Raw genomic sequence first — 115,343 nt, 5'->3', positions numbered from 1 at the left:
GTTGGCCGTCGAGGTCGCGCAATGCCAGCGTCTCGTGAAGGGCTACAGCGACACCCATGCCCGCGGGCTCGCGAACTACCAGACGCTGATGGGGGCGGTCGTGCAAGCGGGGGCGCGGCTCGCGCCCGCGACCTTGCGCGAGCTTCGCGACGCGGCACTCGCCGACGAGCACGGCCACAAGCTGCGTGCCGCGCTTGCGCGGCATGCGCTGGCATAATCGCGGCGTTATCCGGGAAACCTTGATTGCGATGAAAACCAGTGCGCCTACCTTCAGCCAACGGCACAAGATTCACTTTTCCGAATGCGATCCGGCCGGCATCGTGTTTTACCCACAGTACTTCGTGCTGTTCAACGACCTCATCGAGTCGTGGATCGACACGCTGCTGCCCGAGGGCTATCACGGTGTGATCGGTGCGCGGCGCGTGGGCCTGCCCACGGTGCGTCTGGAAGTCGATTTCAAGGCGGTCAGCAAGATGGGCGACGAGGTGTGGCTCTCGCTCGACGTCGAGCGCATCGGGCATGCGTCGCTCACGCTGGCGTGGGCATGCACGGGTACCGACGGCGTCGTGCGCATGAGCGCCCGGCAGACCATCGTGACGACCTCGCTCGACACGCACAAGGCCATGCCGATTCCCGACGATTTGCGCGACGCGATTGGACGCGCGGCGCCGGCAGCCGAGGTGCGGGCGCGCGAGCACTGAGCAGGGCGTGGCCAGGCGCTCAGGCAGGCGCTCAGGCAGGCGGGCGATGCAGATCGATCAGCAGGCGCAGCGTGGCCTTCAGTTCCTCGGCCTTTTGCGCGCCGAGCGGCGCGAGCACCTGATCTTCGTGCCGCCTCGCCTGCACGATCAGTTCGGAAACTAGCTTCTGCCCTTGCGGCGTGATGCGCACGAACGTGACGCGCCGGTCCGTCTCGCTGGGGATGCGCTTGACATAGCCTTGCGCCTCCATGCGGTCGAGCAGCCGCGTCACGGTCGGCTGTTTCGTCACGGAAATCTGCGCCAGGCGGCCGATGCTCATGGCTTTCCCATCGGAAAGCGTGGACAGCACGCGCCAGTCAGAGACCTCGAAGCCGGCCGCCTGCACGATCACATGGAATTCGCCGGAAATCAGCTGGCTGACCTGGGCGAGCAACGCCGGCGTGTAACTGTCGACAAAGCTGTTGGGAGAAGACGGGCTCATACGGGAAATTGACGGGCTGCGGAGTGTGGACGACCTCCGCCGGAACGCAAACATACCACGACCCTCGCACCCGACTCCCTGTTTCCGAAAGGGGAAAAGGGGTTAACCATGATTTTGAATTGATTTAGGCCTAAAGATAATTTTGGCGTGTGTGGCCGGGTGTGGTGAAAGCCGGGCACGTCGGCAGTTCAACGAGCAGAGGAGCCCAACATGACGAGCAGTCTGGAGCAACTGACCACTGATCTGGCGAGCGGTCGTGTGCGCGTGGTCGATCTCACGCAAACGCTTTCGCCCGATTTCCCGGCCTTGCAACTACCGCCGCAATTCGGCCAGGTGTGGGCGTTCAAGATGGAGAAGATCAGCCAGTACGACGAGCGCGGCCCTGGCTGGTACTGGAACAATTTTTCGTGCGGCGAGCATACCGGCACGCACTTCGATGCGCCGGTGCACTGGATTTCCGGCAAGGACCACGCACAAAACGCCGTGGACACCATCGACGTGAAAAATTTCATTGCGCCGGCCGTGGTGCTGGACGCGAGCGCCGAAGTCGCAGCAAATCCAGACTGGCTGCTGACGGTGGACTTTCTGCAGGCCTGGGAGGCGCGCCACGGCCGCATTCCCGCGGGCGCATGGGTCCTGCTGCGCTCGGACTGGTCGAAGCGCACGGATCCGGCCGAGTTCCTGAACCTGCGCGAAGACGGCGCGCACACGCCGGGGCCGACTCAGCAGGCGGTCGAGTGGCTCATTCGCGAGCGCGAGGTGCATGGCTTCGGCGTCGAGACCATCAATACCGACGCGGGGCAGGCCTATGCCTGGCCCGTGCCGTATCCGTGCCACACGCTCATGCACGGCTCGAACCGCTATGGCCTGCAATGCCTGCGCAATCTTGACCAACTGCCGCCCACGGGCGCGCTGATCGTCTCGGCGCCGCTGAAGATCCAGGCCGGCTCGGGCAGCCCCTTGCGCGTGCTCGCGCTGGTGCAGGACTGAGCTGAATCGCCGCCGCAACGGCCCGGCGGCTTCTTGCCTGGTGGTTCAGCGGCCCGCGCCCAGCGCCTCGCTGAGCACCGCGAAGGTGCGCTCGTCGGTGCGATCGAAATTGAGCGGCGTGACCGAAATGCGCCCCGAGATGACCACGGCCGTTTCCGAATCCGGCCCGTTCTCGCGCGGGCCGCGCGTGAAGCGCAGCCAGTGATATTCAATGCCGCGCGGATCGATTTGCGGAACCACGTCGATGCCCTGCACGAGCCCCACCCCCTGGCGCGTGACAGTGAGCGGTCCGGCCGCGCTCGCATCCACGTCGGGGAAATTCACGTTCAGACACACCGGCGCCTCGTGCGAAATCGCCGCGAGGCGCCGGATCACGTCCGGCGCGAGCGCGCGGGCCGTGTCCCAGCGCACATGCTCGCGGTCGCGGAAGGTCTGGCTCAGCGCGATCGACGGCAGGCCAAGCAGCAAGCCCGTCATGGCTGCGCCCACCGTGCCCGAAAACATCGTCTCCACGCCGAGATTGGCGCCGCGGTTGATGCCCGAGAGCACGAGCGTGGGCCTCACGTCGCCCATCAGGTGGCGCACCGCCATCACCACGCAGTCGCCGGGCGTGCCGAGCACGCCGAAGCGGCGCTCGCCGCGCCGGCTCACCCGCAGCGGCGAATGCAGGCTGATCGAATGGGACGTGCCGCTCTGGTCGTGCTCGGGCGCGACCACCCACACTTCGTGCGCGAGCTCGGCGGCGACGGCTTCGAGCACTGCGAGGCCGGGCGCGTCGATGCCGTCGTCGTTGGTGAGGAGCACGCAGGGCAGTTTCGGGTCGGATGAGGACATGGCAGGTCTCGTTGGAAGTGGACGGCTATTATCGGCCACCAGGGGTCACTATCGTGCACCCTCGGTCACCACCGGGCCCCATCGGCAGTCAGGACGATTGCGCGCTATTTCGCGCCGGATCATGGTCCATCCGGGATAGACTAGCGGCTCGGCGGCGCCGTGCTCCGGGCCGCCGCTCAAGTTCGAGTTCGTCGATTCAATCGTCAATGTGGTGAATGCGGCCTGCCTGCCGCGAGGAGAGCCCGTGAAGTCGCAAGACCTGCCAGATATTGCTCGCGTCCTGTTTGTCGTCGCGATTCTCTGTGCGTTGACGGTCGGCTCCCTGTACGTCATGCGCCCGTTCATTCCGGGGCTGATCTGGGCGACCATGATCGTCGTTGCAACGTGGCCCGCGATGCTCGCCGTCCAGCGGCGTCTCGGCAATCGGCGCGGGCTCGCCACGCTCGTCATGCTGTTGATCCTGCTGGTCGTGATCGTCCTGCCGCTCTACCAGGCGATCTCCACGCTCGCCGAGCACGGCGCCGAGATCATGGATCTGATCCGCAAGCTGCCCACGTACGCCTTGCCGCCGCCGCCTGGCTGGATTCACGATGTGCCCATGATCGGCCCACGCGCGGCGAGCGAATGGCAGTCGCTCTCCGACGCGGGCCCCGGTGGCCTGCTCGCGCGGCTCGAGCCCTACGTCACCATCGCGGCACACTGGCTCATCGGGCACGCCGCTTCGGTGGGCGTGTTCGTGATCCACATGTTCATCACCGTGATCATCACCGGCGTGCTGTACATGCAAGGCGAGCAGGCCGCCGCCTTCATCCTGCGCTTCGCGGAGCGCGTGGGCCCGCGCTATGGCGCGGAGGCGGTGCGTCTCGCGGGCGCGGCGATCCGCGCGGTGGCGCTCGGCATCGTCGTGACGGCGGTGCTCCAGTCGGCGCTCGGCGGCATCGGGCTCGCGGTGGCGGGCGTCCCGGGCGCGGGCGTGCTCGTCGCCTTGATGCTGATGCTTTGCCTCGCGCAGATCGGCCCGGGCCTGCCGCTGTTCGGCAGTGCGATCTGGCTGTTCGTTCACGACGCGCACCTCGCGGCGATCTTGCTCGGAGTCTGGTCCATTTTCGTCGTCATGCTCGACAACTTCGTGCGTCCGGTGCTGATCCGGCGCGGCGTGAACCTCTCGATGCTGCTGATCCTCTCCGGCGTGCTCGGCGGCATGGTTGCGTTCGGCATCGTGGGCCTGTTCATCGGCCCGGCGATCCTCGCAGTGTCGTCCGCGCTGCTGACTGCGTGGATGAACAAGGCGCCGACCACCCAGCCTGAAGCTCCGCAAGCCTAGCGCAGCGGCCGCGCCATCAACTCATCGAGCAATGCCTGATACGTTTTCACGACCCGCTCGTTGAACGGCAGGAAGCGCGCGATCTCCCGGCGCTGCTGCATGCGCCAGCCGGCGGTGTTGCACCCGCGCGCGTCGATGGCCCGGATGAGCTGCCGTGCGCCATGATGGGCATCGTTGGCCTCGTAGTAGTAGCCGAGCTCGCGGCACAGCGTGGCGTTGTGCACCAGCGGGTAGCCCTGCCAGCACACTTCCAGATAGAAGTAGTTCAGCGGATTTTCCAGCTGGTGGGAGACCACCACGTCGGTGTTCTGCGCGAGGAAGGTCGGCGTGTCGTGGCGGCCGAGAAACAGCGCCTTATGCTCGCGCACGATATCGAGCTGGTTCATCAACGCGATGAAATCGCGGTTCTCCTGTGCGAGCTTCAGCGCATTGGTCACCTGCAGCAGCTCGATGGCATCGGGGCGCGCGCGATAGGCCAGCTCCGCGATCAGCGCAGGGTAGAGGCAGAACTTCACGACGTTGATGTTGGGCTCCATCACCGTGAGCCGGGCCGGCGCGCGGCCTTCGTCGCGTGGCGCGTACACGCCGCCGCCAGGCAGCGCGCGGGTGCGCTCCTCGAGGAACACCGGGCTCCACACGAATGGCACGACGCGCCCCGTCGTGCGGCGCAGGACTTCGAGGTAGGACTGGCTGTTGCCGGCCACCTGCGGAATGATCCAGATGTCGTCGTAGCGCTGGTTGACGAACAGATTGCCGTTCCACATGGGCTTGTTGAAGAGCATCCCCTCGGTGGCGTGGATGTACTCGAAGCCGCAGCAGTAGGAGACCAGCCGCACGCCGCGCGACTTCAGCCACGCGGTGCGTTCGCCGTCCAGCTGGCCGCCCAGCTCGATCACGAGATCCAGTTCGTCCTTCGCCTCGTCGAACGCGCGCGTGGGCCAGCGATCGAGACTCCACGGCAGTTCGCGCGTCACCGGCACGGCGGTGGTGTTCACGAGCGTGACGCTCGCGACGCCGGGGCAGTGCCGCAGCGTGTCGGCGAGAAACACTGCGTTCTGCTTGATGCCGTTGTTCCAGAGCGTTTCGTTGGGCTGATGCAGCCCGATCGTGATGCCGATTCTGAGGTCTTTGGCTCGGTTCTTGCCGTTTTGCGTGGCGGTGCTCATGCTGCTTCCTTTTCGAACAGCGCGGCAATGGCGGCGCCGTAGGCGTGGACGTTGGCGGCGTACTCGGGGTGCAGCGTCGCGAGGAACGCTTGCGCATCGCGCCGGTACGAATCCAGGTTGTTGTCGTGCGTGGCGAGTGCGTGCAACAAGGCTTGCCCGCCTTCCTCGCAGTCGAAGTCGTGATAGCGATAGCCGCAGTTGCCGATCAGATGCGAGTTGTGCACGAGCGGATAGCCGCCGTGCAATGCTTCGTAGTACAGGTAATTCTGCGGGTTCTCCCATTGATGCGTGACGACCACATCCACGTCCCGCGCCATGACCTGATAGAACGGATAGCGCCCTTCGAACGATGCCAGCCCGTGGCGCACGATATCGAGACTATTGGCGAAGCTGCGAAAGCCCGCATGCTCCCTGGACTTGAAGGTGTTGTAGACCCACACGTGTTCGAGCGCATCGGGATTCGCGCGGTGCGCGCTCTCGCAGCACAGCATCGGAATCTGGCTGGTCTTGACCATGCAGATATTCGGCTCGAAGATGCCCGCGCGCCAGCGGCGGCGGCCCGGCTCGTAGCCGAAATGCTGGCCTTCGGGCAGCGCGGCGGTGGCCTTCTCGAGCACGAGCGGGGTCCACAGATGAGGCATGATGCGCACCGGTGCGCGCATGGCGCTGCGATAGTACGGCATGCAAGTGGTTTCGTACTCGGCCAGCGTCCAGATCTCGTCGTAAGGCGCGCCGCTGATGAGCAGCGCGTGCGGCAGGTTGAAAATCATGCGCTCGATATCGATCACATAGTCGTTGCCCACGCGCATCGAGACGACCTTGCCGCCGCGCTCGCGGAAGTTGGCAATCCACGCGCGGTCGAGTTGCGCGCTCATTTCGACCATCAGGTCGAGCCGCGTGGCCGCTTCGGCCATGTCGATGAGCGGCGCGGGCGCGTCCTTGACGAAGCGGCGCGCATCTTCGAGGTCGCCGTCGCCGCCGCCGATCACGAGATAGACCTCGGCCACCGATGGAACCTTGCGCAGGAGCATCACGAGAAAGAGGCAGTTCTGGAAGATGCCGTTTTCCCACAGCGACTGCTCACCCTTGCGCACGAAGAGCGATACGCCAACCTTGAGGCCGTGCGGCGTCGATGCGGCCCGGCGGCATTGCGAGGATGCGGGCTGCATGCTTTTCTGGGCGGTTTCGGGCGTGTTCATACGGACCTCCGGATCGGGGCGTGCTCGACGAGCGCTTGCAGGCGCTGCGCATAGCCACGCAGATTTGCTTCGTTATACGGATCAACTGCGTCGAACACGGCGTGCGTGCGGGCGCGGTACGCGGCAAGCCCGGCGTCGTGCGTGCGCGAGGCGGCGATCAGCTGCTGGCCGCCTTCGTGAGCGTCGAAGCCCGGGTAGTAATAGCCCGCGCCGAAGCCGGCAAGCCATGGCGAGTTGTGAATGAGCGGGTAATCGCCGTACAGCACGTCGAGATAGCTGTAGTTCTGGTCGTTGTCCCATTGATGCGCGACCACGGCATCGGTGTGCTGGCTCATGAAGCCCGCGATATCGTGGCGGCCATGAAAGGTGGCGCGATGCTCGCGCACGAGATCGAGCGAGTTGGCCAGATGCAGCATCGTCAGATGATCTTTCATGTGCAGCGTATTGAGCGCGTGCAGCGCGGCGATGCTCGCGCGGTCGGCGCGGTACGCCTCATCGCAGGCCAGCATCGGGATGCTCGAGCACTTCACTACCGAGATATTCGGCTCGAAGATCGCCACGCGCAGCGCGCCGCCGGCAGCTTCGCGAGCGCTGCGGCTGCGCTCTGTTCCATAGCCGTATTCCAGGCCGTGCTGGGCCAGCTCGGCGATGCGCGCCTGCAGGAAACCCGCGTGCCACACATAGGGCACCACGTGCACGGGGCAGCGGTGCAGCGTGCGCATCATCGGCACGTGCAGGCGGTCCTTGGAGACCACCCAGATTTCGTCGCAGCGGTCCGGGCGCGAGGTGTGCACGGGCTTGTCGAACACGACCGGCTCTACGAGCCCCACGTACGGTTGCCCGCAGCAGTAATAGACCACCTTGCGGCCACGCGCGCGCATCAGGTCGAGCCACACGTTATCGAGCGCGCCGGCCATTTCGATGACCACGTCGACGGCGTCCGTCGCTTCGCGCTGGGTGAGGATGGAGAGGCCCGGCGCGATGGCGTCGACCGGTTGCGGCAGGCGCTGTTCGCTGCCGACGTCGATGAGCACGACCGACTCCACGAGCGGGAGCCGCTGGAAAGCTTGTGCAATGAAGATGACGTTTTGGCCGAGCCCGTTCTGCCAGATACTCTGACCCTCGTGACTGAGCACCGAAATGCCGATTCTCATGATGTGTTTTCCGTGTATTGCGCGGGGATGGAATTGCAGGGATGCGCGATGAGAGGCAGTTTGCGCTGGCGCCGGAAGTGTCGATATCGGAATAATTCGAATATCTCGAATTTAAATCCCTGAATGAGTGGAGCGGGTTTCCGTGCGAGGTGGCACACCGTAAAAATTCGAAAGTGGGGGGAGTTGTTTATTTGCGTCAATTACCAGATTGGCTATTTATACGAATTTAAAGGTATGGTCGGCCATGCCTTGAAACACCCTGCTTTTCGGCCTTGCAACGGGCTACGGGAGTAAGACAAATTCGATAGCGAGGGGCGTGCGCGGGTAATAGAAGGATTTCTATAGAGCGGGTCGGCGCCGGATGGAATGCTTGCGACATTCGATTTCCGAGAAAAAGCGGAAACGTCTGGCCGGTTAAAGAAACCGAATTCAAGGAGCCGGTTGAGGCTCGCGAGTCCGACCCGAGGGTGTCATGAACAAAGCTTATCGCACGGTATATAACGAAGCGCTGAACGCCTGGGTGGCGGTCAGTGAAATAGATTCTGCTAAAGGAAAGTCAAGCAAGTCCGAACGCAAGGCGGGACGCCCGCTGACGCGTGCCGCGGCCATCGCCGTGCTGGGAGCGGGTCTCTTCGCTGTATTCGCTCAGCCCGTCGTAGCGGGTATCGGCGGCGCCAACACCAACTTCCAGTATGCAGACGGCCCGACTAGCTACACCTATCAGAACACGGTGGCGACGAGCTTCAACGGTGTTGCCTTAGCTGGCGCGATCGACTGCGGGATGTTGGCGCCGGCGGGCACGTCGAGCGTGACGTCGATGATCTACGGCACAGGCGCGAACTACACCGGTGGTCTGTATGGCTTTGGTCAACAGACTACCAGGCTTTCATATGGCGCTGCCTCCAATACGGGCCCGGGCCAGACCGGCGGCATCAACACCTGGACCGGCGCGCAAACGTTAGGCAACGTGTTTGTCACGAGTGCCCAGGCGCCTACCGCCAATGGCGTGGGCAACACGCTGGCGACCGGCATGAACTCGTTCGCCACTGGCTGCGGCTCGCAGGCGACCGGCATCGGCTCGAACGCGAATGGCTGGGGCGCGGTTGCCTCGGGTACGGGCGCATCGTCCCTCGGCATCAACGCGACCGCATCGGGCCAGGGCTCGTTTGCGTTTGGCACGTACGCGACCGCGAGCGCCACGGACACGGTCGCCATTGGCACGCTCGCGAATGCGAGCGGAAGGGCCGCGCTCGCGTTGGGTGGACAGTCCACGGCAGCCGGCCAGTCGGCCATTGCGCTCGGCTATCTCGCGGTGGCGCAAGGCAACTATGGCATCGCCCAGGGCGACAGCTCGGTGGCGGGCGCGACGGGTCAGAACGTGGCGATCGGCTCGGCCGCCACCAACGCGAACAGCACGACCGCCGCCGGCGGCGCCGTGGCCATCGGCCGTGCGCAGAGCGCGACCGGCGACGGCGCGGTCGCGCTCGGCAGCGCCAACAAGGCGCTGGGCAACGGCGCGGTTGCGCTCGGTCTCACGACGACCGCCAACGGCACCGGCGCGCTTGCGCTCGGCAGCACCACGACGGCCAGCGCAACGAACGCCGTGGCGATCGGCCCGAACGCGAACGCTGCCTATGCGGACAGCGTGGCGATTGGCGCCAACAGCACGACCGGCGCCGCCGCTCCGACGGGCACTGGCTACGCCACCGGCACGGCGGCACCCGTGGCCGAGGTCTCGGTCGGCAACGCGGGCGAGCTGCGTCGCGTCACCAACGTCGCGGACGGCTCGGCACCGCAAGATGCCGTAACGGTTGCCCAATTGAGCACGAGCGATTCAAGCCTCTCGACGAGCGTCAGCTCGCTCTCGACCGGTCTCTCGACGACCGATAGCAACCTCGCGAGCCTGTCCACGTCGGCCTCGACGGGGCTGAGCTCGCTCTCGACCGTCACCTCCACGGGTCTGTCATCGCTGTCGACCGGTCTCTCGACCACGGATAGCAACCTCACGAGCTTGTCCATTTCGTCCTCGACGGGCTTGAGCTCGCTCTCGACGGGTCTGTCGACCACCAACAGCAACGTCGCGAGCCTCTCGAGCGGCGTCGACTCGCTGTCCACGGGTCTGTCGACGACCAACAGCAGCCTCGCGAGCCTGTCGACGGCAACCGCGAACGCCACCGGCAACACCGACTCGCTGTCGACGGCACTGGCCGATCTGGCCGCCTCGTCCTCGACCAGCATCAGTTCGCTGTCGACCTCGACGTCGACGAGCGCCGGCTCGCTGTCGACCAGCATCGATACGCTGTCGACTTCGGCATCGACGGGTCTCAGCTCGCTGTCGACCGTGACCTCCACGGGTCTGTCCTCGCTGTCGACGGGTCTGTCGACCACCGATAGCAACGTGGCCAGCCTGTCTTCGTCGACTTCGACGAGCGCCAGCTCACTGTCGACCAGCATCGATACGCTGTCGACTTCGGCTTCGACGGGCCTCAGCTCGCTCTCGACGGTGACCTCCACGGGGCTGTCTTCGCTGTCGACCGGTCTCTCGACCACCGATAGCAATGTGGCCAGCTTGTCTTCGTCGACTTCGACGAGCGCCAGCTCGCTGTCGACCAGCATCGACACGTTGTCGACTTCGGCTTCGACGGGTCTCAGCTCGCTGTCGACCGTGACCTCCACGGGCCTGTCCTCGCTCTCGACCGGTCTCTCGACCACCGACAGCAACGTGGCCAGCCTGTCCTCGTCGACTTCGACGAGCGCCAGCTCGCTGTCGACCAGCATCGACACGCTGTCGACCTCGGCTTCGACGGGTCTCAGCTCGCTGTCGACGGTGACCTCCACGGGCCTGTCCTCGCTCTCGACCGGTCTCTCGACCACCGACAGCAACGTGGCCAGCCTGTCCTCGTCGACTTCGACGAGCGCCAGCTCGCTGTCGACCAGCATCGACACGCTGTCGACCTCGGCTTCGACGGGTCTCAGCTCGCTGTCGACGGTGACCTCCACGGGCCTGTCCTCGCTCTCGACCGGTCTCTCGACCACCGACAGCAACGTGGCCAGCCTGTCCTCGTCGACTTCGACGAGCGCCAGCTCGCTGTCGACCAGCATCGACACGCTGTCGACCTCGGCTTCGACGGGTCTCAGCTCGCTGTCGACGGTGACCTCCACGGGCCTGTCCTCGCTCTCGACCGGTCTCTCGACCACCGACAGCAACGTGGCCAGCCTGTCCTCGTCGACTTCGACGAGCGCCAGCTCGCTGTCGACCAGCATCGACACGCTGTCGACCTCGGCTTCGACGGGTCTCAGCTCGCTGTCGACCGTGACCTCCACGGGTCTGTCCTCGCTCTCCACGGGTCTGTCGACCACCGATAGCAACGTGGCCAGCTTGTCTTCGTCGACTTCGACGAGCGCCAGCTCGCTGTCGACCAGCATCGACACGTTGTCGACCTCGGCTTCGACGGGTCTCAGCTCGCTCTCGACGGTGACCTCCACGGGCCTGTCCTCGCTCTCGACCGGTCTCTCGACCACCGACAGCAACGTGGCCAGTCTCTCCTCGTCGACTTCGACGAGCGCCAGCTCGCTGTCGACCAGCATCGACACGCTGTCGACTTCGGCTTCGACGGGTCTCAGCTCGCTCTCGACCGTGACCTCAACGGGTCTGTCCTCGCTGTCGACGGGTCTGTCGACCACCGATAGCAACGTGGCCAGCCTCTCCACCGGCGTCGACTCGCTGTCCACATCGGCCTCCACGAGCGCCAGCTCGCTGTCGACCAGCATTGATACGCTGTCGACTTCGGCTTCGACGGGTCTCAGCTCGCTCTCGACCGTGACCTCAACGGGTCTGTCCTCGCTCTCCACGGGTCTGTCGACCACCGATAGCAACGTGGCCAGCCTCTCCACCGGCGTCGACTCGCTGTCCACATCGGCCTCCACGAGCGCCAGCTCGCTGTCGACCAGCATCGATACGCTGTCGACTTCGGCTTCGACGGGTCTCAGCTCGCTCTCGACCGTGACCTCTACGGGCCTGTCTTCGCTTTCGACCGGTCTGTCGACCACCGATAGCAACGTGGCCAGCCTCTCCATGTCGACCTCGACAAGCGCCAGCTCGCTGTCGACCAGCATCGACACGCTGTCGACTTCGGCATCGACCGGCCTCAGCTCGCTCTCGACCGTGACCTCAACGGGTCTGTCTTCGCTTTCGACCGGTCTGTCGACCACCGATAGCAACCTGGCCAGCCTGTCCTCGTCGACCTCGACGGGCCTCGATTCGCTGTCGACCTCAGCATCGACCGGCCTCAGCTCGCTGTCGACCGTGACCTCTACGGGCCTGTCTTCGCTTTCGACCGGTCTTTCGACTACCGATAGCAACCTGGCCAGCCTGTCCTCGTCGACCTCGACGAGCATCGACTCCCTGTCGACCTCGGCATCGACGGGCTTGAGCTCGCTCTCGACCGTGACCTCCACGGGCCTGTCGTCGCTGTCGACCGGTCTCGATACGACCAACAGCATGCTGGACTCGCTCTCGACTTCGACGTCCACGGGCTACGTGGATCTGTCGACGGGCCTGTCGTCGCTGTCCACGCTGACCTCGACCAGCGTGAGCTCGCTGTCGACGGGCGTGGTGTCGCTCTCGACCGGCATCGTTTCGCTGTCGACCGTCGTGATCTCGCTGTCGACCTCGACCTCGACGAGCGTCGCCTCGCTCTCGACCGGCATCGACACGACGAACGCGAACCTGAACTCGCTGTCGACCTCGACCTCGTCGAGCGTGGCCTCGCTGTCCACCGGCATCGATACGACCAACAGCAGCCTGCATTCGCTGTCGACGTCCACGTCCACGAGCGTCGCCTCGCTCTCGACCGGTGTCGAGTCGCTATCCTCGTCCACGTCGTCGAGCGTGGCTTCGCTGTCGACCGGCATCGATACGACCAACAGCAACCTGAACTCGCTGTCGACCTCGACTTCGGCGAGCGTGGCCTCGCTCTCGACCGGCATCGATACGACCAACAGCAACCTGAACTCGCTGTCGACCTCGACCTCGGCGAGCGTGGCCTCGCTGTCGACCGGCATCGATACGACCAACAGCAACCTGAACTCGCTGTCGACCTCGACCTCGTCGAGCGTGGCCTCGCTCTCGACCGGCATCGATACGACCAACAGCAACCTGAACTCGTTGTCGACGGCTACGTCGGCGGGCTTCAACTCGCTGTCGACCAGCATCGACACGACCAATAGCAGCCTGCAAAGCCTCTCGACGGCGGCTTCGAGCAGCTCCGGCGGCGTCAGCTCGCTGTCGTCGACGGTGAGCGATCTGTCCACCTCGACTTCGACGGGCATGTCCTCGCTGTCGACCGGCCTCTCGACGGTCAGCTCGCAGGTGAACTCGCTGTCCACCACGGTTGCGCCGGTGGTCCAGATGATCGACGCTGCGAATGCCGCGGGCAACGCCTTCATGGGCACGCTGGCCGGCGGCATGAACAACGACGGCACGGTGCAAACGCGTGGCGCGACGGGCGGTGCGATTCAGAACATCAGCGCGCAGAACTGCTCGTCGGTGAACGGTGTGGACGCAACGGGTTCGGGTCTGTGCGTGACCGCCAACGGCGAAGGCGCAACGGCTTACGGCTCGAGCGCCAACGCCACAGGCGACAACTCGACGGCCATGGGCTACCGCGCCACGACGGCGAACGCGAACACCGTGGCAGTCGGCTCGGGTTCGATCGCCGCGGGTCATAACGGCACGGCGGTGGGCGTGAACTCGCGCGCCTCGGGTGCCGGTTCGGTGGCGGTAGGCTATGGCGCCTCGGCGCCGGGCGCCAACTCGGTGGCCATCGGCCAGGGCTCGGTCGCCGATCAGGACAACACCGTCTCGTTCGGCGCGGCCGGCACGGAGCGCCGCCTCACCAACATCGCGGCGGGCGTGGCTCCGACCGATGCCGCAACGGTCTCGCAGCTCGGCAGCGTGCAGAGCAACGTGAACAACGTGGCGCGCACGGCCTACGCCGGCACGGCGCTCGCGATGGCCATGAGCGGCACGTATCTGCCGTCGCTCAACGCCGGCGAGAAGACGGTGGGCGTGGGCTTCGGTTCATACCAGGGCTACAGCGCCGTTGCGGTGAACTTCAAGGGCTTGTCGGGCAACGGCCGCTGGGGTTACGGCGCCGGTGTCTCGACAACGGGTCATGACGTCGGCGTGAACGCGGGGGTGGGCTGGAAGTGGTAAGCCAGCACTAGCAGGCGAGTAAAACCAAAACTAAAAGTAGCAGTGCAGTGAACGACGGGCGGCCGGCAACGGTCGCCCGTTTTTTTACGACTGCATCGCGCAGCCGCAAGCGCTTCCATCCGGCCGTCCAATCCTGACCTTATTATTCGTATGCGGCAGTGCAGCAACGATCGGGTATGCTGTCGGCTCTATTAAAAATTTCCATTCGAGAGACGAGCATGCGGCGTGTCGTATTCAATCAGAAAGGCGGCGTAGGGAAGTCGACGATCGTTTGCAATCTTGCAGCAATTAGCGCCAGCGAAGGGCTGAGAACGCTGGTCATCGATCTGGATGCGCAGGCGAATTCAACCCAGTACCTGCTGGGCGCGCAAGCCGGCGAGGTGCGCTCCACGGTGGCGAGCTTCTTTGAGACCGCGTTGACGTTCAGCTTCAAACCCGTGGACGTGACGTCGTTCATTCATCCGACACCGTTTGAGAACCTCGACATCATGCCCGGTCATGCCGACCTGGATACGCTGCACGGCAAGCTTGAATCCCGCTACAAGATCTACAAGCTGCGCGACGCGCTCAACGAGCTCGACATGTACGACGCGGTGTATATCGACACGCCGCCGGCATTGAACTTCTACACTCGCGCCGCGCTGATCGCCGTCGAGCGTTGCCTGATTCCGTTCGACTGCGACGACTTCTCCCGGCGCGCGCTTTACACGCTGCTCGAAAACGTGAAGGAGATCCAGCAGGATCACAACGCCGCGCTGGAGGTGGAGGGCATCGTCATCAACCAGTTTCAGCCGCGCGCAAGCCTGCCTCAAAAGCTGGTCGACGAACTGATCGGCGAGGGCTTGCCGGTGCTCGCTTCGCGGCTGTCTTCGTCGGTGAAGATTCGCGAATCGCATCAGCAGGCGACTCCCGTTGTCCACCTCGATCCGGGACACAAGCTCTCGCGTGAATATCGGGCCTTGCATCAGGAGCTGACGCAGTAGCTGCGCCGTCCGGCGTCCGGCGGACCCGGGGAGTGGAGCCCGCCGGGCCCGTCGCCGCGTTTCGGCGCGCTCACATCGTTTTCAACGCCGAGCGCTTGAGCTTGCCGGTTTCGGTTCTCGGCAGCGCGTCGAGGAACGCGATCAGGCGCGGGTACTTGTAGGCCGCCACCGCGTTCTTCACGAAGGCTTGCAGCTCGGCCACCATGGCCTCATTGCCCTCGAAGCCGGGGCGCAGCACCACGAACGCCTTCACCACCTGGCCGCGCAATTCGTCGGGCACGCCCGTCACGCCGCATTCCACCACGGCGGGGTGCTGCATCAGCACGGTCTCGATCTCGGGGCCCGCGATGTTGTAGCCCGACGAGACGATCATGTCATCGGCGCGCGCCTGGTAGAACACGTAGCCGTCGGCGTCGATGGTGACCGCGTCGCCAGGCAGATTCCAGCCGTCGCGCACGAACTTCTTCTGCCGCTCGTCGGCCAGATAGCGGCAGCCCGTCGGCCCGCGCACCGCGAGATTGCCGGTGACGCCGGGCGGCACCGGCTGCATGTCGTCGTCGAGCGCCTGCACCTCATAGCCCGGCACCGCGCGCCCGATCGAGCCGGGCCGCACCTCGCCGCCCGCCGAGGAAATGAAAATGTGGATCATCTCGGTGCCGCCAATGCCGTCGATCATTTCGATGCCGGTTGCCTCGCGCCACAAGTCCCGCGTCGCCTGCGGCAGCGCCTCGCCCGCGGATACGGTCTTGCACAGGCTTGAAATGTCGTAGTCCTTCACGAGCGGCGCCATCTGCCGGTAGAAGGTGGGCGCGGTGAATACGATGGTCGCGCGAAAGCGCTCGATGGTTTGCAGCAGCAGCGCGGGCGTGAGCTTTTCGATCAGCACGGTCGAGGCGCCCACGCGCAGCGGGAAGCAGAGCAGGCCGCCCAGCCCGAATGTGAACGCGAGCGGCGGCGTGCCGCAAAACACGTCGTCCGCGGTGGGCTTGAGCACGTGGCGCGGGAACAGGTCGCACATGGCGATCACATCGCGGTGGAACTGCATGCAGCCCTTCGGCGTGCCCGTGGTGCCGCTCGTGAACGCGATCAGGCAGACGTCGTCGCTGGCCGTGTCGCATGCGGTGAACGCGGCGGGCTTGCTGGCCGCGAGACTTTCGAGGCTGCCGGGCGCATCGTCGTGGAAGTAGCGCACCTGGGCGAGGTTCGCGCAGAAGAATTCGTCGTCGGCCTGGGTGCAGCGCGCGAGCTCGTCGGCGAGGCGCACGTCGCACAGCGCCGCGTTCACGCTCGCCTTGTCGATGATCTGCCTGAGCTCCTTCGCGCGCAGCAGCGGCATGGTGGGCACCACCACGAGCCCGGCCTTCAACGACGCCAGCAGCGCAACGGCCATCTGCAGCGTATTGGGGCCGCGCAGCAGCACGCGGTTGCCGGGCTTCAGGCCCATGTCGTCCACCAGCACGTGAGCACTGCGGTCCACCCGTTCGCGCAATTGCGCATAGGTGGTCGCTTGCGGCTTGCCGTCGACGTCGGACCAGACGGCCGGGCGCGCCCCATGCCCGGCCTCGATGGCGCGGTCCAGCAACTCGGCCGCACAGTTCAGACGCGCGGGATAGGCGACGTCGGGATTGTCGAGAAGCAACGCGGGCCACTGCGATTCGGGCGGCAGGTTATCGCGTGCAAAGGTGTCGACGTGAGCGGTCGGTTGCATGGTGTCTCCGGCTTGGCTGCGAACAGCCTTGTAGGGTGTTCTGTTGCGTGGCTCTTGTTGGTCCGCTTATTGGCTCGCTTATTGGCTCGCTTATTGGCTCGCTTATTGGCTGGATAAGCGGGCATCGCCGGGAATCACGGCCGTGGCCTCGATCTCCACTTTCGCCTCGTCCTCCATGAGCGCGACCACCTGGATGGCGCTCATGGCGATGTCGTAGTCGCCGATCAGCTCGCGAAACGCCGCGCCGATCTCCTTGAGCGATGCCACGTACTCCTTTTTGTCGGTGACGTACCAGGTCATGCGCACCAGATGCTCGGGCTTGCCGCCCGCGGCGTCGAGCACGGCCACGATGTTGCGCAGCGCCTGCACGGCCTGCGCGCCGAACTCGCGGCTCGTGAAGCGCGCGTTCTCGTCCCAGCCGATCTGGCCGGCGATATAGACCTGGGTGCCCACGGCGGCGACGCCGTTGGCATAACCGCGCGGCTTGACCCAGCCTGCGGGAAGAAGGGCTTTTTTCATGAGTGTTCCGTTTGGTAGGCCTTGAGCAGATCACGTCCGACGATCAGTTGCTGAACCTCGGTCGCGCCTTCGTAAATGCGCAGCGAACGAATCTCGCGGTAGAGCGATTCGACGATGTTGCCGCTTTGCACGCCCATGCCGCCCCAGAGCTGCACGGCGGCATCGATCACCTGTTGCGCGCCTTCGCTCGCATGCCACTTCGCCATGGCCGCTTCGCGCGTGACGCTCACGCCCTGGTCGCGTAGCCACGCGGCACGATAGACGAGCAGGGCGCTGCTGTCGATGGTGAGCGCCATCTGCGCGAGCTTCGCCTGGGTGAGCTGAAAATCGCCGAGCGTCTGGCCGAACATCTGGCGCGACGCGGCGCGCGCGAGACCTTCGTCCATCGCGCGGCGCGCAAAGCCGAGCGACGCGGCGGCCACCGAGGTGCGGAAGATGTCGAGCGTGCGCATGGCGATCTTGAAGCCTTCGCCCGGCGCGCCCAGCATCTGGCTCTTGTTCACGCGCGCGCCGGCGAAGCGCAGACGCGCGAGCGGATGCGGCGCGATCACGTCGATGCGCTCGGCAATCTCGAGCCCCGGCGTGTCGGCATCCACGACGAACGCGCTGATGCCGCGCGCGCCCGGCGCTTCGCCGGTGCGCGCGAACACCACGTAGAAGTCGGCAATGCCGCCGTTCGAGATCCACGTCTTCTCGCCGTCGAGCACGTAGTCCTGGCCGTCGGCGCGCGCGGCCAGCGCCATCGCGGCCACGTCGGAGCCCGCGTTCGGCTCGGAGAGCGCGAACGCGGCGATGGCTTCGCCGCTCGCGACGCGCGGCAGATAGCGGGACTTCTGCGCATCGCTGCCCGCGAGCGAGATCGCGCCCGAGCCGAGGCCCTGCATCGCCAGAGCGAAATCGGCGAGGCCCGAATGCTTCGCGAGCGTTTCGCGCAGCAGGCACACGGCGCGCGTGTCGATGGTGTCGCCATGGCCGCCCCACGCGGTGCCGCCCACGCCGTAGCGCAGCCAGCCCGCCGCGCCCAGCTTGCGCACGAGTGTGCGGCAGGTATCGTCGACATTGTCGTGCGGCACATGCGCGAGATGCAGGCGTGACCACTCCTCGACGCCTTTTGCAAGCGCGCGGTGATGGTCTTCGAAGAACGGCCACGCGAGCGCGCCATGCAGGGTGTTGTCAGCGTTCACTGGCTCAATCTCCCTTGAAAACCGGACGCGTCTTCGCCGCGAAAGCGTCATACGCGCGGCCGAAGTCGCGCGTCGCCATGCAGATCGCCTGCGCCTGCGCTTCCGATTCGATCGCCTCGTCGATGCTCATAGTCCATTCCTGATGCAGCATCGTCTTGGTGATGCCGTGCGCGAAGGTCGGGCCCGCCGCGAGATCGGCCGCAAGCTTTTGCGCCTCCGCGAGCAGCACTTCCGGCTCGCACAGCCGGTTATAGAACCCCCAGGCGTGGCCTTCCTCGCCGCTCGCGGAGCGGCCCGTATAGAGCAGCTCGGCCGCGCGGCCCTGGCCGATGATGCGCGGCAGGATTGCGCACGCGCCCATATCGCAGCCCGCGAGGCCCACGCGCGTGAACAGGAACGCGAGCTTGCTGCGCGCGGTGGCATAGCGCATGTCGGAGGCCATCGCGAGAATCGCGCCCGCGCCCGCGCACACGCCGTCCACGGCGGCGATGATCGGCTGCGGGCAATGGCGCATCGCCTTCACGAGGTCGCCGGTCATGCGCGTGAACATCAGCAGCTCGGGCATCGGCAAGTCGATGAGCGGCGCGATGATGTCGTGCACGTCGCCGCCCGAGCAGAAGTTCTCGCCCGCGCCGTGCAGCACGACGCTCTTCACATCGGTGGCGTAGGCGAGTTGGCGGAACAGGTCGCGCAACTCCGCATACGATTCGAACGTGAGCGGATTCTTGCGCTCGGGGCGGTTCAGCGTGATGGTCGCCACGCGGCCCTCGACCGACCAGCCGAAGTGCTTCGCCTCGTAGCCGGCCAGCGTCGTGCGGTTGCCCGCGAAGAGCGCATCCGCGCTGGAGCGTTCTGTCGTCAAGGTATGTCTCCTTTAGCTTGGAGCGCGCTCAGCCTTCGAGGCTGTCGCGCAGATGTTGCTTGAGCTTGCCGAGGCGCTCGTGCATCTTCGACTTCTCGTCGAGCGAGAGGCCGCCGAACATTTCCACCACCCACTGCTCGTGCGCGGCGGCCATGCGGTCGAACGCGGCGCGGCCCTCGGGCGTGAGGCGCACGGCAATCGAGCGGCGGTCCTCGGGGTCGGCGTCGCGCGTGACGAGGCCTTCCTTTTCCAGCTGATCGGTGATGCCGGTGACGTTGCCGCCCGTGACCATCAGGCGGCGCGAGAGCTCGGTCATCCGGAGTCCTTCGGGATGGCGTTCTAGCTGCGCCATCAAGTCGAAGCGCGGCAGCGTGGTGTCGAATTCGGTGCGCAGGCGGCGGCGCAGCTCGGCTTGCACGAGGTTGGTCGTGGTGAGCAGGCGCAGCCACAGGCGCAGGCCCATGTGGCTGTCGGCGCCGGTGCTCATCTCCATGTCGACGACGTTCTCCGCGAGCTTTTCGACGCCCTTGCGCGTCGTCTTCGCGGCAGGCGCCTTGCGCGGCTTCTGTTTCGGCACAGGCGAGGTCATGTGATTTCTCCACCGGAAACGGATATCGATTGCCCTGTGATCGCGGACGACCCGGGCGCGCACAGCCACAGCACCGCGTTGGCGACTTCTTCCGGCTGGACGAAGCGCTGCTGCGGGTTGTGACGCACGAGGATGCTACGCGCCTCGGCCTCGCTGCGCGAGGTCTTGCGCGTGATCTGGTCGAGCGAGGCCTGCAGCAGTTCCGTTTCCGTATAGCCGGGGCATACCGCGTTCACCGTCACGCCCTGCGTGGCGACTTCGAGCGCAAGCGCGCGCGTCATGCCGATCACGCCGTGCTTCGACGCGCAATACGCGGCCACATACGGATAGCCGACCTGGCCCGCCGTGCTCGCCACGTTGACGATGCGGCCGCTCTTGCGCGCGAGCATCGCCGGAATCACGGCACGCGTGCAGAGGAACACGCCCGTGAGGTTCACGTCGAGCATGCGCTGCCAGAGATCGAGCCCGGTCTGGGCGAACGGCGAGGCAGTGGCCTGGCCCGCGTTGTTCACGAGGATGTCGATCGCGCCGAGGCCATCGGCAGCGCTCGCGAACGCATCGTGTACGGCGCGTTCGTCGGTCACGTCGACGCTCACGCAGGCGATGCGCTCGCCGGCTCCCAACACCTCGCGCTGCGCCTGGAGCTTCGCCGCGTCGCGGCCCATCAGCGTGACGCGCGCGCCCGCATGCAGCAGCGCGGCGGCCGTCGCCGCGCCGATGCCGCTGCCTCCGCCGGTCACCACGGCGTGCTGTCCTTTCAGCGTATCGTCGCTCATGCTCACACCGTGCCTTCCGCGCGCTGGGCGCGTTCGAGCGGAGAGAGCCCCGCAGCCGCGGCGGCGGCCGCGCGTTCGCGCTCGATGTTGCGTTCGAGCTGGGTCTTCGCCGCCGTGTACTGGTTCGGCCACTTCACGTCGAAGTAGCCGATCTTCGCGGCCTCGCCGAGCGTCCACGCCGGGTTGGCGAGGTGCGGGCGCGCCACCGCGCAAAGGTCGGCGCGGCCCGCCGCAATGATGCCGTTCACGTGGTCGGCCTCCGAGATTGCACCCACGGCGATGGTCGCGATGCCGGCTTCGTTGCGGATGCGGTCCGCGAACGGCGTCTGGAACATGCGGCCATACACGGGCTTTTCGTCCTTGCTCACCTGGCCCGACGAAACGTCGATCATGTCCGCGCCTGCCGCCTTGAAGGCACGCGCGATCTGCACGGCGTCGTCGGGCGTGATGCCGCCTTCGACCCAGTCATGCGCGGAAATACGCACGGAAATGGGCTTGTCGTCGGGCCATACGGCGCGAATCGCCCCGAACACCTGGAGCGGATAGCGCAGGCGATTCTCGAGCGAGCCGCCATATTCGTCGGTGCGCTGGTTCGTGAGCGGCGAGAGGAAGCTCGACAGCAGATAGCCGTGAGCGCAGTGCAGTTCGAGCCAGTCGAAGCCGGCCTCGGCGGCCATCTGCGTGGAGCGCACGAATTGCGCTTCGATTTCCTGCAATTCTTCCAGGCTGGCCGCGTGCGAATGCTGGCTCACGCCGCGCAGATACTGCTGCGGCGACGCGGAAACGAGCGGCCAGTTGCCCTCGTCGAGCGGCTGGTCGATGCCTTCCCACGCCACCCGCGTCGAGCCCTTGGCGCCCGAGTGGCCGAGCTGGATGCCGATCTTCGCATCGGAGTTCGCGTGCACGAAATCGACGATGCGCCGCCATGCGGTGAGATGCTCGGGCACATACATGCCGGGGCAGGCGGGCGTGATGCGCGCTTCGGGCGACACGCAGGTCATCTCGGTCATTACGAGCGCCGCGCCGCCCATCGCGCGCGCGCCCAGATGCATCAGGTGATAGTCGCCGGCCACGCCGTCGCGCGCGGAGTACTGCGCCATCGGCGACACCACCACGCGATTCTTGAGCGTGACGCCGCGCACCGTGAACGGGGTGAACATCGGCGGCGCGGCGCGCTGGCCGGCTGCCGCGCGCGCATCCGCATCGACGCCCGCGCGCGCGGCAAGCCACGACTCGAAGCTGCCGAGGTAGTGCGCATCGCGCTCGCGCAGGTTTTCGTGCGAGATGCGCTGCGAGCGCGTGAGCAGCGAATACGCGAACTGCTCGGGCTCGAACTTCGCGTAGCGGTCCACGTGCTCGAACCACTCCGTTGAATTACGTGCGGCGTTCTGGATGCGCAGCACGTCCACGCTGCGCACGCTCGTGTAGTGATGAAGCGCGGCGCGCAGGTCGCCCGGATGCGCTTCCATGCTGTTGGCGAGCTCGATGGCGTCTTCGAGCGCGAGCTTGGTGCCCGAGCCGATCGAGAAGTGCGCGGTATGCGCCGCATCGCCCATCAGCACGACCGGCGTCTGCTTGCCGTTCGCGCCGGCCTTCCAGTGCACCCACTCGCGGCTCACCACGCGCGGGAAGCGGATCCATTGCGACGAGCCGCGCAGATGCGCCGCGTTCGAGCGCAGTTCATGGCCGTCGAGATAGCGCGCGAACAGCTTCTCGCAGAACGCGATGCTGTCTTCCTTGCTCATTTCGTCGAGGCCCGCCGCCTTCCACACACGCTCGGGCGCTTCGACGATGAACGTCGAGGTGCTGTCGTCGAAGCGGTAAGCGTGCGCCTGGAACCAGCCGAACTCGGTTTCTTCGAAGGCAAACGTGAAGGCGTCGAACAGCTTCGAGGTGCCGAGCCACACGAAGCGGCAGTCGCGCAGATCGATGTCGGGCTGGTAGGTGGCCGCGTACTTCTGGCGCGTGGCGCTATTCAGGCCGTCGGCGGCGATGATGAGGTCGGCGTCCTGCACATCGTCGTCGCTCATCTGGGTCTCGAACACGAGCTTTACGCCGAGCTGTTCGCAGCGCGCCTGCAGGATGTTCAGCAGACGCTTGCGGCCGATGCCGCAGAAGCCGTGACCCGACGAGCGAATCGAGCGCCCGCGGAAATGGATCTCGATGTCGTCCCAGTGATTGAACGCGTCGAGAATCTGATCCGCGCTTTCCGGATCGGCCGCGCGCAGATTGCCGAGCGTCTGATCGGAAAACACCACGCCCCAGCCGAACGTGTCGTATGGGCGGTTTCTCTCGATCACCGTGATCTCGTAGTCCGGGTGACGACGCTTCATCAAAAGGCCGAAATAAAGTCCGGCTGGCCCGCCACCGATACAAACGATTCGCATGTTCGCTCCCTTGGTGAGTCTGCAGGGGCAGATTAGGCCGAATTACTTTAAGTGTCAAGTAATTGCACGGGACACCGGGAAAGCCCTGGCGCGGGTGGGCAAAGAGCGGAACCTGCAGGCGCTCAGCGGAATATGCGATGCTGGAGGGCGTGCGAGTGGCGGACGGGTGCTTCGAGCTGGCACTGAATTCGCTTGGCGTAGCGGCTGCAGCGCCGAGTCATGACGAAACGCTTTCGCATTATCGCTGCCGTATAGCGCTGCGCAAATAATCAGTTATCCTGATGAAAGAGAAAAACCGTTCCAACCGGAGCCTTGATTGATGAGTCAGACATCGAAGCGATCGATCGAAATCGATTTTTTCCGCGGTTTCGCGTTGCTTGCCATCGCGCTCGATCACATGCCCGCCAGCGTGCTGTCGCACGGCATGCTGCACACCTTCGCGTACTGCGATTCGGCCGAGGTGTTCGTGTTCGTAAGCGGGTACGTGTCGGCAGCGAGCTGGCTCGCGATCGCGGCGAAAAAGGGCGTGGGCGCTGCCAACCAGCGCTTCTGGCGGCGTGGGCGCGAAATCTATGCCGCTTATTTGTGCGCTGCTGCACTGATGCTGCTTTCGGGTGCAGCGGCTGTTGGATTGCGCGTGGATTCGCCGCTCGTCGCGGATTCAGGCTTTCAGCGCTTCGTCGCGCATCCGTTCGCAATGCTCGGCAATGTCGCGGTGTTTCGCGATCAGCCGTATCTGGCGGGGGTTTTACCGCTCTACGTGATTCTCGTGCTCGCGCTGCCCGCGATCATGCCGCTCGCGCGGCGCGCGCCCGACGTCGCACTGCTGGGCAGCTTCGGCATCTGGCTGGGCGGCTGCTGGCTCGTGCGCTATCTGCCCGCCGTGCCCGGCTCGAACTGGCCATTCAATCCGTTCGCGTGGCAGGCGATGTTCGTGCTCGGCCTGCTGTGCCGGCTCTATCCGGTTTCGGCGGCGTTTCAGATTTCGCGTCTGGGCCGCGCGCTCACGGTGCTCGCGGGCGCGCATGTCGTGCTGTTCGCCGTGATGAAGCTGTTCGTCGACCTCGATCCAGCGCCGGGCTACATGAAGCAGAACCTCGCTAGCCTGCGTATCGTGAGCTTTGGCGCGGTAGCCTGGTTGGCCGCGCAGGCCGTGCGTCTGGGCTGGATCGGCTGGCTCGCGCGGCGCTTGCCGGGCGTGGTCACGGTGGGCCAGCAGGGGCTCGTGTGCTTCGTTGGCGGCGCGCTCGTGTCGAATGCGATCGACACGCTGTTGCGTGCAACGCATGTGAGCGCTTTCTGGCCCGCGCGGCTCGCGGGCGATCTGCTGGCTATTGGCGCGCTGCTGGTGCTAGCCGGCGGCGCGCGGCGATGGAAGAGGGAGCGCTCGCGCGCCGCGCTCACGTAAAAGCGCAGCGCGCCCGCGTGAGCGACGCGCTGCGTCGACTGCCTTCAGCTCCTCGCGAGTTCGCGCACGTCGGCCGTTGGCGTTGCGCCGAACGCGTCGCTCAGCGCGTAATCGATCAGTTGCCGCGCCGCATGTCCTGGCGAAGCAAGCTGGCCGCTTTCCTTCAGTTGCTCGAAGCGCTCGCGCTGCGGGAACTGCTCGGTGCTGGTGGAGCGGATGGTGGCTTGCATGGCGGTGTCGACCACGCCCGGCGCGACGCTGCAGATGCGCACGTCGGGCCGCGCGTCTTGCGCCACCGCGCGAGCGTGATGATCGAGCGCGGCTTTGGTCGCGCAATAAATGCTCCAGCCCGCGTAGGCGTTACGCGCCGCGCCGCTCGAAATGTGAATGATGCGGCGCTCCAGCGCGTCGCCCGATGCTTCGCCCGAAGCCAGCGCGTTGGCAAGCATCAGCGGCGCCGCGACGTTGAGCGTGATCGCGCGAGCGATGGCGCCCGCGTCCTGGGCGCCGAGCGGCGCTATCGGCTCGACGGTGCCCGCATTGTTGAACAGCAGCACACACTGCGCGCCGTGCGCGAACTGGCGCAGCGCGCCGCTCGCGAGCCAGCGTTCGAGCGCGGCGCAATCGCCGAGATCGAGCGCGGCTTGCTGCAACTGCGCCGCGGACGACGACGGCTCGCGCGCGGCCAGCGTGGGATGCGCGCTGCGGCCAAGGCCGAGAACATCGATCTGGCGCTCCAGCAGCAGTTCTGCGAGGGCGGCGCCGAGTCCACGGGAATGGCCGGTGACGATAGCGCGGACGGGAGAGGAAGTCATGGTGGGAGCGGTCATGGTCAGCGGGAAAATGCGTGATGCGCATGGGCTGCGCCGGCATCGCGCGGAAGGTGTTTCGGGGCTTCGCATCAACCAGGCCGGTTGCGCCGGACGGTCTCGCGAGCCGGCCCGAAACCGGGGTCGCGCGTGCGGGATCCAAACAGGCCGCGCGAATTCGGTATCATAGCGTCCGATCCAATAAGGAAGAGATCTGGACGTGAAAGCCGCATCGCAACAACGCCGTACCCTGAGCTTCAAAGACGGGCTTCTGGAAATCAAGAAGAGCATGGGCCTGGGTACCGGACAGCCTGCCGAAGAACAGGCGCAGTCGCCGCAAGGCCGGCACGCGCCCAAAGGAAACCGGGCGGGCGCAAAGACCGAGCCGCAGAAGGGCGCTCAGGGGCAGCGGCGCGCGCAGGGCGCGCCCGGCCACAAGGGTCCCAAAGGCTCCCAGGGCAACAAGGGCCACCGTCCCGCCGGCGCGGACGAGGCGCGCGGGCGCGCGCGTCCGCAGCAGCAGCGCGGCCAGGCGCACGGCAAGCCCGCTGGCGAGGGCGGCGAGGCGGCCGGCAGCTCGACCGAAAAGCCTCATGACGCGCGGAGGCAGCAGGCCCGTCAGGCGCGCGGCCAGCGCGGCCCGCATGACGGCGAGCGCGGTGATCAGCGTCAGCGTCCGGCGCGCCAGCAGCAGTCGATGGCCAATTTGAGCGAGGCCGAAAAGGCGCGCATCGAACGCAATCGCCAGCTCAACGCGGTCTGGAACGTGTTCGCGAAGCTCTATCCGGCATTCCGCGAGCGCTTGCCGCTGAAGATCGGCGTGGTCGAAGACCTCGTCGCGCGCCATCCCGATTACGAACGCACGCTGATCGTCGCCGTGCTCAAGCGCCACGTGAATCATCCGCGCTATCACGAGCGCGTGGCCGTTGGCGGCTCGCGTTATGAGCTCGATGGCAGCGCTTCGGAAGGCCCGGGCATCGACCCTTCGCACGTCGGCCGCGCCAAGGCCGCGCTCGCGCATCAGAAGGCCAAGGCCGAGGCGCGCGCCAAGGAGCAGCAAAACGCGCAGCAAGCGGCGCAAGCCGGGCAGGCTGCTGCGCCAGCAGCAGCCGATGCGGCCCCCGCGCAGGATCCGGCAGCGGCCGCGACGCAACCAGCGGCTGAACCGGCACAGGCGCAAGCCCCCGAAGCAGCCGGCGAAACGCCCGCCAGCAACGGCGAAGCCCCCGCGACGCCCAGCTGATCGACAACGCAGAAGCGCTCCAGCCCCGGCATGGCCGATGCTGGACGCTCGATGCGGATTACCCCGGCATATCGATTCTCAGCGCGGCTGAACCGTCAGCGTTCGCGCGAGCGCGCGTGGGTGTGCGTTTCCAGCACGCCGCGCATGGCCGACGCCTCGGCAACCGGGGCGCTCGCCGCAGCGCGGGAAGATGCGGACGGCGATGCGGAATTTTGCGCCGCCACGGCCGCTGCGGTGCCGGCCGGCGACGAGCCGCTTGCGGGCATCGCGTCGTTCGTGTCGACGGAGAAAGCTCCGCTAAAGGTTGGCGGCGCATCCGTTGCGGCCGCGAGCGCTTGCGGCGCGCTCGCGGCATCGAGCACGCGGCTGAATTCGGCCGCGCGCACGCGGATCTTTTCCGCATAGGCTTTCGAGCCGCCGTAGTTCTTCATCGCCGCGTCGAGATCGCCGCCGGCCGCGCGCTGGTAGCCGTAGAGAATCGACGATCCCACATCGATATTGACCTCGGGATCCGTGAGGTCTTTCACGTTGCGCAGTAAATTGCGGTGCGCCGAGGGCACCACCTGCATGAGCCCGGTCGCGTTGTTCGAGCCGCGCGCCTTCTCGCGAAAGCGCGATTCGATCGAGATGATGGCGAGCAGCACCGCGGGCGGCAGCGAGTATTTTTCGGCTGCCGTGGTGACGGCCAGCGAGATCTGGGCAGCCTTGTCCTTGGCCAGTCCGAACTTCTGGCTCAGGTAGGTGGGGAGCTTCTTGTCGTCTGCTGGGGGCTGCTGGGCCGCCGCGTATTGCACGAGGCCAGGCAGCATGACGAGCAGGCAGAGTAACCGCCTCATGGCCGGTCCTTTCGTGAGTTTCGTGTACAAACAACAGGTGAACGAATGAAAGGCGCACAGTATAGCCGGCCAGAAAGAAACCCAGCCGGAGCGTGGCCCGGCTGGGTTTCTCAAAACGCGCTGCGCTGATGGCGCTCAGACTTTCTCGACGGAAGCCTTGTAGATTTCGTCGATGCTCTCGGCAAGCGCGGCATCGAATTGCGCATCGCTCATCTGCCGGGTCAGGTCGTTGATCAGCGCGCGCGAGAAGCTCGCGATCATGCCGTGATTGGCGGCCAGCCGACGGCACGCGTCGCTGCGCGTATAGCCGCCCGAGAGCGCGACCACGCGCACGACGCGCGGGTGGTCGATGAGCGGCTTGTAGAAGTCGGGCGTGTCGGGGATCGTCAGCTTGATCATGACGTTGCGCGAGGCGGGCAGGGCGTCGAGTCCCTCGAGGAGTGCGTCGCGCAGCAGCGTTTCGGCCTGCGCCTTGTCCGGGGCCTTGATCGACACCTCGGGTTCGAGAATCGGCACGAGACCGCGCGCGCCGATCTGCTCGCCCACCTCGAACTGTTGCTTCGCGATGGCGGCGATGCCCGCAGGCGACGCGTGCTCGATCACCGAACGCATCTTGGTGCCGAAGATGCCAGCTTTCAATGCGCGCTCCAGCAAGGCGTCGAGGCCGGGCATCGGCTTCATGAGCCGCACGCCGTCGGCCTCTGCTTCGAGGCCCTTGTCGACCTTGAGAAAGGGCACCACGCCGCGCTCCGCCCAAAGGAATGCGGGCACCGGCTTGCCGTTCGCCTCGCCGTCCATGGTCTGCTCGAAGAGGATCGCGCCGATCACCTTCGCGCCCGTGAAGGCCGGCGCGCTAATGACGCGCACGCGCATCTCGTGCATGAGCCGGAACATCTCGGCGTCGCCGCTGTACTCGCTCTCCGGGATACCGTATTGCCGTAGTGCGCCAGGCGTCGAGCCGCCGCTCTGGTCGAGCGCGGCAATGAATCCCGGCTTGGCGCGCATCTGCTGCAGCATCGTGTCGTTGGCCATGTTCAAACCTCCCGAAACAGGCGCCGGCGCTGCTCGCGCATGGCGCGGTTATTGGGGCCCGGTGGCGGGACCGGCGGTTGGGGCCAATTCAGGGAGTCCGATTCGGCCGCACCCGATCCGGTGAGTGTACTGGCGCAGCGCGGCAGCGTCTCGGCCGATGTGTGCGGCGGGGTCTTTTGGGCGCTTGTACGAATGTCGGCGTATCGTCAGCCGGTGTCGAGGTTGAAGCCGGATGCGGCGTTGAATGGCGCGCGCAGTCCGCCGCCCAGGGACACGCCGGCAGCCATCCGGCGCGGCAAGGGCTGAGTCAGACGAGCACTTGCGCGGGCGCCGACCGGTCGCTCGCGAGCAATGCGGAAAGCCGCCGTAGCCCCGCCTGCAGACGCGTGCGCTCGGCGGTTGCGCCCAGCGAGATGCGAATCGCGTTTGTCGGGCTACGGGTCGTGTCCATGCCTTGCTCGAATGCCGTGGACGGCGCCACGGCGAGGCCTTCGGCGCTCGCGGCCGCCGCGAGTTCGCGCGCCGGCCAGTAGCTCGGCAACTCGTACCAGAGATGAATGCCCGCGTTCTCGCCCGCTGCCGGGCCGAGCGCCTGCGCCGCCATGCGCTGGCGTGCCTGTGCCTCGGCGCGCACGCCTTCGAAGATATGCGTGGCCGTGCCGTCTTCGATCCATTGCAGGGCCAGCGCATTCGTGAGCGGCGCGGCCATGAGCGAGAACGTGCGCAGCGCGGCCAGCACGCGCGCGTGCGACGCGGTGTCGGGCATCGCGAGAAACGCTGTGCGCAGGCCGGGCGAGAGCGTTTTCGAGAGCGTGGAGAGGTAAGAGACCTGCGTCGGTGCGAGACGCGCGAGCGGCGCAGGCGCATCGGGCGCGAAGCGCCAGTAGGGATCGTCTTCGACAATGTGCAGGCCGCAGCGCGCCGCCACGCGCAGAATCGCGCGGCGGCGCGTCTCCGGCATGGTCGTGGCGGTGGGATTTTGCAGCGTGGGGTTCAGATACACGAGGCGCGCGACGTGCGGCCCGTTTTGGCCGGCCTGACGACAAGCGGCTTCGAGCGCGTCAGGAAGCATGCCTTCGGCGTCGGTCGCAACGGTTTCGAGTCGGCGCCCCAGTTGCGCGAGCGCGTGCGGCAGCCCCGGATAGACGAGCGGCTCGCTCAGCACCACCTCGCCCGGCCCGGTGAACGCGAGGATCAGCGCGGCCAGCGCCGCTTGCGCGCCGGGACACACCACCAGCTGCGCGGGGTCGATCTTGCCGAGCATTGGCTCGAGCCACTTCGCGCCCGCCGCGCAATCGGCCGCGCCGCCGCCGCCGAGGTGATAAGTCATCAGCAAGTCGGCATCGCTGCGCAGCAGCAGGCGCGAGAGGCCTTCGCGCAGCAACGCATTGGCATCGATGCCGGCCGGGGGAGGCGGGATGTTCATGCTCAGATTCACGCGCTGCCCGAGCGCCGCCCGCGGTGGCGCGATGAAGGTGCCGAGCGGTCCGCGCGCCACGATCAGCGCGCGCCGCCGCGCCTCGTTGAAGCCGCGCGTCACCGTGGTGAGATCGACGCTGAGCAGCGCCGCGAGCGCGCGCTGCGCGGGCACGCGCTCGCCCGGCGCCAGCGTGCCCTCGGCCACGGCGCGCTCGATGAAGTCGGCGAGCCGCAGATAGCGCGGACCGTTGCCGACCTGTAGAGCCGAGGCCCACGTCCTGGCCCAGGAAGCGGCGGTGATGTCCGGATCAATCCGGCCATTTTGCGTCATTTTGTCGCTGATGTATGCATGATGTCTTACTCTAGCATGCGGACACGAAGCGCGTAAATCCATACATTATGGCTATGTATGGTTATCCGGGCGGTGGTGTTGGGCCGCCGCGGCGAAACGATGTGAGCACGTCTGGATGGGTTTGCGCGACTAGTCAACCATGGAACCCGACATGCGTACCTCGCACACACGAAGAGGGTCAGCCGTCGAAGCTGGCCCGCCACTTCCTCAATCTGACTCCTTAAGCTCATCCCCGCACCATTCCATACGTTCCGTCCGCACCGCCGCGACACTGGGCGGCGCAGCCGCGCTCTCGCTGCTCGGCGGCTGCAGCTCCGTGCTGCTCGATCCGAAAGGCGACATCGGCGTGCAGGAGAAAAACCTCATCCTGATCGCGCTCGGCCTGATGCTGCTCGTCGTGATTCCGGTGGTCGCGCTCACGCTCTGGTTCGCGTGGCGCTATCGCGCTTCGAACACGCGCGCGGCCTATGCGCCCAAATGGGCGCATTCCACTGCGATCGAAGTGGTGGTCTGGTCAATTCCCTGCATGATCGTGCTCGCGCTCGGCGTGCTGATCTGGCGCACGACGCATTCGCTTGATCCGTACAAGCCGATCGAATCACAGCAAAAACCCATCCGCGTGGACGTGGTCGCGCTGAACTGGAAGTGGCTCTTCCTCTATCCGGATTACGGCGTCGCCTCGGTGAACCAGCTGGCGATTCCGGTCGACACGCCCGTGTCATTCCGCCTGACCGCCGACTCGCTGATGAACTCGTTCTTCATTCCGCAGCTCGGCAGCCAGGTCTATGCGATGTCGGGCATGCAGACGCAACTGCATCTGATCGCGAACCATCCGGGCACCTACGCGGGCCGCTCGGCGGCGTTCAGCGGGGCAGGCTTCTCGGACATGCATTTCGACACGCTCGCCACGAACCGCGCCGACTTCGACGCATGGATCGCGCGCGCGAAAGCCTCGCCCGCGGTGCTGAGCCGCAGTGCCTACATCCAGCTCGCGCAACCGGGCGAGAAGGCGCTTGTCGCTTTCTATTCGAACATCGCGCCGGGACTCTTCGACGGCGTAGTCGGCCAGTATATGCGCGACGTTCACGGCAATACGATCTGCGGCTCCGGCACGGGCGTGAACGGCATGAACGGCGTGAACAACCCGGCGCTCACCCGCGACCCCCGTGGCCTCGTGCCCACCACGTCGGCCGGTTCGGCCAGCGCGGCCCGTTCGACCACCTCGGCCCTCCTGGCAGCGGAGTAAACACACATGTTCGGAAAACTCACGCTCGATGCCGTTCCCTGGCACGAGCCGATCATCATGGGCACGGGCGCCGTCGTGGCGCTCGGCGGTCTTGTCCTGCTCGCCGCGATCACGCTCGCGGGGAAGTGGGGGTATCTGTGGCGCGAATGGCTCACCTCGGTGGATCACAAGCGCATCGGCATCATGTACATCGTGCTGGCGATCGTCATGCTGCTGCGCGGCTTCGCCGACGCGATCATGATGCGCGTGCAGCAGGCCATCGCCTTCAACGACGCAGCGGGCTATCTGCCGCCGCATCACTACGACCAGATCTTCACGGCGCACGGCGTCATCATGATCTTTTTCGTGGCCACGCCGCTCATTCTGGGGCTGATGAACGTGGTCGTGCCGCTGCAGATCGGCGCGCGCGACGTCGCGTATCCGTTCGTGAACTCGCTCTCGTACTGGCTCTCGGTGGTGGGCGCGGTGCTGGTGATGGTGTCGATGTTCGTCGGCGACTTCGCCGCGACGGGTTGGGTCGCGTATCCACCACTTTCGGAGCTGGGCTACAGCCCGACTGCAGGTATGGACTACTACATATGGTCATTGCAGATATCGGGCCTTGGCACCACGCTCTCGGGCATCAACTTCATCGTGACCATTCTGCGCATGCGCGCACCCGGCATGGACCTCATGAAGATGCCCGTGTTCGTGTGGACGGCGCTCATCACCAACATCCTGATCGTCGCGGTGTTCCCGGTGCTTACCGGCACGCTCGCGCTACTCACGATGGACCGCTATCTCGACATGCATTTCTTCACGAACGAGCTCGGCGGCAACGCGATGATGTACATCAACCTGATCTGGGTGTGGGGACACCCCGAGGTATACATCCTGATCCTGCCCGCGTTCGGCGCGTTCTCGGAGATCATTGCGACGTTCTCGGGCAAGCCGCTGTTCGGCTACAAGTCGATGGTGTACGCGACGGCCTCGATCGGCATTCTCTCGTTCTTCGTGTGGCTGCATCACTTCTTCACGATGGGCTCGGGCGCGAACGTCAATGCGTTCTTCGGCATCATGACCACGATCATCTCGATCCCGACCGGCGTGAAGCTGTTCAACTGGCTCTTCACGATGTATCGCGGCCGCATTCGCTATCACAGCGCGACGCTCTGGACCATCGGCTTCATGGTGACCTTCGCCGTGGGCGGCATGACCGGGGTGCTGCTCGCCGTGCCGGGCGCGGACTTCGTGCTGCACAACTCGCTGTTCCTCGTCGCGCACTTCCATAACGTTATCATCGGCGGGGTGGTATTCGGCTGTCTTGCGGGCATCAGCTTCTGGTTCCCAAAAGTGTTCGGCTTCACGCTCAACGAGTTCTGGGGCAAGGTGTCGTTCTGGTGCTGGCTGATCGGCTATTGGCTCGCGTTCACGCCGCTCTACATCCTCGGCTTCGAGGGCATGACGCGCCGCATGAATCACTACGCGGTGCCCGGATGGCATCCGTGGCTGGTGGTGGCGCTCGTGGGCGCGGTGTTCGTGGGACTCGGCATCCTCGCCTTCATCATGCAGATCTACGTGAGCATTCGCGAGCGCGATGCGAACCGCGACCTCACCGGCGATCCGTGGGACGGCCGCAGCCTCGAATGGTCGACGGCCTCGCCCGCGCCGTTCTACAACTTCGCCGTGCTGCCGGCAATCACCTCGATGGAGCAACACTGGGACAACAAGGAAGCCGGCCGCGCGTACGTGCAGCCGCGCGCCTACGAAGCCATCCACATGCCGCGCAACACGGGGGCGGGCTTCGTTATCGCCGCGTTCAGCCTGCTGTTGGGCTTTGCGCTCGTGTGGCACATGTGGCTGTTCGCGGCGTTGGGGCTCGCCGGCATGGTCGCCACGTTCATCGTGCGCAGCTACGACCAGGACGTCGATTACTGGGTGCCGGCCGCGGAGGTGGCGCGCATCGAGGACGCGCGCTTCAGGCAGCTCGGCATCAAGCCACGCATTGAACAACCCGAGCAAATCGAGGAGATGGCTTAAACCATGGCTCACGCTGCACTATCTCACGCTCATGGCCACGCTCACGGCGATGATGACGGCACCAGGACCACGCTGGGGTTCTGGATCTACCTGATGAGCGACTGCCTCATCTTCGCGACGCTCTTCGCCACCTTCGGCGTGCTCGCGAATGCCACTGCGGGCGGCCCTGGCGCCAGGCAGCTCTTCGAACTGCCTTACGTGCTGTGCGAAACGCTGCTACTGCTCGCGAGCAGCGTCACGTTCGGCATGGCGATGCTGGGCCTGCACGCGCAGCGACGCGCGCAAGTGATCGTATGGTTGGCAATCACATTCGCGTTCGGCGCGGGCTTCATCGGCATGGAGGTGAACGAATTCGCGAAGCTCGTCGCCGATGGCGCGGGCCCGCATACGAGCGCGTATCTTTCGGCGTACTTCACATTGGTCGGTACGCACGGCCTGCATGTTTCGGCCGGTCTGCTGTGGATCGCGATCATGATGCATCAGACCTGGAAGTTCGGCCTCACCGGCGCGATCCGCCGACGCCTCGCGTGCCTGAGCATGTTCTGGCACTTCCTGGATCTCGTATGGATCTGCGTTTTCACCTTTGTTTATCTGCGAGGCATGCTGTGAGTTCACCCCACGTTACGCATTCGGGCAGCCACGACGGCAGTCACGACAATTCGCACGGCAGTCTCAAGAGCTATATGATCGGCACGATACTTTCGCTCGTGCTCACGCTCGCGTCGTTCGGCGTGGTGATGCTGCATGTGGTGCCGCCCAGGGCAGGGCTCGCGGCCATCGTCGTGCTGTGCGTTGCTCAGCTCGTCGTGCAGCTCGTGTATTTCCTGCATATCGGCGCCTCGCGCAGCCAGCGCGCGAACACCGGCATCTTCGTGTGCTCGGCTTTCCTGATTGCGGTGATCGTCGGACTTTCGCTGTGGGTCATGCACAACGCGAACGTCAACATGATGCCCACGCAGACGACCGTAGAACGCGCCATGGCGCACGACTAATCGGACGTTCACTCTTGTCCGGCCGGCAACGCGCTTCGCGCGCGTTGCCTGCCTCGGCCCAACATCGGCTCACATCGGCTCAAGCGGCCGCCAGAACCCGTGCCAGCCTGCGCATGCCCGCGAATACCGACTCGGCCACATCGAGTGGAAAGTCGCCGGGAAGCTGGGCAGCGACTTCGCCGATCACGCGTTCGGTTGCCCCAGCCACCGTCTCCATCATCGCCTCGACCTGCGCGACGGTGAACCCTACGCGCTGCCCCTGGGCGATCCAGTGGCGCGGCAGGATCTGCGCGATACGGTAGTGCGCGTTGCGCCCGCGCACGGCCATGGCGAGGCTCGCGCGCTGCGCCGGCAGCTGATTGCGCCCGCGCCCGATGATCGGATGCGCCGAGAGCACGTCGTAGAGCGGCGTGGCGGCGTAGCGGCTGCCCGGCAGATGCGCGATGCTGAAATTCTTGGCGTGGCCGTCAGTGGCCGCGAGCAGCCAGAACACCAGTTGCGCCATGAAGAAATGGTGGCGGTCGTCCTCGCGGCGCACGGAGCCGCCGAGCACCGTCATGACGCTCTCGATGCCGGGCCCGCCGTCGGCCTCGTATTTGTGCAGGCCCGGCGTGCCCGTGGCCTGGCACAGATCCTCCTGCGGCAGGCGCACGATCCAGCGGCCATTGCGCGCCATGCGGCGGTCGAAGCGCTCGACCACGAGCGCCTTCGTGTCCTCGAAACGGGCGATCTCGCAGGGCGCGATCGGCAGCCCATAAGCCGCGACGATCTTCGCGCATAGCCATTCGTTCTCGACCGACGTGCGCATGTCGGCGCGCATGTTGCCGACGAGACCGAGCGGCAGCTTCAGGATGTGCGTGGTGGGCGTGCTGCCCATGGGCAGCAGCCAGCGGTTCTGGTGCCGCAGCAGGGCGGTTTTCTCCTGCGCGCCGGCAATCGAGAGGCGCAGATCGTTCACGCTCTCGTGCTCGCCGAACGGCGGCGCGGCGGTGGTGTCGCGCAGCAGCCGGGCGATGTCGGCCGTCGACAGCGGTTTGCCTTCGATGGTTTCGAGGCCCGCCGGCTCCTCGCCCGCAGGCAGCAGTTGCAGCGCGCCCACGCAGTCGCGCCCGAGCACGGCCAGCAACTCGAACGGCGTGGTGCCGGCCGTGCGGTAGCGCGCCGCGATGCGGCGCCGGATCCGCTCGCTATCGGGCAGCAGGTTGTCGAAGTAGTCGGCCACGGCGGCGCCGCGCAACGGCTGGTTGCCCGGCGTGAAGGGCAGTGAGAGCGAGAGCGGCCGGCCTTGTTCGTCGTCGCGCCAGGTCTCGAAATACGCGAGGCGCTCCACGCCGCGCACGACCTCCCAGTACCCGACGGGCAGGCCGTTCATCCACAGGTCGAGCCGGTTCGTCTGACGGGGGCGCGCCATTACCAGTCCTCCCGTTTGCGCGGCTTCGCGCGGGGCTTTGGCGCCGCGGGCTTGGCGGCGGCGGGGGCGGACGCGCGCGTTGCGGCAGTTTGGGCGGGGCTTTTTGCAGCGCGCTTTTGCCCGGCTGGGCCGGCGGGCGCCGCCAAAGCCTCTGAGGACAGGCGCATTTCGACCGAGAACAACCGCAGAACGCGAAACAGCCGGTCGACGCTTGCGGACTCGGGGTGCGCTTCGAAGGCGGCATAGCTTTGCTGAGAGATGCCGAGGCGCTGCGCGACCTGTTCCTGGGTGAGGCCGGCTTGCTTGCGAAAGCCAAGCAGCATGGGACGCAACTGGCTGACGGTCTTGAGCGAATAGTCCACGCGAGGCTCCTGCTGCAGTGACGTGGCAAAGGACAGTTCACAGTCTATAGGCTGTAAATGTTAAATACAACCTTAAGACTGTAAATGAAAAATACAGGCTTCAGGTTGTATATGAAATTTACGGCCTTGAGACTGTAGCGGGGCGCTGCGGGAACACGCCGCTGCCGGCGAGGCGCGGAGGATGAGTCAGACAAATAAATCATGAATTCCCGCAATCCAGGAATATGCGGGAAAACTAGAGGCGCGTGATCTTGACTGGATTGATATATTGCATGCATTCGGGGGCCCATCGAGCGAGCTGCACGTGCCTGCGGGCCTCCATCGTGTCCCTTGCGAGGAGCAGTCGTGGAGAACCATGGCGAATTACACCGGGCCATTCTGAACAACATCCCGGACCAGGCATGGCTGAAGGACACCGAGTCACGCTACGTCCTCGTCAATGAAGCGTTCATGGAAGCGTGCGGACGCCCCGAGCAGGACATCATCGGCCGCACGCCCGACCAGGTCTGGTCGCCGGAACTGGGCGAGGTATATCTGGACACCGACCGCGCGGTGCTCGAAAACGGCAAGCGCCGCCGCTACGAGGAGCGGCGTCCCGGCCCCAACGGCAAGCTGCTCTGGTTCGACACCGTCAAGATGCCGGTGCGCGGCGCGGACGGGCGCATCGTCGGCACGGTCGGCATCTCGCGCGACATCACCGACTTCAAGCGCACGGAAACGGAGCTGCGCGATTCGCGCTCGCAGTTGCGCGAGCTTTCCGCGTGGCTGCAGTCGGTGCGCGAAACCGAGCGTTCGCGCATTTCGCGCGAGCTGCACGACGAGCTCGGCCAGTTGCTGAGCGGGCTGCGGCTCGGCCTGAACTATCTGGAGACCCAGGCGCGCGCGCTGACCTTCGGGCAGATCGACCACATCGGCATGCTAAAGAATCTGGTGGACACCACCATGGACGCCGTGCATCGCATCGCGTCCGATCTGCGCCCGCCGGTGCTGGACGAGCTGGGGCTCCACGCGGCGCTCGAATGGCTGACCGAATCGTTCACGCAGCGCACCGGGCTGCCGTGCGACCTGCGGCTGAGCATGCCCGAGACGCTGCTGGGCGAGCTCGATGCGGAGCGCAGCACGGCCATCTTCCGCATCGTCCAGGAGTCGCTCACCAATGCGAGCCGCCACGGGCGGGCCTCGCGCGTGGTGGTCGAACTCGACGCGCACGACGATCACTGCCACCTGGCGATTGCCGATGACGGCCGCGGCATGGACACCTCGCACACCGCCAACGGACCGAGGCTCGGCCTGCTCGGCATGCGCGAGCGCGCGCTGATGCTGGGCGGGCAACTGGACGTCACGAGCCGCCCCGGCCACGGCACGCGCGTGAGCGCCCGCATTCCGCTACACGCTTCACCCGCGGAGCCGGCTTCGGGCCCGCTTGCCAACCCTCTAGCCAACCCGCTTGCCAACCCCGCCGCAAACGCAGTTGCCAACGACGCGAGCCCATCATGCGCATCATGATCGCCGACGACCACGCGATCATTCGCGACGGTCTGAAACGCATCCTCTCCACGGTGCCCGACATGGAGGTGGCGGCGGAAGCCGTCGACGGCACCGACGTCGTCGAGCAACTGCGCAGCACGGCCGTCGACGTGCTGCTGCTCGACATGTCGATGCCGGGCAAGAGCGGCATCGCGTTGATCCAGCAGATCAAGGCCAGCCACCCGGCGCTGCCGGTGCTGGTCCTGAGCATGTACCGCGAGTCGCAATACGCGGTTCAGGCGATCCGCGCGGGCGCGGCCGGGTATCTGACCAAGAACGCCGAGTCCGACCAGCTGATCGGCGCGATACGCAAGGTCGCCCGGGGCGGCACGATCGTCTCGGCGCTGGTGGCCGAGAAGCTGGTCAAGCAGTTGCAGCAGCCCGCCAGCGCGTTTCCTCACACGTTTCTCACGCCGCGCGAGTTCCAGATCTTCCAGATGCTCGTCGAGGGCAGCAGCATCAACGACATCGCGCACAGCCTCTCGCTGTCGAGCAAAACCGTCAGCACGCACAAGGCCAACATCCTCGACAAGATGGAGATCCCGTCGACCGCCGGGCTCGTCCATTACGCCATCCAGCACGGTCTCGTCTTCGCGGGCACGGATACCTGAGTCCGGCAGCCGCTTTGTGCGGTGCGTCTCGGAAAATCCCTGGACCAAAACCAGCCGATCCCGATGCCAGCCGCACAGCCGCACGCCTAATCTGTCTATAACGCGCAAGTCGTTGCGGAGCGCCGCCAGGCAGGGCCGCAGCGCCTGCCCGCCGCGCCGGGCAGTGACCGCGCACGCTCCCGGCCGACCCATTACGTAAGGAGACCCAATCATGCATGTGGACCTTCTGATCAACAACGTCTGCGTTGGCGACGATGAACCGCCCGTCGACATCGCCATTCGCGACGGCCGCATCGTGGCGCTCGAAGCGGGCATCGACGCAACGGCCGACGAGATTATCGACGCGGGCGGGCGCGCGGCCATTCCGGGGCTGATCGAGGCGCACCTGCATCTCGACAAGGCGCTTTTGCACCGCCGGCTGCCGGCCCGCTTCGGCACGCTCGACGAGGCGATTCGCGTGACGGGCGTGCTCAAGAGCAAGCAGGAGCGCAACGACGTGCTCGATCGTTCGCGCCAGGTGCTCGACATGGCGGTGAAGAACGGCACCGTTGCCGTGCGCGCGCACCCCGACGTCGACCTGATTCAAGGCTTGATCGGCGTGGAGACGCTGCTCGAGCTGAAAAGCGAATACGAAGATTTGCTCGACCTGCAGATCGTGGCGTTTCCGCAGGAGGGCATTCTCAAGTCCCAGGGCACCCACGAGCTGATGGTCGAAGCCTTGCAGATGGGTGCGGATGTGGTGGGTGGTTGCCCATACAACGAACTCAACTGGGTCGACACGCAGCGCCATATCGACATGGTGTTCGAGCTCGCTCAGCACTTCGACCTGCCGGTCGACATGCATGCCGACTTCGCCGACGACACCACCGACCCGCGCTTCGCCGCGATTTCATATATCGCGCAGAAGACCATCGAGACCGGCTACCAGGGGCGGGTGGCGCTCGGGCACGTCACGAGCCTCGGCGCCCTCGACGACGAGGCGCTCAAGCCGGTGATCGAGCGCATGCGCGAAGCGGGCATCAGCATCGTGACGCTGCCGGCCACCGACCTCTATCTGGGCGGCCGCAAGGACACGCACAACCAGCGGCGCGGCCTCACGCCCGTCAAGGCCTTGTATAACGCGGGCGTCAACGTCGCCTATTCGTCGAACAACGTGCGCAACGCGTTCACGCCGTTCGGCAAGGCCGACATGCTGCAGATCGGCAACATGCTCGCGCACGTGGCCCAATTCGGCGTGCCGGAGCATCAGCAGGCGATTCTGGACATGGGCACGCGCAACGCCGCGCGCGCGATCGGCATCGAGCACGGCTACGGCATCGCGGTGGGCAAGCAAGCCGATCTCGTCATTCTCGACACTTTCCGGGTGGCCGATGCGCTGCTCGACATCCCGCCGCGGCTGTGGGTCATCAAGCGCGGCCGCATTACGGTGGTCACCACGCACCACTGCGAAATCCACCGGCATTCGTGTTGCTGTGCCTGACGTGAACAGAACCTGAACGTTCAATCGAAAACTCAAGGAGACGAGCATGAAGAAGCTACCCGCGGAAGTCGTCGCATCAGCCCTTGCAGTCACGACGATACCGATCGCCATGTTGCCGCTGCACTTGCCGCCGTGGGCCATTTTCATCAGCTGGGCCGCGACCTTCGCGATGGGCGGGCCGAGCGCCAGGAACCTCAAGCGCATCTGGCCCACCTTGCCGGTCGGATCGTTCTTCGCATTCCTGATCGTTCTCTGCTTCGAGCAGGCGGCGCGGCAATTCAGCGGCAACACGCTGCTGCTCGCGCAAATGGCGATCCTCTTCACGCTGAACGGCCTGATGATGTCGCTGGCCCGCCAGTTCGTCATGTTCAATTTCATCCCGGGCATGTTCTTCGGATTCGCGACGTACTTCGGCACGCTGTTCGGCGGCTTTGGTCCGGTTGCGCACAACCCGTTCATGGCCTTGTTTGCGGCGATTGCGATGAACGCGCTCGGACCGGCCTATGCGTGGGTTAAGGAGCGCTATTCGGCGCCCGAAGTCACCACGCACCGCTGGTGGAAGGGCTGGAAGCCGGAAGTCTGACGGCCGCTCGAAAAATCACACGAAGGGCCGCGGCAGCCCACTGACTGTCCGCGGCACAAGCGATAAATGCATAGGGGAAGCACCATGACGCTCGTAGCGCAAGCCCAGATCGACACCGGGACGGACATCGAAGAAGAGATGGCGCAGCAGGCGCTGCTCGACGACGCGGCCCTCGAAGCGCCCGTCACGCGCACGCCCGGCACATCAATCGAAACGCCCCGGCTTGCGCGCTCGTCGCGCGGCATGGTGACGAGCCCGCACGAACTGGCAAGCGAAGCCGGACGCGAAGTGCTGCGTGCGGGCGGCAATGCGATCGAGGCGGCCATCGCGATCGGCGCGGTGCTGAGCGTGACCTACCCGCACTTCACCGGGCTCGGCGGCGACGCCTTCATGGTGATCAGCGACCGCGCCGGCCACGTGCATACGCTCTCCGGCATTGGCCAGGCCGCCGCGAAAACGTCCGGCTACACAGGCGCGATTCCGGTGCGCGGGCCCGGCGCAGCGCTGACGACTGGCGCCTCGGTTGCCGTCTGGGACAAGGCTTACTCGCTCAGCCGCGGCGCGTGGGGCGGCAAGCAGGGCTGGTCGTCGCTGTTTTCGCGCGCCATCGAGTACGCGGCCAACGGCTTTCCCGTGACGCCCTCGCAGCAATTCTGGCAAACGCTGCGCGCCGGCGAGCTGGCCAGCTGGGAGGGCTTCGCGCGGGTCTTCATGCCGCACGGACGCGTCCCTCGGGCCGGCGAGCCGTTCGTCCAGCGCGAACTGGCGCGCAGCCTCGAGCGCATCGCCACGCACGGCGGCCGCGAATTCTATGAAGGCGATCTGGCCGAGCGGGTGGCCGCCGGCCTGAAGCAGGCGGGCTCGCCGCTCACGCTCGACGACCTGGCCCGCACGACGGCGCGCGAGGAAGTGCCGCTGCGCGTGGGCTATCGCGGCGGCGAGCTGCTGGGCCTGCGCCCGCCAACTCAGGGCGTGACCACGCTCGAAATCATGGGCATTCTCGATCGCTTCGATCTCGCCTCGATTCCCGAGAACAGCGCCGACTACTATCACGTTCTCGTAGAAGCGGTGAAGCTGGCGTTTCTCGACCGCGACCGCTACGTCGCCGATCCCGATTTCGTCGACGTGCCGGTCGACCAGATGCTGTCGGCGCAGACGCTCGACGCGCATGCGCGCCGTATCCGCATGGACCGCGCGATGCCCTGGCCGCACACGTTCAAGCATGGCGACACGGTGTATATCGGCGCGGCCGACGAGCAGGGCAACAGCGTGAGCATGCTGCAAACCGTATATTTCGACTGGGGCAGCGGCGTGGTGGCCGGCGACACGGGCATCCTGTGGCACAACCGCGGCGCCTCGTTCAGCCTCGACCCGAAGAGCCCCAACGTGCTGCGCGGCGGCAAGCGGCCGTTCCATACACTGAACCCCGGCATGTATCTGAAGGCGGGCCGCCCGCACCTGCTGTACGGCACCCAGGGCGCGGACGGGCAGCCGCAGACCCTCGCGGCCGTGCTCACGCGCCTGATCGACTACGACATGGACCCGCTTTCAGCGCTCGGCCGGCCGCGCTTTTTGCTCGGCAAGACCTTCTCGGACAGCCGCGACAGCCTCAAGCTCGAAGAGGACGCAGGCGCGCGAGTGTTCGGTGAACTGGCCGCGCGCGGCCACGAAATGAGCCCCATTCCCGCGCAAAGCCAGCTGGCCGGGCACCCCGGGGCGATCCGCATCGGCGCGGACGGGCACATGACCGGCGCCCACGATCCGCGCAGCGACGGGCGCGCGCTCGGGCTGTAGTGAAGCACCGCGAGCCATCGGGCAAGTGGCGAGCTATCTAGAAAATGAATGGCAGGCATTTCAACATTTAATTTGTCGATAATACGGGCTTCGGATATCGTGACGGCATTCATCCTCTCATAGGGCCCCGACGCGCAGCGAGCGCAACGCAGACCGCAACGCGTTGAGTGGGTCCTGAATTGCCGAGACACCGTCATCATGTTCGATCGCGTATTCGTCAATGCCGTAGGCGCTGACGGCCAGCCACTGAATCTCGCTGTACGCGATGGACGCTTTGCCAGCATCTCCAGCCTCGGCGCCGAACGGCCCGAAACCGGGGCCGCCGAAATCGTCGACCTCCAGGGGCACCTCGTGCTGCCGGGTTTCGTCGACGGCCATATCCACCTCGATAAAAGCTTCCTCGGCGACCGCTGGCGTCCGCATCGCGTCGCCGCGACGCTGCGCGAGCGCCTCGCCGACGAAAAAGCCGCGTTCGCCAGCGCCGCGCCGATTGCCCAGCGCGCCGACGCGCTGATCCGCCAGGCGGCCTCGTTCGGCACCACCGCCATGCGCAGCCACGTCGACGTGGACGCCACGACCGGCCTGACCCATCTTCACGCTGTGATGGAAGCGCGCGAAAAATGGCGCGGCATCATGGACATCGAACTCGTCGCGTTTCCGCAAGCGGGCGTGGTGTCGTGCCCGGGCACGGCTGAGGTGCTCGATGCCGCCGCGCAAGAAGGCGTCGACGTGGTGGGCGGCATCGACCCGACCACGCTCGACGGCGACGCCGACGGCCAGCTCGACATCGTCTTCGGCATCGCGCAAAGGCGCGGCGTGAAGATCGATATTCATCTGCATGAAGCCGGCGAACAAGGCATCGAGCAGCTTCACCGGATCGCCGCGCGCACCCGCGCGGCCGGCCTGGAGGGCAGGGTGTCGGTCAGCCATGCCTATGCGCTGGGCGACGTGGAGGCGGACGCCGTCGCGCGCATCGCCGACGCGCTGGCCGCCGCCGGCGTGTCGATCATGACCAACGCCCCCGGCGACCGCGCCTTCCCGCCGATTCTCCCGTTGCGCGCCGCCGGCGTGCGCGTGTTCAGCGGCAACGACAACATTCAGGACGCCTGGTGGCCGTACGGCAACGGCGACATGCTGCAGCGCGCCATGCTCGTTGGCTACCGATCCGGGTTCTATACTGACGAAGAGCTGCGGGTGGCACTCGGGATGGCGACCGACGCCGGCGCGGCCGTGATCGGCAAGCGCGACTACGGCCTGAAGACCGGCAACGAAGCCTCGTTCGTGATCGTCAAGGCGCCGAACGCGGCAGCCGCGGTGGCCGCCGCACCCGCCGAACGCGTCATCGTCCGAAGCGGGCAATTTTGGGGTGATACACCCCGCATGAAATTCGCAACCACGCCGGCTGCATCCGGCCAGCGCGGCTGACTATCCCGAGCGCCTTCGCGCGCTTTTGTCCGCGCGCGGCCTCGTCTTTGAAGTTGTGACATCAAATCCTCACGGAGCACCAAGAATGTCATCCAGTCCTTACTACTCGCCGAAGGGCGGCCATCCGGCTCAAACCGAATTGCTGACCGATCGCGCCATGTTCACCGAAGCCTACGCGGTCATCCCGAAGGGCGTGATTCGTGACATCGTCACGAGCTACCTGCCGTTCTGGGACAACACCCGCCTGTGGGTGCTCGCGCGTCCGCTGACCGGCTTTGCCGAAACGTTCTCGCAGTACATCGTGGAAGTGAGCCCCGGCGGCGGCAGCGACCGTCCCGAACTCGACGATCTCGCTGAAGGCGTGATCTTCGTGGTCGACGGCGAGCTCGAGCTCAAGCTCAACGGCGTCGAGCACAAGCTCGTGCCGGGCGGCTACGCCTTCATCCCGCCGCGCACGAACTGGACGCTGCACAACCGCAGCGGCGCCGTGGCGAGCTTCCACTGGCTGCGCAAGCACTACGAAGAAGTCGAAGGCGTGCCGATGCCCGAAGCCTTCGTGACGAACGAGCGCGATATCGAACCGATCCCGATGCCCGGCACCGAAGGCCGCTGGGTCACCACGCGCTTCGTCGACATGAGCGACATGCGCCACGACATGCACGTGAACATCGTCACGTTCGAGCCGGGCGGCGTGATTCCGTTCGCTGAAACGCACGTGATGGAGCACGGCCTCTACGTGCTCGAAGGCAAGGCCGTCTATCGACTGAACCAGGACTGGGTGGAAGTCGAAGCTGGCGACTTCATGTGGCTGCGCGCGTTCTGCCCGCAAGCCTGCTACGCGGGCGGCCCGTCGCGCTTCCGTTATCTGCTGTACAAGGATGTGAACCGCACGGTGAAGCTCACGCTCGGCCAGCAGCCGAAGCGCAAGGCTTAATAGCCGGCTTCAGGCCAGCCGCTCAATAGTGGCTGGTCCCCCATAGCGTCGCCGGCATATCCAGCAGGCGACGCAGGCCGCTGCGCTCGAGCATGCGCTCCGCAGCGGCCTGAACCCCCTCCAGAATCTCCGCTTCGTCGACCGACAGCACGCGGTAGTCTTCCAGCAAAATCCGTCCGCCCACCATCGTCATGCACACATCCGCGGCATTCGCGAAGCACGTGACGCGATAGACGGGCATGTTCATCGGCATCATATGCGGCTTGAACAGGTCGACGAGGATGATGTCGGCCAGCTTGCCCGCTTCGAGTGAGCCGATTTCTCCGTCCATCGACAGCGCCTTCGCGGCGTCGATCGTGATCATCTCCAGCACCTTGCCGTGCGGCAGCACGTCCGGATCGCGGAAGTGCCGGCGGTGATAGTGCATGCACTGCCACATGTGGCGGAACATGTCGTAGCCGCGGTCGGGCGCGGCGGCGTCCGAGCCGATTGCCACGTTGACCCCCGCATCGATGAGCTCCGGCACCGGGCAGCGGCCGATGATCGACATGATCGCGCTCGGGTTGTGCACGATCGAGGCACCCGTTTCCACGCACGCGGCAATGTCTGCCTCGGTGAGGTCGATCGCGTGCGACATGAACGACTTCGCATTCATGAGCCCCAGCTCGCGATGCGCAAATTCCAGCGTGCCGGCGCGATGGCCGTCCTGCGTGAACGAGAGCCCGCGCGACTGCGCGAGCGCCATGTAGCGGGCCGCCTCGCGGCGCGCCGTGCCTTCCCATTGCGCCTGCGCCGGGTAGTGCTGCGGTGCGTACACGGGCAGCGTGAGCGCGATCCGGATGCGGCCGTTCGCGTCGCCGTGGCAAGTGTCGACGATTGCCTCGCATACTTCGTACATCTGATCGAAATCGACATCTCGCGTCACGCTGCCATGTGTGCCATCAGACGCATACGTGGTGTAGGCGCGCGGCGAGGGCGGCCGCGAAGCGCCGACCGCGACCATCGAGCGGGTGCCGGTCTTGACCACGGCGTCGCAATGGCGCCGCGCGTAGACCGGATCGTCCACGCGCATGATCGAATCGCCGCCGCCGAGCAGCGACACGCCCGTCGTCACGCCGGCCTTCAGGCGTTCGAGCGCCGCGAGATGCGACTCCATCTCCCAGAACGTCTCGTCCGAGGCCCGCGTATAGATCGTTTCGCAGGCGTCGGTCCACGCATCGCCGTCCGCGCCGCCGATGGTGCGCAGCATCGCATGGCCCGCATGCGCGTGCGCGTCGATGAAGCCGGGCAGCACGGCTTTTCGGCGCGCGTCTATCGTGCGGTCTGCAGAATATTTTTCGGCAAGCCCGGCGCTCGTGCCTACCGCGACGATGCGCTCGCCCTTGACCGCCACCGCGCCGTCCTCGATCACGCGGCGCGCGGCGTCGACCGTAATCACGCAACCGTGCATGATCAGCACGTCCACGTGTTCTCGATGGTCCATGTGCATCCTCTTTAGTCGTTCAGGCGGCAAGCACGCCGCCGCGCGCGACGATGCGCCCGTTCGCCACCACCAGCTTGCGCACGGGCCGCGCGACCACCGCGTGCGCGAGCGTTTCGGCGTCCACCAGCACGAGGTCGGCGCGCGCGCCCTTGTGAAGGCCGTAATCTGCGAAACCGCAGCCTTGCGCGCCCGCCGCGCTCACGCAGTCGAACGCGACCGCCAGATCGTCGTCGCGCCGCAGGTCGTAGCGCATGCCGATCAGCATCGCGCGTTCGAGCATGTCGGGCACGCCGTACGGCGTCCACGTATCGCGAATGCCGTCGTTGCCGCCAAAGATCGTGATGCCCAGCTCGCGGCAGCGCTTGAGCGGCGGCACCGGGCGCGAGGGCGGGGCGCTCGTCAGCAGCGCCACGCGCAGGCGCGCGATCCGTTCGAGCAGCGCCGTGGGCTCGGGCAATGCGCCCAGGCAGAACGCGTGGCTCACCACCACGCGCCCTTGCATGCCCAGCGCCTCCACGCGGTCGAGCAGCAGCTTGAACGTGAACGCGCCGATCTCGCCCGGTTCGTGCAGATGAATGTCGATGGGCTTGCCGTAACGCTCGGCGAGCGCGAAGGCGGTGTCGAGCGAGCGCGCGGGATCGCCGTCGATCAAGGCGGGATCGAGCGCGCCCAGCACGTCCGCGCCGGCGGCGAGCGCATCGTCGAGCAGCTTCTCGGTGCCGGGGCGGATCAGCAGGCCCGATTGCGGGAACGCGACGATCTGCATGTCGAGCACGCCGGCCAGCGTGTCGCGCGTGCCGAGCACGCCTTCGAGATAGCGCAGGCCCGCGTCGGTATCGATATCGACGTGGGTGCGCAGGCGCGTCGTGCCGGCCGCGAGGAACGCGTGCGACAGCGCGAGCGACTGCACGCCCGCATCGTGCCCCGAGCCCTTGCGGAACGCGCGTTCGTTCGCGATGCGGTCGGTGAGATTCGGGCCGACTTCGTTGACGTACCAGTCGCGGCCCCAGAGGGTCTTGTCGAGATGCGTGTGCCCCTCGACGAAGCCCGGCAGCAGCAGCGCGCCGCCGCCGTCTTCGATGCGGGCGCCGGACGGCGGCGCGAGGTTCTGCCCCATCGCCTCGATGCGGCCGCCGGCGACCGAGACCGATACGGGCTGGCCGCGCGGGTCATCGGAGAGGCGGACGTTGGAGATGAAGAGAGGATGAAGAGAAGAAGTCATGCCGATTCCACAGTAGTGGCCATGGGGCCGCGCAGGGCACGGCGTCGATCTCGCCAGTTTGCCAGCGAATACCCGGCGATTGCCAGCCTGACCGATGGGCTGACCGATGGGCTGACCGAGGTCCCGACTGCGGGCCCGATTGCCAGCCTTCACGCTACGTGATAGAAGGCGATATTCCATTCGAAAACCAAATAGCCCGATGAAAAGCGACTCAGGAGGACATCGGCCGCTGTTCGATCTGGACCTGCTCAAGGCCATCGTCATGGTGGCCGATTGCGGCACGTTCACGGCGGCCTCGGCGCGGCTGCATTCGACGCAGTCGACGGTGAGCCAGAAAGTGAAGCGTCTGGAGGACATGGCGGGGCACAAGCTGCTCGAGCGCGGCGCGCGCGACGTGCGTCCGACCGATGCCGGCGAGACGCTGCTGGCCTACGCGCGGCGCATGCTGGCGCTCAACGACGAAATGCTCGAATCGTTGGCCGGGGCGACCGTGGGCTTGACGGTGCGCCTGGGCGTGCCCGAGGATTTCGTCGGCGGGCCCACGACGCACATGCTCGCGGCATTCACGCGCGAGCACCCGCTGGTGAAGCTCGAAGTCACGAGCGGCTTGAGCCGCGACGTCGAGCGCAACTACGACCGCGGCGACCTCGATCTCGCGCTCGTGAAGCACCGCCGCAACAGCCGCGAGGCCGTGGCCAGCTGGCCCGAGCAACTGCGCTGGATCGACAGCGCGAAGAACCCGTCGTTTCAGCTCGACCCGATTCCGCTGGTGGCGTTCCCGCCGCGCGGACTGTATCGCGACGACATGACTAACGCGATCGAAGGGCTCGGGCGGCGCTGGCGCATGAGCTTCATCAGTTCGAGCCTGAGCGGCATCCAGGCGGCCGTGGCCGACGGGCTCGGCATCAGCCTGCTGCCGCTGCGCTCCGTTACGGCCGATCACGTCGTGCTCACGCAAAAGAGCGGGCTGCCCGCGATCGAAACCATGGACCTCGCGCTGCTGCACCGGCCGACCGCCGACACGGTGGTGAAGGAGCTGGCGCGGGCGATGTCGCGCATGATCGGCAAGCCGCGGCGCTGAAGCCCCGCACTGAAGCCCCGCACTGAAGGCCTGCACTGAAGGCCTGCACTGAAGGCCTGCACTGAAGGCCCGCATGCCCCCATTCTTGTTCCATTGCTTGTTTTCCAGCCGGAGCTGATGCCATGCCGCGTTTTGCAGCGAATCTCACCATGATGTACAACGAGCACGCGTTCCTCGACCGCTTTGCCGCCTGCGCCCGTGACGGCTTTCGCGCGGTGGAGTATCTCTTTCCCTACGAGCACCCGGCGGCCGAAATCCGCTCGCGCCTCGACGGCAACGGCCTCGTGCAGGCGCTCTTCAACGCGCCGCCCGGCGACTGGGCCGCGGGCGAACGCGGTCTGGCCTCGCTGCCGGGCCGGGAAGACCAGTTCCGCCGCTCGGTCGAGACCGCACTCGACTACGCGCGCAAGATCGGCAACGACAAGCTGCACGTGATGGCCGGCCTCGTTGGCGCGGACGGCACGAGCGTCGATCGCGCGCGCCACCGCGAAACTTATCTGCGCAATCTCGCGTGGGCCGCCGAGGCCGCGCGCGGCGAAGGGATTCAGATCCTGATCGAGCCGATCAATCAGCGCGACATGCCCGGCTATTTCCTCAGCCGCCAGGACGAAGGGCAGGCCATCTGCCGCGAAGTGGGCGCGCCGAACCTGCGCGTGCAGTTCGACTGCTATCACTGCCAGATCGTCGAAGGCGACGTCGCGATGAAACTCAGGCGCGACATCGGCGGCATCGGCCATATCCAGATTGCCGGCGTGCCGGAGCGGCACGAGCCGGATCTGGGCGAGCTCAACTATCCCTACCTGTTCGATGTGATCGACGCGCTCGGCTACGACGGCTGGATCGGCTGCGAGTACCGGCCGAAGGCGGCCACCTCCGCTGGGCTGGGCTGGCTGCGCCCATATTTGCAAGCCGCGCAGTGAATCGGCATTAGCGCAGGAGAATCAGTTGCGGCACCGCGTCGGCGCCGCACCAGACGATTGCGTTCTGCTGGTGTTTTTCGCCTAGCGCTTTTGCGGCATCGAGCGTGATGCCCAGCACCAGGAAGCTCGCCTCGCCGGGCCAGTGGTTCGATGGATGCTGCCCGACGCCCTCGATATATGCGAAGCCGAGTGCGTCGAGCTCGCTTGCGAACACCGCTTGCCGGGCCGCGTTAGTTTCGGCGTCGAGACCTTCGCTCAGCGGATTCCAGGCGGTAATGAACGCGCTACAGGCGACGTGGCGGGCTTCATGGAGTGCGGCAAGCGCGGCGTTGAACTCGCCGGGACGCAGCGTTGCAGGCGCGTCGCCCAGCACCTCGTAATGCGTTTCGAGGTACGCCTCGATCGTCTCGCGCGCGATGCTCGAGTCTGGAAACACGAATCCTCCGTTTCATGCCAATTGATGAACCGAATGTACGCAGCCTGGCCGCCGCGCTGAACAGCGAGGCGACGCCGTGGTGGTCAACGACCACAGGTATCGCGGCGTAACCCACCAAGCCCCAACCTCACTCCCGAAACGTCTTCGCCGTCTCCACCGCGGCGCGCCTCAGATCAGGCACGAACGCCAGCAAATCATCCAGCGTCAGGCGCCCGACCGGCGCCTGAACCGCAATCGCCGCACACGCCCGGTTGCGCTCGAGCATCACGGGAACGGCAATCGCGATCAAGCCCTGGAGATGCTCCTGATTATTGATCGCCAGCTGGCGACGCCGCGTCAGCGCCAATTCCTTGCGCAATACGTCGCGGTCGGTGATGGTTCGCTCCGAATAGGCTCGCAGCGGCAGCGCTTCGAGCATGCGCTCGCGGCGCTCCTTGGGCAGAAAGCTCAACAGCAGCTTGCCGCTTGCCGAACAGTGCAGCGGCACATGCGAGCCCGGCTGGAGATGCATGCGCAGCGGCCATTCGGTCTCCACACGATCGACGTAGATCACGTCGTTGCCCGCGAGCGTGGTGAGGTTGCAGGTCTCGCCGATCTTTTCGACCAGCTGTTCGAGCAACAGGTGCCGCGCCGCCGCCGGCCCCGCATGCATGAGCACGTTCACCGCCAGCTGTCTGACACGCGGCGAACACTCGTATAGCTTGTCGTTGGCGCCGCGCGTGACGAGCCAGGCATCGGTGAGCTGGGCCAGGATGCGGTGCACGGTCTGCTTGGGCAAACCGAGCGCCTGCACGAGATCCATCATCGACAGAGGACGGCCCGCCTCGGCGAGCGTTTCCAGAACGCGGAACGCGCGGACTGCCGCCGCATTCGACTGGTTCGACGTGGACACGCGGGTCTCCTGTATCGGTTGCGCGCTGCGGTTGGCGCGACCGCTGGCGCCATTGTGCATCGCGCAGTGCGTTTTTCGGGACTGGTGAAAGTCCCGAAAAACGCATTTTCCGTGCCTCGGCAATTGTGTGTCGCGGATTATGCGGGAATCGGGACTCGCATTCGCGCGCCGATGAATAGATTGGCAACACAGCCAACGAATCAATCGGAGCTCGTCGATGAATGTGAGGGACACCGCAGTTTCGGCCACCGGCGCGGGCCAATCCGACGCCCAGGCCGCGCAACTCCGTGCGCTGGTCGCGCGCTCGCGCGCTGCGCAGCAAGCGTTCGAGTTCGCCGGCCAGCAAACGCTCGATACCGCCGTTGCCGCCGCCGCGTGGGCGATCATGGAACCCGGCCGCAACCGCGAGCTGGCTGAGCAGGCGGTGCGCGACACCGGGCTCGGCAACGCGCAAGACAAGTTCCGCAAGAACTACCGCAAGACGCTCGGGCTGCTGCGCGACCTGCATGGCAAAAAGACTTGCGGCGTGATTGCGCGAGACGAGGCCACGGGCATCGTCGAGATCGCGCGCGCGGTCGGGGTGGTCGCGGCAATCACGCCATCCACGAATCCGGGCGCGACGCCCGCCAACAAGATCATCAACGCGCTCAAATGCGGCAATGCAGTGATCGTCGCGCCTTCGCCGAAGGGGCATGGCGTGTGCGAGCGGCTCATCGGCTTCATTCACGCCGAGTTCGCGAAAGCGGGGCTGGACCCGGCGCTCGTGCAAATGCTGCCCGCGCCGGTGGACAAGGCCGCCACCGCCGCGCTGATGCGCGAGGCCGACCTCGTGGTCGCGACCGGCTCCCAGGCGAACGTGCGCATGGCCTACACCAGCGGCACGCCGGCATTTGGCGTGGGTGCCGGCAATGTGGCGTCGATCGTCACGCGCACCGCGAACCTTCGCGATGCGGCGCACAAGATCGCCGCCTCGAAGACCTTCGACAACGCGACGAGTTGCTCGTCGGAGAACAGCGTTGTCATCGACGATGCCGTTTATGACGCGATGCTGCGCGAACTCGCCGCCTGCGGTGGCGTGCTGCTCGACGCGCAGCAAAAGGCGCGGCTGCAGGCGGCGATGTGGACCGACGGCAAGCTGTCGGCGCGCTGCACTGCGAAATCGGCTGCGCAGATCGCGCATAACGCCGGTCTCGACGAGGTCGCAACGCACGCGTGCGCATTCCTCATGGTGGAAGAGAGCGGCATCGGGGCGAGCCATCCGTTCTCGGGCGAGAAGCTCGCGCCCGTGCTCACGGTCTACCGCGCGCGCGATTTCAGCGACGCGGCGGACCTCGTGCGCAAGCTCTACGCGTACATGGGCGCGGGCCACTCGGTGGGCCTGCACACGGGCGAGCCGCACGAAGCCGAGACGCTCGGCGCGACGCTGCCGGTGGCGCGCGTGATCGTCAACCAGGCGCATTGCTTCGCGACCGGCGGCAACTTCGACAACGGCCTGCCGTTCTCGCTCTCGATGGGCTGCGGCACCTGGGGCCGCAACAATTTTTCGGACAATCTCGGCTTTCGCCAGTACCTGAACATCACGCGCGTGGCGTTCCCGATCGAGGAGCAGGTTCCCGAGCTCGACGCCTTGCTCGGTGACTATTTCCGGAGATTCGGCCAATGAACGCGCCCATGACGATCCGCGCGTTGATCGAGGCACGCGCCGCGCAGTATCCTGACAAGCCGTTTCTGCTGGCTGCGCCCGATGAAAGTGCTGGTGAAAGTGTCAGCCGCAACGCAGACGGCGCGATGCTAACCTTCGGCGCGCTGCTCGAACGTTGCCAGGCACTCGACCAGCGCTTTCGCGACGCCGGCCTCAAGCCGGGCGACGTCGTTTCGGTGCTGATGGGCAACGGCATCCAGACCGCCACGCTGCTGCTCGGCGCGATGTACAGCGGACTGATTGCGCATCCGCTCAATCTCCTGTGCCAGACGACCCAGCTCGCCTACGTCGTCGAGCATTCGGATACGCGGATGATCTTCACGAGCACGCAGACCAGCGGCGCGATCGCGGCGGCGCTGGCCGCGTTGCGCAAGCAGGGCGTGACGCGCGAGGTTGCGCTCGTGCAGACGGAGCCGGATGCGGTGGCGCTGCCGGTGCTGCCCGTACTGCTCGTGCCGGAACTGGCCGCCGCCGATGCTGCGAACGCCGCGTCCGGAGGGCCGGATCTCTCTCGCCCCGAACCCGCCGAAGCCGCCGGTGCCGACATCGCCTTGCTGATGTACACCTCGGGCACGACCGGCGCGCCCAAGGGCGTGCTGCTCAGTCACGAGAATCTCCATGCGAACGCGCGCAACATCAGCATCGAGCATCGCCTCGGCACCGACGATCGCGTGCTCGCCTCGCTGCCGCTCTATCACATCAACGGCCTCGTCGTGACCTTGCTCGCGCCGCTCTGGCACGCCGGATCGGTCGTGCTGCCGCCGCGCTTTTCGGCGCGCACGTTCTGGCGCGACGCCGCCCGTTACGGCTGCACCTGGATCAACGTGGTGCCGACGATCATCGCCTATCTTCTCGACGGCGACGAGCCGGACGGGCTCGACCTCGAGGCACGCGAGGCGCTCAGGGCGCTCAAGTTCTGCCGCAGCGCATCCGCCGCGCTGCCCGCCGACCACCACCGCGCGTTCGAGGCGCGCTTTGGCATCGGCGTGATCGAGACCATGGGCATGACCGAGACCGCCGCGCCGGTCTTCAGCAATCCGTATGATGTTTCGCGGCGCAGGATCGGCAGCATCGGCCTGCCTTCGGGCAGCGAGGCGCGCGTCATCGACCGCGACGGACGCGTCTGCGGCCCGCACGAGTGCGGCGAAATCGTGTTGCGCGGCGAGCAGGTCATGCGCGGCTACTACAAGCGCCACGAGGACACGGCGAAGGCATTCACCGCCGACGGCTGGCTGCGGACCGGCGACCTCGGCTATCGCGACGACGAAGGCTACTTCTACATCAACGGCCGCTCGAAAGAGCTCATCATCAAGGGCGGCGAGAACATCGCGCCGCGCGAGATCGACGAGGCGCTGCTGCGCCATCCGGGCGTGCTCGATGCCGCGGCGGTCGGCGTGCCCGATTCCGCCTACGGGCAGGAGATCGTCGCCTTCGTGGTGCCGCGCGACGCCCACTGGCAAGGCGCGCCCGACCCGGCCGATCTGCGCGCGCACTGCCTGCGCGAGCTGGGCCGCTACAAGACGCCCAAAGAGTTCCGCTTCGTGAGCGAGCTGCCGCGCGGCCCCTCGGGCAAGGTCCAGCGCCTGAAGCTCGTGACGCCCTCGGGCTGACGCGGCACGCCCATATGCAGCAGGTCGAGTGACACATAAGAGGGACTCAGGAGACGACGACATGAAACAGCACGCGCAGCGCGTGAAAACGCGCCACATTATTCTCGGCGTCATGTGTTTGATGTACTTCATTTCGTACATCGACCGCGTGAACATCGCAGTCGCGGGACCGCTCATCCGCCATGAAATGGGCCTGAGCGCGGTGCAGCTAGGGCTCGTGTTTTCCGCATTCGCGTATCCCTATGCGCTCATGCAGATCATCGGCGGCTGGCTCTCGGACAAGTTCGGGCCGAAGCTCGTGCTCACCGTGCTCTCGCTGATCTGGGGCGCGGCAACGCTGGCCACGGGCTTCGCGGGCAGCGTGGCGATGCTGGTCGGGCTGCGCTTCGCGCTCGGCGTGGGCGAGGGCGGGGCGTTTCCCACCGCCACGCGCGCGTTCACGTACTGGATGCCGGTGGGCGAGCGCGGCTTCGCGCAGGGCATCACGCACAGCTTCGCACGCCTGGGCGGCGCGGTCACGCCGCCGCTCGTGCTTGCGGTGGTGGCGACGGGCGGCTGGCGCGACGCGTTCATCCTGCTCGGCATCGTGAGCCTCATGTGGACGGTGCTCTACCTGCGCGTGTTCACCAACTCGCCGGAGCAGAACCGGCGCATTACGCCCGAGGAAACCGCGGAGATCGGCTATCGCAAGGGCGACTGCGACCGCGCCAAGCATGCGGCCACGCCGTGGCGCAAGCTCGTGCGGCGCATGTGGCTCGTCACCTTCGTGGACTTCTGCTATGGCTGGCTGCTGTGGGTCTACCTGACCTGGCTGCCGTCGTATCTGAAAGAGTCGCGCGGCTTCGACCTCAAGCACCTCGCGCTTTTCACGGCGCTGCCGCTGCTGGCCGGCGTGGTGGGCGACACGCTGGGCGGCGTGGTCTCCGACCGGCTCTTCAAGTGGACCGGCCGGCTGCGCTTTGCGCGCTGCGCGGTGCTGGTGACAGGCATGGGCGGCTCGCTCGCGTTCCTCTTGCCGATGGTGTCCGCCACCAACCCGGTGGTCGCGGTGCTGTTCCTCTCCGCTTCGTTCTTCTTCCTGGAGATCACGAATCCGGTGCTCTGGACGCTGCCGCTCGACATTGCCGGCAAGTATGCGGGCACGGCAGGCGGCATGATGAACACGGGCTTCGGCATCGCGGGGATGGTCTCGCCGGTCGTGTTCGGCTACCTCATCGAGCATACCGGCAGCTATAACGTGCCGTTCATGATCTCGGCGGGCTTGCTTGCGCTGGGCATCGTCGCCGCGCTCTTCATCGATACCTCGCGCACGGTCGAAGCCGACGAGGAGCGCGAGCGGCGCATGGGCGCGCAGGAGGCGGGCGCCTTCGCCTTCCTCGACGGCATGCCGGCGGTGCGGATCGAACGGCACACGCTGCGGCGGCCGCTGCGCTGGTGGCGTTGACCGGGTTGCATTGATGCAGTGGCGTTGGCGCAGGGGCAATGGCGGTTGGCGCGTTGACGTTGGCGCGTTGACGTTGGCATTGGACTCATCGATAGTCCGCATCTGGCACTATCCGTACCTGCTTTTGACAGCTGATACTCGAAGCAACCAGTTGGCTCGATGCGCATGGCCCGGGACAAGGGCCAGGCGCCACAGCCCAAGGAGACAAGGATGCTCAGGTATCTGATCGGAATCGGCCTTCCTTTTCTGGGTGTCATCGGCGCGCTGCCGTGGGTGGCGGCGCAGCCTGACCGCTACGTCTTTGGCGTGCCCTTCATCTACGCGTGGATCTTCTGCTGGTTTCTCCTGACCTCCGGGTGCCTGTTCCTCTGCTGGCACTTCTTTGACCGGCACCGCTACGCGAGCGAGAGCTAGCGGGCGTCAGCCGCGCAGTTGGCGCCACCGTTGGCGCCACAGCCAGTCGCGCAAACCGCCGCCGCCCGCTGCCGCCGATCCCGCCGCCCGTCCCACCGTCTCCACTCTGGAGAGCCGCGCATGTCCACACTCGTTTTCTCGCTTTTGATCGCCTTTTCGCTGTATCTCGCCATTCGCTCCCGGCGCGGCCACGGCAAGCAGAGCGTGCACGACTTCTTCGTCGCGTCGCGCCAGTTCGGCACCGCGCTCGTGTTCTTCCTGACGGCCGGCGAGATCTACAGCATCGGCACGATGGTCGGCTTTCCGGGCGGCATCTATGCGAAGGGGCCGACTTATGGCATCTGGTTCCTCGGCTACATTCTGCTTGCTTACCCCATCGGCTATTTCATCGGTCCGCGCATCTGGGAGGCCGGCAAGCAGCACAACGCCATCACGCAGGCGGATCTTTTCAAGGGCCACTATCGCAGCCGCATGCTCGAACTGATCGTCGCAGGCTCGTCCATCCTGTTCCTGATCCCCTGGGGCGAACTGCAGTTCACGGGCCTCGCCGCCGCGCTCAAGGGACTCGGCTGGCAAGTTCAGCCGGTCTGGCTGATCGTCGTTTGCGCGGCGCTCGCCTTCACCTATATCGCCATTTCCGGCGTGCGCGCCTCCGCGTGGATCGCGGTGCTCAAGGACATCTTGATGCTGCTTGCGATCGTCGTGACGGGCGTGGCCGCTGCGTGGATGGCCGGCGGCACGCACGAGGTCTTTCATGCCGCGAGCCACCAGGTGAGCAACGCCATGACGCCGCCGCAACTGCGCTTCTCCATGAGCACGATGCTGTTCCAGTCGCTCGGCTTCTACATGATGCCGTTCGCGGCGCAGAACTTCTTCACGGCGCGCGGACCGAACACCATTCGCCGCACCCAGATCGCGATGCCGCTCTACATGCTGATGTATCCGTTCCTCGTGGTGGCCTCGTACTATGCGATCAGCGCTAACCTCAAGCTCGCCTCGCCCAATGACGCGTTCTTCGCCGCCGTCGTCCATCTGCTGCCCGACTGGCTGATCGGTCTCGTCGCGGCGGGCGCCGCGCTCTCGGGGCTGCTCGTGCTGGCCGGCATCTGTCTCGCGATCGGCCCGATCGTCACGCGCAATCTCATCCCGAACCTGCCCGAGGCGCGCCAGAAGCGCGCGGCGAAATTCGTGATCGTGGCCTACCTGCTGGTGTCCATCGCCACCACGCTGCTCACGCCCAACCTCATGCTCCTGCTCATCAACCTGACGTATTACGGCGTGACGCAGTTCCTCCCCGGCATGCTGCTCCTGCTCGCCCGGCGCCGCGTGCGCCCCGGCGCGGTGGCGGCCGGCATCGTCTGCGGCCAGCTGCTCGCAATCGTGTGTTATGTGCTGCACATCGGCTTCGGCGGCATCAATCTCGGCCTCGTGTGCCTCGGCGTGAACGTGCTCGTGGTGTTCGTCATGCATGTCCTGATGCGCCCGTCCGGTGACCGCTATGCCATGCCCGATTCGCTTCACCATCATTCGTAGGAGATGAACCTCTCGATGAATCCGCACGCATCGTCTTCCACGCCGTCTGCGCCGGTCACGGTTTTCGCGGCGCGCCGCATTCTCACGCTCAATCCCGGCCAGCCGCACGCAACGCATGTGGCCGTGCGCGAGGGCCGCATTCTCGCGGTCGGCACGAGCGAGGACGCCGCGCGCTGGGAGGCGCAGTACAGCGCCTGTACGCGCGACGACACGCTGCGTGACAAGGTGCTGATGCCCGGTCTCGTGGAAGGGCATTGCCACTTGATGGAAGGCGCGGTATGGGATGCGGTCTACGTGGGCTACTACGATCGCCGCGGCCCGGACGGCACGCTGTGGCGCGGCCTGCGCACGCTCGACGCCGTGCTGGAGCGCCTCGCGCAAGCCGAGCGCGCGATGACCGAAGATGGCCCGTTGCTCGCGTGGGGCTTCGATCCGATCTACTTCGGCGCGGCGCGCCTCACGACGCGCGAGCTCGACACGGTCTCGGCCACTCGCCCGATTGCGATCCTCCATGCGAGCGTGCATTTGATGAACGTGAACAGCGCGATGCTCGCGCTCGCGGGCATCGACGAGGACACCGACGTGGACGGCATCGCGCGCGACGCGCACGGCCAGCCGACGGGCGAACTGCAGGAGTTCGCCGCGATGTTCCCGGTCTACCAGGTGATTGGCGGCAAGCTCGCGATCGCGGCCAGCGAAAAGCCGCACGCGGTCTGGAATTTCGGCCGCGTCGCGCAGCTCGCGGGCGTCACCACGGCCACCGATCTCGTGAACGACCTCTCGCCGCTGGGCAATGAGACGCTGCAAAGCGTGACCGCCGACCCGGATTACCCGGTGCGCATCGTGCCCGCGTTCGCGCCGCAGCGTAATCCCGCCCAAGGCGCAGCCGGCGTGCTGGAAGCGATCAAGGGCAATACCGACAAGCTGCGCTTCGGGCCGGTGAAGTTCATCGTCGACGGTTCGATCCAGGGCTTCACGGCGCGCGTGCGCTGGCCCGGCTACGCGGGCGGGCAGCCCAACGGCCTGTGGCTGATTCCGCCGGAGCGGCTGGTCGAGGTGTTCGAGCCGTACCATTGCGCGGGGCTGCAACTGCATATTCACACCAATGGCGACGAAGCCACCGAGGTCGTGATCGACGCGCTCGCGACGCTGCTCGCGCGGCACCCGCGGCCCGATCACCGGCACACGCTGCAGCACTGCCAGATGGCGGATGCCGCGCAATTGCGGCGCATCCGCGCGCTGGGCCTGTGCGTGAACTTCTTCGCCAACCATCTCTACTACTGGGGCGATGCGCACTACAGCCAGACCATGGGCCCGGACCGCGCCAACCGCATGGACCCGGCCGGCTCGGCGCAGCGCATGGGCATTCCCTACGCATTGCATTCGGATGCGCCCATCACGGCGTTGAGCCCGCTCTTCACGGCATGGTGCGCGGTGCGGCGCGAGACGGCGTCGGGGCGCGTGCTCGGCGAGGCCGAGCGGATCACCGTCGACGAGGCGCTGCACGCGATCACGCTAGGCGCGGCTTATACGCTGCGGCTCGATCATCTGATCGGCAGCGTCGAGGTGGGCAAGTTCGCCGATTTCGCGGTGCTCGACGAAGACCCCAGCACCTGCGCGCCCGAGCGCCTGAAAGATGTGCCGGTGTGGGGCACGGTGCTTGGCGGGCGCATCATGCGCGCCCCACGATGATGAACGCCCGCGACACACCATCGAATGCGCGCGCGCCGATCGACCTCGCGGTGATCGGCGGCTATCTCGGCGCGGGCAAGACCACGGTGGTCAATCACTTGCTGGAGGCGCCGCATGGCAAGCGCATCGCGGTGCTCGTGAACGACTTCGGCTCGGTGAACATCGACGGCCGGCTCATTCGCGCGCGCAGCGAAGACGTGATCGAACTCGACAACGGCTGCATTTGCTGCACCATCGGCGGCGCGCTCGCCGACGCGCTCGCGCGTCTGGCCGCACGCGAAGCGCGTCCGGACCTGCTGCTGATCGAGGCGAGCGGCGTGTCGGACCCGGCCAAGATCGCCCAGGTGGGCTTGCTCAACGGCGCGTTTCGCCTTACGGCCGTGCTCGTCGTGGTGGACGCGCCCGAGCTCGTGCGCACGCTGGTCGATCCGTTGGTGGGCGCGATGGCGCAGCAGCAGATCGATAGCGCGAGCGCGGTGATCGTCACCAAGCTCGATCTCGTTGCGCCCGAGTCGCGCGAGCGCGCGGTCTCGGACGTGCGCGCGCTCGCGGCCACCGACATCGTCGTGGCCGCCGATCACGGGCGCGTGCCGCCCGCGCTGCTATTCGACGCGAGCGTGCCGCAAACGCTGGCGCTCGCCGACGCGAGGCGCTGGCAGCACCAGCCGATCGGGTCGGGCGCCGGCGCGTTCCCGAGCTTTGCAAGCGTGACGCTGGCCGCGCCCGATGTGCTGGACAAGGCGCGTCTGCGTGCGTGGCTCAAGGCGCTGCCGCGCACGATCCTGCGCGCGAAGGGCTTCGTGCGCGTGGCCGATACCGAGGGCGGCGTCAGCACGCGCGTGTGCCAGGTCGCGGCCCGCCGGCTGCGCATGACGCCGCCCACCCAGGGCGAGCAGACGGCGGGCGGCGAGGAGGGCGTGCTCGTCTTCATCGGCTTCATCGATTCGGAAACCGAATCAATCCTGCGTGACGGACTGCTCGCATGCCGCCAGACGGCGCGGCATGCCGCTCATTGATGGCAGTCACTGAAGCCAATCACCACAGCCAATCACCGCAGCCAATCACGGATGGCGCTCGCCGAAACCGTTCACCGCGCCCCGCTCATCGCCATGGGCCGCGAATGACGATGGCGGCCCATCCACATGGCCGAGAGCGCGCTCACGAGACCCGCGAACATCGTATAGACGCAGATGAGCCACGGATCGCCGCCATTGCGCTGCAAAAGCCACGTCGCGATGATCGGGCTGATGCCGCTCGCGAAGATGCCCGAGAACTGATAGACGAACGAGATGCCGGAATAGCGCACGTTCGCGTCGAACAACTCCGCGAACAGCGCCGCTTCCGGCCCATACACGGAAGCGTAGATCACGCCGAGCGGAATGATCACGGCAATCCACACGAGCACGGGCGAGCCGCCGGCATGCTTCATGAGCCAGAAGCCGAAGAACGACGAAAAGCCCGTGAACAACGAGCCCCAGAAGTAAATGCGCGTTCTGCCGATGCGGTCCGAGAGGCGGCCGAAGAACGGGATCGTGAAGATCATCGTGAAGGCAGCGGCCATCACGGCGAGCAGGGCGTCGGTGCGCGAGAGCTTGATGGTCTGCGTGAGGTAGGCAATCGTGAACACGGCGAACACGTTGAAGAATACGCCGTCGATAAAGCGCGCGCCCATGCCCGCGAGCACATTGCCGGGATAGCGGCCGAGCACCTCGAAGATCGGAACGCGGATCTCCGCGCCTTGTTGCTTCACGCGTTCGAATTCGGGAGTTTCCAGCACGCGCAGGCGGATATACATGCCGATGGCCACCAGCGCGAACGAAAGGAAGAATGCGAGCCGCCAGCCCCACGCGAGAAACTGCGCATTGCTGAGCGTCGAAGAAAGCAGCGCGACTACGCCCGAGGCGAGGCACAGCCCGATCGCGAGGCCGATTTGCGGAATGCTCGCGTAAAAGCCGCGCTTGTCTTCGGGCGCGTATTCGAACGACATCAGCACCGCGCCGCCCCATTCGCCGCCCAGACCGAGACCTTGCGCGACGCGCAGGATCAGCAGCAGCGCGGGCGCCCAGAGACCGATCTGCGCGAAGGTCGGCACGGTGCCGATCAAGACCGTCGCCACGCCCATGATCGAAAGCGTCAGGATCAGCATGCTCTTGCGCCCGAGCCGGTCGCCGAAGTGGCCGAACACGATGCCGCCGAGCGGGCGGCTCAGAAAACCCACCGCGAAGGTGCCGTAGGCGAGCATGGTCGAAATGAGGGGATCGCCGCTCGGGAAATACAGCTTGTTGAACACGATGCCGGCGACGACGCCGTAGAGGAAAAAGTCGTACCACTCGATCGTCGCGCCAATCAGGCTCGCGACTACCACGCGCCTCATCTGCGTGGCGTCGGTGCGGGGCAATGCGTTCATAGGGCTATCTCCTTTGTGGGCGCACCTGGTGCGGTGCGGTTCCTTGAAATGCCGGCGGGTTCGTTAGCGATCCTTTATTTTTGGTACGGACAACCTGTTGCTGCTGCGCTTTTCTGCGTCAGGAGTGCGCCTCGGCGTACGCCTGTTGCGGCGCGGCGAGGGCGGGGTGATCTTCGAGAATCATGTCGGCGGCTTTCTCCGCGATCATGATCACGGGGGCGTTGGTGTTGCCCGAGACGAGCTCTGGCATGATCGATGCGTCAACCACCCGCAGCGCGGCGATGCCATGCACGCGCAGGCGCTCGTCGACGACCGCCATCGCGTCGCCGCCCATCTTGCAGGTTCCGGCCGGGTGATAGATCGACTGGCTGAAGCGGCGCGCGGCGTCCAGCAATTCGTCATCGGTCTGGTACTGCTCGCCCGGCACGAACTCGGAAATGATGTGGGGCGCGAGCGAAGGCGCGGCGGCAATGCGGCGCGCCACCCGTATGCCGTCGATCACGACCGGATGATCGCGCGGATCGGACAGATAGTTGGCGCGAATCGCGGGGTACTGGAGCGGATCGGCCGAAGCGATTTCCACGCTACCCCGGCTATAAGGCCGAAGCTGGCAGACCGACGCCGTGAACGCCGAGAACGGATGCGCGCCCTGGCCCGGCTTGTCGGCGCTCAGCGGCTGCATGTGGAACTGGATGTCCGGGCGCTCGACCGTGGGGTTCGAGCGCGTGAAGATGGCCACCTGGCTTGCGGCCAGCGTGAGCGGCCCGGTGCGCCAGAGCGCGTACTGCAGGCCGATCCACGCCTTGCGCAACGGGTGGTTGACCTCGTCGTTGAGCGTGCGTTCGCGGGTGCGGAACACGAGCCGCACCTGGAGATGGTCCTGGAGATTCTGGCCCACGCCGGCCAGGTCATGCAGCACCGGCACGCCGGCCTTGTCCAGCACGCGCGAGGGGCCGATGCCCGACAGTTGCAGAAGCTGCGGCGAGCCGATCGCACCGGAGGCCACGATGACTTCGACGCGCGCCCGCGCGCGCTTGCGCACGCCGCCTTGCAAATACTCCACGCCCACCGCGCGGCGTCCTTCGAACAGAATCCGGCACGCCTGCGCCCGCGTTTCCACGCTCAGATTGCTGCGTTTGCGCGCGGGCTTGAGAAAGCCCTTCGCGGTGCTCCATCGAAAGCCCTTGTACGCCGTCTGCTGGAAGTAGCCCACGCCTTCCTGGACCGCGCCGTTGTAGTCGTCGTTGAACGGGATGCCGGTTTCCTGCGCAGCCGCGATGAAGTGATCGGCGATGGGCCGGCGCAGGCGCAGGTCGGACACCTTGAGCGGACCGCCCACGCCATGCCAGTCGTTCGCGCCGCGCTCCTGATCCTCGGACTTCTTGAAGTAAGGGAGGATTTCCGCGTAACTCCAGCCGCGATTGCCCAGCGCCGCCCACCCGTCGTAGTCCTCGCGCTGTCCGCGCACGTAAAGCAGGCCGTTGAGCGAACTCGATCCGCCCAGCACCTTGCCGCGCGGCCAGTCGATCTGGCGGCCCGCCACGGCTTCGTCCGCTTCCGTGCGATAGCACCAGTCGAGTTTGGGGTCGTGCATGGTCTTGAAATAGCCGACCGGCACGTGAATCCACGGATTGTTGTCCTCGCCGCCCGCTTCGAGCAGCAGCACGGCGTTGCGCGGATCGGCGCTGAGCCGGTTGGCCAGCACGCACCCGGCCGATCCGGCGCCGACGATCAGGTAGTCGACCTCGTGGTCCATGAATCCCGTCTCCTCGAAATCCCGGAGCGGCACGACGTACATGCCGCGCCGCTGTTTTCGGACCAATGTCGTGGATGGAGAGGACGACCGCAAGCGCCAATCGCGCGCACTGGCCGAAAGTGAAACGAAAACTGCCGAAACGGGATCAGAATTCCATCGGGTAGCGCGCAGGCTTCGCCGCCGAAGTGGCGGCGCACCTGCATCCGATCACGGCAGCTTAGGGCAAAGACAGCCCCTGGAGCAGGGGCGCGAGCTTGCTCGCCGTTTGCTTCATGCGCTCCACCGACTCCAGCAGCTCTTCGAGCGTGGCGCGCGCGGTGGGCGCATGCACGGCGAGCGCGGCCAGCACGCGCTTGCTGTCGGGTTCGCGCACCGGCACCGCAATCGCGACCATGCCGCGCACGAACTCTTCGTTGTCGATGCCGATGCCGCGCACCGCCAGCTGTTCGAGTTCGGCCGCGAGCGCCTTCGGCGTCGTCAGGGTGCGATGCGTCATCTTTGTCAGCACGAGGCGTTCGAGCAATGTGTTGCGCTCAAGCACCGTCATCTGCGAGAGAAACAGCTTGCCGCTCGCGGTGCAGTGCAGCGGCACGTGCATGCCCGGACGCATCTCCATGCGCAGCGGCTCCGTGGTTTCGACGCGCTCGATGTAGAGCACGCGGTCGCCGTCGAGCGCGGTGAGATTGCAGGTTTCGCCGAGCGTTTCCACGAGCGCGCGCAGCAGGACGCGGCACGAGCGCGTGAAGGTATTGTTGGCGAGCGTGGCGAGCGCGAGCTGCGCCGCGCGCGGCCCCAGCGCGATGCTGCGGTCGTGCCCGCGCGAATCGGGCATGTGGATCACGTAGCCGCGCGCTTCCAGCGAATCGATGAGCCGCAGCAGCGTCGCCTTCGGGATATGCAGCCGCGCGGACAACTGCGAGAGCGTATACGGCTGGCCCGCCGAGGCCAGTTGCTCGATCACCACGAGCGCGCGCAGCACGCGAGCGTCGTCGGTCGCCGATTCTTCGCGCAGAGCAGGGGTGCTGCTGTGGGCTCTGCTGGGTCCGCTGATTGGTGCGCTCTCAGGCGCGGTGCTGCGCATCGGTCTCCTCCATAAGGGGCGTGCCAAAGCATCCGGCATACGCGGAAATGAAACGAATTGTTCGAGTTTTGCCGCCTTTTTCAGTATCGACGGAAAGTTCACGCGGTTATCTAGCGGATTACCCGAATACGCCCTGCGGTTTTCGCGCGCTGTACCAGGCGATACTGGACCACTGGCTCTACCTGCGCCATGCGCGTCTGCCTAGAATTTTTCCAACAGAGCGAAAAATGAAGACAGGAGACAAGCATGACGAACACGCAGTCGGCAGCACCCGCTCTCGCAACCGTCTTCACGAAAATTGTGGAGGGTTGATCATGGGATACAGCACCGTCGATCCCGCGGTATCCGGCTTTGTTGCGCGGAACGCCGCTTCTACCAAGTACGACCCCACTTACGACCCACTCGTGTCGCCAGGCCCGGGCATCGGCAAGGACTATGCGCCGACCTACTGGGTCGCGACCGCCGGCAGCCCGCCGCCCGACGACGGCCCGGTCACCAAGGATCTCGACGTGGACGTCGCGATCATCGGCGCGGGGTATACGGGGCTCGCCACCGCGCTGTGCCTCGCGCGCGAGCACGGCATCAAGGCCGTCGTGCTGGAAGCGAACCGCACCAGTTGGGGCTGCAGCAGCCGCAACGGCGGACAGGGGCAGAATGCCTCGGGACGCCTCTCGCGCTCGCAATGGATCGAGCGCTGGGGCAAGGACGTCGCGCTGAAAATGCACGACGAGATCCAGCAGGGCTTCGATCACTTCAAGCAACTGGTCTCTGAAATCGACTGCGATCCGCAGCCGGGCGGCCACTTCCTGATCGCGCACCGGCCCCGCATCATGGCCAAGCTCGCCGCCGAGGCGAAGGTGTGGAAGGACGTGTTCGGCTACCCGTCGGAGCTGCTGAGCGCCGAAACCTTCCGCCGCGAATTCATCAACGACCATGAGGCGGCCGGCGCGCTGCACGAGCCCGAAGGGATCGGCATCCATGCGCTGAAGCTCGCGTTCGGCTATCTGCGCCTCGCACGCGCAGCGGGCGCCAGGGTCCACACGAGCAGTCCGGTGATGGGGTGGGAGACCATCAACGGCGTGCATCATCTGCGCACGCCGGGCGGCATCGTGCGGGCGCGCGCGGTGGGCATCGCGACCGGCGCGTACACGGCGCAGACGTTGCATCCCACGCTGCATAGCAAGATCATGCCGATCCTCTCGAACTCGATGGTCACGCGCGTGCTCACCGATGCCGAGATCGCGGCCTGCAATTTCCGCACGACCCAGGTGCTCACGGACACGCGCACGCTGCGCTTTTACTATCGCTTCCTGCCCGATCGCCGGCTGCAAATCGGCAGCCGCAGCGCGATCACCGGCGAGGACGCGCCGAATCCGCGCCATCTCGATCTGCTCAAGGAAGGCATGGCGCGCAAATTCCCGGCGCTGCGCGGCGTGGACATCGACTACTCGTGGTGGGGCTGGGTCGACGTGAGCCACGACATGATGCCCCGTGTGTGCCAGCCCGATCCCCGGCAATCGGTGTTTTACGCACTCGGCTACGGCGGCAATGGCGTGTCATATTCGCAGCAGGCGGGGCGGCGGCTGGCCGAGCGCATCGCGGGCAAGGGCGCGCAGCAAACTTTGCCGATTTTCACCACGCCGCTGCCTGGCCACCTGTTCGCGCCGTTCAGGCGCATCGGCCAGCGCATGCTTTATCTGCAGTACTTCAGGCGCGACGAGAAAGCCTGAACTGCGGGCCTGAAGAGCGGGCCCGAGCGGCGGCTAGGCCGTCAATCTGCGGACGATCCACGGAAATTACGTTCGGATCGCGAAGCAAATAATCACCGAATGACCTCACTCCGGGCGGCGCGCAAAGCGCGCCGCACCGTATTCATACAAACCCGGAGTTGAATCTCAGGAGACGATATGCAACCTTCTATGGATAACCAGGAACTGAAATGCGGCCTCAAGCAGCGCCACATGACGATGATCGCGCTAGGCGGGGTCATCGGCGCGGGCCTGTTCGTTGGCAGCGGCGTTGTGATCCAGCAGACCGGACCCGCCGCCGTGCTCTCGTTCCTCATCACCGGCGGCCTCGTGGTGCTGGTGATGCGCATGCTTGGCGAAATGGCCTGCGCGATGCCCGCGGTCGGCTCGTTCTACGAATATGCGCGGCTCGCGTTCGCCACCTGGCGCGGTCCCGGCAAGCTCGCCGGCTTTCTCACGGGCTGGATGTACTGGTATTTCTGGGTGATCGTGGTGGCCGTAGAAGCGGTGGCGGGCGCGAAGCTCGTGCAGTTCTGGCTACCCGATGCGCCAGCCTGGATCATCAGTCTCGTGCTGCTCGTTCTGTTGAGCGCGACGAACCTGATCTCGGTGGGCAGCTACGGCGAGTTCGAGTTCTGGTTCTCCTCGATCAAGGTGGCGGCCATCATCGTCTTCCTGTTTCTTGGCGGGCTCTATGTGCTCGGGCTGTGGCCTGCGTCGCTGCACACGACCGCCGTGCTGCCGACGCTGCTCGGTCATGGCGGCCTCATGCCGAAGGGCATCGGGCCAGTATTGAGCGGCGCGGTCGCGGCAACGGGTTTTTACTTCGGTGCGGAAATCGTCACGATTGCGGCAGCGGAAGCGCGCGAGCCGGCCAAGGCCGTCGCGAAGGCCACCAATTCGGTCATCACGCGCGTGCTGGTGTTCTACGTGGGCTCCGTGCTGCTGGTGGTCGCGCTCGTGCCGTGGAATTCGGCGCGCATGGCCACGCCCTATGTGAGCGCGCTCGAAGTCATGGGCCTGCCGGCCGCCGCGAACATCATGAACGCGATCGTGCTGACCGCCGTGCTTTCGGCGCTCAACTCGGGACTCTATGCGGCCTCGCGCATGCTGTTCGCGCTGACCCGCCACGGCGATGCGCCCGCCGCGCTCGCCAAGGTGAACCGCCGCGGCGTGCCGGTGCGCGCGATCCTGCTCGGCACCGTGTTCGGCTATATCTCGGTCGTGATGTCGTATGTGTCGCCCGATACGGTGTTCGCGTTTCTCGTCAACTCGTATGGCACGGTCGCGATCTTTGTTTATCTGCTGATCGCCTTGTCGCAACTGCGCCTGCGCAAGCGCCTCGATCCGGCGGCAGTCGGCGAGCTGCGCGTGCGGATGTGGTGCTTCCCGTACCTCACGTGGGTCGCGATTATCGGTATGGTGGGAATTCTGGTGGCGATGGCGTTCATTCCCGAGCAGCGCAAGCCGCTCTGGCTCGGCGTCGCGAGCCTCGCGGTGCTGCTCGTGACCTATGCGTGGCTGCATCGCCGCGCAAGGGCGCGCGAGCGCGCACTCGATTACGGCGCGGGCTTTGCAAAGTTGTCGCATGCCGGCGGCGCTGGAAACTTTGGCGAATGAGGCCGATGAATGAGCCGGAACGCAAGCGAGACGAAAGGGAGAACACCATGACGACGGAACGCGCGATGGAAGGGCCGGACCGCATCGTGTCGGTGCGCGAGCGCTTCGGCTTCGATTCGAATCTGATGGTGCCGGCGTTCAGCGAACGCGACGCCCATGTGCCCGACCTCGACGAAGCCTACCGTTTCAACCCCGAGGTCACGCTCGCGATTCTGGCCGGCTTCACGCGCAACCGGCGCGTGATGGTGCAGGGCTTGCACGGCACGGGCAAGTCCACGCATATCGAGCAGGTCGCGGCGCGCCTGAACTGGCCGTGCGTGCGCGTGAATCTCGACGGCCACATCAGCCGCCTCGATCTGGTCGGCAAGGACGCCATCGTGGTGCGCGACGGCCGCCAGGTCACGGAGTTTCAGGAGGGCATCGTGCCGTGGGCGCTGCAGCGTCCGGTGGCGCTGATCTTCGACGAATACGACGCGGGCCGCCCCGACGTGATGTTCGTCATCCAGCGCATTCTCGAGAGGGACGGCAACTTCACGCTGCTCGACCAGAATCGCGTGATCCGTCCGCATCCGCACTTCCGCCTGTTCGCGACGACCAACACGGTTGGCCTCGGCAATCTCAACGGCCTCTATCACGGCACGCAGATGCTCAATCACGCGCAGATGGATCGCTGGAACGTGGTCGCCACGCTCAATTACCTGCCGCGCGAGGAGGAGGCCGGCATCGTGCTCGCGCGCGTGCCGGAAATGGCCGATGAGGCCGGCCGGCAACTCGTCGATTCGATGATCAGCATGGCGGCGCTCACACGCAAGGGATTCGCGAGCGGCGATCTTTCCACGCTGATGTCGCCGCGCACGGTCATCGACTGGGCCGAGAACTGCCAGATTTTCCGCGATCCCGCGCTGGCCTTCCGGCTCACCTTCCTGAACAAATGCGATGAGGCGGAACGGCCCATCGTGGCCGAGTACTACCAGCGCTGCTTCGATGTCGAACTCGGCGGCGCGGGCGGCGACGAGCCGGAGCCGCGCACGTGACGACCGCACCCACGCCCGAAGCCGTGCGCGCCGCGCTGCGGCACGAGGCGCTCTGCGCGGCCGCCGTGCGCGCGCTCACCGGCGACGCCGCGCTCCACTATCGCGGCGGCCGGCTGTGCCGCGAGTTGCGGCCGCTTGCGCTGCATGCCCCGCATCTGCGCAGCAACGCCTACCAGGACGATTTCCCCTCGCAGCGCGGCGCGGCCGACGCCGCCGCGCTGCGGCTGCTCCATTCCGATGCCGCGCTGCACCGGGCGCTGTGTCCCGAGGACGCCATCGAGCGCCTGTTGTTCGAGCTATTCGAGCAGGTGCGCTGCGAGGCATGCCTGCCGCCGGGCATGCCGGGACTCGCGCAGAACCTGCGGCACCGCTTCGAAACGTGGTCGCGCGCCTGGTGCCGCTCAGGCATGAGCGAGGGCCACCTCGGCATCCTGCTCTATACGGTCGCGCAGATCGTGTGGTCGCGCGTGACTGGCTGGCCCGTGCTCGAAGACACCGAGGATTTGATCGAGGCGACGCGTGCCGGCATCGTGCCGGCGATCGGCGTCCAGCTTGCCGGGCTGCGCGCGAACCGCGCCGACCAGCGCGCCTACGCAGTGCATGCGCTGGAACTGGCGCGGCGCATCGCGTCGATGCTCGACGACGCGCGCGCGGCGCGCGCCCAGGACGACGACAGCGAAGCCCGCGCGCCCGACGACGCATTGACGTCGTTCTCGCTCTGGGTCGACTTCGACGAAACCAGCGTCGAGCTGCCCGCGCTCGCGACCACCGGCACGAGCCGCGTGCTGGCCGATGCGACGGACGGCTATCGCGCCTACACCACGCAGTACGACCGCGAGATCCGCCCCGCGGCGCACGTCCGCGAGGCGCTGCTGCGCGAGTATCGCGAGCGGCTCGACGGGCGCATCGCCGCTTGCAACATCAACGTCGCGCGGCTCGCGCGCGTGCTGCAGATGGCGATTGCGGTGCCGCAGCGCGACGGCTGGCTGTTCGGCGAGGAAGACGGCCGCATCGACGGCCGGCGCCTTGCGCAAGTCGTCAGCTCGCCGGCCGAGCGGCGCGTGTTCAAACAGGAGCGCTTCGAGCCGCGCAGCGATTGCGTGGTGGGCTTCCTGATCGATTGCTCGGGGTCCATGAAGGCGCATATCGAGCCGGTCGCGATGATGGCCGATCTGCTCGCACGCGCGTGCGAGCAGGCGGGCATCGCCACCGAGGTGCTCGGCTTCACGACGCAGGCCTGGAACGGCGGGCGCGCGCGGGCGGACTGGCTCGCCAACGGGCGGCCGCCGCATCCGGGACGCCTGAACGAGACCTGCCACATGGTGTTCAAATCCGCCGACGAAAGCTGGCGCCGCGCGCGCCCGGCCATCGCCGCGCTGCTCAAGGCGGACCTGTTTCGCGAGGGCGTGGACGGCGAGGCCGTCGAATGGGCATGCGCGCGGCTCGCGAGCCGCACTGAGGCGCGCCGCATTCTCGTGGTGGTCTCGGACGGCAGCCCGATGGACACGGCCACGGCGCAAATGAACGACGCCTTCTACCTGGACAATCACCTGAAAGAAGTAGTGGCGAAGCACGAGGCCATGCGCGACGTCGATGTGATCGGACTGGGCGTGGGGCTGGATCTCAGCCCGTACTACTCGTACTGCGTAGCAATCGACTCGGGCGAGGCGCTCGACATGGCGCGGCTGATCGGTCTTGCGCGATGGATCGGGCGCTGCCAGGCGGCCCACTCGGTCTGACACTTCGGTATGACACTTGGTCTGCTGATATTCGGTCCGATTCAGCCGACCATTTCCCTCACCGCGCAAAGCACGAGCGATGCGCCAATCACCATCAGCACGCTGAACGCGAGCCTGCGCATTGCGATGGTGGAGAGCGGAGGCGGGTAGTGGCGCGCCGCGACCGTCATCAGCATGACGACCGGCGCGGCCAGCGCGGCCTCGATGCAGATCGAGACGGGCAGCGCGCCTTCCCAGGCGCTGAACAGCACGCGCGTGAGCGACGTCACCGTGAAAATCACGATCAGCGCGCAGCGAATCTCGATCAGCTTGAGCGGCTGGCGATAAAACTGGAAGATGAGCGGCGGCCCCGAGACGCCGAACATGCCGCTCAACAGACCGCCGCATACGCCGCTCACGAAAAAGCTGCGGTCTCCTGAACGCCGCGCGAGCGGCGCGGGCCGCAACGCGGCGCTCAGGCCGCCATACAGCACGACCGCGCCGAGCAGCAATTGCAGCACGCCCGAAGCCGCCGTGCTCAGATAATCGAGCAGCAGCACACCCACCACGACCGAGGGCAGCACGCCGAGCGTCGCCGCGCCCACGGCGCGCCAGTCGATATGGTGGAGCTTGCCGGGCAGCGCGGCCGCGCTGTTGGCAAGCGTGACGAGACTCATCAGGGTGGCGATGCTGGCGATGGGCGCGAGGCTGAAGCCGCTGGTGGCGCCCATCACGATCATGCCCAGGCCGAAGCCGGTAATTGTCTGAAAATAACTGGCGGCGCCGATCACGGCGATCAGCACCAAAACCTTCTCATGCGTCATGCTGCGTGAGGTTCCTGCGAGTGAGCGGCGGCGCGCGGGCGGGCCGCCTGGGCCGCTTGTGCCTGGACCGCCGTGGTGGCGATCACGTAATAAATGTCTTCGGGCGAGCAGCCGCGCGAAAGGTCGTTGGCGGGCCGGTTGAGACCCTGCATCAGCGGGCCGATGGCCTTCGCGCCGCCCAGCCGCTCCGCGAGCTTGTAGCCGATATTGCCCGCGTCGAGATTCGGGAACACCAGCACGTTCGCGTGACCGCCGCACTGCGAATGCTCGATCTTGCGCTCGGCGATCTCCGCCACGAGCGCCGCGTCGAGCTGCACGTCGCCGTCCACGCACAGCGTTGGGCGCTGCTCGTGCACGCGGCGGGTCGCCTCGATTACCTTGTCCACGCTCGCGTGGTGGGCGCTGCCGCTCGTCGAGAACGACAGCATCGCGACGCGCGGCTCCTCCATCAGCAGGCTGCGCGCGCTGTCCGCGGCGGCCATCGCGATTTCGGCGAGCTGCGCCGCGTCGGGGTCCACCACGAGCGCGCAGTCGGAGAAGATCAGCGCGCCTTTATAGCGGTGAAACGGCTCGCACAGCATCATCAGGAAGAAGCTCGATACGAGCTTGAACGAAGGCTCGACACCGATCAGCTGGATGGCCGAGCGCACCACGTCGGCGCTCGTGTGGACGGCGCCGGCCACCGAGCCATCCGCGTGGCCGAGACGCACCATCAGATTGGCGAAGGCGAGGGGCTTGGCGGCCTCTTCCCATGCGAGCGCGGGCGTCATGCCCTTGGCGCCGCGCAACGCGACGAGCTCGTCGGCGAACGCGGTGCGCCAGGCGCTGGTTTGCGGGTCGATCAGCGCGATCTCGCCAAGGTCGATGGACTCGCGCGCGGCGGCGGCGCGGATGGCGTCCGGCTGGCCGACGAGCATGATGCGCGCGATGCCTTCCTGGCTCGCCCGGGCCGCGGCGGCGAGCACACGCGCGTCCTCGGCCTCGCAAAGCACGATGCGCATGGGCGCCTGGCGGGCGCTTTCGACGATGCGGTTCAGGGCTTTCATGGTTTCATGGGATTCAGATAAATAACGCAACGTCCATATGCGAAAAACCCGCGCGCGCCGGGTGGGCGCGCGCGGGCCGCTACTTTGCCGCTTAGACGAAGTCCTTGTACTTGTCGAGCAGGCGCACGGGCTTCGAGAGCGCGTCGCGGCGGAACGGATCGCCGAGCTCGCGCGTGCACATGATCTCGACGATGGTCGTCTTGCCGTGATTCATCTGCAGATCGATCGCGCGCTTGAGCGCCGGGCCCACGTCCTCCAGCTTGTCCACCACGATGCCTTCCGCGCCCATCGCCTTCGCGATGCCGGCGAAGCTCGGGCTTTCGAGCTCGCCCGCCACGAAGCGGCGGTCGTAGAAGTCGACCTGGTTCTTCTTTTCCGCGCCCCACTGGCGGTTATGGAACACCACAGCCGTCACCGGAATGTTGTGGCGCACGCAGGTGAGCGTTTCCATCAGGCTCATGCCCCATGCGCCGTCGCCCGCATACGAGACCGCGGGGCGGTGGGGCGCGGCAACCTTCGCGCCGATGATGGTCGGGAACGCATAGCCGCAATTACCCCAGCTCATCGCCGCGAAGAAGCTGCGCGGCTTGTTGAAGCGCAGGTAGCTGTTGGCCACCGAGTTGATGTTGCCGATGTCGGTAGACACCATGACGTCCTCGGGCATGGCCTTTTCCAGCTCGCGCAGCACCTGGCGCGGGTGCAGATACTCGCCGCCGGTGGGCGTGCGCTCGTGCTTCTGCTCTTCGATCATGTCGAGGCTGTAGGCGTCGCGCTCGTGGGTCCACGAATCGAGCTCTTTTTCCCACGCGGCCTTTTCGCCGGCGATCTGGTCGGCGCGTTCGCCGCGCGTGGCGTCGCTCACGAGGGTACGGTTCGCGAGACGCTCGGTGAGCGCCTGCGCAGCCGCCTTGGCGTCGCCGCAAATGCCCACCGAAATCTTCTTCACGAGGCCGAGCATCTTGTGATCGGCGTCGATCTGGATGATCTTCGCGTCTTTTGGCCAGTAGTCCATACCATGTTGCGGAAGCGTGCCGAACGGTCCAAGACGCGAGCCCAGCGCGATCACCACATCGGCGCGCGAGATCAGCTTCATCGCGGCCTTCGATCCCTGGTAGCCGAGCGGGCCGCACCAGAGCGGATGGTTCGCCGGGAACGAGTCGTTGTGCAGGTAGCTGTTCACGACCGGCGCGCCCAAGCGTTCGGCGAGCGCCTTGCACTCCTCGATCGCATCGCCCATCACGACGCCGCCGCCCGAGATGATGACCGGGAATTTCGCGCTGGCGATCAGATCGGCCGCTTCGTTCAGGCTTTCGGCGCCGCCGGGGCCGCGGTCGAGGCGGCGCGGCTGCGGAATCTCGGCCTTGATCTTGCCGTAGAAGTAGTCGCGCGGAATGTTCAGCTGGGTCGGGCCCATTTCGGACATGGCGCGGTCGAAGCAGCGCGCGGTGTATTCGGCCATGCGCGCGGGGTGGGTCACGTGGCCCTGGTACTTCGTGAACTCCTGGAACATCGGCAGCTGATTCGCTTCCTGAAAGCCGCCAAGGCCGATGCCCATCGTGCCCGCCTCGGGCGTGATCATCACGACCGGGCTATGGGCCCAGTACGCCGCCGCGATAGCAGTCACGCAATTGCTGATGCCGGGGCCGTTCTGGCCGATCACGACGCCGTGACGGCCCGACACGCGCGAGTAGCCGTCGGCCATGTGAGCCGCGCCTTGCTCGTGAACGACGGGAATGAGGCGGATGCCGGCGGGCGCGAAGATGTCCATCGCGTCCATGAACGCGGAGCCCATGATGCCGAACATGTCGGTCACGCCGTTGGCCGCCATGGTTTCAACAAAGGCTTCGGACGGGGTCATGTCCTGCGGGCCGCTGGCCGCCTGGGTCGAGGTCTTTTCGCTCATCAACTGTCTCCGGTTGTCGTGTGACGGCAATGCCGTGCTTTCAATGCTATTCGGCGTCCCATGAGGGTCAAGGGAATCCGAACTCGATGGGTGAATCTGAAATGGAATGGAACGTTTCGTTTCAAAACGCCGGGTGCCACTGCGTGGACTTACGCCTGCAGCTTCGGGCGTTCCTTGCGGAACGCGCGCTTCACGGCAATGCGTCCGTCGCGGAACTCGAACAGATCGCAGCCTTCGGCTTCGATGCGCCAGCCTTCAGCGTGCGTGCCCGTGAACACCCATTCGGACACGCCGCGATCGCCCGCGACGTAGTGGCGTCCCGCGCCCCAGTGGGCGTCGGGAAAGGTGCGAAAGACGGCTTCGAAGGCGGCGCGCACCGCTTCGCGTCCAACGAAGCGGGTGCCGTAGACTTCGGGGCCGCCAGCCGCGTCGAATACGCAGTCTTCGGTCATGAATTCCATCAGCGCATTGGCGTCATGACGGTTGAAGGCATCGGAAAAGGCGGCGAGCGTGTCGGCCGTGACGGTGGATTGGGCGCTGAGCGTATCTGCCATACGTGTCTCCAGTTGGAAGCCGGCGCCGTGCACGAGAAGTCGTGCGTGGCACCGTATATCGACACGTTAAGGTTTGCTCATCGAGTGCGGTAGCACCAGTGCGAATCTTTCGCCTGGGCCAGCATGCGGGCCGCTCAGGGCCGCGGCGGGGACGCTCAGGCGGGACGCTGCAGACGCACGACTTGCGCGAGCGCGCGCACACCGGGTTCGATCTTGTCGAGCTCGATGGCGGAGAAGCCCATGCGGAACCAGGGGCTGTGTTCGGCGTCGTCGGCGAAGAACACGCCGCCGGGCTCGATCAGGATGCCGGCCTCGCGCGCATCGTCGGCGAGGCGCGCGGAGTCGAGCCAGGGCGGGCCTTGCACCCAGCACGACGCGCCGCCGCCGACCGGCACGTAGCGCACCTCGGGTAAATGCGTATCGAGCGCCGCCATCAGCGCGCGCGCCCGCTCCTTGTAGGCATGGGCGAGCCGGCGCAGCAGCGCGTCGTGATGCCCGAGCGCGAGGAAGGTCGCGAACGCGCGCTGGATATAGGCCACCGGGTGACGCACCATCAGGCGGCGCAGCGCGCGCAGCTCGCGCACGAGCTCGGGCGGGCCGACCACGTAGCCCAGACGCAGGCCGGGCGCGAAGGTCTTCGAAAGGCTGCCGACGTAGATCACGCGATCCGCCGTGTCGAGGCTCTTCAAGGCCGGATGCGGCGTGCCGGAGAAGGTGTTCTCGCTCTCGTAGTCGTCTTCGATGATGACGAAGTCGTGCTGCTGGGCGAGCTCGAGCAGCGCGCGGCGGCGCTCGATGGGCATGGTGGCCGTGGTCGGGCACTGGTGGCTCGGCGTCACGAACACGTAATCGCAGCGCGCGAGCGAGTCGGCGAGGCGCACCGGATCGATCCCTTCGCCGTCTATCGGCAGTTCGAGCAGATTCGCCTTGCGGTTCACGAAGATGTTGCGGGCATCGGGATATCCCGGATTCTCGAAGCCGACCGTCGTGTTTTTCCCGAACAGCAAATCGGCGACGAGGTAGAGCGCCTGCTGGCAGCCATTCGTAATGATGATTTCGTCGGGCATCGCGAACACGCCGCGCCGCGGCAGCACACGGGTGCGGATCTGCTGGATCAACGACTCGTCGTCGCGTTCGATCAGGTCGGGCGCCCAGTTGCGGATCTCCATGATCGATAGCGCCTTCAGGCAGCACTCGCGCCAGTCGTTGGTGGGAAACAGCGATTGATCGAACTGCCCGTAAATGAACGGATATGCATAGTTCTGCCAATTGGCGGGTTTGACGATGTTGCGCTGGGCCGAGGGCGGGCGCTGGATGCGCGATTTCCAGACCGGGGCGAAGGGCGACGCCGCGCCATGCGGCTCGGCCGCGACGGCTTGATCCGCGCGCTGCTGCTCCCGCTGCTGCACGCGCTGCTGCGCCTGCTTTTGCACCGTCACGCCGTGCAGGCCTTCCAGCATGGCGGGGTTGACGAAGTGGCCGCTGCGCTCGCGCGAGACCAGATAGCCTTCCTCGACGAGCATCTGATAGGCGAGCACGACGGTGTTGCGGGCGACGCCAAGCTGCTCGGCCAGTTCGCGGCTCGACGGCAGCGCGGCGTCGGGCGGCAGTTGTCCGTCGAGGATGGAGGCCACCAGCATCTCGCGAATCTGGTGCTGCAGACTTGTTTTCGACTCCGGTGACCGTCGGAACTGCTGGGCCCAAAGGGCGGACGGGGTGCGGGTCGGCATGCTTGCTCCTGTGATGGGTGAGGGCGGTGAGAGGGCGGTGAAAGTCCGAAAGTTCGATCGCCGGTTTGCAAAGCCGATAAATCGACCTGACATTCGGCCATTATCGGCCCACAATATTCAATAGGGGCCTCCCGAGTCGATTAGGTGAATTTCGGAGCGACGGTTCGCGATGAACCTGCCTCACCGGCCTTCGGGAGAACCCTCACGGGTGCGGGCGAGCGCTTGCCGCTGCTGCGACGCAGCGCGAGCGCAGAACGGCGAGCGGGCGCGCGGTTTGCGCACGCCGTCCGAATCATCGAAGGAATCCATGGTGCCGGGCTCATCTGGCACTGGCTCCATCGGATCTTCCCGCGTGGTACTACCCGCCGTTTTATTGATTGAGAATCCTTGGTTCAACGGGCGAGACGCTAACAACAAGCGTGGTGAAACAAAAAAGCGTTCCGCGGCGAGCTCATTGCATTTCAACTTGAGGAGACGGCGGTGAAAGCCTTACCCAGACTGACGAAAATGATGAAGCATCCCGTCGACTCGCCAATCGAGCCGGTGATCAAGATACGCCGCGGCCACGGCAAGTTCAATTCCTGGTGGCTGACGACCGCCGTTCTCGCGATCTGCGTCGTGCTTTGGCAGGCGGTATCGAAAGCAGGCATTTTTCCGTCCTTTGCGCTCCCTTCGCCGGTGGCGGTGTGGCAAGCCTTCGTCGACATCATCCATAACGGCTACGGCGGACAGTCGCTCATCAGCGACATCCTGGTTAGTTGCTTGCGCATCGTTGTGGGTTTTGTCGGCGCGATTGTGATCGGCGTTCCCGTTGGCCTGCTGATGTCGCGAAACAAGATCGTATTCGACATCATCGACCCGCTGCTGCAGTTCATTCGGCCGGTTCCGCCGCTTGCCTATATCCCGCTGCTGGTGGTGTGGTTCGGCATCGGCGAATTGCCCAAGGCCATTCTCATTCTGGTCGGCACCATTCCGGTCATCATCATCGGCACCATGTCGGGCGTGAAAAGCACGCCGGCGCTGCGCATCTCGGTGGCGCGCACGCTCGGCGCGACCAACGCGCAAATCTTCCGCAAGGTCGTGCTGCCCTCGGCCATGCCGGAAATCTTCACCTCGATGCGTGTGGGCATCGGCGTGGCGTGGACCTGTCTCGTGGCCGCGGAACTGATCGCGGCGAGCAGCGGGCTGGGTTGGCTCGTGCAGTTCGCAGGACAAGCCTTGCAGGTTGCCATCGTGATCGTCGGCATCGTGATCATCGGGTTGATCGGGTATGCCATGGAGCTGGCGATTCGCAAGATCGAAAACATAGTCGTTCCCTGGCGCGGACATAACTGATCGGGTCATCCGAGGAGACGAAAAATGAAAAAGATGCAATGGATCTTTGGCGTGAGCGCGGCCCTGCTTGCCAGCAGCTGCCTGGTGCCCGGCGCGGCTTACTCGCAGGGCAAGCCCGAAGTCATCATCGGCTACGAGGACAACGGCGCCGATCCGTACATGGTGTCGATGGCCGAGCATCTGTTCGAAAAGCATATGAACGCCAATGTCGAGTACAAGCTCTTCAGCTCGGGCCCGGCAGCCATGAGCGCGCTGGCGTCGAACAGCCTCACGTTCATGTGCGGGCTTGGCGTGCCGCCGCTCGTCACCGCCATCGCCCAGGGCTTGCCGATGGCCATCGTGTACAACCAGGAGCGCTATACCAATGCGGCCGGCATCGTGGTCAAGCCCGATAGCGGCGTCCACGACGTGGCAGGGCTCAAAGGCAAGAAGATCGCGATCGTGGCCGGCTCGCAGGCTTCCTTCGAACTGGCGACCTTCCTGGCGCAAGCGCACGTGCCGTATGAATCGGTCACGCAGGTCAACATGGCGCCGCCGCAGATGCGCACCTCGTGGGTGACCGGCGCGATCGACGCGGCGATCGTCTGGGATCCGGTCTTCAGCGCGCTGCGCGCAGCCGGCGGCAAGGCCATCAAGACCGACGGCGACCTGCCGCGCGAAGCTTCCAGCTACAACGTGTGCATCGCCAACGCGGAATGGGCGAAAGCGCATCCGGACCTGGTGACCGGCTTCGTCAAGGCGCTCGACGCGGGCTATCAGGTGACGATGAAGAATCGCGACCAGGCGATCGCCGAGATGGCGAAGGCCACCGGCGTGACCGTGCCGGTTGCGACGAGCGAGCTCGCCGGTTACGAGCTCTTTTCCGGCGCCGACCAGACCACGCCCAAGGTGATGGGCCTCGACGCCGGCGTCAAAACCTCCGCGACGTACCAGACGCTGGTGAATACCGCCAAGGTGCTCAACCAGATCGGGCGTATCCCGTCCGTGCCGGCGAACTTCGACGCGAACGTCGCGCCGCAGTATTCGAAAGCGTTGGCGCATTGACTCATTCGCGCATTGATCCATTGACGGTCTGACCGTCGAACAGGAGACGAACTTGAACATCGTCATCGATTCCCTGTACAAGACTTTCGGCGCCACCACGGCACTGGAAAACATCAATCTGCAGTTCCGGGGCGGCGAATTCATCACCGTGCTCGGCTCTTCCGGCTGCGGAAAGACGACCTTGCTGCACCTGCTCGCCGGTCTGACGTCGCCCTCGCGGGGCAACATCTATATCGATGGCGAGGTCAAGGAACAGCCCGGCGCCGACCGTGTCGTGGTGTTCCAGCAGGCCGGCTTGTTTCCGTGGCTCAGCGTGGAAGAAAACATCGAGTTCGGTCCTTCGCTGCACGGGGTTCCCAAAGAGCAACGGCGCAAGGATTCCGCGGAGATCCTGCGCATCATCGGCCTGGAATCGTTCGCCAAACATAAGCCCTACGAGTTGTCGGGCGGCATGCAGCAGCGCGTGGCGATCGCGCGGGCGCTCGTCATGAAGCCGAAGGTGCTGCTGATGGACGAGCCCTTCGGCGCACTTGATGCGCAGACGCGCCATTCCATGCAGACGTTCTTGACCGAGCTATGGGAGAAGCTTCATTGCACGATCGTGTTCATCACCCATGACATCGACGAAGCGATCTTTCTCGGCACGCGGCTCGTGGTGCTTTCGGCGCGTCCTGGGCGGGTGGCGCTCGACGTGCCCATCGAGCTGGACCGCCCGCGCACGCCGGAGGTCGCGTTCGAGCCGCATTTTCTGGAGTTGAAGAAGACGGCGATGGGCATTCTCGCGCATTGATGCATGCGCTCCCCGAGCGCGGCGGTCAACGGCCCATGAGCAGCGTGCCAGCGAAAATCGCTTGCAAGCGCAATAACGGCCCGCTATCGTTGCGCTGTTCGACACGCTGCAGCGGGAGAGACCGTCACTGCGAAAGCACCTGACGGCGCCGACGGAGCAACCGCCCCGGAAACTCTCAGGCACAAGGACCCTGCAGCAAGAACATCTGGAGAGCGGCGCGAACGCGCCCACCGAAGGAGATTTCCGCGCCGGCGCGTCCAGCGCCGGCGCGGAAAGAAACTCTCAGGTACATGGACAGATGGGGCACAGGTGTCGGAAACGACAAGTGCTCAATCTAATCTGGACCATGTCATGTCACGAATCGCCATTATTGGCGCCGGGATTACCGGCGTCACGACCGCTTACGCCCTCGCCAAGCGCGGTTTTCGCGTTACCGTGCTCGAACGCCATCGCTATAGCGCGATGGAGACTTCGTTCGCGAACGGCGGCCAACTCTCCGCATGCAACGCCGAAGTCTGGAACAGCGCCGCCACCGTTATCAAAGGCCTGCGCTGGATGCTCACGCGCGACGCGCCGCTGCTTGTAAACCCGCTGCCGGGCTGGCACAAATATTCGTGGATGGCCGAGTTCCTGCGGCAGATTCCGAACTATCGGGCAAACACGCTCGAAACCGTGCGCCTTGCCATCGCGGCCCGCGAACACCTGTTCGAGACCGCGCGCAAGGAGGGGATCGAATTCGACCTGGAACAGCGCGGCATCCTGCACATCTTCCGGGACCGCAAGAGCTTCGACGCTTCATCGAAGGTCAACGCCATCTTGACCGAAGGCGGTCTCGACCGCAGGCCGGTGACCGCAGCCGAGATCCGCCAGATCGAGCCCACGCTGGAGGGCGCGTTTTACGGCGGCTTCTTCACGCCCTCCGATTCGACCGGCGACATCCACAAGTTCACGCGCGGCCTGACGCAAGCGTGCGTGCGGCACGGCGTGGAGTTTCGCCACGACACGCAGATCACGGCGATCCGGCGCGATTCGGACGGTGTCTTTACGGTATCGGCGACGCAGCAGGGCGCCGCTCACGACGCGAGGTTCGAGCGCATCGTCGTTTGCGCGGGCGTCAACAGCCGCGCATTCGCGTCGATGCTGGGCGACCGCGTGAACGTGTATCCGGTGAAGGGCTATTCGATCACCGTATGCCTCGACGACGAGACGAGCCAGCGCGCGGCGCCATGGGTCAGCCTGCTCGACGAGAGCGCCAAGATCGTCACAAGCCGGCTGGGCGCCGAGCGCTTCCGCGTGGCCGGCACGGCCGAGATCAACGGCCTTAACCGGGACATTCGCGCCGACCGCGTCGCGCCGCTCGTCGAGTGGACGCGGCGCCTGTTCCCGCAGGTCAGCACCTCGCGCGTGATCCCGTGGGCCGGACTGCGGCCCATGTTGCCGAGCATGCTGCCGAAGGTCGGCCGGGGACGCATGCCGGGCGTGTTCTACAACACCGGGCACGGGCACCTCGGCTGGACGTTGTCGGCGGCAACGGCGGAGAACGTCGCCGCGCTGATCGAGGGCATGGCGGGCAGTGCCCAGGACGTTCGCTTGGCGACCGCCTGAGCGTCGCGGCATCGTCGCTTGACTTGACCGCAGCACCTCATGGCCGCCCGCGCAAGCACGCGGGCGGCGCGGCTATTTGCGGCGCGCGGGCGGCTTTTCGTCCGCGTGCTGGTCCGCGTGTTCATGCACCCAGACTTCGTGCAGGTCCACCATGAAGGCCTGCAAAATAGAAGGTACGGCAGAGGCCCGGCGCGTCGCCGCGCAAAAGGGCGACTGCATGCCGAACTGCTCCGGGCCAATGCGCCGCATCTCGTCGCGCTCGACCCAGCGCGCCGCGTAGTGATTTGGAAGGAATCCTATATACGCGCCCGAGAGAATCAGGATCGCCTGCGCCTCGACGTTGTCGACGGTCGCCGCGGCCTTGCTCGCACTCAGCATCTTCAGGTCGTGCTGCTGCAGGTAGCCGCGCGCGGCGATGCGGCTCGTGGCAATGGCTTCGATCTGAATGCCGTTTTCCCGTGCCCCGGCAAAGAGCGGATTGCCCTTGCCGCAATAGAGCCCATCGGGCTCGAGATAGAGCTCGGTGTAGGCGAGCCCCGGCACGTGAATCGGGAAGTGGCCGATCGCGACATGGAGCCGGCCGTCGAGCACGCGCTCTTCGAGTTCCGCCGGCGTGCCGACGTAGACGTCGACATGCACGTCGTCGCCCCGCGAGACGAACTTCTGCAAGGCCCGCGGCAGCGGCGAGGCGAGGTCCGTCACCGTGTTGTCGATGATGCCCAGATAGAGCCTGCCGGCGATATGTTGCTTGAGCGCGTCCGTGTCCATGCAGAACGCCTCGACGGCCACCTGCAGTCGCTGGGCCGCCTCATAGGTGGCAAGTCCGTGCTCGGTCAGGCGGAAGCCGCCGCGGCCGCGCTCGCACAGCTTGAGACCGAGGCGCGTTTCCAGCGTGGTCATCTGCTCGCTGATGGTCGACTGGCTCACGTTCAGGGTCGCCTGGGCCGCGGAGAAGCCGCCGCAGCGAACGACATGCATGAAAACCCTGAGCAGTTTGAGATCGACGTCCCGCAGTTGCATCATTGCCCGCGTTCTCCATAATCGCTTGCTTCGGATATTCCGATATGAACATCTGATACCCGGGATTTTTGGTCAAAAATAATGCGCACATAGTGTCTCAAAGCGGCGGCCCGGCAGAAACCGGGTCGTTCACCGATTACTGACTGGATCAGCCAGCGGATCACACACGGAGACACTCATGCCGGGCAATACGTACGAAAGCGGGCGGCTGGACTTGCCGTTCGTGGGACATTGCACTTTCGCGAAATCGCCGGTCTGCCTCGACTGGGACCGCATCGACGCCGATGTGGCAATTCTTGGCGCCCCCAACGACATGGGCACGCAATGGCGCTCGGGCGCGCGCTTCGGGCCGCGCAGCATCCGCGAGGCATCCACGCTGTTCTCGTTCGGCCATGCGGGCGCATACGACCACGAAGACGACGCGCTCTATCTGACGCGCGATCAAGTCCGCATGGTGGACGTAGGCGACGCCGACATTGTCCACACCGACATGGCGGCGAGCAACGCCAACATCGAAAGCGCCGTGCGCAAGATCCTCGCGAACGGCGCGATGCCCATCACGCTGGGCGGCGATCATTCGATTCACGCACCCGTGATTCAGGCGTTCGAGGGCCGCGGTCCCATTCACATCGTGCACTTCGACGCGCATCTGGATTTCGTCGACGAGCGCCATGGCGTGCGCTACGGGCACGGCAATCCGCTGCGGCGCGCCTCGGAAATGCAGCATATCAGCGGCATGACGCAACTCGGTATCCGCAACGTTTCTTCGTCGAACCGCAGCGACTACGATGCGGCGCGCGCAGCGGGCTCGGACATTCTGTCCGTGCGCGACGTGCGCCGGCTCGGCACGCAAGGCGTGCTCGAACGCATTCCCGAGGGCCGCGCCTACTACATCACGATCGACATCGACGGCTTCGATCCGTCCATCGCGCCGGGCACGGGCACGCCGAGCCATGGCGGCTTCACCTACTACGAGGTGCTCGAAATCATCCAGGGGCTGGCCCGCCGCAGTCACGGCAACGTCGTGGGCATGGACCTCGTCGAGGTGGCCCCGGCATACGATCCGGCGGGCGTCACGCCGATTCTCGCGGCGCAGCTGCTGCTGAATTCCATCGGCTTCATTTTTCACGCGCGCAGCCAGCGGCCGCGCTGAGGCCTCCCTGCGGATAGCGGCACCCAACGTCAACACGCGCGCAGCGAGGGCACGACGGCACGACGGCGCGACGGCGCGCGAGATCAGGAGACAACCTTGGAATCCATCGTACGAAACTATCTGGAGCAGTTCGGCGTGCGCGAGGAGACGCGGCGCTTTCTCGAGCAGCCGCAGCGCATGCTGATCGGCGGGGCGTTCGTGGCGGGCGGCGCGGGCGAGATGCTCGACGTGGTCGAGCCCTCCACCGAAGGCGTCATCACGCAGATTCCGCTCGCCACGACCGGCGACCTCGATCGCGCGGTCGCTGCGGCGCGCGCGCAGTTCGACGGCGGCGCCTGGCGGCGTCTGAAGCCGCTCGAACGCGAGCGCCTGCTGCACCGCCTCGCCGATCTCATCGAGGCCCACGCCGACGAGCTCGCCGAGATCGAGTCCATCGACGTCGGCAAGTCGGTCGCGAATGCGCGCGACGTGGACATCCAGGGCACCATCGACACCTGGCGCTATTTCGCGGGCTGGGCTTCCAAGCTGCACGGCCGCACCGTCGAGCCTTCGCTGCCCGGCCACTATCTGGCCTATACGCGCAAGGAGCCGGTGGGCGTGGTCGGCATCATCGTGCCGTGGAATTTCCCGCTGCAAACCCTGGCGTGGAAGCTGGCCGCGGCGCTCGCGGTGGGCTGCACGGCGGTGATCAAGCCCGCGGAGCTGACTTCGCTCTCGACCTTGCGCTTCGCGCAACTCGTGCAGGAGGCCGGCATTCCCGATGGCGTGGTGAACGTGGTGACCGGGCGCGGCACCGTGATCGGCGCGGCAATGGCGCGCCATCCCGGCATCGACAAAGTGACGTTCACCGGCTCCACGGCGGTGGGGCGCGACGTCGGCAGCGCGGCGGTCGACGGCGTCAAGCGCGTCACGCTGGAGCTGGGCGGCAAGTCCCCGGTGCTCGTGCTCGACGACGCGGACATCGAGGCCGCCGCGCGCGCGGTGGCCAACGGCATGTTCTTCAACTCGGGGCAGGTGTGCGACGCGGGCAGCCGCCTCTACGTGCAGCGCGGCGTGCACGAGCGCTTTCTCGCCGCGCTGATCGACTACACGCGCACGCTCAAGATTGCGCCGGGCCTCGATCGCGATTGCTTCATCAGCCCGCTGGTTTCGGCGCAGCAAAAGGCCCGCGTGACGTCCTGGATCGAAACCGGCCGGCGCGAAGGAGCGGAACTGGTGTATGGCGGGCGCAACGTGGAAGGCTCGGGTTATTTCGTTCAGCCCACGATATTCGCGCATTGCCGACCGGACATGCGCATCGTGAAGGAAGAAATTTTCGGCCCCGTGCTCGTGAGCGCGCCGTTCGACGATGTGAACGAGGCGATTGCGCTCGCCAACGACACGCCCTATGGACTCGCCGCCGCGATCTATTCGCGCGATCTGAACCGCGCGCATGCGCTGGTGCCGAAGCTGCGCGCGGGCAGCGTCTACGTGAACGCGCACAGCATGATCGATCCGGCGATGCCGTTCGGCGGCTTCAAGGCGTCGGGCTTCGGCAAGGACCTCGGCGCCGAGCAGCTCGACTCGCTGATGGAGACGAAAGCCGTCTGGATCACGCTGAACGACGCGTAGGGCGGGGCCTCCCTCGCATCTTACCCAGGCTTATCTTTACGCAGCATCGTCCATTACGACATGGGGCACACGATGGAAGCACACGACAGAGTCGCAGCAACGATCGCAGCGCCAACGGCCGCCGCCGGCGAGCATGGCGCGATCGAGGGTCATTCGATCGATTTCATTCCGGAAACCGAGCGCACCGACCGGCTATCGCGCCAGGGACCGTTCTGGTTTCTCGGCAACTTCACGTTCTTCACCATGACGATTGGCTTCGTGGGGCCGAGCGTCGGACTGAGCGCGCTATGGACAACGGTCGCCGGCACGCTGGGCATCATGTTCGGTACCTTGTTCATGGCGTTTCACGGCTCGCAGGGCCCGCATCTGGGCCTGCCGCAGATGATCCAGTCGCGCGCGCAGTTCGGCTATCGCGGCGTGGTGCTCGTGCTGCTCGCCACGCTGTTCGTGTTCGCGGGCTTCAACATCGTGAACCTCGTGCTGATGATGCAGGGACTCAAGGCGCTGTTCGGCTGGGATCCGCTCAAGGTGGCGCTCGTCGTCACCGTGCCTGCGGCAATTCTGGCGATTCTTGGGCACGACTGGATGCATCGCAGCTTCAAATGGGCGCTGTATCTCTCGCTGCCGCTGTATGGCCTCGTCACCCTGGCGGTGCTCATGCACTGGGTGCCCGATCTGCCGCTGCCGGCAGCGCTGCCCGGCACGCCGCCGCCCGCGCCGCTCGGCTTCACCTTGACCGGCTTCATCACGCAGTTTGCCGCCGCCGCGAGCTACAACATCGCCTATGCGCCCTATGTGTCCGACTATTCGCGCTATCTGCCGAAGAACACGCCGAGCGGCCGGCTGATCGCCGCGGTGTTCCTCGGAGCGTCGCTCTCGGGGGCGTGGATGATCGCGGTGGGCGGCTGGCTCGGCGACCACCTGCACGCCACCGACGTGCTGGTGGCGCTCAACCAGGTGGGCAGCGATCTGTCGCCGCGCCTCGGCAGCGTGGTGGTGGCGATCACGATCGTGGCGTTCCTTCCCGTGATCGCGATGAACATTTACAGCGCGAAACTCACGGCGATCACGGGCCTCGATTCGTTCAGGAAGATCGAGCCTACGCCCCGGGTGCGCGTACTGGCGATTCTCTTTGTCGTGGTGCTGCAGCTCGGGGTCGCACTCAGCATCTATACGTCGGGCAAGGGGCTCGCGGTCCTGAACATCTATCTCGTCGTGATGCTTTACTTCCTCGTGCCGTGGACGGCCGTCAACCTCACCGACTACTTCTTCGTGCGCAAGGGCCGCTACGCGATCCCGCACTTCTTCCTGCCGCAGGACAACATCTACGGCATGTGGGGCGCGCGCGGCCTGATGTCGTATGCCATTGGCTTCGCCGCAATGGTCCCGTTCTTCTGCATCTTCGACGGCGCCAACGAAGTCTATGTCGGCCCGTTCGCGCGAGCGATGGGAAGCGTGGACCTCGCGTGGCTGGTCGGTCTGTTCGTCTCGGGCATCGCGTACTACGTGCTGAGCCGCTCGCTCGATCTGCGCCGCGAGGACGCGCTGATCTCGCATATCGAAAAGACCATGCCTCAGTACACCACGGGCGAGCAGCGCTTCTGAGCGCGATATCGTCAGGATAACGAATCAGGAATTCATCATGGAAAGCCGGGAATACGACTACATCATCGTGGGTGCGGGATCGGCGGGCTGCGTGCTGGCCAACCGCCTCACCGAGAATCCGTCCGTGAGCGTACTGGTGCTCGAATACGGCGGCAGCGACCGCAGCATCATCATCCAGATGCCGAGCGCGTTTTCGATGCCGATGAACACGCGCAAGTTCAACTGGAAATACCAGACCGCGCCGGAGCCGCATCTGAACGGACGCCAACTGCACTGTCCGCGCGGCAAGGTGCTGGGCGGATCGTCGTCGATCAACGGCCTTGTCTATATTCGCGGCCATGCGTACGACTTCGACGAATGGGAGGAACTGGGCGCGCGCGGCTGGGGCTACCGCAACTGCCTGCCGTACTTTCGCCGCGCCGAGAATTACAAGTTCGGCGGCGACCAGTATCGCGGCTCGAGCGGGCCGCTCTCCACCAACAACGGCAATAACATGAAAAATCCGTTGTACGGCGCATGGATCGAAGCGGGCGTGCAGGCGGGCTACATCCATACCGACGACTGCAACGGACACATGCAGGAAGGCTTCGGCGCGATGCACATGACGGTGAAGGACGGCGTGCGCTGGTCCACCGCCAACGCCTATCTGCGCCCGGCCATGAGCCGTCCCAACCTGCACGTGGTCACGAATGCGATGACGCGGCAGGTGATCGTCGAGGGCAAGCGCGCGGTCGGCGTGGTCTACGACCGGGGCGGCGTCACGCACACGGCGCGCTGCCGCGCCGAAGTGCTGATTTCATCGGGGCCGATCGGCTCGCCGCATCTGCTGCAGCGATCGGGCATCGGGCCTGCCGACGCATTGCGCGCGGCGGGCGTGGAGGTCAGGCACGCTCTGCCAGGCGTTGGCATGAATCTGCAGGACCATGCCGAGATCTACATCCAGTACGGCTGCAAGGAGCCCGTCACGCTCAACGGCCAGATGGACCCGTGGCACAAGTTCCTGATCGGCTTGCGCTGGCTGCTGTTCAAGGATGGTCTCGGCGCCAGCAACCATTTCGAGGCCGGCGGTTTCATCCGCTCCGAGGCGGGGCTGCGCTGGCCCGATATTCAGTTCCACTTTTTGCCTGCCGCGATGCGCTACGACGGCGACAAGCCGTTCAAGGGGCACGGCTTCATGGTGCTCACCGGGCCGAACAAGCCCAGGAGCCGGGGGCATGTGCGGCTCACGTCGGGCGACCCGTACGCGCACCCCGAGATCCGCTTCAATTATCTGGACCGCGAAGAGGACCGCGAGGGCTTCCGGCGCTGCGTGCGGCTCACGCGCGAGATCATCGGGCAGCCAGCGATGGACCGTTTCCGCGATGTCGAGCTCGCGCCCGGCCCCGACGTGCAAACCGACGACGAAATCGATGCCTTCGTGCGGGCGAATCTGGAAAGCACGATGCATCCGTGCGGCTCATGCCGGATGGGCGAGGACGACATGGCCGTGGTCGACTCCGAGTTGCGTGTGCGCGGCATGACGGGCTTGCGCGTGATCGACTCCTCGGTATTCCCGACCGAGCCCAACGGCAACCTCAACGCGCCGACCATCATGCTCGCGGAGCGCGCCTCCGATCTCGTGCGTGGCAAGCCGATGCTGCCGCCGTCGAATGCCGAGGTGGGGCTCGCCGAAGGCTGGGAGACCCGGCAGCGTACGCGTGCGCCCAAGCGGCAACTGTATCGTGCCGAGTACAGCGATACGCGGTCTTAAACCTGAACGAACGGCAAATGAACCGCGAACCCAGCGATCGAGGCAAGGCGGCCGTGTTCCAGGCGAACGGCGGACGACCTTGTATCGATCCCGGCTTCTGCGGCTCCAGCGCGGTTCCGTCGCCGTTCCGCAATAACCCTCACTCCACCACGAAAATGGAGGAGCCCGTGGTTTTTCTTGCTTCGAGGTCCCGATGTGCCTGCACCGCGTCCTGCAACGCATAGCGCTGGTTGATCTCGATGCGGATGCGTCCGGCAGCCACGTGGCTGAATAGCTCGTCGACCAGTTCCGCCTTTTCGGCGGGATCGGCGATGTAGTCGGCGAGTCCGGGGCGAGTCAGGTACACCGAGCCCTTGCGCGCGAGAATTTGCGGATCGAATGGCGGGATCTTGCCCGATGCGGTGCCGACGCAGACCATCAGGCCGCGGCGTTTGAGCGAGTCGAGCGAGGACATGAAGGTGTCCTTGCCGACGCTGTCGAAGACCACCGACACGCCAGCTCCGCCAGTCAATTCCCGCACGCGTTTGGCCACATCTTCATGGCTGTAGTTGATCGTGTGATCGCAGCCGTGGGCGCGCGCGACCTCGGCCTTGGCACTGGTGGACACGGTGCCGATCACCGTCAGCCCGAGCAGTTTGGCCCACTGCGAAACGATCAGGCCAACCCCGCCCGCGGCCGCGTGCAGCAGCACGGCGTCGCCCGCCTTGAAAGGGTAGATGCGGCGCACCAGGTAGGCAGCGGACAGGCCTCGCATCGTCATGGCCGCCGCCGCCTCGCAACTGATGGCATCCGGCAGCTTGATCAACAGTTCTGCGGAAATCAGCCGCTCCGTGCTGTACGCGCCCAGCGTGTTGATGAAGCCCGTGTAGCTCACGCGGTCGCCGACCGCGAAATCGGTCACGCCGGCGCCGATGGCCTCGACCACGCCGGCAGCCTCGTTGCCGAGGCCGGCAGGCAGCGGGACCACGTACGTACCGCCGCGAAAGTACGTATCGGCGAAATTCAGACCCACCGCCACGTGGCGGATGCGTACTTCGCCCGGCCCAGGCTCTCCCACGTCCACGTCTTCGAAACTCAGAACCTCAGGACCACCTGTTTCGTAGAACTTGACGACTTTTGCCATGCTTTCTCCTGTTCCATGGTTTCTTGAAGGCTTCAGTCCGGCTTGCGCAGGAAGCCCTGGTTGCCGCCGTTGCGATTGGGCGCGAAGCCGTTGGCCTGCAGCGTCTCCTCGGCCGTGTCGTAGAAAACGCCGATTTTCATGATCTCGCGTGCCTGTTTCGCGGTCGCGATGGGGCGGCCGAACTCGCCCGCAATACGCACCAGTTGCTTGATCTGCTCGACGGAGCTCATCTTGCCCGTGCGGGTCTGGTTCCAGAGCACGTCCTCGATGCCGCAGCGCACGTGAAGACCCAGGGCGATCCCGATCATGTTCACGGGCAGCACATTGAGCACCGAGCTTTCCACCGTGACCACCGCGCCATCGGGCACCGCACGCAGCATGTTGGCGAGGTTGAAGATGTTCGCCTGATCCATGCCGCCGCTGATCGCCACCCAGTTCATCACCAGCGGTCCTTTGTATACGCCGCGCCGGATCATCCGCTCGATGGTCTCAAAGCTGTTGATGTTGTAGACCTGAAACTCGCTCTGGATCCCGGCGGCCGACAAGCGCCGAACATGCTCCTCGGCCCAGCTGGGGTTCGAGGGAACGATCATGTCCTTGTAGGTGGCGTAAAGATTCGGGAAGCCCCGCGAAACGCCCCTGAAATCATCCATCCCGGCATGCTCCGTCACATTCATTTGTGTCGTGTTTACGGTCACCGTAACCTGGTCGGGCTTGGGATCGAGTTCGGCCAGCATGTGGCGGGTGTCGTCGCTGAGCCATTTGGCGGCTTGGCCTTCGGACTCGGGCGCGAAACTGATCGAGCCGCCCACCTGAATCACCATTTCCGGCACCCGCTCGCGCACTCCGGCGATCAGTTCATTGAACATGGACAGGCGCTTGCTGCCGCGGCCATCGGGTTCGCGCACGTGCAGATGCAGCACGGTGGCGCCCGCTTCATAGCAATCCACCGCCTTCTGGATCTGCTCCTCCATCGTGACAGGAATGTCCTCCGGAAAGTCCGAGGGAATCCAGCCCGGTGCATAGGGCGCGGCGGTGATGATCAAAGGCTGCTGGTTCTCGGGGTACAGGTGGCCGTCAAGAAAGTTCATGGTGATGGATCTCCGGATTGAGATGTGAGGTCGTCAGAACACGGGTGGCCCGCAGAACGGCTGCGACCGCTGCGAGGGCACTGTGGATCGGAGTGTATCCCCACCAAACAATAATGTCGACATAAATATTCAAAGGTAATTTGTTGCCGCAAGCCCATGTCTTGCGCAGTCTCTCGACCCGACTCGGTATAAACATTAATGTCGACATCAAAAAATATAGACGATGATCGCGCTGTCCGTATCCGGCCGGGTTTCCCCGGCCATCACAAAAGCAGAGGAGACTCAATGAAATTGAAGTGGGGCGGCGCAGCGGTACTCGCGGTATTCGCCAGTGCATCGCACGCGCAATCATCGGTCACGTTGTACGGCGCGATTGACTCGGGCTTCTTTTATCAAAGCACGGCTGCGTCGTCGTTCGCGCCGAACGCGCACAACAACGGGCATGTGTTCGGCATCAAGGACGGCAGCCTCTACGGAAGCTTCTGGGGCATCAAGGGGACCGAGGACGTCGGTGGCGGCTACAAGGTCAACTTCCGCATGCAGGGCGTGTTCAACAGCAGCAACGGCAAGCGTGGACTGGCCGACACGACCGGGGCCGCCGCGGTGTTCAACCAGCAGTCGACCGTGGGCGTCTCCGGGCCGTTCGGCACCTTCGACGCCGGGCGGCAGTACACGCCAATGATCTATGCAATGGCTGATACCGACGTTCGTGCTGCCGAGTACTTCGGCAGCATCCTGGGGGCCTGGCTCGGACTGAACCAGGCCGCCGGCTGGCCTGGCACGAACACGAACGTGCCGATCGGTGCGCTGTACGACAGCAATGCGCTGGTGTACCAGTCGCCGAAATTCCACGGCGCGTCGGCCGCGCTCGAGTACGCGCCGGGAGGCATGCCGGGCCAGATTCAGGGCGGCACGCGCGAATCCGCGGTGCTCAGGTATTCGAACTACGGTCTCAATCTGTCCGCCGTCTACTACAACGCCCACGACACGAACCTTGCGGCGGCCACGCCGACCGGGCTCGACAACAACCGCTTCTACTATTTCGGCGCGAAGTACACCTTCCGGGGAATCTCGGTATCGGCGTCATACGGCATCGGCAAGAATCCTTCGAACACGAAACGATCGGATTACGAAATGATATCCGGCGGCCTCGGCTATCAGTTCACGGCGTACTTCAGGGTGACGTCCGGGTTCTATTACTTGAAGGATCGCAACGACTCGGCGAACCACTCGAGTGAATTTGCAGTGGGCGCGGATTACAGCCTGTCCAAGCGGACGATCCTCTCCGCGCAGGTCGGATATGTCGCCAACCGCGGCGCCATGAACCAGACGATCATGTACGGCCAGCCCGTCGCACCGGGCGTATCGACCACGGCAGCAATGATTGGCCTGCGCCATAGCTTTTGATGACTCGATCACGAAACGGAGAACGACGATGAAGATGATGCACGGACTCAGGGCGGCGCTCGGTGTCGCGATTGCAATGGTGATGCCGCTGCAAATCCGGGTGGCCAGCCACGGCCCCTGAATCTTTCAATTTATGTCGACATAAATATATATTGCTGATATCTTGTTCAACAACAAGGACAGCAAAACTTCAGGGCTTCGCAGGGCAAGCCGCCACCGGTATAGGGACGGCGACCGTGGAGATGCTGCGGAAACCCCGCCAGATACAAGGAGACATCATTCATGATCAACGTAGAAAGATTGACGGCATGCATCGGCGCCGAGGTGGCCGGCGTGAGCCTCGGCGATGCATCCCGGGATGCATCGCTGTTTGCGGAAATCAAGGCGCTGCTGCTCAAGCACCGGGTCCTTTTTTTCCGCAACCAGGATCTCTCGCGGGAAGAGCATGTCGCGTTTGCGCGCAGGTTCGGCAAACTCGAGGATCATCCCGTTGCGGGAAGCGATCCGGAACACCCAGGGCTCGTGCGAATCTATCGCTCGGAAGCAAAGAACCCTTACGAGAACAATTACCACACCGACGGGCTTTGGCGTCCTAACCCTTCCATGGGGGCCGTGCTCCGCTGTGTCGAGTGCCCGGAAGTAGGCGGCGACACCATCTGGGTCAACATGGTCGAGGCCTATAAGCAACTGCCTGATGAAGTCAAAAAACGCATCGAGGGATTGAGAGCGAAAAGCAGCATTGAACACTCGTTCGGCGCGGCAATGGATCCCGAAGAGCGAAGGAAACTCGCGGCGCAGAATCCGGAGGTGGAACATCCTGTCGTGCGCACGCACCCGGAAACTGGCGAGAAGATCCTGTACGTCAGTAGCTTCACCACCCATTTTGTCAATTACCACACCGCCGAGAACGTGCGTTACGGTCTGGACAAGACACCAGGCGCGAGCCTTCTGTTGAATTATCTGCAAAGCCAGGCTTCGATTCCCGAGTATCAGGTGCGTTTCCGTTGGAAGCCGAATAGCGTTGCGGTGTGGGACAACCGGTCCACCCAGCACTACGCGGTCATGGATTACTGGCCGGCGCCTCGCAAAATGGAGCGGGCGGGCATCGAGGGCGATACGCCTTATTGAGCAATTTGCGTATTCCCAGGCCATGGCGCGAAACAAAACCCCAAACCTTCCCGATTTTTCCACGCTTCTCACGCCGAAAAATTCGCTGATGCTGGCCGTCGAGCGGGCCGTGCTGCGCGGGCAGGACGGCGTGTATGCCGCAGCGCCGATTGCGCAGCAGATCGCAGTCCGGCTGGCCGGGGTCATTACGCTGGACCTGGTGAAAGCGGGGCAGCGCTTGCTGGAGAACGATATCAGCGAGGTGCTGCAAGTCAGCCGCGCGCCCGTGCGCGAAGCGATGCGCATGCTCGAGCGGGACCGCTTGATCGAGTTTCAGGCCCGGCGCGGAGCCATCGTGACGGCACCCGACGAAAACGAGCTGCGGGATATTTTCCGCGTGCGCGGCGTGCTTTATCTCTCGATGCTCGAACAGGTGGCGCGCGAAAATCCGGCCGGGTTCGAGGCGTTGCTGGGCATGCATATGCCCAGATTAACCAGGGCAGCCGCGGAGTCGGCCGACGCGTACGCAGTAGAAAGCTTTCTTCTGAATTTCGCCACGGTGAGCTTGTGCGGAAACCGGCTTCTGGTCGATCTCCTGCATTCACTTTCATTGCGAATCCTGCGTTACGTCCGGCTGGGATTCGTGGCGGTGCCTCAGTCGATTCTCGCGTCGTTAAGGGACTGGAATGATCTGCACAGCGCTGCGCTCAAGCGGGACAACACACAACTGCTTTGTCTTGCGGCCTCGCGTCTGGACACTGCCAGGGACGCTGCAATACGCGCCATTGCCGGAGCGTCGGCTGAAAGCGGGTTTGCCGTGAGCGAAAGGCCGTGCGGCCCGCAACGTATGCACGTGCCTTTCAATTAATGCGGTCATAAATAATTCGCGACTGGAGGAGACAAAATTGACCCTTTATACAGTTAATTCAGTGACGGCCGAGTCAGGTTCGGTGAGCGGTGACGCCCGAGCCTACGCATGGGTGGTATTTGCATTGATGTTCTGCCTCTTGCTGTCCGACTACATGTCGCGGCAGGCGCTCAATGCCTTGTTTCCGATATTAAAAGTCCAGTGGCGGCTGTCCGACACCCAACTCGGTTCGATTAGCGGCGTGGTGCCGTTGGCGGTCGGCGTGCTGACCCTGCCGTTTTCGCTGATTGCGGACCGCTGGGGGCGTGCCAGGAGCATCGCCCTGATGGCTGCACTCTGGAGTCTGGCCACGCTCGGATGTGCGATTGCGAGCAGCTACCACGAAATGCTCGTCGCGCGCATTTTCGTCGGTGTCGGCGAAGCGGCGTACGGAAGTGTCGGACTCGCCATGCTCATGAGCATCTTTCCGGGGAATCTGCGCTCGACCATCGCCGGCGGCTTTACGTCTGCCGCTGCTTTTGGGTCGGTGCTCGGCGTTTCGGTTTCCGGCATCATTGCGGCCCGCATTGGCTGGCGTTATTCAATGGCGCTTATGGCGATTTTCGGTTTTGCGCTGGTGACTATTTACTTCCTTGTCGTGACGGAAAAAAGACTCGCCCATGCGCATCCAGTCGAGGCGAAAGCAATGCCGCTGCATGAACCTGTGAAGCTGACGCCCCGAACGCTGTTTGCCGGCCTGTTTCCGTCGCGCTCGGTTTTTTGTGCGTACCTCGGCAGTGCGCTGCAGATCTTCATTCAAGGGACGCTTTTCGTGTGGCTGCCCAGCTACCTGAATCGCTACTGGGGCATGCCCGTCAGCAAGGCAGCCGTGGTGGCGGCCGGCCTTGTCCTTGTCAGCGGCCTGGGACAGTTTCTGTGCGGCGTGGTGACCGACCGGATCAGCGGCGAGTCTTCGCTCAAGCGCTGGAACATGGCGGTTGCCTATTGCCTCATGCTGGGCCTCCTGCTGGCAATCGCGTTCCGCTTGCCGCCGGGCAATCTGCAACTCGCGCTCCTCGCACCCGCGGTGTTGTTTCTCGCCAGTTCGTTCGGCACCTGCAGCGCGATCATTGCAGGCGCGACACCGCCGGCAATCCATGGCTCGGCATTCGCGACGCTCACGCTTTTCAACAATATTCTCGGTCTCGCCGCGGGTCCGTTCGTCACCGGCGTGGTAGCGGATGCGGTGGGGCTTCAAGGCGCATTGCGCTGGCTTCCGGTCGCGGCCGCGCTGCCGCTCGCGGTGTACCTCGTTGGCCGGCGGTGCCATATCGCTGAAGCACGACGCGGGTAAGCGTCGCGTACCTCATCAATCCCGGGAGACAAGCATGAACGTGATACCCAACGACTCCGAGGCCGGCGCGGCCAGCGAAAACAGCGGCTACCTGACGAGCAGCCGGCAGGTCTGGTTTGCCTTTGCGATGACCTTCGCGCTCATGTTCTTCGATTTTATCGACCGGCAGGTGATCGTTTCGCTCTTTCCTCATATCAAGAGCGAATGGCATCTGAGCGACAAACAGCTGGGCTCGCTGGTCTCGGTCGTCTCGATCGTGGTGGGCGCGGGGGGATTGCCGGTCGCGCTGGTGGCGGACCGCATGGGCCGTGTGAAGAGCATCGTCGTGATGGCCGTCACCTGGAGTCTGGCTACGATCTCATGCATGTTCACGGCCAACTATAGCCAGTTGTTCATGGCGCGCGCAGTGGTTGGGCTGGGTGAAACAGGCTATGGTTCGGTGGGCGTCGCCCTGATCTCGACGCTCTTTCCCAAGTCCTCGCGCAGCGCCGCGCTCGGCGCCTTCTATGCTGCGCCATCGCTGGGTTCGGTGCTGGGCGTGGTGCTGGGCGGGATGATCGCGGCCAGGTGGGGCTGGAAAGCCGCCTTCGGGGTGGTCGGTGTGCCGGGGCTCGTGCTGGCATTGTTTTATCTGCTCGTACGCGACTACAAGACGGTCGCGCTAACGCCGGACTCCAACCCGGCCAATCAGTCGCTCGGGCTGACGCTCAAGCGCATCTTCGGGGCGCTGGCGCGCACGCACACGCTGCTGTGGGTGTGCGCGGGCGCGTCGGCTCAACTGATCACCGTATCGGCCATGTGGTCGTGGCTGCCCAGCTATCTGAACCGCTTTCACGGCATGACGCCGGAAGCCGCGGGCAAGGCGGCGGCGGTGGTGGTATTGGTCGGCGCGCTCAGCTGCACGCTCTGGGGCTTCGTGGTGGGGCGCCTGACACGTCGCCAACCGCGCAACAAGCTGCCCGCGCTCTCCGCGCTCTGCCTCGTCACCTCGGTGATTTTCGTGGCGGCGTTCGGCGGTACTTACGCGGCGGCTATTCAGTTCAAGCTGATCGTCGTTGGCGGCTTTTTCATGAACTGTACCGTCGGCGTGGTTGCAGGTGTCGCCATGGACGTCGTTCACCCAGGCGTGCGCTCGACGGGTGCCGCGGTGCTTTCCCTGTTTCAGAACGTGTTTGGTCTGGCCGTGGGGCCCGTTCTCGCGGGCGCCTTATCGGACCGCTGGGGATTGCAGCACGCGCTCACCGTCATTCCGCTGTGCAGCGTATTGGCCGCGATCTTTTTCGTCATCGCAATGCGCAGCTACGACACCGACGCGGCGAGGATCTCCGATGTTCAACCGGATGCGGCGCCGGCCCTCGCCGATACCCTGAGCACCGGCACTGCGGCCTGAGTGCAGGCTGAGTGCAGGATATGGCTCAAGGGAGCCGCTTATTGCGCAGGGGCGGTTTTCCCTTTGGCGGACGGGGTTTTCGCAGCACGCGTGCTGCGACCGTCGGCGGGCTTTGCGGCAATCGCACTAACCGCTGCATCTCTTGCCTCGTCCAGGCGCGAGGCGGCGAGACTCAGCAGCAACTCGCTGTCTCGCTTGATAGCGGCCTTCTGAAGCGCGCGCCAGACTTTCAGGGAGGCGCGCATCGATTGAGGCGCCGCCACCAGTCCCAGCCGGACGTAACGGAACGTGCGCAACGAGATGGAGTGCAGGATATCGACCAGCAGCCGGTTGCGGCACAGACTGATGGTGGCGAAATTCAACTGGAAGCTTTCCACTGCGTAGGCGTCCACCGATTCGTCGGCCGCCTTGGCCAGCCTCGGCACATATTCGGTCAATAATGCCTCGAGCTCCGAGGGATTCTCGCGCGCCACCTGTTCGAGCATCGTGACGTAAAGTACGCTGCGCACACGGAAAATATCCCGCAGCTCGTTTTCGTCGGGTGCCGTCACGATCGCTCCGCGCCGGGCCTGAAACTCAACCAGGCGATCCCGCTCGAGTATGCGCAGCGCTTCGCGCACGGGCGCGCGGCTCACGTGCAGCACTTCGCTGATATCCGCTTCCAGCAGGCGTTGCCCGGATTTCACCAGATCGAGCGTAATGACCCCGGCCAGCCGGGCAGCAATCTGCTCGGCAATTGGCACCGATGCGGCCGCCCAGTCCTGCCCGCGCAGCACAGCTCGCTCGACGGCCAGCATCAGTGAATTCTTTGGCGTAAGAAGTGCAGAAAGATCGGGCAGATTTTGCGTTTTATTTCGGGCCATGGCGCAAAGCGGAAACGATATTCATCGAATTTACCGTCTGGCATTATAGTCGGCGGCATAGTAGTGTCGACAAAAATTTCCCGCGATCCCTTCCGGATGCGCCCGGCAAGCTCGACGCACGCACTTCGCCACCTCGATCGATTAGCGCCGCCAGCCGTTACGGGCGATGCGCGTTGTGCGAGCACCTCGACGACGCGTTCAACGGGCGAGGGCGGTCCTATCGCAACATGAACGACATCGCCGAGAGCGAGTTGAGCATCCGCACCGCGGACTGCATGCTCTCGGCGCTAAAGCGCAGTGCGCTGGCCTCGGTGCGCTGCAGCTGCGGCCATTGACAGAACAGGTCGGCCAACGCCGGCGTTTGCGTCGTCAGCTCGCACTCGATTGGGCCCGCGACCGTGAACGGCCGCAAGTCCGCGATGTTCGCGACGGCCGCCTTCGCGGCCTCGCGGATCAAGGTGCAGGCGCGTTCCGGCGCGAGACTCAGGCACACGCCGTTGCCCAGGGCGCGCTTGGTCTGCACGCCGATCGAGCCGGGAAACGCGGAGTCCGTCTCCGCCAGGAATACGTCGTCGCCGCAGCGCAGCGCCACCGGCACGCCGAACTCGCCGGCCAGCGCACCATATAGATGCGCCTCGCCGAACGGCTGGCCGTTCACGGATACGTTTCGGAATGCAAAGCTATTGATCGTGTGTGCGAGCACGCCCTGGGTTTGCGCGCGCGAATGATAGCCGACCATGTAGACGGCGTCGCAACCGAGATCCACGCCGGTCATCATGCTCAGATAGCGCGGCTTGCCGGTAATGGTTTGCGCGCGGGCATCGAGCCGGTCCAGCAGCAGGTTGCGAAAGCTGCCGTGCGAGTCGTTGACGAATACCTGCGTCGCGCCGCCCTCGAAGGCGCCGCGGATGGCGGCGTTCGCTTCTTCGGTCATCCACGCGCGCGCCCGTTCGTATTCGGGGTTGCCGCTGTGCGTTTGCTCGGCGTGCGTGACACCCGCCACGCCTTCGATATCGGTGGAAATCAGAATCTTCAAGGCTCAGTTCTCGCTGGAGTTCATGTCGGCGAGGCGGCGCCAGTCGGGCACGGCCTCCGTTATCGAGCGGCGGTAGTGGCCATCGCGTCCCGTCACCGAAGCGGCGCGCCACATGGCATGCACGATGGCCTGCTCCACGGCCTCGGCGCACGCCTCGAACAGCGCGTCCAGCTGCGTTTCGTGGAGCATGCTCAGCGCCGGCATCGGCGTGTCCGGTAGATGCGGAATCTGGTAGGCCGAGCTGAAGGCCAGCGCGATGTCGCCGCTGCCGTGGCCGTAGACCGAGCCCGTGCGGGCAAGCCCGGCGGCGCTGCGCTTCGCCACGCGAGCAAGCTGGCGCACGTCGAGCGGCGCATCGGTGGCGAGGATCATGATGATCGAGCCTTTCTCCGGCCCGCCGCGATCGTCGTCGGTCTCGTTCTCGATGGCGGCGAGCTTGCGGCCCAGCGGCTGACCGGCAATGGTGAGGGTTTCCAGGCGGCCGAAGTTGGCGAGCACGAGTGCGCCGAGGACGAACTCGCGCCCATCGGCAAGCGTGGCGATGCGCGACGCCGAGCCTATGCCTCCCTTGTAGCCGAAGCAGCTCATGCCGCGCCCCGCGCCCACCGAGCCTTGCGCAAACTCCGGCGCGGCAGTGTCGCAGGCTTGTGCGTAGTGCTCCGCGCCGACCGCCATCGCCTGAATGTCGTTGAGGTAGCCGTCGTTGCACTCGAACACGAGCGGGTTCAACGTCGGCCAGCTGCGGCCGATCTCGCGATGGCGGCTCACGGCGGCGCGAATTTGCGCGGCGGCCAGCGTACCGACGGAGAACGTGTTGGTCAGCGCAATGGGCGTTTCGAGCACGCCGAGCTCATCCAGCTGCATGAGCCCGACGCTCTTGCCGAAGCCGTTGATGATCGCGGCAGCGGCTGGCGTCTTGTGAAGGAAGACGTCGCGCTCGTGCGGCACGACCACCGTCACGCCGGTCTGATGCGCGCCGTCCTGGAGTGTCGCGTGGCCCACGCGCACGCCGGCTACGTCGCCGATCGAATCGCGCGGCCCCGAAGGAAGCACGCCCACTCGCGGCGCGTCGCCGGAGCAGGGGGAGGGAAAGCCAGCCGCGTGGGCCGGCGGTTGTTGTACGGACATGGGTGGGTTGTGCCGATGACTCGCGCCGGAGCCAGCGGGAATCATCGATCGAGTTTGGGGTCGAGCGCGTCGCGCAGGCCGTCGCCGAGCAGGTTGAACGCAAGCACGGTCATGAAGATCGCGAGCGCCGGAAAAATCGCCACGTGCGGCGCGAGCATCATGTCCGCGCGCGCGTCGTTGAGCATCGCCCCCCACTCGGGCGTGGGCGGCTGCGCGCCCATGCCGAGAAACGAGAGGCTGGCCGCCGTGATGATCGACGTGCCGATGCGCATGGTGCCGTACACCACGATCGGCGAGATCGTGCCGGGCAGGATGTGGCGAAAGAGGATGACCCAGTCGGACGCGCCCACGCTGCGCATGGCCTCGATATAGGTCATGTGCTTGATCGACAGCGTGCTCGCGCGCACGAGCCGCGCGAAGGCGGGCACGCTGAACACCGCCACGGCGATGATCACGTTGGCCATGCTGGAGCCCAGCACGGCCACCACGCCGATGGCGAGCAGGATCCCGGGGAAGGCGAGCAGCACGTCGCAAATGCGCATGGCGATGCGGTCCCACCAGCCCTCGTAGTAGCCGGCCAGCAGACCCATGACGGTGCCCGCCACCGCGCCGAGCGCGACCGACACGAAGCCCGCCGCGAGCGAGATGCGCGAGCCCATGATGATGCGGCTCAGCTCGTCGCGCCCGAGCGCGTCCACTCCCATCCAGTGGTCCCACGAGGGCGTCGCGTTCAGCGCATCGTAGTCGAAGTAGTTCTCCGGATCGAACGGCACGATCCAGGGCGCGAGAATCGCAATGGCGAGCAGCAGCAGCACGAAAGCGCCCGCAACGAGGGCGAGCTTCTGCTTGCGGAACTTGCGCCAGAATTCGCGCGAAGGAGTGCGCACGCGGCCAGCCGGCACGGCGGTCGCGGCAAGCGCCGGGGTTTGGACTTGACTCATGTTCGCATCCTTTACTTGTAATGGATGGCCGGATTGATGAGTCCGTACAGCACATCCACCACGATATTGATCACGATGAATTCGATCGAGAAGAGCAAAATCAGCCCTTGAATCACGGGGTAATCGCGCATGTTCACGGAGTCGACCAGCAGGCTGCCCATGCCCGGCCAGGCAAACACCGATTCGACGACGATCGAGCCGCCGAGCAGAAAGCCGAACTGCAGCCCCATCATCGTGACGACGGGAATCAGCGCGTTGCGGAAGGTGTGCTTGACGACCACGATGCGCTCGGAGAGCCCCTTGGCCCGCGCGGTGCGCACGTAGTCTTCTTTCATCACCTCGACGAACGCGGCCCGCGTGAAGCGCGCCATGACGGCCGCCACGCCGGCGCCGAGCGTGATCGAGGGCAGGATGTAGTTGCGCCAGGAGCCCGCGCCGATGGAGGGCAGCCAGCCGAGTTGTACCGAGAAGATCTGCATCAGCACCATGCCGAGCGCGAAAGCCGGAAAAGAAATGCCGGACACCGCGAGCGTCATGCCGATCGCGTCTGGCGCGCGATTGCGCCAGACCGCCGAGATCACGCCGATCACGAGTCCAACCAGCACGGACCACACCATGCTGGTCAGCGTGAGCACGAAAGTGGGCATGAAGCGCTCGGCGATTTCGCGCGACACTGGACGCCGCGTGCGCAGCGATTCGCCGAGATCGCCATGCACCATGTTGTCGAAATAGCGCACGAACTGCTCGGGCAGCGGCAGGTCCAGGCCAAGCTGGTGGCGCACGAGGGTCACGGTTGCTTCGTCCGCTTCCGCGCCGGCTGCGAGACGCGCAGGGTCGCCGGGCAGCACGTGGACGAACAGGAAAACGGCGATCGTGACGAGCACCAGAGTGGGGATGGCGCCCAGGGTCCGTTTGACGATATAGGCAAGCATGGCAAGATCGGATGGGCGAAGCGCAGGCGGCCTGAGCCGCCGGCGCTTCGCGACAGGGGAGGCGAGCGGCTTACTGCTTCAGATCGATGTCGCCGTAATTGAACGAGCCGTCGGGCATCACATAGAAGCCGCTCAGGTTCTTGTTCTCCACGGACAGGTTGCGCTGGGTGGTCAGGAACACCCACGGCGCGTCCTTCCAGACGCGCTGCTGCGCGTCCGCGTAGAGCTGCTGGCGCCTGCCGGCGTCGGTCGTCAGCAATGCATCGGCCACGTCCTTGTCGACGGCCGGGTTGGAGTAGTAGGCCGTGTTGTAGAAAACGGGCGGCCACGCATTGGTCGTGAGGAGCGGACGCAGTGCCCAGTCGGCCTCGCCCGTCGATGCCGACCAGGCGCCGTAGTACATGCGCACGGGCGCCGTTTTCGCGTCCTTCACCTGCTGCACGCGCTGCACGCGCTGGCCCGACTCCAGCATCTCGATCGACGTCTTGATGCCGACCTGCGCGAGCTGTTGCTGCAGGAACTGCACGACCTTGGCGGAGGTGCCGTCGTTATAGCCCGACCACAGCGTCGTGGTGAAGCCGTCCGGGTAGCCCGCTTCTTTCAGCAAGGCGCGCGCCTTGGCGGGGTCGTAGGGCCACGGCGCCATCTTGTCGGCGAACGCCACGCCTTGCGGCACCACGCCCTGCGAGGGGAACGCATATCCGGCGAAGGCCACCTTCGAGAGTGCGTCCTTGTTGATTGCATAGTTGATGGCCTGGCGCACGCGAGCATCGTTGAACGGCTTTTGCTGCACGTTCATCGACACGTAGTTCGCAAAGATCGACGGATTGACGATCAGATTGAGCTTCGCGTTCGCCTTCAGGATCGGGGCCTGCTCATACGGAACCGGAAAGGCGAACTGCGCCTCGCCCGTTTGCACGACCACCGCACGCGTATTGTTGTCGGTCACCGTGCGGAAGGTGAGCGCATCGACCTTCGGGTAGCCCTGGCGCCAGTAGCCGGCGAACTTCCTGACCTTCAGATATTCGGCAGGCTTCCACTCGACGAACTCGAACGGGCCCGTGCCCACCGGGTGGAAAGCGATGTCCTTGCCCCACTTCTTGAGCGCGGCCGGTGAGATCATCATCGCCGAAGGATGCGCGAGTGCGTTGATGAGCGCCGAGAACGGCTCGGTCAGCGTGATCTTGACGGTGTACGGGTCCACCACGTCCACCGACTTGATGCGGTTGAACTGGTTATAGCGCGCGAGCCCGTTGGACTTGTTGAGCACACGCTCCAGGTTGACCTTGACCGCTTCGGCGTTGAAGTCGGTGCCATCCTGGAACTTCACGCCCTGGCGCAGCTTGAAGGTATACACGAGCCCGTCGGGGCTGGTGGTGCAGCTTTGCGCGAGCAGCGGCTGAGCCTTGAGATCCTTGTCGAATGCGAACAGCCCTTCGTAGTAGGCCTTGCCCACCGCCTGGGCGAGCGTCGAGTTGGTGTTGTAGGGGTCCAGCGAATCGATGGTGATCGGCACGGCGATCGTCACGTCCTTCGCAGCCATCGCCAGCGGCGCCGTGAAAACACCGAAGGCCAGCGCGACGGCCCCGACCCATTGTTTCGTGCGAAAGGTTCGCATCTTTTTTGCTCCTCGTAACGGGATGGTGTATCAAAACTGCGCGGCAATCGCGTGCTGCGCGACATAGTGGTTCTCGCTGACCCGCTTGAGCGGTGCGACGACAGGCTCGTCGCCCACCTTGCGGATGGGGCTCGGAATCTCGCCCGACGACAGCTTGCGGTCGAGACGGCGCCGGCGCGGGTCCGCGATCGGTACGGCGCTCATCAGCCGCTTTGTGTAGGCATGCTGAGGATTTTCGAAGATGTCGCGGCGCGAGCCGATTTCGACGATCTGCCCCAGGTACATGACGGCCACGCGGTGGCTGATGCGCTCGACCACGGCCATGTCGTGCGAGATGAAGAGCAGCGCCATGCCCATTTCGCGTTGCAGATCGATCAGCAGGTTCACGATCTGCGCCTGGATCGACACGTCGAGCGCCGAAACCGATTCGTCGGCGATCACGACTTTCGGACGGGTGGCGAGCGCGCGCGCGATGCAGATGCGTTGGCGCTGGCCGCCCGAGAACTCGTGCGGATAGCGCTGTGCCGAATCCGCGGGCAGGCCCACGCGTTCGAGCAGATAGCGCATGCGCTTTTCGGCCTCGTCGCCCGGGTACACGCCGTGGATGCGCATGGGCTCCATGATCGAGTAGCCGACGCTCAGGCGCGGATCCAGCGAGGCAAGCGGGTCCTGAAAGACGAACTGGATATTGCGGCGCAGGTTGCGCAGTTGCGTGCCGCGCAGGCCGCTGATTTCCTGCCCCTCGAAGACGATGCGGCCCGCCTGGCTTTGCACGAGCTGGAGCAGCGAGCGGCCCGTGGTGGACTTGCCGCAACCCGACTCGCCAACCAGCGAGAGCGTTTCGCCGCGATACAGATCGAAGCTGACCTTTTCCACAGCATGCACGCGGCGCGTCACCCGGCTGAACACGCCGGTGCGGATATCGAAGCGCGTGGTCAGGTCGCGCACGCTCAGAATCGGCCCGGCGGTTTTGGCGGCGCTGGGCGCTGCGGCCGCTTCGGGGGCCGCTTCGGGGGCCACTTCGGGGCCCACCTCGGCGGCCACGGTAGCCGGCTGCGCCGTCTTGGTCACAGGATTGCCGCTGTCGACCAGGGTGAAGCGCGCGGGTTGGTCCGTGCCGCGCATCGAGCCAAGGCGCGGCACGGCAGCCAGCAGGGCGCGCGTGTAGGGGTGCGCGGGCTGGTCGAACACTTGCTGCACGTCGCCCGCTTCCACGGGTTCGCCCCGCAGCATCACGAGCACGCGGTCGGCCATCTCGGCCACGACGCCCATGTCGTGCGTGATGAACATCACGCCCATGTTCATCTCGCGCTGCAATTCGCGAATCAGCTGGAGAATCTGCGCCTGCACCGTCACGTCGAGCGCCGTGGTGGGCTCGTCGGCGATCAGCAGCGCAGGCTTGCAGGCCAGCGCCATGGCGATCATCACGCGCTGGCGCATGCCGCCCGACAACTGATGCGGGAAGCGCCCGAGCACGTTGCCCGCGTCGGGAATGCGCACCTGGTCGAGCATGCGCAGGGCCTCGGCGCGCGCCTCGCGGCCGGAGAGGCCCTGATGCAGGCGGATCGACTCGGCAACCTGCTCGCCAACCGGAAACACCGGGTTCAGCGACGTCATCGGCTCCTGGAAGATCATCGCGAGGTCGGCGCCGCGCAGCGAGCGCATCTGCTGCGCCGGGCATTGCGCGAGATCGACGAGCTGGCCGTTGCGACGGCGCAGCGCCATCTGGCCGCCCGTGATGCAGCCGCCGCCGTATTCCACGAGCCGCATGAGCGCAAGCGACGTGACCGACTTTCCCGAGCCCGACTCGCCGACGATGGCGAGCGTCTCGCCGCTATCGACATGGAAGGAAAGATGCTTGACCGCGCGGACCGTGCGTTCGGATCCCCGGAACTCGACGTTCAATTCGTTGACCTGAACGACACGGTTGCGCGGCATGTCCGCGAATGGGGCGACTGTGTGACTCATCGTAGGGCTTCTGCCGGAAAGCTGGGGACGGTGGAAAGTCGGCGTTCGATTTATGCGTAGATCGCGACGACGGGGGCCTGCCCGGCGCGGATGAAGCCGCGATACATGCCCTCGGTGTTGAAGGGCATGGCGACATTGCCCTGTGCATCGACAGCGACGAGGCCGCCGCGTCCGTCGATTTGCGGGAGTTTTTCGTGCACCACCGTATGCGCCGCTTCTTCGAGCGAGGCGCCCGCGTACTCCATGCGCGCCGAGATGTCGTGCGCCACGACCATGCGGATGAACATTTCGCCGGTGCCGGTAGTGGAAACCGCGCAGGTGCGGTTGTTCGCATAGCAGCCCGCGCCGATGATGGGCGAGTCGCCCACGCGGCCGGGCTGCTTGTTGGTCATGCCGCCGGTCGAGGTGGCGGCGGCCAGATTGCCGTGCGCGTCGAGCGCCACGGCGCCCACTGTGCCAAGCTTGCGGTCTTCTTCGAGCGGCGCGTCCTTCTGGCGGTCCGCAGGGAACGAGAGCGGCACGTCGCCGCTTGCGCCGCTTGCGCCGCTCGTGCAGCCTGCGCCGTTCGCACCGGCGTCGTGATCGAGCGCGGTTTGGCCGTCCTCCGCGCGTTGCACGCGCTCGAGCTGTTCGCGGCGCAGCGGCGTCGAGAAGAAATCGGGCGCCACGCGCTCGAGTCCTTGAGCTTGGGCGAACGCCTCCGCGCCCTCGGCGACGAACATCACGTGCTGACTGCGTTCCATGACCGCGCGCGCGGCGAGCACCGGATTGCGCACGGTTTTCAGGCCCGCCACGGCACCGCTTTTGAGGTTGCGGCCGTCCATGATCGAGGCGTCGAGTTCATGCGTGGCGGCGCTCGTCAACACCGCGCCGTGACCGGCGTTAAAGAGCGGACACTCCTCGAGCAGCCGCACCGCTTCGGTCACCGCATCGAGCGCGCTGCCGCCTTGCTCCAGAATGCGCCCGGCATTCGTGAGGATCCCGGCCAGCGCCGTTTCGTAACTGGTGCGCACCTCGTCCGAGGCTTCGGCGCGCGCGATTGCGCCGGCGCCGCCATGAATCGCGAGTACCGCTTGTGCCGCCTGGGTCATGCTTTGTCGTCCCTATGAATGAGCCATGGCATGACCGATTCGGTCAGTTGAGCCACGTCCTTGAGTGAATCGGCGCAACGGTGCGCGACCGCCGCCGACAAGGCCTCGATCAGACCGAGCACGGCCGTTTCCGAGTTCGACAGGTACTGGCGTTCGCTGCGCGCGTACAGGCAGATGTCCGCGTGCGTGGCGAGCGGCGAGGTGGGCTTGTCGGTCAGCGCAAGCACGCTGATGCCGTTGGCGCGCACGGTTTTCACCAGCGCGACCGTGTCGGCCAGATAGCGCGGAAAGCAGATGGCGATGACGAGATCGCCCTTGCGCAGCCGCGATGCCTGGCGCGCCGTTTCCGATACGCCGCCGAGCGAGGCGAGGCTCTGGACCAGATCGCAGTGCACCGCGAGGTTGCGCTGCAGGAGGCCCGCGAGGTAGCCGCTCGAACCAAAACCGATGATGAAAATGCGTTGCGCCCCGATCACGGCCTGCACGGCTTTTTCGCACTGCTCAGCACTGAGCGACATGCGGGTGAGTTCGAAATTGCGCTGATCCTCGTACAGCGAGGCCGCAAAAATGTCCGCGGCCGACGCGGTTCGGGAACGCTCCAGCCGCAGACGCTCGACGGGCGCGAGCGCATCCTCGAACCCTTGCGCGAGCAGCGCCCGGAACTGCGGATAGCCCGGCAGGCCCAGCCGGCGCACGAAGCGGTTGGCCGTCGCGTTGGATACCTCGCACGCGCTCGCGAACTCGTCGATCGTCATGACGGCGACCTTGAACGGCTTGGCGAGCACGTAGTCGGCGAGGCGCCGGTGAGCGTCGCTCAAGGCCGGCAGCAACTCGGAAATTCGCTCGACGACGGAAAGGTCGGACTGGCTCATCGGCGGCAATGGATCGGTTGGGGGCTTGCGCATGTAAGTAAATTTTCGCCAGAATATATATATAGAAAATTGATTTTCATTAGGGGTAACCCTGGAGCAGCGCCGGAGACAAACGATGAATACCGCTCCCTTTTCACCCGGAGGCCATTGTCCCGCAACCGCGGCGCACCAAGGCCCGCGGTCAAGGCAAGTCCATCCGGTCGGCATACTCGGCGGCATGGGGCCTGCCGCCGGCGTCGATTTCGTCAGGCTTTTCCTGGAGGCGTGCGAAAGGCATCTGCGCGCGGCCGGTGCGCCTATCGTCGATCAGTCGTTTCCGGAGCACTGGCTCGTGCAGGTCCCGGTGGTGGACCGCAGCCGCGCCTTGCTGGAGCGCGACGCGCCGCAGCCGCTCGAAGGCATGGAGCGCGCAATCGCGCAACTGGCCGCCGTTGGTGCGCAAACGATCGCGATTGCCTGCAATACCGCGCATGCCTGGCACGCCGCGTTGCAGCGCGGCCGGGACGGCGTGGAACTGCTGCATATCGCCAAGGAGACGGCTGCGCATCTGCGAGCCGGAGGCGTCGACGCAGCGGTCTTGCTGGCTACCCAGGGCACTTACCGGATGCGGCTGTATCAGGACGCCTTCGATGAATGCGGTATCCAGTGCGTGCTGCCGCTGCCCGAGGAGCGGAAGACGCTGATGCAAGGGATCTACGAAGGTGTGAAAGCCGGCAGGCCCGACTTCGCACGTGAGCGCTTCGGCGCGGTGGCGGACGCGCTGCATCGGCGGCATAGTGCGCTGCCCCTCGTCATGGCCTGCACGGAAATCCCGCTCGCGCTGCCTTTCGTGGGGGAGGCGCGCGAGTGGACGCTGGTCGATCCGGCGGACGTGCTGGCGCGCGCGCTGGCGCGGCGCGCCTATGGAGCCGAAGGTTGAGAGGCGTTGGAGTGGTGCCGCCAATGATCAGGATACCGAAGTCAAGTGTGCAGCAAAACGCAATTTCCCTATCTCTACGAGGAGTTGAAGTGAAAAAACTTTCCGCAGCCTTGATCGTTGCCCTGTTCGCCACGTCGGCAACGGGTGTGCAGGCGAAAACCTGGGCGACCATCCGCTTCGGCGTTGACGCGAGCTATCCGCCATACGAATCGAAAGCGCCCGATGGCCAACTCGTTGGCTTCGACATCGATCTCGGCAACGAAATTTGCCACCATCTGCATGCAAAGTGCGTATGGGTCGAGCAGGATTTCGACAGCATGATTCCTGCGCTGAAGGCGCGCAAATTCGACGCCATTCTGTCCACGATGTCGAAAACTGCTGCACGAGAGCAACAGATCGCTTTCTCGACAAAAGTCGCTCATTCGCCTGATCGCATGGTCGCGAGAAAGGGGGCAACGATCCTGCCCACGCCAGAAGGCGTGAAGGGCAAGCGGATCGGCGTGGAGCAGGGCTCGATTCAGGAGACCTACGCGCGCGTGCACTGGGAGCCGGCTGGTGCGACGATCGTCCCTTACCAGAACCAGGATCTGGTTTATGCGGATCTGGTTTCGGGCCGGCTCGACGCGTCCGTGCAGGACCAGGTGCATGCCAATCTCGGTTTCCTCAACACTGCGCGCGGCAAGGACTTCGCGTTCGTCGGCACGACGCTCGACGACCCGAAGATTCTCGGCAACGGCACGGCCATTGGCATGCGCAAGGAAGATGCGGATCTGCGGGAGAAGGTCGATCAGGCGCTTGCCGACATGCACAAGGATGGCACGTACGACAAGGTTGCCCGGAAGTATTTCGATTTCGACATCTACGGGAAATAAGCCGCGGGTTTTCGATGTCCCGTTGCCGGCGTGACGTCTCGCAGGATTGGCGAGTCATCACGCCGGCGCGGCTCGCATGGCCGCGCCATCAGCGCCAGTTCATCCGGTGGTTCCCGGTCGTTTCATCGTGACGGCGATCGTCCTCTTCATGCGCGTACTGGCTGGTGGTGTTGATCGAGTCGTGCCCGAGGTTGTCGCGCACCGTGCGCAGATCCACATCGTTGTCCAGCATGTGCGACGCCGCCGTATGTCGAAGCCAGTGGGCGGACGCCTGGCGAATGTGGTCCGCGTGATCCGCATACTCGCCGCCCCGGGTTTCGGTCCAGTCCGCCGCTTTGGCGAACACCGCCTTGATCGCGTTATGCACGGTCTTGCGATCGACGCCTTCGCCTGAAACATTGCCGGCACGCTGGCGAAACGGCAGCAGCAGGGGCGTCAGTTCATTGCGCGCCGGCAACGGCCCCAGGCCATGCGCTTCGCGATAGCGCATCAGTTCGGCGAGCAGTTCCTGGGAAACCGGGATGCGCCGGTACTTCAGGCCTTTGCCCACCACCTCCAGCCACCAGCGCGGCGTACCGTCGGTGCCGAGTTCGCGCACAAAGTTGCCCATCGTGCCCGCGGCAACTTCCGAAATCCGCAGACCGAGCAGATAGAACAGGGTGGTGAGCCACCGCGCACGCGCCTTTTCGCGCCGTTGCCGCGGATCCCGCTCAGGCATGGCGGCCACGTAGTCCTTGACGTGCTGCCACATAACTGCCGGCAGATAGCGCGTGATCCGCTGGGCCGGACGGCGCCGGCGCTGCCGCAGCAGGCCGAGCGGATTGCCCCGCAGGTAACCGGCCTCGACCAGCCAGCCGAACATGCTGTCGAGGATCACCACGGCCTGTTTGATGCTGGCCGGCTCGAGCCGGCCAGCGAACGGGCGCCAACGCGGATCGTCCGTGGCGTACCGCGCGCCGCCTTGCGTGACCCACGTGGAGGCCGGCTGGGGATCGGCGAGGAATTGGCGGTAACGCGCGAGGTCCTCGTGTGTCAGTGACGACACCGGCTTGAGCTCGGCGATCACCGTCCAAATGGGATTGCGCCGGTCGGGCGCCGCGAGGAATTCCCGGAACAGACGCAGGTCTTCCTGCGCGATCATGCCGGGTCCGCTGAGCGCCTCCGCGAGCGCCCAGAGCAGCAGCCGGTCGGCTTCCTTGCGGTAGTTCGAGTGCGTGGCCGGGCTGTCGACATAGTTGGCCAGCCACAGGGAAATGGCTTCCAGATCGGTCTCCGCGCGAATCTGCCGGCGCGCGGCGTCGCCCAGGTTCGCGCCGGCGCCGCCAGTCCCGGCTGCGCGTAGCTGGAGCGCCGAGGCGTATCGCAAAGGCAAAACGGGCAAGGAGTTTTCCGCGCTCATCGAGCTTCCTGATCTGTTTGGGTGCGTTTTGGTGTGCGTCTAGCGCTGCGCCGGACGAGGCTCGGCGGCTTGAATATTGTATCGCCTGCTTCCATTCCTTCAATTCCCCATTATATGCATAATGTGAATTAATTTGAACGTATGGTTGTATTTGTATCGTATTACGTTGGATTATTAACTATTTTGGCCTACAGGGGCATTGCGCATCCAACCAACGCCCGCGACATGCATTTAACTCATGCCCGCCATGCAAATTAGTCGATTGGCGTCGAATACCGCTCCGAATACAGTGTCGTGATCGTGCGCACGCGCATCGAGCCATACCCGATCCAGAAGGAGAATTCATGCGAAGCGCCACCGTACCCCGTTCCAAGCTGCCCGATGTCGGCACCACGATCTTCACCGTGATCGGGCAGCTCGCGGCCGAGCACGACGCGCTGAACCTCTCGCAAGGCGCACCGAACTTCGCACCCGATCCGGCGCTCGTCGAAGGCGTCGCGCGCGCGATGCGCGACGGCCACAATCAGTACGCCCCGATGGCCGGCGTCGGCGCGCTGCGCGACGCGCTTGCCGAGAAGACCGAGCGCCTGTACGGCACGCGCTACGACCCGTCCACCGAAATCACGGTGATCGCGAGCGCGAGCGAAGGCCTCTATGCATCGATCAGCGCCCTCGTGCACCCCGGCGACGAAGTGATCTACTTCGAGCCCTCGTTCGACAGCTACGCGCCGATCGTGCGGATGCAGGGCGCGACGCCGGTTCCGATCAAGCTCGTGGCGCCGCAGTTCCGCGTCGACTGGAACGCGGTTGCCGCCGCGATCACGCCGCGCACGCGCATGATCATCGTGAATACGCCGCATAACCCGACCGCCACGGTTTTCTCCGCCGAAGACATCGCCCAGCTCACCCGCCTCACCCGCCAGACCGACATCGTGATCCTGTCCGACGAGGTGTACGAGCATGTCGTGTTCGACGGCGCGCGGCACGAAAGCATGGCGCGGCACCGCGAGCTCGCGGAGCGCAGCGTGATCGTGTCGTCGTTCGGCAAGTCGTTCCACGTGACCGGCTGGCGCGTCGGCCATATGCTCGCGCCCGCCGAGCTGATGAACGAGATCCGCAAGGTTCACCAGTTCATGGTGTTCGCGGCCGACACGCCGATGCAGGTCGCGTTCGCGGAAATGCTCGCGCAGCCCGCCAGTTATCTCGGCCTGGCCGCGTTTTATCAAAGCAAGCGCGACCTGCTCGCGCGCGAGCTCGCAGGCTCGCGCTTCGAGTTGCTGCCGAGCGAAGGCTCGTTTTTCATGCTCGCCCGTTTCCGTCATTTCTCCGACGAGCACGACAGCGACTTCGTGCTGCGCCTGATCCGCGATGCGCGCGTCGCAACGATTCCGCTATCCGCGTTCTATACGGACGGCACCGACAATGGTGTAATCCGGCTCAGCTTCTCGAAGGACGATGCGACGCTGGTGGAAGGCGCGCGGCGGCTTTGCAGCATTTGATGTGACGGTTGAAGCACCGGCGGGGCAACCATGCGCCGGTCACTGACATTCCCTGGACCTGGAAGAGAAAATCACAATGAGACACCTGAAAATTTGCCTCGCCCTCGCTTGTACGTTCGGCTCCGCGTTCGGTTCCGGCGCGGCGCTCGCCGGTTCGGATACGCTGCGCTACGGCCTTGAAGCCGAATATGCCCCGTTCGAATCGAAGTCGCCGAGCGGCCAGCTGGTCGGCATGGACATCGACGTCGGCAATGCCGTATGCAAGACCGCGCAGCTCAAATGCACGTGGATCGAGACGTCGTTCGACGGCCTGATCCCTGCCCTGAACGGCCGCAAGTTCGACGCGATCAACTCGGGCATGAACGCGACCGACAAGCGCCGCGAAGCCATCGACTTCACGCACGTCATCTACCGCGTGCCGACGATGCTGATCGCGCGCGCCGGCAGCGGCCTGCAGCCGACGTCAGCATCGCTGAAGGGCAAGCGCGTCGGCGTGCTGCAGGCGTCGGTCCAGGAAACCTATGCGAAGGTTCACTGGGAGTCGGCGGGCGTTTCGGTCGTGTCTTACCAGGACCAGAACCAGGCCTACGCCGATCTGGCCGCCGGCCGTGTGGACGCCACCCTCGTGCAGGCGCCGTCGGGCCAGTCCGGCTTCCTCGACCGCCCCGAGGGCAAGGGTTTCGCGTTCGCCGGCGGCGCGGTGCGCGACGACAAGATCCTCGGCGCCGGCATCGCGTTCGGCCTGCGCAAGGGCGACACGGCGCTGAAGGACAAGCTCAACGCGGCAATCGACAAGCTGAAGGCCGACGGCACCGTGAAGTCGTTCGGCCAGAAGTATTTCGGCAGCATGGATATCTCCGCGGAGTAATGCATGCCGATTCACGATATGGCGGCCGCGTGCGGTGAACCGGGCCACGCGGCAACGGACGCGCTCGACGGCGCGCTCATTGCCGAACTCGGCGCGGACATCGTCACGCGATCGGCCGATATCGATCCGCACTACTTCACCGCGTATAACGAAGCGCCCGGCGCGCGGCCGCGCGCGCTGGTGCGGCCGCGCAGCGTCGACGACGTCTCGCGCACGCTCGCGCTGTGCACCAAGCTCAACCAACCCGTGGTGCCCCAGGGCGGGCTGACCGGCCTCGCGCGCGGTGCGGTCGCGCTCGGCGACGAGATCGTGCTGTCGATGGAGCGCTTTGCCGGCATCGAGTCGATCGATGCCGCGGCCGGCACGATCACGGTGCGCGCCGGCACGCCGCTGCAAGTGGTTCAGGAAGCCGCGGAAGCAGCCGGCTTCACGTTCGGCGTCGATCTCGGCGCGCGCGGCTCATGCCAGGTCGGCGGCGCCATCGCCACCAACGCGGGCGGCACGCGCGCGATCCGCTATGGCGTGATGCGCGAGCAGGTGCTCGGGCTCGAAGCCGTGCTCGCCGACGGCACGGTCGTTTCATCGATGAGCCGGGTGCTGAAGAACAACACCGGCTACGACCTCAAGCAGTTGTTCGTCGGCAGCGAGGGCACGCTCGGGATCATCACGCGCGCGGTGCTGCGGCTGCGCCCGAAGCTCGCGCCCCCTGCCACCGCGATGTGCCGCGTCGCCGATTACGACGCCGTCGTGCGGCTCTGGGACCGGATGCGCGCGGAGCCGGAGGTCGTCAGCTTCGAGGCGATGTGGCCGTCGTTCTATCGGTATGTCGGCAGCCATACGCCCTATGTCACCGCGCCCTTTGCCGGCGAGGAGGGTTTCGCTGTGCTAATCGAGTGCGCCACGAGCGCGCCGGGCGGCGATGCGGCACAGACGCTCGAAACGTGCCTTGCCGACTGCTTCGACGCGGGGCTCGTCGACGATGCGGCGCTCGCGACGTCGGAGCGGCAAATGCGCGACATGTGGCTGCTGCGCGAGGGTCTCGCAATCGACGCGCTGCCGAATCTCATGAATTTCGACGTGAGCCTGCCGACCGGCGAACTCGGCGAGTTCGCGCGGCGTTGCGAGGCGGCACTGCATGCGCGCTGGCCGGAGGCCGTGTGCCTGTTCTTCGGGCACGTCGGCGATGGCAACGTGCATATCGGCGTGTCGCTCGCCAAACTCGACGAGGCGCTCGCGCACGAAATCGATCGCACGGTCTACGGTGTCGTGCAGGAAATGGATGGATCGATTTCTGCGGAGCACGGGATCGGCGTATTGAAGCGGCCATACCTGGCCTGCACGCGCAGCGACGCCGAAATCGGCCTGATGCGTCGCTTGAAAGCGGCGCTCGATCCGCTGCAGATTCTGAATCCGGGGAAGGTCCTTTGAGCGGCAGTAGCGCTTGACGCGATCAGGACGTACACCGAAATGAAACGCAAGCTCTATGGCGGACGGAATCCGGCCCGCGCGGTCGCGATTGCCGATCTTCAGGCGATGGCGCGCCGGCGTCTGCCCCACTTCGCGCTCGAATACCTCGAATGCGGCGCCGAGGACGAACTTGGCGTCCACGCGAATCGCGCGGCGTTCGAGTCGCTTCGGCTCGTGCCTCGCACGCTGCGCGGCGTCTCGGTTCGTTCGATCGAAACGCAGTTCAAGGGCGGCCATTCGGCCACGCCGATGGCGGTCGGCCCGACCGGTTTCAACGGCATGCTGTGGCGCGATGCCGATATCGCATTGGCGCGAGCCGCCGCTCGAAGCGGTGTGCCGTTCTGCCTCGCGACGCTTGCGAGCGCGAGCATCGAGCGCGTTGCCGCAGCCACGCACGAGTGGCCCGATATGCCCCGCTGGCTTCAGCTCTACATGTTCCAGGACCGGCAATGTACGCTGGAACTGATGCAGCGTGCCCGTGATGCGGGATACACGTCGCTCGTGCTGACCACCGACGCAACCGTGTACGGCAATCGCAACTGGGAGGCGCGCAATTACCGCGGCTTCAAGAAACCGGACTTCCGGAACCTGCTCAATACCGCAACGCGCTGGCGCTGGCTCGCCAACGTGTACGCACCAGGACTGCCGCGCTTCGAGAATCTCGACGGCTTCATCGGCAAGCGCGCAAGCGCCCTGGACGCGGCCGAGTGGATCGAGCGTCAGATGGACACGACGCTCGCGTGGCGCGACGTCGCATGGCTGCGTGAGCGCTGGGACGGCACGCTGATCCTGAAAGGCATCCTCAACGCCGACGACGCGGCGCAGGCCGTGCGCTGCGGCGTGGACTCGATCGTGGTGACGAACCACGGCGGCAGGCAACTCGATGCGGCGATCCCGAGCATCGCGGCGCTGCCCGTCATTGCCGATGCGCTCGGCGGGCGTGCCGAGATTCTGCTCGACTCCGGGGTCCGGCGCGGAATGGATGCGCTCAAGGCGCGCCGTCTTGGCGCGCAGGGCGTGCTGCTCGGGCGCGCCACGCTTTACGGCGTGGCAGCGGCGGGCGAAGCGGGCGCGTTGCGCGCGCTGCAGATTCTTCGCGATGAAGTCGACAACGGGCTCGCGCAACTCGGATGTGCGAGTCTGGATCGGCTCGCCGATATTGCAATAGCGTAACGCCCCTGGGTGGGGCGCGCGCCCCTGCAATCTCAATGCTCGTTACTTGCCCGCGCCG

The 115,343-nt window shown here is 65.5% G+C and carries 95 protein-coding genes and 1 riboswitch (2 of these 96 cut by a window edge); of the genes, 51 read left to right on the top strand and 44 right to left on the bottom strand.

Features of this window, described 5'->3' with window-relative positions:
* Positions 1-217, top strand: partial view of an indolepyruvate oxidoreductase subunit beta family protein gene (locus tag PWP93_RS23130; protein ID WP_421046098.1) — the final stretch only. Its footprint begins 1,328 nt before the window's first position; 217 of the gene's 1,545 nt are visible here — the last part of the coding sequence; its start codon lies beyond the left edge, outside the window; it ends in the stop codon at positions 215-217.
* 31 nt (positions 218-248) lie between these two features.
* Complete coding sequence (locus tag PWP93_RS23125) at positions 249-701, top strand: acyl-CoA thioesterase (RefSeq protein WP_421046097.1); 453 nt, start codon at positions 249-251, stop codon at positions 699-701.
* A gap of 31 nt (positions 702-732) precedes the next feature.
* On the opposite strand, the gene PWP93_RS23120 is transcribed toward PWP93_RS23125, so the two are convergent.
* Positions 733-1,182: a MarR family winged helix-turn-helix transcriptional regulator gene (locus PWP93_RS23120; RefSeq protein WP_421025479.1), complete on the bottom strand. Its 450-nt coding sequence runs from the start codon at positions 1,180-1,182 to the stop codon at positions 733-735.
* A gap of 210 nt (positions 1,183-1,392) precedes the next feature.
* Here PWP93_RS23120 and PWP93_RS23115 point away from each other — a divergent pair, with 210 nt between their 5' ends.
* Positions 1,393-2,172, top strand: a complete 780-nt coding sequence (locus tag PWP93_RS23115; protein WP_421046096.1) for a cyclase family protein — start codon at positions 1,393-1,395, stop codon at positions 2,170-2,172.
* Between the two features lie 45 nt (positions 2,173-2,217).
* Here PWP93_RS23115 and surE read toward each other — a convergent pair whose 3' ends face one another.
* Positions 2,218-3,006, bottom strand: a complete 789-nt coding sequence (surE, locus tag PWP93_RS23110; RefSeq protein WP_421025477.1) for a 5'/3'-nucleotidase SurE — start codon at positions 3,004-3,006, stop codon at positions 2,218-2,220.
* Positions 3,007-3,250: 244 nt separating this feature from the next.
* On the opposite strand from surE, the gene ydiK reads away from it, so the two are divergent.
* Positions 3,251-4,330 (top strand): AI-2E family transporter YdiK, encoded by a 1,080-nt coding sequence (ydiK, locus tag PWP93_RS23105; protein WP_421046095.1) that lies wholly within the window; start codon positions 3,251-3,253, stop codon positions 4,328-4,330.
* Here ydiK and PWP93_RS23100 read toward each other — a convergent pair.
* Genes PWP93_RS23100 through PWP93_RS23090 form a run of 3 tightly spaced genes read right to left on the bottom strand, consistent with a single transcriptional unit; the run spans position 4,327 to position 7,849 of the window.
* Positions 4,327-5,496 (bottom strand): DUF2827 domain-containing protein, encoded by a 1,170-nt coding sequence (locus tag PWP93_RS23100; RefSeq protein ID WP_421046094.1) that lies wholly within the window; start codon positions 5,494-5,496, stop codon positions 4,327-4,329. The two genes, ydiK and PWP93_RS23100, sit on opposite strands and share 4 nt — an antisense overlap.
* Positions 5,493-6,665 (bottom strand): DUF2827 domain-containing protein, encoded by a 1,173-nt coding sequence (locus PWP93_RS23095; protein ID WP_421046170.1) that lies wholly within the window; start codon positions 6,663-6,665, stop codon positions 5,493-5,495. Before PWP93_RS23095 ends, PWP93_RS23100 begins: the two co-directional genes overlap by 4 nt.
* A 26-nt stretch (positions 6,666-6,691) precedes the next feature.
* Entirely contained in the window at positions 6,692-7,849 is a 1,158-nt protein-coding gene (locus PWP93_RS23090; RefSeq protein ID WP_421046093.1) for a DUF2827 domain-containing protein, read from the bottom strand.
* A gap of 472 nt (positions 7,850-8,321) precedes the next feature.
* Between PWP93_RS23090 and PWP93_RS23085 the strand changes: the two genes are divergently transcribed.
* Both PWP93_RS23085 and PWP93_RS23080 read left to right on the top strand, forming a co-directional pair.
* Positions 8,322-14,066, top strand: coding sequence for an ESPR-type extended signal peptide-containing protein (locus tag PWP93_RS23085; RefSeq protein WP_421046092.1), 5,745 nt, complete (start codon positions 8,322-8,324; stop codon positions 14,064-14,066).
* A gap of 218 nt (positions 14,067-14,284) precedes the next feature.
* Positions 14,285-15,049: a ParA family protein gene (locus PWP93_RS23080; RefSeq protein ID WP_421025472.1), complete on the top strand. Its 765-nt coding sequence runs from the start codon at positions 14,285-14,287 to the stop codon at positions 15,047-15,049.
* Positions 15,050-15,119: 70 nt separating this feature from the next.
* Here PWP93_RS23080 and PWP93_RS23075 read toward each other — a convergent pair whose 3' ends face one another.
* The 7 genes from PWP93_RS23075 to PWP93_RS23045 all read right to left on the bottom strand — a co-directional run bounded on the left by PWP93_RS23075 (position 15,120) and on the right by PWP93_RS23045 (position 23,074).
* Positions 15,120-16,757 carry an AMP-binding protein gene (locus PWP93_RS23075; protein ID WP_421046091.1) on the bottom strand — a complete coding sequence of 546 codons (1,638 nt, stop codon included), beginning with the start codon at positions 16,755-16,757 and terminating at the stop codon, positions 15,120-15,122.
* A gap of 102 nt (positions 16,758-16,859) precedes the next feature.
* A complete protein-coding gene (locus tag PWP93_RS23070) occupies positions 16,860-17,276 on the bottom strand; it encodes a RidA family protein (protein WP_421046090.1) in 417 nt (138 codons plus the stop codon).
* On the bottom strand, positions 17,273-18,460 hold the full coding sequence (locus tag PWP93_RS23065) for an acyl-CoA dehydrogenase family protein (RefSeq protein ID WP_421025469.1): 1,188 nt from the start codon (positions 18,458-18,460) through the stop codon (positions 17,273-17,275). The genes PWP93_RS23070 and PWP93_RS23065 overlap by 4 nt, the downstream gene beginning before the upstream one ends.
* A gap of 4 nt (positions 18,461-18,464) precedes the next feature.
* Positions 18,465-19,322, bottom strand: coding sequence for an enoyl-CoA hydratase family protein (locus PWP93_RS23060; RefSeq protein ID WP_421046089.1), 858 nt, complete (start codon positions 19,320-19,322; stop codon positions 18,465-18,467).
* 28 nt (positions 19,323-19,350) lie between these two features.
* Complete coding sequence (locus PWP93_RS23055; RefSeq protein WP_421025467.1) at positions 19,351-19,911, bottom strand: MarR family winged helix-turn-helix transcriptional regulator; 561 nt, start codon at positions 19,909-19,911, stop codon at positions 19,351-19,353.
* On the bottom strand, positions 19,908-20,687 hold the full coding sequence (locus PWP93_RS23050) for an SDR family NAD(P)-dependent oxidoreductase (RefSeq protein WP_421046088.1): 780 nt from the start codon (positions 20,685-20,687) through the stop codon (positions 19,908-19,910). Before PWP93_RS23050 ends, PWP93_RS23055 begins: the two co-directional genes overlap by 4 nt.
* A 2-nt stretch (positions 20,688-20,689) precedes the next feature.
* Positions 20,690-23,074, bottom strand: coding sequence for a bifunctional salicylyl-CoA 5-hydroxylase/oxidoreductase (locus tag PWP93_RS23045; protein WP_421046087.1), 2,385 nt, complete (start codon positions 23,072-23,074; stop codon positions 20,690-20,692).
* A gap of 319 nt (positions 23,075-23,393) precedes the next feature.
* On the opposite strand from PWP93_RS23045, the gene opgC reads away from it, so the two are divergent.
* The gene (gene opgC / locus PWP93_RS23040; protein ID WP_421046086.1) at positions 23,394-24,482 is read left to right on the top strand and encodes an OpgC domain-containing protein; all 1,089 of its coding nucleotides are present in this window, start codon (positions 23,394-23,396) and stop codon (positions 24,480-24,482) included.
* A 44-nt stretch (positions 24,483-24,526) separates the two neighbouring features.
* On the opposite strand, the gene PWP93_RS23035 is transcribed toward opgC, so the two are convergent.
* Positions 24,527-25,297 (bottom strand): SDR family oxidoreductase, encoded by a 771-nt coding sequence (locus tag PWP93_RS23035; RefSeq protein WP_421046085.1) that lies wholly within the window; start codon positions 25,295-25,297, stop codon positions 24,527-24,529.
* Positions 25,298-25,511: 214 nt separating this feature from the next.
* On the opposite strand from PWP93_RS23035, the gene PWP93_RS23030 reads away from it, so the two are divergent.
* Positions 25,512-26,534, top strand: coding sequence for a ProQ/FINO family protein (locus PWP93_RS23030; RefSeq protein WP_421046084.1), 1,023 nt, complete (start codon positions 25,512-25,514; stop codon positions 26,532-26,534).
* Between the two features lie 95 nt (positions 26,535-26,629).
* Here the strand turns inward: PWP93_RS23030 and PWP93_RS23025 are convergent, their stop codons facing one another.
* The 3 genes from PWP93_RS23025 to PWP93_RS23015 all read right to left on the bottom strand — a co-directional run bounded on the left by PWP93_RS23025 (position 26,630) and on the right by PWP93_RS23015 (position 30,152).
* Positions 26,630-27,370: a transglycosylase SLT domain-containing protein gene (locus PWP93_RS23025; protein ID WP_421046083.1), complete on the bottom strand. Its 741-nt coding sequence runs from the start codon at positions 27,368-27,370 to the stop codon at positions 26,630-26,632.
* 135 nt (positions 27,371-27,505) lie between these two features.
* Positions 27,506-28,402: a fructose bisphosphate aldolase gene (locus PWP93_RS23020; RefSeq protein WP_421046082.1), complete on the bottom strand. Its 897-nt coding sequence runs from the start codon at positions 28,400-28,402 to the stop codon at positions 27,506-27,508.
* Between the two features lie 307 nt (positions 28,403-28,709).
* A complete protein-coding gene (locus tag PWP93_RS23015) occupies positions 28,710-30,152 on the bottom strand; it encodes a PLP-dependent aminotransferase family protein (RefSeq protein ID WP_421046081.1) in 1,443 nt (480 codons plus the stop codon).
* 172 nt (positions 30,153-30,324) lie between these two features.
* Here PWP93_RS23015 and cyoA point away from each other — a divergent pair, with 172 nt between their 5' ends.
* Genes cyoA through cyoD form a run of 4 tightly spaced genes read left to right on the top strand, consistent with a single transcriptional unit; the run spans position 30,325 to position 34,430 of the window.
* Complete coding sequence (gene cyoA, locus PWP93_RS23010) at positions 30,325-31,419, top strand: ubiquinol oxidase subunit II (RefSeq protein ID WP_421046080.1); 1,095 nt, start codon at positions 30,325-30,327, stop codon at positions 31,417-31,419.
* A 6-nt stretch (positions 31,420-31,425) separates the two neighbouring features.
* Complete coding sequence (gene cyoB / locus PWP93_RS23005; RefSeq protein WP_421046079.1) at positions 31,426-33,438, top strand: cytochrome o ubiquinol oxidase subunit I; 2,013 nt, start codon at positions 31,426-31,428, stop codon at positions 33,436-33,438.
* Between the two features lie 3 nt (positions 33,439-33,441).
* Positions 33,442-34,047 carry a cytochrome o ubiquinol oxidase subunit III gene (gene cyoC, locus PWP93_RS23000; RefSeq protein WP_421046078.1) on the top strand — a complete coding sequence of 202 codons (606 nt, stop codon included), beginning with the start codon at positions 33,442-33,444 and terminating at the stop codon, positions 34,045-34,047.
* A complete protein-coding gene (cyoD, locus tag PWP93_RS22995) occupies positions 34,044-34,430 on the top strand; it encodes a cytochrome o ubiquinol oxidase subunit IV (protein WP_421025455.1) in 387 nt (128 codons plus the stop codon). Before cyoC ends, cyoD begins: the two co-directional genes overlap by 4 nt.
* A gap of 79 nt (positions 34,431-34,509) precedes the next feature.
* Here the strand turns inward: cyoD and PWP93_RS22990 are convergent, their stop codons facing one another.
* Both PWP93_RS22990 and PWP93_RS22985 read right to left on the bottom strand, forming a co-directional pair.
* Positions 34,510-35,841 carry a type II toxin-antitoxin system HipA family toxin gene (locus PWP93_RS22990; protein ID WP_421046077.1) on the bottom strand — a complete coding sequence of 444 codons (1,332 nt, stop codon included), beginning with the start codon at positions 35,839-35,841 and terminating at the stop codon, positions 34,510-34,512.
* The gene (locus PWP93_RS22985; protein WP_421027004.1) at positions 35,841-36,164 is read right to left on the bottom strand and encodes a helix-turn-helix domain-containing protein; all 324 of its coding nucleotides are present in this window, start codon (positions 36,162-36,164) and stop codon (positions 35,841-35,843) included. The genes PWP93_RS22990 and PWP93_RS22985 overlap by 1 nt, the downstream gene beginning before the upstream one ends.
* A gap of 384 nt (positions 36,165-36,548) precedes the next feature.
* Here PWP93_RS22985 and PWP93_RS22980 point away from each other — a divergent pair, with 384 nt between their 5' ends.
* The 7 genes from PWP93_RS22980 (at position 36,549) to PWP93_RS22950 (ending at position 44,557) form a co-directional block, all read left to right on the top strand.
* Positions 36,549-37,709, top strand: a complete 1,161-nt coding sequence (locus PWP93_RS22980; RefSeq protein ID WP_421046076.1) for a PAS domain-containing sensor histidine kinase — start codon at positions 36,549-36,551, stop codon at positions 37,707-37,709.
* Complete coding sequence (locus tag PWP93_RS22975) at positions 37,694-38,341, top strand: response regulator (protein ID WP_421027003.1); 648 nt, start codon at positions 37,694-37,696, stop codon at positions 38,339-38,341. The genes PWP93_RS22980 and PWP93_RS22975 overlap by 16 nt, the downstream gene beginning before the upstream one ends.
* Before the next feature lie 211 nt (positions 38,342-38,552).
* Positions 38,553-39,821, top strand: a complete 1,269-nt coding sequence (locus PWP93_RS22970; RefSeq protein ID WP_421046075.1) for an amidohydrolase family protein — start codon at positions 38,553-38,555, stop codon at positions 39,819-39,821.
* Positions 39,822-39,867: 46 nt separating this feature from the next.
* Positions 39,868-40,404 carry a DUF1097 domain-containing protein gene (locus PWP93_RS22965; protein ID WP_421025451.1) on the top strand — a complete coding sequence of 179 codons (537 nt, stop codon included), beginning with the start codon at positions 39,868-39,870 and terminating at the stop codon, positions 40,402-40,404.
* Positions 40,405-40,647: 243 nt separating this feature from the next.
* Positions 40,648-42,198 (top strand): gamma-glutamyltransferase, encoded by a 1,551-nt coding sequence (ggt, locus tag PWP93_RS22960; protein WP_421046169.1) that lies wholly within the window; start codon positions 40,648-40,650, stop codon positions 42,196-42,198.
* A 198-nt stretch (positions 42,199-42,396) separates the two neighbouring features.
* Entirely contained in the window at positions 42,397-43,623 is a 1,227-nt protein-coding gene (locus PWP93_RS22955) for an amidohydrolase family protein (protein WP_421046074.1), read from the top strand.
* 85 nt (positions 43,624-43,708) lie between these two features.
* A complete protein-coding gene (locus PWP93_RS22950; RefSeq protein ID WP_421025449.1) occupies positions 43,709-44,557 on the top strand; it encodes a bifunctional allantoicase/(S)-ureidoglycine aminohydrolase in 849 nt (282 codons plus the stop codon).
* Positions 44,558-44,579: 22 nt separating this feature from the next.
* Here PWP93_RS22950 and PWP93_RS22945 read toward each other — a convergent pair whose 3' ends face one another.
* Together PWP93_RS22945 and PWP93_RS22940 are read right to left on the bottom strand one after the other, a co-directional pair.
* Positions 44,580-46,040 carry an amidohydrolase family protein gene (locus tag PWP93_RS22945; RefSeq protein WP_421046073.1) on the bottom strand — a complete coding sequence of 487 codons (1,461 nt, stop codon included), beginning with the start codon at positions 46,038-46,040 and terminating at the stop codon, positions 44,580-44,582.
* Positions 46,041-46,059: 19 nt separating this feature from the next.
* Entirely contained in the window at positions 46,060-47,262 is a 1,203-nt protein-coding gene (locus PWP93_RS22940; RefSeq protein WP_421046072.1) for an amidohydrolase family protein, read from the bottom strand.
* 199 nt (positions 47,263-47,461) lie between these two features.
* Between PWP93_RS22940 and PWP93_RS22935 the strand changes: the two genes are divergently transcribed.
* Positions 47,462-48,343, top strand: coding sequence for a LysR substrate-binding domain-containing protein (locus PWP93_RS22935; RefSeq protein WP_421025446.1), 882 nt, complete (start codon positions 47,462-47,464; stop codon positions 48,341-48,343).
* Positions 48,344-48,465: 122 nt separating this feature from the next.
* Positions 48,466-49,263 carry a 2-oxo-tetronate isomerase gene (gene otnI / locus PWP93_RS22930; protein ID WP_421025445.1) on the top strand — a complete coding sequence of 266 codons (798 nt, stop codon included), beginning with the start codon at positions 48,466-48,468 and terminating at the stop codon, positions 49,261-49,263.
* A 7-nt stretch (positions 49,264-49,270) separates the two neighbouring features.
* On the opposite strand, the gene PWP93_RS22925 is transcribed toward otnI, so the two are convergent.
* Complete coding sequence (locus tag PWP93_RS22925; RefSeq protein WP_421046071.1) at positions 49,271-49,699, bottom strand: DUF3293 domain-containing protein; 429 nt, start codon at positions 49,697-49,699, stop codon at positions 49,271-49,273.
* Between the two features lie 127 nt (positions 49,700-49,826).
* Positions 49,827-50,591: an IclR family transcriptional regulator gene (locus PWP93_RS22920; RefSeq protein ID WP_421046168.1), complete on the bottom strand. Its 765-nt coding sequence runs from the start codon at positions 50,589-50,591 to the stop codon at positions 49,827-49,829.
* A 217-nt stretch (positions 50,592-50,808) separates the two neighbouring features.
* Between PWP93_RS22920 and sauS the strand changes: the two genes are divergently transcribed.
* The 7 genes from sauS (at position 50,809) to PWP93_RS22885 (ending at position 60,002) form a co-directional block, all read left to right on the top strand.
* On the top strand, positions 50,809-52,254 hold the full coding sequence (sauS, locus tag PWP93_RS22915; RefSeq protein WP_421046070.1) for an acylating sulfoacetaldehyde dehydrogenase: 1,446 nt from the start codon (positions 50,809-50,811) through the stop codon (positions 52,252-52,254).
* Positions 52,251-53,903: an AMP-binding protein gene (locus tag PWP93_RS22910; protein ID WP_421046069.1), complete on the top strand. Its 1,653-nt coding sequence runs from the start codon at positions 52,251-52,253 to the stop codon at positions 53,901-53,903. The genes sauS and PWP93_RS22910 overlap by 4 nt, the downstream gene beginning before the upstream one ends.
* Before the next feature lie 61 nt (positions 53,904-53,964).
* On the top strand, positions 53,965-55,347 hold the full coding sequence (locus PWP93_RS22905; protein ID WP_421046068.1) for an MFS transporter: 1,383 nt from the start codon (positions 53,965-53,967) through the stop codon (positions 55,345-55,347).
* Between the two features lie 210 nt (positions 55,348-55,557).
* A complete protein-coding gene (locus tag PWP93_RS22900) occupies positions 55,558-55,761 on the top strand; it encodes a DUF3311 domain-containing protein (RefSeq protein WP_421046067.1) in 204 nt (67 codons plus the stop codon).
* A 120-nt stretch (positions 55,762-55,881) separates the two neighbouring features.
* Positions 55,882-57,294, top strand: coding sequence for a sodium:solute symporter family protein (locus PWP93_RS22895; RefSeq protein ID WP_421046066.1), 1,413 nt, complete (start codon positions 55,882-55,884; stop codon positions 57,292-57,294).
* Between the two features lie 15 nt (positions 57,295-57,309).
* On the top strand, positions 57,310-58,986 hold the full coding sequence (locus tag PWP93_RS22890; protein ID WP_421046065.1) for an amidohydrolase: 1,677 nt from the start codon (positions 57,310-57,312) through the stop codon (positions 58,984-58,986).
* Positions 58,983-60,002: a CobW family GTP-binding protein gene (locus tag PWP93_RS22885; RefSeq protein ID WP_421046064.1), complete on the top strand. Its 1,020-nt coding sequence runs from the start codon at positions 58,983-58,985 to the stop codon at positions 60,000-60,002. Before PWP93_RS22890 ends, PWP93_RS22885 begins: the two co-directional genes overlap by 4 nt.
* 71 nt (positions 60,003-60,073) lie before the next feature.
* On the opposite strand, the gene PWP93_RS22880 is transcribed toward PWP93_RS22885, so the two are convergent.
* The 3 genes from PWP93_RS22880 to PWP93_RS22870 all read right to left on the bottom strand — a co-directional run bounded on the left by PWP93_RS22880 (position 60,074) and on the right by PWP93_RS22870 (position 64,230).
* Positions 60,074-61,393: an MFS transporter gene (locus tag PWP93_RS22880; RefSeq protein WP_421025435.1), complete on the bottom strand. Its 1,320-nt coding sequence runs from the start codon at positions 61,391-61,393 to the stop codon at positions 60,074-60,076.
* A gap of 118 nt (positions 61,394-61,511) precedes the next feature.
* Positions 61,512-63,149 (bottom strand): GMC family oxidoreductase, encoded by a 1,638-nt coding sequence (locus PWP93_RS22875; protein ID WP_421025434.1) that lies wholly within the window; start codon positions 63,147-63,149, stop codon positions 61,512-61,514.
* A 217-nt stretch (positions 63,150-63,366) separates the two neighbouring features.
* Positions 63,367-64,230, bottom strand: a complete 864-nt coding sequence (locus PWP93_RS22870; RefSeq protein ID WP_421046063.1) for an IclR family transcriptional regulator — start codon at positions 64,228-64,230, stop codon at positions 63,367-63,369.
* A gap of 314 nt (positions 64,231-64,544) precedes the next feature.
* On the opposite strand from PWP93_RS22870, the gene PWP93_RS22865 reads away from it, so the two are divergent.
* The 4 genes from PWP93_RS22865 (at position 64,545) to PWP93_RS22850 (ending at position 70,371) form a co-directional block, all read left to right on the top strand.
* Positions 64,545-65,960 (top strand): NAD(P)/FAD-dependent oxidoreductase, encoded by a 1,416-nt coding sequence (locus PWP93_RS22865; RefSeq protein ID WP_421046062.1) that lies wholly within the window; start codon positions 64,545-64,547, stop codon positions 65,958-65,960.
* A gap of 177 nt (positions 65,961-66,137) precedes the next feature.
* Positions 66,138-67,598 carry an amino acid permease gene (locus PWP93_RS22860; protein WP_421025431.1) on the top strand — a complete coding sequence of 487 codons (1,461 nt, stop codon included), beginning with the start codon at positions 66,138-66,140 and terminating at the stop codon, positions 67,596-67,598.
* Between the two features lie 47 nt (positions 67,599-67,645).
* Entirely contained in the window at positions 67,646-68,632 is a 987-nt protein-coding gene (locus PWP93_RS22855; protein ID WP_421046061.1) for an AAA family ATPase, read from the top strand.
* Entirely contained in the window at positions 68,629-70,371 is a 1,743-nt protein-coding gene (locus PWP93_RS22850; RefSeq protein ID WP_421046060.1) for a cobaltochelatase CobT-related protein, read from the top strand. The genes PWP93_RS22855 and PWP93_RS22850 overlap by 4 nt, the downstream gene beginning before the upstream one ends.
* 41 nt (positions 70,372-70,412) lie before the next feature.
* On the opposite strand, the gene PWP93_RS22845 is transcribed toward PWP93_RS22850, so the two are convergent.
* From PWP93_RS22845 to PWP93_RS22825, 5 genes are all read right to left on the bottom strand, one after another.
* Positions 70,413-71,174: a sulfite exporter TauE/SafE family protein gene (locus PWP93_RS22845; protein WP_421046059.1), complete on the bottom strand. Its 762-nt coding sequence runs from the start codon at positions 71,172-71,174 to the stop codon at positions 70,413-70,415.
* The gene (pta, locus tag PWP93_RS22840) at positions 71,171-72,220 is read right to left on the bottom strand and encodes a phosphate acetyltransferase (protein ID WP_421046058.1); all 1,050 of its coding nucleotides are present in this window, start codon (positions 72,218-72,220) and stop codon (positions 71,171-71,173) included. The genes PWP93_RS22845 and pta overlap by 4 nt, the downstream gene beginning before the upstream one ends.
* Before the next feature lie 91 nt (positions 72,221-72,311).
* Positions 72,312-74,123 carry a sulfoacetaldehyde acetyltransferase gene (gene xsc / locus PWP93_RS22835; protein WP_421046057.1) on the bottom strand — a complete coding sequence of 604 codons (1,812 nt, stop codon included), beginning with the start codon at positions 74,121-74,123 and terminating at the stop codon, positions 72,312-72,314.
* 149 nt (positions 74,124-74,272) lie between these two features.
* Positions 74,273-74,677: a nuclear transport factor 2 family protein gene (locus tag PWP93_RS22830; protein WP_421046056.1), complete on the bottom strand. Its 405-nt coding sequence runs from the start codon at positions 74,675-74,677 to the stop codon at positions 74,273-74,275.
* A gap of 155 nt (positions 74,678-74,832) precedes the next feature.
* On the bottom strand, positions 74,833-76,407 hold the full coding sequence (locus tag PWP93_RS22825) for a PLP-dependent aminotransferase family protein (protein ID WP_421046055.1): 1,575 nt from the start codon (positions 76,405-76,407) through the stop codon (positions 74,833-74,835).
* A gap of 480 nt (positions 76,408-76,887) precedes the next feature.
* Here PWP93_RS22825 and PWP93_RS22820 point away from each other — a divergent pair, with 480 nt between their 5' ends.
* The 4 genes from PWP93_RS22820 to PWP93_RS22805 all read left to right on the top strand — a co-directional run bounded on the left by PWP93_RS22820 (position 76,888) and on the right by PWP93_RS22805 (position 81,181).
* Positions 76,888-77,742, top strand: a complete 855-nt coding sequence (locus PWP93_RS22820) for an ABC transporter permease (RefSeq protein ID WP_421046054.1) — start codon at positions 76,888-76,890, stop codon at positions 77,740-77,742.
* 24 nt (positions 77,743-77,766) lie between these two features.
* Positions 77,767-78,786 carry an ABC transporter substrate-binding protein gene (locus tag PWP93_RS22815; protein ID WP_421046053.1) on the top strand — a complete coding sequence of 340 codons (1,020 nt, stop codon included), beginning with the start codon at positions 77,767-77,769 and terminating at the stop codon, positions 78,784-78,786.
* A gap of 52 nt (positions 78,787-78,838) precedes the next feature.
* Positions 78,839-79,576, top strand: a complete 738-nt coding sequence (locus PWP93_RS22810; RefSeq protein ID WP_421025421.1) for an ABC transporter ATP-binding protein — start codon at positions 78,839-78,841, stop codon at positions 79,574-79,576.
* A 101-nt stretch (positions 79,577-79,677) separates the two neighbouring features.
* A riboswitch (glycine riboswitch) is annotated at positions 79,678-79,777 on the top strand.
* A 150-nt stretch (positions 79,778-79,927) separates the two neighbouring features.
* Positions 79,928-81,181 carry a D-amino acid dehydrogenase gene (locus tag PWP93_RS22805; protein WP_421046052.1) on the top strand — a complete coding sequence of 418 codons (1,254 nt, stop codon included), beginning with the start codon at positions 79,928-79,930 and terminating at the stop codon, positions 81,179-81,181.
* Between the two features lie 72 nt (positions 81,182-81,253).
* On the opposite strand, the gene PWP93_RS22800 is transcribed toward PWP93_RS22805, so the two are convergent.
* Entirely contained in the window at positions 81,254-82,204 is a 951-nt protein-coding gene (locus PWP93_RS22800; protein ID WP_421046051.1) for a LysR family transcriptional regulator, read from the bottom strand.
* A gap of 175 nt (positions 82,205-82,379) precedes the next feature.
* Here PWP93_RS22800 and speB point away from each other — a divergent pair, with 175 nt between their 5' ends.
* The 4 genes from speB (at position 82,380) to betA (ending at position 88,320) form a co-directional block, all read left to right on the top strand.
* Positions 82,380-83,354 carry an agmatinase gene (gene speB, locus PWP93_RS22795; protein WP_213302973.1) on the top strand — a complete coding sequence of 325 codons (975 nt, stop codon included), beginning with the start codon at positions 82,380-82,382 and terminating at the stop codon, positions 83,352-83,354.
* A gap of 96 nt (positions 83,355-83,450) precedes the next feature.
* Complete coding sequence (locus PWP93_RS22790; RefSeq protein ID WP_421046050.1) at positions 83,451-84,965, top strand: aldehyde dehydrogenase family protein; 1,515 nt, start codon at positions 83,451-83,453, stop codon at positions 84,963-84,965.
* A 72-nt stretch (positions 84,966-85,037) separates the two neighbouring features.
* Complete coding sequence (locus tag PWP93_RS22785; protein ID WP_421046049.1) at positions 85,038-86,570, top strand: purine-cytosine permease family protein; 1,533 nt, start codon at positions 85,038-85,040, stop codon at positions 86,568-86,570.
* Positions 86,571-86,607: 37 nt separating this feature from the next.
* Positions 86,608-88,320 carry a choline dehydrogenase gene (betA, locus tag PWP93_RS22780; RefSeq protein ID WP_421025416.1) on the top strand — a complete coding sequence of 571 codons (1,713 nt, stop codon included), beginning with the start codon at positions 86,608-86,610 and terminating at the stop codon, positions 88,318-88,320.
* A gap of 139 nt (positions 88,321-88,459) precedes the next feature.
* On the opposite strand, the gene PWP93_RS22775 is transcribed toward betA, so the two are convergent.
* Together PWP93_RS22775 and PWP93_RS22770 are read right to left on the bottom strand one after the other, a co-directional pair.
* Positions 88,460-89,443, bottom strand: coding sequence for a quinone oxidoreductase family protein (locus PWP93_RS22775; RefSeq protein ID WP_421046048.1), 984 nt, complete (start codon positions 89,441-89,443; stop codon positions 88,460-88,462).
* 32 nt (positions 89,444-89,475) lie between these two features.
* Positions 89,476-90,534, bottom strand: a complete 1,059-nt coding sequence (locus PWP93_RS22770) for a 3-keto-5-aminohexanoate cleavage protein (RefSeq protein WP_421046047.1) — start codon at positions 90,532-90,534, stop codon at positions 89,476-89,478.
* Between the two features lie 285 nt (positions 90,535-90,819).
* Between PWP93_RS22770 and PWP93_RS22765 the strand changes: the two genes are divergently transcribed.
* From PWP93_RS22765 to PWP93_RS22745, 5 genes are all read left to right on the top strand, one after another.
* Positions 90,820-91,941 carry a porin gene (locus tag PWP93_RS22765; RefSeq protein ID WP_421046046.1) on the top strand — a complete coding sequence of 374 codons (1,122 nt, stop codon included), beginning with the start codon at positions 90,820-90,822 and terminating at the stop codon, positions 91,939-91,941.
* A gap of 282 nt (positions 91,942-92,223) precedes the next feature.
* On the top strand, positions 92,224-93,069 hold the full coding sequence (locus tag PWP93_RS22760; RefSeq protein WP_421046045.1) for a TauD/TfdA dioxygenase family protein: 846 nt from the start codon (positions 92,224-92,226) through the stop codon (positions 93,067-93,069).
* 22 nt (positions 93,070-93,091) lie between these two features.
* Positions 93,092-93,916, top strand: coding sequence for a GntR family transcriptional regulator (locus PWP93_RS22755; RefSeq protein WP_421025410.1), 825 nt, complete (start codon positions 93,092-93,094; stop codon positions 93,914-93,916).
* A 37-nt stretch (positions 93,917-93,953) separates the two neighbouring features.
* The gene (locus PWP93_RS22750) at positions 93,954-95,249 is read left to right on the top strand and encodes an MFS transporter (protein ID WP_421046044.1); all 1,296 of its coding nucleotides are present in this window, start codon (positions 93,954-93,956) and stop codon (positions 95,247-95,249) included.
* A gap of 34 nt (positions 95,250-95,283) precedes the next feature.
* On the top strand, positions 95,284-96,639 hold the full coding sequence (locus PWP93_RS22745) for an MFS transporter (RefSeq protein WP_421046043.1): 1,356 nt from the start codon (positions 95,284-95,286) through the stop codon (positions 96,637-96,639).
* A 38-nt stretch (positions 96,640-96,677) separates the two neighbouring features.
* Here PWP93_RS22745 and PWP93_RS22740 read toward each other — a convergent pair whose 3' ends face one another.
* From PWP93_RS22740 to PWP93_RS22700, 9 genes are all read right to left on the bottom strand, one after another.
* Positions 96,678-97,502 carry a GntR family transcriptional regulator gene (locus tag PWP93_RS22740; protein WP_421046042.1) on the bottom strand — a complete coding sequence of 275 codons (825 nt, stop codon included), beginning with the start codon at positions 97,500-97,502 and terminating at the stop codon, positions 96,678-96,680.
* A 217-nt stretch (positions 97,503-97,719) separates the two neighbouring features.
* Positions 97,720-98,538 carry a M55 family metallopeptidase gene (locus tag PWP93_RS22735; protein WP_421025406.1) on the bottom strand — a complete coding sequence of 273 codons (819 nt, stop codon included), beginning with the start codon at positions 98,536-98,538 and terminating at the stop codon, positions 97,720-97,722.
* Between the two features lie 3 nt (positions 98,539-98,541).
* Positions 98,542-99,666, bottom strand: coding sequence for a P1 family peptidase (locus tag PWP93_RS22730; RefSeq protein ID WP_421046041.1), 1,125 nt, complete (start codon positions 99,664-99,666; stop codon positions 98,542-98,544).
* Between the two features lie 41 nt (positions 99,667-99,707).
* On the bottom strand, positions 99,708-100,607 hold the full coding sequence (gene gsiD / locus PWP93_RS22725) for a glutathione ABC transporter permease GsiD (protein ID WP_421046040.1): 900 nt from the start codon (positions 100,605-100,607) through the stop codon (positions 99,708-99,710).
* 11 nt (positions 100,608-100,618) lie between these two features.
* Positions 100,619-101,539: a glutathione ABC transporter permease GsiC gene (gene gsiC / locus PWP93_RS22720; protein WP_421025403.1), complete on the bottom strand. Its 921-nt coding sequence runs from the start codon at positions 101,537-101,539 to the stop codon at positions 100,619-100,621.
* A 70-nt stretch (positions 101,540-101,609) separates the two neighbouring features.
* On the bottom strand, positions 101,610-103,157 hold the full coding sequence (gene gsiB, locus PWP93_RS22715; protein WP_421046039.1) for a glutathione ABC transporter substrate-binding protein GsiB: 1,548 nt from the start codon (positions 103,155-103,157) through the stop codon (positions 101,610-101,612).
* Positions 103,158-103,187: 30 nt separating this feature from the next.
* A complete protein-coding gene (locus PWP93_RS22710) occupies positions 103,188-105,125 on the bottom strand; it encodes a dipeptide ABC transporter ATP-binding protein (RefSeq protein WP_421046038.1) in 1,938 nt (645 codons plus the stop codon).
* Positions 105,126-105,175: 50 nt separating this feature from the next.
* Positions 105,176-106,216 (bottom strand): isoaspartyl peptidase/L-asparaginase family protein, encoded by a 1,041-nt coding sequence (locus PWP93_RS22705; RefSeq protein WP_421046037.1) that lies wholly within the window; start codon positions 106,214-106,216, stop codon positions 105,176-105,178.
* Positions 106,213-107,088, bottom strand: a complete 876-nt coding sequence (locus PWP93_RS22700) for a MurR/RpiR family transcriptional regulator (RefSeq protein WP_421046036.1) — start codon at positions 107,086-107,088, stop codon at positions 106,213-106,215. Before PWP93_RS22700 ends, PWP93_RS22705 begins: the two co-directional genes overlap by 4 nt.
* A gap of 205 nt (positions 107,089-107,293) precedes the next feature.
* On the opposite strand from PWP93_RS22700, the gene PWP93_RS22695 reads away from it, so the two are divergent.
* Both PWP93_RS22695 and PWP93_RS22690 read left to right on the top strand, forming a co-directional pair.
* A complete protein-coding gene (locus PWP93_RS22695) occupies positions 107,294-108,007 on the top strand; it encodes an aspartate/glutamate racemase family protein (RefSeq protein WP_421046167.1) in 714 nt (237 codons plus the stop codon).
* Between the two features lie 89 nt (positions 108,008-108,096).
* Entirely contained in the window at positions 108,097-108,879 is a 783-nt protein-coding gene (locus tag PWP93_RS22690) for an ABC transporter substrate-binding protein (protein WP_421046035.1), read from the top strand.
* Positions 108,880-108,967: 88 nt separating this feature from the next.
* On the opposite strand, the gene PWP93_RS22685 is transcribed toward PWP93_RS22690, so the two are convergent.
* Entirely contained in the window at positions 108,968-110,278 is a 1,311-nt protein-coding gene (locus PWP93_RS22685) for a tyrosine-type recombinase/integrase (RefSeq protein WP_421046034.1), read from the bottom strand.
* Positions 110,279-110,622: 344 nt separating this feature from the next.
* On the opposite strand from PWP93_RS22685, the gene PWP93_RS22680 reads away from it, so the two are divergent.
* The 4 genes from PWP93_RS22680 (at position 110,623) to PWP93_RS22665 (ending at position 115,285) form a co-directional block, all read left to right on the top strand.
* On the top strand, positions 110,623-111,777 hold the full coding sequence (locus tag PWP93_RS22680) for a pyridoxal phosphate-dependent aminotransferase (RefSeq protein WP_421046033.1): 1,155 nt from the start codon (positions 110,623-110,625) through the stop codon (positions 111,775-111,777).
* A gap of 76 nt (positions 111,778-111,853) precedes the next feature.
* Positions 111,854-112,645 (top strand): ABC transporter substrate-binding protein, encoded by a 792-nt coding sequence (locus tag PWP93_RS22675; RefSeq protein ID WP_421046032.1) that lies wholly within the window; start codon positions 111,854-111,856, stop codon positions 112,643-112,645.
* A gap of 3 nt (positions 112,646-112,648) precedes the next feature.
* Positions 112,649-114,073, top strand: coding sequence for an FAD-binding oxidoreductase (locus tag PWP93_RS22670; protein ID WP_421046031.1), 1,425 nt, complete (start codon positions 112,649-112,651; stop codon positions 114,071-114,073).
* 39 nt (positions 114,074-114,112) lie between these two features.
* Entirely contained in the window at positions 114,113-115,285 is a 1,173-nt protein-coding gene (locus tag PWP93_RS22665) for an alpha-hydroxy acid oxidase (protein ID WP_421046030.1), read from the top strand.
* Between the two features lie 32 nt (positions 115,286-115,317).
* On the opposite strand, the gene PWP93_RS22660 is transcribed toward PWP93_RS22665, so the two are convergent.
* Positions 115,318-115,343, bottom strand: the 3' portion of a protein-coding gene (locus tag PWP93_RS22660; protein ID WP_421046029.1) for a hypothetical protein. 949 nt of this gene lie beyond the right edge of the window; 26 of the gene's 975 nt are visible here — the last part of the coding sequence; its start codon lies beyond the right edge, outside the window; the stop codon is at positions 115,318-115,320.

Source organism: Paraburkholderia sp. A1RI-2L (genome assembly GCF_048957375.1).
In the GTDB taxonomy this organism is placed as follows: Bacteria; Pseudomonadota; Gammaproteobacteria; order Burkholderiales; family Burkholderiaceae; genus Paraburkholderia.
This window is presented reverse-complemented; position numbering and strand designations above follow the sequence as displayed.

Coding starts and splice junctions, on each gene's coding strand:
- PWP93_RS22705 (WP_421046037.1), bottom strand. CDS start 106,216: ATGACCCAGGCGGCACAAGCGGTACTCGCGATTCATGGCGGCGCCGGC.
- gsiB (WP_421046039.1), bottom strand. CDS start 103,157: ATGCGAACCTTTCGCACGAAACAATGGGTCGGGGCCGTCGCGCTGGCC.
- PWP93_RS22865 (WP_421046062.1), top strand. CDS start 64,545: ATGGGATACAGCACCGTCGATCCCGCGGTATCCGGCTTTGTTGCGCGG.
- sauS (WP_421046070.1), top strand. CDS start 50,809: ATGAATGTGAGGGACACCGCAGTTTCGGCCACCGGCGCGGGCCAATCC.
- PWP93_RS23095 (WP_421046170.1), bottom strand. CDS start 6,665: ATGCAGCCCGCATCCTCGCAATGCCGCCGGGCCGCATCGACGCCGCAC.
- PWP93_RS23090 (WP_421046093.1), bottom strand. CDS start 7,849: ATGAGAATCGGCATTTCGGTGCTCAGTCACGAGGGTCAGAGTATCTGG.
- PWP93_RS22685 (WP_421046034.1), bottom strand. CDS start 110,278: ATGAGCGCGGAAAACTCCTTGCCCGTTTTGCCTTTGCGATACGCCTCG.
- PWP93_RS22665 (WP_421046030.1), top strand. CDS start 114,113: ATGAAACGCAAGCTCTATGGCGGACGGAATCCGGCCCGCGCGGTCGCG.
- xsc (WP_421046057.1), bottom strand. CDS start 74,123: ATGAGCGAAAAGACCTCGACCCAGGCGGCCAGCGGCCCGCAGGACATG.
- PWP93_RS22755 (WP_421025410.1), top strand. CDS start 93,092: ATGGCGCGAAACAAAACCCCAAACCTTCCCGATTTTTCCACGCTTCTC.
- PWP93_RS22875 (WP_421025434.1), bottom strand. CDS start 63,149: ATGGACCACGAGGTCGACTACCTGATCGTCGGCGCCGGATCGGCCGGG.
- PWP93_RS23050 (WP_421046088.1), bottom strand. CDS start 20,687: ATGAGCGACGATACGCTGAAAGGACAGCACGCCGTGGTGACCGGCGGA.
- PWP93_RS23025 (WP_421046083.1), bottom strand. CDS start 27,370: ATGAGGCGGTTACTCTGCCTGCTCGTCATGCTGCCTGGCCTCGTGCAA.
- PWP93_RS22935 (WP_421025446.1), top strand. CDS start 47,462: ATGAAAAGCGACTCAGGAGGACATCGGCCGCTGTTCGATCTGGACCTG.
- PWP93_RS23035 (WP_421046085.1), bottom strand. CDS start 25,297: ATGACTTCCTCTCCCGTCCGCGCTATCGTCACCGGCCATTCCCGTGGA.
- PWP93_RS22895 (WP_421046066.1), top strand. CDS start 55,882: ATGTCCACACTCGTTTTCTCGCTTTTGATCGCCTTTTCGCTGTATCTC.
- PWP93_RS22830 (WP_421046056.1), bottom strand. CDS start 74,677: ATGGCAGATACGCTCAGCGCCCAATCCACCGTCACGGCCGACACGCTC.
- PWP93_RS22985 (WP_421027004.1), bottom strand. CDS start 36,164: ATGCTGCTTGGCTTTCGCAAGCAAGCCGGCCTCACCCAGGAACAGGTC.
- PWP93_RS22990 (WP_421046077.1), bottom strand. CDS start 35,841: ATGGCGCGCCCCCGTCAGACGAACCGGCTCGACCTGTGGATGAACGGC.
- PWP93_RS23075 (WP_421046091.1), bottom strand. CDS start 16,757: ATGCAACCGACCGCTCACGTCGACACCTTTGCACGCGATAACCTGCCG.
- otnI (WP_421025445.1), top strand. CDS start 48,466: ATGCCGCGTTTTGCAGCGAATCTCACCATGATGTACAACGAGCACGCG.
- PWP93_RS23100 (WP_421046094.1), bottom strand. CDS start 5,496: ATGAGCACCGCCACGCAAAACGGCAAGAACCGAGCCAAAGACCTCAGA.
- PWP93_RS23020 (WP_421046082.1), bottom strand. CDS start 28,402: ATGGCCAACGACACGATGCTGCAGCAGATGCGCGCCAAGCCGGGATTC.
- PWP93_RS23070 (WP_421046090.1), bottom strand. CDS start 17,276: ATGAAAAAAGCCCTTCTTCCCGCAGGCTGGGTCAAGCCGCGCGGTTAT.
- surE (WP_421025477.1), bottom strand. CDS start 3,006: ATGTCCTCATCCGACCCGAAACTGCCCTGCGTGCTCCTCACCAACGAC.
- PWP93_RS22910 (WP_421046069.1), top strand. CDS start 52,251: ATGAACGCGCCCATGACGATCCGCGCGTTGATCGAGGCACGCGCCGCG.
- cyoB (WP_421046079.1), top strand. CDS start 31,426: ATGTTCGGAAAACTCACGCTCGATGCCGTTCCCTGGCACGAGCCGATC.
- cyoC (WP_421046078.1), top strand. CDS start 33,442: ATGGCTCACGCTGCACTATCTCACGCTCATGGCCACGCTCACGGCGAT.
- PWP93_RS23125 (WP_421046097.1), top strand. CDS start 249: ATGAAAACCAGTGCGCCTACCTTCAGCCAACGGCACAAGATTCACTTT.
- gsiC (WP_421025403.1), bottom strand. CDS start 101,539: ATGCTTGCCTATATCGTCAAACGGACCCTGGGCGCCATCCCCACTCTG.
- PWP93_RS22745 (WP_421046043.1), top strand. CDS start 95,284: ATGAACGTGATACCCAACGACTCCGAGGCCGGCGCGGCCAGCGAAAAC.
- PWP93_RS22805 (WP_421046052.1), top strand. CDS start 79,928: ATGTCACGAATCGCCATTATTGGCGCCGGGATTACCGGCGTCACGACC.
- PWP93_RS23080 (WP_421025472.1), top strand. CDS start 14,285: ATGCGGCGTGTCGTATTCAATCAGAAAGGCGGCGTAGGGAAGTCGACG.
- PWP93_RS22680 (WP_421046033.1), top strand. CDS start 110,623: ATGCGAAGCGCCACCGTACCCCGTTCCAAGCTGCCCGATGTCGGCACC.
- cyoA (WP_421046080.1), top strand. CDS start 30,325: ATGCGTACCTCGCACACACGAAGAGGGTCAGCCGTCGAAGCTGGCCCG.
- gsiD (WP_421046040.1), bottom strand. CDS start 100,607: ATGAGTCAAGTCCAAACCCCGGCGCTTGCCGCGACCGCCGTGCCGGCT.
- PWP93_RS22970 (WP_421046075.1), top strand. CDS start 38,553: ATGCATGTGGACCTTCTGATCAACAACGTCTGCGTTGGCGACGATGAA.
- PWP93_RS22675 (WP_421046032.1), top strand. CDS start 111,854: ATGAGACACCTGAAAATTTGCCTCGCCCTCGCTTGTACGTTCGGCTCC.
- PWP93_RS22800 (WP_421046051.1), bottom strand. CDS start 82,204: ATGATGCAACTGCGGGACGTCGATCTCAAACTGCTCAGGGTTTTCATG.
- PWP93_RS23015 (WP_421046081.1), bottom strand. CDS start 30,152: ATGACGCAAAATGGCCGGATTGATCCGGACATCACCGCCGCTTCCTGG.
- PWP93_RS22815 (WP_421046053.1), top strand. CDS start 77,767: ATGAAAAAGATGCAATGGATCTTTGGCGTGAGCGCGGCCCTGCTTGCC.
- PWP93_RS22710 (WP_421046038.1), bottom strand. CDS start 105,125: ATGAGTCACACAGTCGCCCCATTCGCGGACATGCCGCGCAACCGTGTC.
- PWP93_RS22945 (WP_421046073.1), bottom strand. CDS start 46,040: ATGGACCATCGAGAACACGTGGACGTGCTGATCATGCACGGTTGCGTG.
- PWP93_RS23115 (WP_421046096.1), top strand. CDS start 1,393: ATGACGAGCAGTCTGGAGCAACTGACCACTGATCTGGCGAGCGGTCGT.
- PWP93_RS22890 (WP_421046065.1), top strand. CDS start 57,310: ATGAATCCGCACGCATCGTCTTCCACGCCGTCTGCGCCGGTCACGGTT.
- PWP93_RS22760 (WP_421046045.1), top strand. CDS start 92,224: ATGATCAACGTAGAAAGATTGACGGCATGCATCGGCGCCGAGGTGGCC.
- PWP93_RS22870 (WP_421046063.1), bottom strand. CDS start 64,230: ATGCGCAGCACCGCGCCTGAGAGCGCACCAATCAGCGGACCCAGCAGA.
- opgC (WP_421046086.1), top strand. CDS start 23,394: ATGAGTCAGACATCGAAGCGATCGATCGAAATCGATTTTTTCCGCGGT.
- PWP93_RS23085 (WP_421046092.1), top strand. CDS start 8,322: ATGAACAAAGCTTATCGCACGGTATATAACGAAGCGCTGAACGCCTGG.
- PWP93_RS22785 (WP_421046049.1), top strand. CDS start 85,038: ATGGAAGCACACGACAGAGTCGCAGCAACGATCGCAGCGCCAACGGCC.
- ggt (WP_421046169.1), top strand. CDS start 40,648: ATGGTGACGAGCCCGCACGAACTGGCAAGCGAAGCCGGACGCGAAGTG.
- PWP93_RS22770 (WP_421046047.1), bottom strand. CDS start 90,534: ATGAACTTTCTTGACGGCCACCTGTACCCCGAGAACCAGCAGCCTTTG.
- PWP93_RS22885 (WP_421046064.1), top strand. CDS start 58,983: ATGATGAACGCCCGCGACACACCATCGAATGCGCGCGCGCCGATCGAC.
- PWP93_RS23045 (WP_421046087.1), bottom strand. CDS start 23,074: ATGCGAATCGTTTGTATCGGTGGCGGGCCAGCCGGACTTTATTTCGGC.
- PWP93_RS22905 (WP_421046068.1), top strand. CDS start 53,965: ATGAAACAGCACGCGCAGCGCGTGAAAACGCGCCACATTATTCTCGGC.
- PWP93_RS23120 (WP_421025479.1), bottom strand. CDS start 1,182: ATGAGCCCGTCTTCTCCCAACAGCTTTGTCGACAGTTACACGCCGGCG.
- PWP93_RS22950 (WP_421025449.1), top strand. CDS start 43,709: ATGTCATCCAGTCCTTACTACTCGCCGAAGGGCGGCCATCCGGCTCAA.
- PWP93_RS22700 (WP_421046036.1), bottom strand. CDS start 107,088: ATGAGCCAGTCCGACCTTTCCGTCGTCGAGCGAATTTCCGAGTTGCTG.
- PWP93_RS22730 (WP_421046041.1), bottom strand. CDS start 99,666: ATGTCCGTACAACAACCGCCGGCCCACGCGGCTGGCTTTCCCTCCCCC.
- PWP93_RS22855 (WP_421046061.1), top strand. CDS start 67,646: ATGACGACGGAACGCGCGATGGAAGGGCCGGACCGCATCGTGTCGGTG.
- PWP93_RS22880 (WP_421025435.1), bottom strand. CDS start 61,393: ATGAACGCATTGCCCCGCACCGACGCCACGCAGATGAGGCGCGTGGTA.
- betA (WP_421025416.1), top strand. CDS start 86,608: ATGGAAAGCCGGGAATACGACTACATCATCGTGGGTGCGGGATCGGCG.
- PWP93_RS22845 (WP_421046059.1), bottom strand. CDS start 71,174: ATGACGCATGAGAAGGTTTTGGTGCTGATCGCCGTGATCGGCGCCGCC.
- PWP93_RS22940 (WP_421046072.1), bottom strand. CDS start 47,262: ATGACTTCTTCTCTTCATCCTCTCTTCATCTCCAACGTCCGCCTCTCC.
- PWP93_RS22740 (WP_421046042.1), bottom strand. CDS start 97,502: ATGGCCCGAAATAAAACGCAAAATCTGCCCGATCTTTCTGCACTTCTT.
- PWP93_RS22825 (WP_421046055.1), bottom strand. CDS start 76,407: ATGCCGACCCGCACCCCGTCCGCCCTTTGGGCCCAGCAGTTCCGACGG.
- pta (WP_421046058.1), bottom strand. CDS start 72,220: ATGAAAGCCCTGAACCGCATCGTCGAAAGCGCCCGCCAGGCGCCCATG.
- PWP93_RS22965 (WP_421025451.1), top strand. CDS start 39,868: ATGAAGAAGCTACCCGCGGAAGTCGTCGCATCAGCCCTTGCAGTCACG.
- PWP93_RS22670 (WP_421046031.1), top strand. CDS start 112,649: ATGCCGATTCACGATATGGCGGCCGCGTGCGGTGAACCGGGCCACGCG.
- speB (WP_213302973.1), top strand. CDS start 82,380: ATGCCGGGCAATACGTACGAAAGCGGGCGGCTGGACTTGCCGTTCGTG.
- PWP93_RS22775 (WP_421046048.1), bottom strand. CDS start 89,443: ATGGCAAAAGTCGTCAAGTTCTACGAAACAGGTGGTCCTGAGGTTCTG.
- PWP93_RS22860 (WP_421025431.1), top strand. CDS start 66,138: ATGCAACCTTCTATGGATAACCAGGAACTGAAATGCGGCCTCAAGCAG.
- PWP93_RS23055 (WP_421025467.1), bottom strand. CDS start 19,911: ATGACCTCGCCTGTGCCGAAACAGAAGCCGCGCAAGGCGCCTGCCGCG.
- PWP93_RS22765 (WP_421046046.1), top strand. CDS start 90,820: ATGAAATTGAAGTGGGGCGGCGCAGCGGTACTCGCGGTATTCGCCAGT.
- PWP93_RS22900 (WP_421046067.1), top strand. CDS start 55,558: ATGCTCAGGTATCTGATCGGAATCGGCCTTCCTTTTCTGGGTGTCATC.
- PWP93_RS22955 (WP_421046074.1), top strand. CDS start 42,397: ATGTTCGATCGCGTATTCGTCAATGCCGTAGGCGCTGACGGCCAGCCA.